Here is an 86,547-nt window from a genome sequence, read left to right as displayed (position 1 = left end):
CACGCCGGAATTCGGGAGGGTGCTGCCTTCGGGTTGCTTTCTTCTTTCCTGCCTTTTCTGTCATGGTTCACCTCTGTAGCGTAGCTTACTCGCTTAGCAGGGTGTCCATCATTGGTGGGCAGGATCAGAGTACCTAATCCGCCTGACATGCTAGTTAATAATATAAATAGAGAGAAAATAAGTAAGCAGTTAATTACGTGCCTCTGCTTACTTTCTTCTAAAGCTAAAGCATCTCCACTGGATGACACTTTCTTAACGAGTAAGATAAAAGCCAAAAATAGTAGAATTGTACCTAAAGAACCTAGAGATACTGGAGGCCGAATTACTGGAAACTTACGCGCTGCATCACTTGTACTCATTATATAACGACCTAACTCAGCCATCACAGGAATTCTATGATTAATAATTGGTGCCACGAGCTGCTTAATGCTGGTCGAGTATACCTCTGCTTCCATAGGTAATCTTACTAGGGCAGGATTAACTTCTCCATTCGGATAAAATTCATGTGGATGGCCATTTTTATAAATCTGAACCGGCAACATGACTAAAAAATTTATTGCTATAATTAGAGCCCCAAATACAACAACCGGAAACAATTCCCGAAATAATGATATCTGACTCTTTTTTACTATAACTACTATCGCTGCTACTCCTAACAACAACAAGCAAAAAAAAGCATAATACCCATCTGCGATTGCTATCAATAAAACTAAAAGTACTGAAATAAGAAACTTTTTACGCCGTAGAATCTGTTTTAAAAAAGACCAATAGCTTCCATGACCATCTTTCCTTTCTAAATATACCCCACTTGTGCACCATACACACACCAACAAAGAGATTGGTATTACATAATAATTCGCAAGAAATGCGAAAAACAGGTTATTGAATCTATATGTTGTAAAAGCAAATAGTACTGCCACAACATAAGAAATTAAGCTATCTATTTTCAAAGCTTGGCATACGAAAAACGAAACTGCAGTAATAATTGAAAAATTCAAAAGATAGTAGATCTGCTGAACTTTAACTGCATCATCAAAAAAGAAAGACAACGCCAGCATTAAAATAGAATGAATTGAGCTAGATTGAGCTGCAGAGTGATATGACCAATTTGCAATAGAGGGAGCTCCAAGATATTGATTTTCCAATATCCAACCATTGTCAAGCAATCCTTTAGACAACAATAACTGCCAGACATCATCATGCATCCCATACACAAGAGGAACTGACAAATCATGATCCCAGACACCAGTAAATATTATTCCCAAAACTAAAGGAATCACAAACAAATAGAAAAAATAAACAAGAAGTCTTTTGAATTGAGAGAAAAATTCTGAATTATCCACAATCAGCTTACGTCCTTACGGTATCAGAATTATTAACATACCAATCCCATGTCTTCTCTAATCCTTCATACAAGTTATGTTTTGACAAAAAATGACAATTAGATAATTTGTCAATATTGTAGGATCTTATTAGTTGGCCATCTGGCTTAGATTCATCCCACCGAACATTTGATACGCCTGTAATTTCTATAAGAGTATTGACCAAATCCTTGATCTTAACTACGTTTCCAGAAGCAAGATTTACACAGCCACTTAGGTTTTCCATTATACAAATGAGGCCATCAGCTGCGTCCGCTGAAAACAGAAAATCCCTTTCAGCTTTACCGGTCCCCCATACCGTGACTGAGCCATCACTTTGTTTAGCGTCATAAAACTTCTTAATTAATGATGGTATTACGTGTCCCGTTTCATCATTAAAACGGTCGCCAGGACCATAAAGATTAGTTGAAAGAGGAAAAGCATAATCCAATTGATAGGACTCTTTGTATGCCTCAAGCATTGACAACATAGCTAGCTTAGCTACTGCATAGGATTCTTCAGATTTATGAGGGTAACCTTGCCATAAATCGGTCTCTAATGCAGGATTAGAAACAGGAGGGTCTGGATACATCGCTACAGTTCCCATAGCAACGATTTTATTAACATTTACGAGGTGGCTTGCATGAATCACATTCGTATTAATCATTATATTTTCATAAATAACATCTGCCTTATATTTTGAGTTCCCGCCCAAGCCGTAAACCTTACCCGCCAAATGAAATACAAAATCAGGATCAACATTAAGAAAATATTCTTCTGTTTGATTTTTTGATAAAAGATTACATTCTTGTGAGCTCGGGGAAAACACCTTTCTAAAGCCCTTTTCTTTTAAAAGAGTCACCAAAGCACGCCCTAAAACACCTGCACTACCTGTTACCAATATCTTAGAATCAAATGACATTTTAGACATACTAACCTCAATTTCCTTTAATTTGTAATTTTGATACTAATCTTAGAAGTCGACGTGAATTACGCTTGAAGAAATCAGGAAGTGGCAAAGAGTCAAACATTGATGCCAACAATATTCTATTATCTTCCATAGACATATACTTATAATCCTTCCCTACATTCTTCTCTTGCAACAGCGAAACCTCAAAAGGTTTTCTTTCGTTAATATTCAAAACATCGAGAAGTATTTGCTTATCATTATTTAGAAGTCTCATTTCTGAGTGCTGATAGCAAAGATTTTGAATGTCAATGATACATGAAGCTCGTCCTACTCTTTTTTTAATTTTAGATTTACAGTAAACCGCATCCATTACGGAAAAATTTAAATAAGGAATTACGAGTGAGAACCAGTCGTCTTTAGGAACTTTGAACAAAAACCTGCTAAAACCAGATGGGTTATTATAATCATCTGAATATATCTCTACACCTTCAACAGTCGAATAGAATTTATTGCTGTCCTTATCACGATGCATCAACAATACATCCGTATAAGACAATTCCAACTCTGGTTCATCCTCAAATGACCGAATCAAAGAGCTATAGTGCTCCGAGAAAATACATTCATTCGGGAAGATAATGCTAACTAAAACTCCTGGCTCATACTTAACCACTAGATCATAAAAAACTTTTCCCCATTTAGCTTTTTTAACAGGCTCACATTCATTATCTCTATAAATTAATTTATATGGACTACAGGAAACATTATGACACTTGCCAATTGTCCTCATTATCCAATTCTTGTTCGCCTCATACTCAGCCGTATCGACAACCAGCTCTAACTTTTTGTTGCCATAAGTTTGTTTTTCAAACCCAGAAACTAGATGCAAAAAGTTTTCTTTGTTGAAATGATTTAAAAAGCCAAAAACCACCAACTTAAAGTCTTTAGTCTTATTAAGATACTTTTCCGCCAATAATTTTTTTCGCTCAGGAAGTTTTTTATAAATTTTATCCAAAGACGATGCCATCTCGAACTTTTCTAAAAATATATTCTGCGCATCTCGGGCTTTTTTTAATGCCTCCTCGGGGTAAGAATTAATCCATTCAAGATGCATCTTAACCTGACTCGTGATACTTTCTGGAGATTCCCCAATGGTTTTAATATAAAGCAAGGTCTCTGCAAAGTTCTTTCGAGCAAACTCATTTTCATCAACTATGACAACTGAACCTGCAGCCACACCTTCAAACAACCTGCTTGACATAAGTCCAGCATCCACATGAGCTGACGAAGATAGGGCAAGCGTAATCCCTGCTTTATGGATTGCATGAATTACAGAAACACCATCAAACGGCAACCCTCCCTTAAAACTTTTATAGCCATCCCAGACATTTATCCCCTGAAACACCTCTGGACCGTAAATTTCTAGCTGTCCGGTTTCATCTAATGCCTTCAATAGATTACTATGCCTACCCTCGCCCTTTCCTAATCTCTCCCAATTGATACCAACATAGAAAATTTTCTTTTCTCCAAGCGTAGGTTCTAATATTGGAGTAGCTAAAGAATGAAACAAGTGAAGGTCTGGTTCTAAATGAGTTCCCAGCGGCAGACAGAGCCGTTTAATATGATCGTCTGAAGAAGCAGATCCACAGCTTAAAAAATCATCATGTGTTACCAAGTTTGAAGAGTATTTTCTATACCCCCATTCAAAATAAAAATCAATTGGATTCCATAAAGCAACAAAAGAAAAAGCATCATAGGTTTTGGGTGTTTCAAAATGTAAATGAATTACAAAATCGACATCCTCGTCGCCAATTTTCCTCGAAGGCTCATCTAACAACTCACCTGAAGTATTGATAACAATGACTTCTACATCAATTTTTTTTGATGCTAAGATTAAACGTTGAATCACTTCATCTTCTGCGGTGTCTATACCTGGCCACATTCGTACCACAGCAATTTTCTTAAAAAACCTACAATCCATCTACAATATTTCCAAATAAAAATTCAAAATTAATTATTATCTTTTAACTGCAAAAATATGAAACCCAGTTTCAGGAGATTTAAGATAATTATGCACATCTTGGTAAGAACCCCCGACCCCCCGACAATACTCTTCGTGAGCAAAAGGTGAGTTCATGACTTTCAGACCATTCTCTTCAAAAAGTTTATCCCACCAACTTTTAGGCTTAAGAGTAACGTGATAAGGCTTCCCCGACTCAGAGTTCACATATTCAAGTTTTGAAATAGACCCCACAAAAAAACCTTCGTCACTCAAATTATGAACTATCTCACGAACAACCTGACCACAAAGCTCTTCAGGTATATGCTCAAAGACTTCCCACATACTTATCACATCAAATTTAATTTGCTTACCATTTACATCATAAAACTTAAAAGGCTTCGACGTATCACAAGTATGCAAGAAATCAATATAATTCCAATATCCTACGTCAGCTTTCAAACATGAATCACTGCCATCAATACCAACAGCAAAGTGCCCCCTTTTGAGAAAGTCCATAACTATACTCCCTGCACCACACCCTAAATCTAAGAAATTTAATTTCGTTTTTTCTAAGACTCTTTCGCAAGCTTTAACGAATAATGGCTTCGACACAACTCCTTCGTATGTGGATTCTGGACTCACGTGATCCATAGAGTCATCTGCAATTACTTTTTCACAGATGAATTGATATTTCGGCAATGCCTTCAAACAGTTAAGAAAACTAGAATCATTAACTTCTTTCTGTATATACAATGATTCAACCATCTTGTGTAAATTAACAACTTCAAAATCAATTTTGTTGGTCACCCACTCTAACGTCAATGTACGACCATTAATCTGAGATTCAACAAACTCAAATATTTCATTCTCCCTATTAATAATTGAACTTGCTACATCTTCAACACGCTCTGAAGTATTCTCTAATCTAGATATCCTTTGCTCGAGAGAAACAATACCTGTCTTTATTTCTTCTAAATATTTCTTCAGATCATAATCATTCATACATTACCTATTTTGATTCAAAAACGGATAACATAGGGTTCATGTTGTAAACACCACCATAGTTAATAGAGTTTGGGCACTCTATAACTTGGATCTGCTTCACATCATGCATCAATAGACTAATTTCTTCGAACTCAGTTCTTGCATAGCCCTTATTAGAAACACCAATAGAGAAAGAATACTGCCCTTGCCTAAGATTAAAATTAAACTCAAAAACCACATTTACAATCTTGTCTTTTTCTATAGGGGCATACTCTATCCCCATCGCATAAGAGCTTATTTCAAACATTGAGCTCCCATACTTATCTCTAATAATAATTCCAAAGGCAGGCCTTTCAAAAAATTTATTAAGCCTTACTTTATAATTGACTTTCAGCTTTTTTTCACTTTCAATGTATAAAACGTTTTTATCATTCTCATCTAGAACATTAAATTCCAATAGTTCTGCATCACCGTTCGTAGTAATAGTCGTCGCATTTATCAATGCTGTATCAGTTTTATTCTCTTGTACAATTGTTAATTCCTTACTTCCGAGATCCGACCTTTGGGAAATTATCCCCTCATAAAGATCAACAACTTCTTTCGGCGATCCATCTTTGACCAATCGACCCTGATCTATGAGTACAGCTCTATCGCACAAACTCTTAACTGCACCAACATCATGAGACACAAAGAGTAATGAGCCGCCTTGCTTCATATAACTATCTAAAAAGCTGAAACATTTTTGCTGAAAATAAGAATCCCCAACAGACAAAGCTTCATCGATTATCAATAAATCAGGAGAGAATGCCGTAGCTACTGAAAAAGCAACCCTCATTTGCATACCACTTGAATAGGTCCTTACAGGCTCATCAAAATATTTCCCAATTTCTGAAAATCTTTCAATTTCAGAAATTGCAGATTTTATACGTTTATCGCTATACCCCATCAATCCAGAAGTATGAATGGCGTTTTCTCTTCCAGTTAAATCAGGCAAAAAACCCATACCTAATTCTAGGATAGCGCCAACACTCCCACTTATATGAACATTTCCCTCTGTCGGTCTTAATGTTCCCGTTATCATTTTAAGCAAGGTGGATTTACCTGCCCCATTTTCACCTACGATAGCAACAGATTCGCCAGGATTAACCCTAAAACTTACATTACGAATGGTCCAATCTTCCCTGCAAGGACTAACAGGCAAATAAAACCAACGCGCAAAGCGCTGCCACTCACTATTGTACGTCCGATATGCTTTACCTATATTATTGACATATATCAAGCTCATAAAACATCCACCATTTCAGGTGACGCTCGACGAAATACAAACAAACTGAATATGATAAATAAGAATGCTAGACCCGTAGTAATCAATAATGACTCGGTACTGGGTGATTGATTAAAAACTAAAATATTCTGATAGGCATTGATTAGAGGATAAATAGGGTTGTAACAGATTAAGGATTGTAAATTCTCAGGAAGAATTGAGACTGGGTACACAATTGGGGTAAACCAAAATAATGTCTGCAGAACTATAGGAACAACTTGCCCAACGTCACGAACAAATACATTAACAATACCAAGCATCATTCCTATGCTTAATGACAAAGCAAGCAGTATTACCATCAAAGGTAAGAGCCAAAGGGCTAACCAAGTCGGCGGGTGTCCCAAGACAGTAAAAACCCCTAGAATGGCGACAAATAACAATGAGTGATTAAGAAGACAAGAGCCACTAACAATAGCAGGTAAAGTTATGCGAGGAAACGCCATTTTTTTCATCAAATTTCCCTGCTCAATAAACAGAGTCAAACAGCGTGTAATGACTTCAAAAAATAGACTCCAAGCCAAAATCCCCGCCATCAGATACAGAGCATAAGCATATTGATTATCTATACCTGGCAATTTGGCAGCCAAAACATTGGATAAAACCAAGGCGTAAATAAGAACTTGAGCCAGCGGGTTAATAATCATCCATAGCCCACCCAGTTTGCTACGGGTAAAGCGCGCCTTGAATTCATTTCGAATCGAAGATACGACAAAGCCCCTATAACTCCAGAGGCTTCTCAACAAAACCAACATATTAATTCCCTGGCTTTTCTATTTGCATTAACAGCGCCTCACCCACAACGTCCATAGTTATCTTGAAACCGAACAATATCATCCTCTCCTAAGTATTCACCGGTCTGCACTTCAATCAGTACTACTTCGGTTACCCCCGGATTGGCAAGGCGATGTTTGTGACCTGCTGGGATATAGGTCGATTCATTCGCACTAACCATAAATTCTTCCTCCCCATTCACCACCTTTGCCATCCCACTGACCACAATCCAGTGCTCACTTCTGTGATGATGCATCTGCAAAGACAAAGAAGCACCTGGCTTAACCACAATACGCTTCATTTTATAGTTGTCGCCCTCTTCCAGAACGGTGTAGGTTCCCCAAGGCCGATGGACAGTCTTATGAAACTGGGCTGCCTCGTGATTGGCAATTTTAAGCTGGCTGACAATCTGCTTAACTTCCTGGGATCGATTTCTATCAGCAATCAGAAGTGCATCAGGTGTATCAACAACTACCAAATTATCAAGCCCGACCGCTCCAACCAATCGCCCTGATGACTGAATGTGACAATTTTTAACGTCATGCAAAATTGAGTCGCCAATGATGGTGTTTCCTTGCTGATCGGAGTCATTCAGGCCGCTCACAGCATCCCAGCTACCAATATCACTCCAGCCGATATCACAACTCACCACAGACATACGCCGGGACTTTTCCATAATGGCGTAGTCAATAGAGTCTGCGGGGACGGACTCGAAGGATTTAGGCAGCTCAATTTGGCTTACCAGCCCACTGTCAGAGACGGAGTGCTGCGCCTCATTCAAGGACAGGCCCACAGATGTAAAAATATCCGTCGACAAGGAATCCAGCTCTGCTGCCATAACGCCGGCCTTGAAGCAGAACATTCCCGCATTCCAAAGGTAATTACCGGCTGCGAGGTATTCTTGCGCAACTTCTAATGTTGGTTTTTCAACGAATCGTAAAACTTCGCTTCCGTTAGCCTCTATATACCCATAACCAGTTTCAGGCCGTTCAGGCTGAATACCAAAAGTAACGATACGGTCAGATTCAGCCAGTTTAACGGCTGACTCTACAGCATCAGCGAAGGCGGATTGGTTATTGATAAGATGATCAGCGGTAAGAATAAGTAATATGGTGTTATCGCCATGTTCTTTCTGTACTTGTAGTGTCGCAGCCGCAATTGCTGCTGCAGTGTTGCGCCCTACCGGTTCGAGAATAAATTGTGTCGGAATTGATGTGGCATTTACTTCGCGGTATTCATCTTCAGATTTAAAGAAGAACTCCCGGTTAGTAACAGTAATGACCTGCTTAACGCCATTCAACCTGACAGCTCTTGAGAAGGCTTTTTGCAGTAAACTTTCGCCGTCTTTTAAAACCATAAAAGGCTTTGGATGTTTCTCACGCGAAACCGGCCACAAACGTGAACCAGCCCCGCCAGATAGAATCACGGGTACTAACATATAAATCCCTGTACCTATTAAGAACAAAATGCCGGCAAAACAGCCAGCATAGTTATTATTTCTTACAAGAGCAGCCGCACTAGTAACCTCTTTCAGTCAAAACCAAACTAAAAGAGGTAAAATTTCAACAAGTCAGTGCTGAATACTCTCATTAACCCGATCGCGCATTTCCTTACCAGGTTTAAAATGCGGAACGTATTTACCCGTCAATTCAACGGAATCACCGGTTTTGGGGTTACGGCCAACGCGGGGTGCGCGGTAGTGGAGGGAGAAGCTTCCAAAGCCTCTGATCTCGATTCTCTCGCCGGCGGCGAGGACTTGCGACATATGCTCTAACATGAGCTTTACGGCTAATTCGACATCTTTCAGTGATAACTGGTCTTGTTGCTCAGCTATCCGCTCTATCAACTCTGACTTCGTCATACCCATTCCTTCGATTAACACTTTTAGCTCAGTCGACCCATTTGAACGTCCTGATTAAAGGGATTTCGCCCTTCCCTTCTCAAATGGTTCCGTTGCTAACTCGTTGTTTTCAAAGGAGTATAGGCCGCAAAAACTTCCGCAGCAAGTGACAAAGTCGTCATAATCAGAGCAACACCCACCCCACGGGATAACCCACTCTCAAAACCCACATAAAAAAACAGGCCGATACTTTGCAGTATCGGCCTGTCTGTCCTTAATACATTCAGGCTATCCGGGAACCCCGGACGGCCTGAGCGAGCCTCCATGCTCTATGCATTCAGACGCTTCCTTTGACCTTTCTTGGTCGACAATACTTCCATGTGGACTTCCTTGTGAGTGGTTATCATCCTCTATTATGGGATCTCTCACCAGAGGATATTACCCTCAATGTGTGTGCGACATATCTCACAAACGATCGTACCAACTAGATCATTTGGTTATTAGGCAGACTATTCGCCGGAAAAGTATTCCGAATCTGTGAAAACAAACCCGGCTCGGCAGATTAAGGAATTCAGTTATCTCGCTCGCCCTGAGCTTGTCGAAGGGCATGATTTGGGTGGGTACATCCTTCGACAGGCTCAGGATGAGCGGATATCAGGAAGATAATCGGATATCTGAATGATGAACAGATATCGGGATTAAAGGTTTCAGCAGAAACTGGAAGCCCAAAACGCAAAAAGGCGACCCGAAGGTCGCCTTTTCGTCAAGTAATTACCCGAGGGTGAATTACTTGTCCTGGCTTTGCATTTGTGCCTTGATCAGGTCACCAATGGTAGCAGGAGCAGCCTGTTCAGCGGCTTTACCAGAGTGCTCTTTGATAGCAGCACGCTCTTCAGCAGCGTCTTTAGACTTGATGGACAGGTTGATGGCGCGGTTCTTACGATCAACGTTCAGAATCACGGCTTCAACTTCGTCACCTTCTTTCAGCACGTTACGGGCATCTTCTACCTTGTCACGGCTGATTTCAGAGGCTTTCAGTACAGCTTCAACGTCGTCGGCCAGAGTTACAACAGCAGCCTTGGCATCAACTTCTTTAACGGTACCAGTTACGATGGCGCCTTTATCGTTGGTTGCAACGTAGTCAGAGAACGGATCGCTGTCCAGTTGCTTGATACCCAGGGAGATACGCTCGCGCTCTGGGTCGATTGCCAGGATAACGGTTTCCAGCTCGTCGCCTTTCTTGTACTTGCGAACAGCTTCTTCGCCAGCTTCGTGCCAGGAGATGTCAGACAGGTGAACCAGACCGTCAATGCCGCCATCCAGACCGATGAAGATACCGAAGTCAGTGATAGACTTGATCTTACCGGAGATGTTGTCACCTTTAGCGAATTGCTTGCCGAATGCATCCCATGGGTTTTCTTGACACTGCTTGATACCCAGAGAAATACGACGACGCTCTTCGTCGATGTCCAGAACCATTACCTCAACCTCGTCGCCAACATTGACAACTTTGGATGGGTGGATGTTCTTGTTGGTCCAATCCATTTCGGATACGTGAACCAGACCTTCAACACCTTCTTCGATTTCAGCGAAGCAGCCGTAGTCAGTCAGGTTGGTAACCTTAGCCTTGGTGCGAGCACCTTCTGGGTAACGGTTGGTGATTTCTACCCATGGATCTTCACCCAGTTGCTTCAGACCCAGAGATACGCGGTTGCGCTCACGGTCGAATTTCAGAACCTTAACGTCGATCTCGTCGCCAACGTTAACGATTTCAGATGGGTGCTTGATACGCTTCCAGGCCATATCAGTGATGTGCAACAGGCCGTCAACACCACCCAGATCTACGAAAGCACCGTAGTCGGTCAGGTTCTTAACGATACCCTTGATAGCCATACCTTCTTGCAGGCTGGCCAGCAACTCTTCGCGCTCGGCGGAGTTGGCTTTTTCCAGAACAGCGCGACGGGAAACAACAACGTTGTTACGCTTCTGATCCAGTTTGATAACCTTGAATTCCAGCTCTTTACCTTCGAGGTGAGCGGTTTCGCGTACTGGACGAACATCTACCAGAGAACCTGGCAGGAACGCACGGATGCTGGATACGTCAACGGTGAAACCACCCTTAACCTTGCCATTAATAACACCCTTAACGATTTCGTCTGCTTCGTGAGCAGCTTCCAGTACTTTCCAAGCTTCAGCGCGCTTGGCTTTTTCACGGGACAGTTTGGTCTCACCGAAACCGTCTTCTACGGATTCCAGAGCAACCTGTACTTCGTCGCCGATGGCCAGAGTCAGTTCACCAGCTTCGTTGTAGAACTGAGAGGCAGGAATAACACCTTCAGACTTCAGGCCTGCGTGAACAGTAACCCAGTCTTTATCCAGATCGATAACAACGCCGGTTACGATAGAACCAGGAACCATATCGACGGATTTCAAGCTTTCTTCAAAGAGTTCTGCGAAAGATTCGCTCATTAGGACAACCTATAAGGTAACAGCAGAAGCTTATCGGAGGGGCCCATTTTGTGGTTTAGGGCGACGCGTACACAAACAGCTGATTTGTGCCGATAAACTTGCTAACCACACTGCCAGGTGTGTGGGCCGATTAATATTGATAAAACCCCCGTCCTAGCTGGCTTGCACCGGAGATTTCACCCACTGTGGCTGGAATACCCAGTTACAGTGGCGGCGGAGCATATCAGAAATGGGGGGTTGGGACAAGTATATGGGCAACAATTAACCAGCTAACCAGCTGCCGTCCTGAATGCTAGGACTGACGAAGCATCGAAGGGCATGGTTCGGGTGGACTAATCCTTCGACAGGCTCAGGATGAACGGAGCTTTACAGAGACAGGGAATAAAGCAGGAAGAAAAAAGGGCTATTCCACCGGCTTTACATTGCCCCAGGTTTTGCAGCTGGGACACAGCCAATGCATATGCTGACCAGCAAAACCACAATTGTGACAGCGATACTGAGGGGAGGCCTTTTGCAGGCGACGAATGACGGTATCGGCCAGGGCCATGCTCTCCGGCGGATTTTGATAACCCGCCAACTGCAGGGAGAGCATTTGCTCAGCGGCCTTTAAGCTCGGTGATTTCGCAACACTGACGCCAAGAAACTTCGCCGCGGGCACAACCCCCTCGTCTTTTGCCATCAACTCAGCAAGCGCCATAACCACCGGGGTCGAAGCGCCCTGCTCGAGCAGCTCATTCAGGTAGGCACGCAACTGGGGTAAACGGCCTGTCGCGCGATGACAGGTAATCAGCAGTGGCAAGGCTTCTGGCAGCAAAGCCGGATCCTGATAAAACACCTGCTTGAGGGCTTTTACTGCTTCTTTATATTGTCCCAGTCGATATTCCAGCTCCGCCAACAGGATGCTCGCTCTGGCAGATTGTTTGTCCGCCAGACTGGCGGCCTTGAGATGACGTCGGGCAGCGAGGTAATCCGAACGCCGCAGCGCTTCTTCCGCCAGCTCACAATAAAAATGGGACTGAACCAAGCGCCACTCATCCGGCAGACGGGAAAAGCGCCGGCTGGGCAGCTTGTTGATCATATCGATGCCGGTTTGCCACTCTTTCTCGTCACGATATATCTCGATCAAATACTCAAGACACTGGGTGCGCATGGGGTGAACCGTGGTCTCGACCAGCTCCTTGAGCAGCATCTCCGCCCGGTCCAACAAGCCCGATTTGATAAAGTCCCGGCTGAGCTCCAGCTGAACCTGCCTGGACTGCTCACTACCCAGACCGGGCCGCGCCAGGAGATTCTGGTGAATTTTGATGGCACGCCCGACCTCACCACGCTTGCGCAGCAGATTCCCCAAGGCCAGGTGAGTTTCCAGAGTTTCGGTATTGACATCCAGAGCATCGATAAAGGTATCAATAGCCTCATCCGGCTGCTCATTCAGCAGGTAATTAAGACCCTGAATATAGTGGGGCTCCAATGCGGGCGCATCAGAGTTTTCAGGCACACGCGTGGATCGCCGACCCAGCGCAAAGCCGATGGCAATCGCCACCAGCACAAGAACCAATAATCCCCAATCCATCATTCCCTAAATTACCCGTTAGCCGTGCTTTTGCCTTTGATCGGGGCTCGCCGCAGTCGCTCTATTTCTTTATCGCGACGATTCAGCTTGCGCTTTAAGGAAAGATTGTGATTTTTCAGGGACAACACCGGCAACAAGCTCACGAGGTAGCCAAGCCCCGTGCCGAGCGCAAAGACACCGCAGATCAGTAAGCCGAGAGGCATTGCCGGCGCGCTAAACCCCAACAGAGAGACCGTCACCATCTGGGTGTTGTCGGTGCTGAACCACACCCCAACCACCAGCCCAGCCAGCAAAATCAGCAACAGCACAATTTTTTTAACAAAGGCCACTCTACTTTCCCTCTCTGGTATCAATCCCTACCTGTTGTTTTACAACCATTTATCCCTAATGGCTTGCCTGTACAGCCTGCCAGTCCGTCGCCCTAATGACAACCATATCAGTCAGATTGGTCTGTTATCACTTATAGCAATAAACCCGGAACGCCGCATTCGGACAATCATAAGCGCTTGCCGGTACCACAGGAACTCAAGGCAGCTGCTTCACCAGATTCATCACCGCCGACAGGACTTCATCAATGGTCATATTAGTTGAGTCCAGAATCACTGCATCGTCCGCAGGGCGCAGAGGTGAAGATTCACGCTCACGATCCTGTTTATCCCGCAGCTCAATATCCGCCAGGATCTGGTCGTAATCTGCTTCCCGGCCGGCCTGCTCCAACTGAGCGACCCGCCGTTTGGCCCGCTCCTCAGAGCTGGCAGTTAAAAACACCTTAACCGGAGCTTCGGTAAACACCGTGGTGCCCATGTCCCGACCATCGGCCACCAGACCCGGCGCCTCCGCGAAACCGCGCTGGCGACGCAATAATGCATCCCTCACTGGCTGGCAGGCCGCCACCTTGGAGGCATTCATTCCAACATGCTCCTGGCGAATCGTTGTCGACACATCTTTTCCAGCCAACATGACCCGGACACCACCCTCGGCGGGCTCAAAGACCACATCCAGACTGGCGGCTACCTGAGCCAGCCCTTCACTGTCGTCAAAATCGATGCCTTGATTCTCCGCAGCCAGGGCAGTCAGGCGATAAAGGGCGCCACTATCGAGCAAGTGAAAACCCAATTTTTTTGCCAGCAATTGACACAAGGTGCCCTTGCCCGCACCACTGGGACCGTCAATGGTAATTACAACTGTCATTAAATCGTCCAAACAAATACGAAAGCCGCCTCACTGGCAGCAGAAAAATACGTTCTATTACATTAAACGCCACGTTCTGGCGCCACACCACCCCAAAAACCCATTGATGGGCACAAAGCCTAGGATATGGAAGCCGCAATGGAATGGCAGGCCGCTACCGGATCCGGCGCCTGAGTGATCGGGCGGCCAATCACCAGATAATGGCTGCCTGCGGCAATGGCATCGGCTGGCGTCACAATACGACGCTGGTCATCGGCTGCCGCATCGGCGGGACGAATCCCCGGCGTGACCAGGCAGAAATCGGAGCCCAATTGTGTGCTGAGCATACTGGCTTCCTGTGCAGAACAAACTACGCCATCCATACCACTTTGCTTGGCCAGACCCGCCAAATGCAGAACCTGCTCCCGGGGCTCCCGGGCAATGCCGATTTGCGCCAGGTCAGAAGCTTCCATACTGGTGAGAACCGTCACCGCAATTAACAGCGGTACATTGCCGCTGCGCTTGTCCAGCTCATTTCGGGCCGCAGCCATCATTCTTTCACCGCCGCTGGCATGGACATTCACCATCCATACACCCAGTTCGGCAGCCGCTTTAACTGCCTTGGCCGTGGTATTGGGGATGTCGTGAAATTTCAAATCCAGAAAGACATCAAAACCCTTGCCCATCAGAGCTTCAACCACCTGCGGCCCGGCAGCCGTGAACAGCTCTTTGCCCACTTTCAATCGACACAAGGCCGGATCCAGACGACTTGCCATTTCCAGACAGGCTTGTTGATTGTCAAAATCCATTGCGACAAGAATGCGGGGAGAGTCTGCCATCGTTTGCGGTACCTTTACATAGAGTCCAGAGAAACATAGAGCTCAGAGAAACATAGAGCTCAGAGAAACATAGAGCCCAAGGAAAACATAGTGCCCAGAGAAAATATCTGGTTTCCAGTGGAGTATTTCAATTGAGCGTTTCAAGTGGGGCGAATTGTACCTTGCTCACACTTTTCGAGCGAGCACCGGTGTATTTACGGATGTTCCACTCATTGCCACAACTTTCATGCTTTCTTCCAAGTTCCTTTTTTAACCAAGTGCGTTAATCTTTGACCCGCTGAACTTCCCCGCATGGATCACAGGGGAGAGCTTTTAACCATAAACCGTAAACATAAACTTAGTCACAAGGACGTTATTTATGAAGCATCAAGTATCGCAATTCCCGTTAATCCGCCTTGCAGCCCTGCTGTGCATTATCAGTCTTAGCCCTTTTAGCTGGGCAGAGTCCGGCAAATCGACTCAACCAACGGCAGGAACCACCACACCTTATACCGTCAATATCAACACCGCCTCCGCTGAAGAGATTGCTGACGGCCTGAAGGGTATTGGCCTGAAAAAAGCTCAGGCGATCGTTGCCTACCGTGAAGCACATGGGAAATTCACCCAAAAGGAATCCCTGACAGCAGTGAAAGGCATTGGCGAAGCCACTGTGGCGAAAAACAGCAAGATGATCAGTTTGAAGTAACGCGCTCACCGATCTGAGACATATACCGTCTTGACGCAAAAAAAAGGGCGCGAAATGCGCCCTTTTTCCATCCAGTTTTACCCGTCTCGACTTCCCACTCAGGAGTCACTTACCGATAACTGAATACCCGCCTTTTGGGCGAGCTCAATAAAGGTCGGGAAAGACGTCGCCACATTGGCGCAATTCTTAATCACGATATCGTCAGATGCGCGCAGGGCTGCAACCGTAAACGACATGGCAATACGGTGATCGCCGTGGCTTTCGACTTCGCCACCGCCGATTGGGCCGCCCTCAATGACGATGCCGTCCGGGGTCGCTTCGGCTTTAACGCCCAAAGTCACCAATCCATCCGCCATCACCTGAATACGGTCGCTCTCTTTCACTCGCAGCTCTTCGGCACCGGTCAATACGGTCTTGCCCTCGGCGCAGGCTGCCGCGACGAACAACGCCGGGAATTCATCAATCGCCAGTGGCACCTGATCTTCCGGCACGTGAATCCCTTTCAGCGGAGCGTACTTCACTCGAATATCCGCCACGGGCTCGCCACCGACTTCACGCTGATTACTCAGGGTAATGTCTGCGCCCATCAGGCGCAGAATGTTAATCACCCCATCACGGGTCGGGTTAATGCCCACATGAGTCAAAGTGACATCCGATCCTGGGGCAATGGCCGCAGCCACCATAAAGAAAGTCGCCGAAGAGATGTCCGCCGGCACTTCGATTTTGGTAGAGGTCAGACTGCCACCGGAAGTCAGACTGGCCTTTGCTCCATCACGCTCAACCGCATAACCAAAACCGGTCAGCATGCGCTCGGTGTGATCGCGGGTCGGTGCAGGCTCTGTCACCTGGGTTTTACCGTCAGCGTAGAGTCCGGCCAACAGCACACAAGACTTGACCTGAGCACTGGCCATGGGCATTTGATAATCAATGGCTGTGAGTTTCGCCCCACCCTTGATTTTTACCGGTGGCAGACCGCCCTCTGCGGTTTCAATCTCGGCTCCCATTTCTCGCAATGGATTGGCCACACGATTCATTGGGCGCTTGGACAGGGACTCATCACCGGTCAACTCTGAATCAAAATTCTGGCCTGCCAACAGGCCAGACAACAGGCGCATGGACGTCCCGGAGTTGCCCACGTACAAAGGCCCCGGAGGTGCCTGTAAGCCATGAAGACCAACGCCATGAATGCGCACGCGCCCCTGATCCGGTCCCTCGATGACCACTCCCATATCACGGAACGCCTGCAAGGTGGCCAGGGCGTCCTCACCTTCCAGAAACCCTTCAACCTCGGTAATGCCTTCGGCCAGGGAACCCAGCATAATAGAACGATGGGAAATGGACTTGTCACCGGGAACACGCAGCTCGCCGGAAACGCTGCCGCCAGGTTTAACCGTGTATGTAATCTCTTGATCTTGCATGGATGGACTGTACGCCTGCTTGGTTAACATTTTAGTAAAGTGATCACGAGCAGCCTTGGCGCGGGTAAACACGCCCAACAGATACTCGCTGTCTTCGCTGGCAATGGCCGAGCGCAGACGATTGAGGTTTTCGCTGAACAAATCCAGCGCGATCAACACGCTGTCCTTGTTCGCTTTCATTATATCGTGCCACATGACCGGATCACTGGAAGCGATACGGGTAAAGTCCCGGAACCCGCCAGCGGCATAGCGAAAGATGTTCTCGTTTTCCGAGTCATGAGCCAGAGTATCCACCAGCGAATACGCAATGGCGTGCGGTAAATGACTGGTAGAAGCCAGGACTTCGTCATGCTCATCAACTGGCATCGACAGCACTTCGGCACCGACAGCTTGCCACATGGCCACGACACGTTTCAGGTGATCCTGACCCGACTCCGGTGTGGGCGTAATGATGACTCTGTGATTCTTGTACAGATCAGGATTACTGGCCTCAACACCACTCTTTTCCGATCCGGCAATGGGATGTCCACCCACAAACTGTGGCGGCAGGCACCCATAGGCCGCTTTCACGGCGGCAATTACCGAACCTTTGACACTGGCGCCATCGGTAATGGTCACATCCGGTGACACACTGTCTTTGATTTGCTGCAGAATGGCTTCAACCGTGAGAGTGGGTACTGCGATAAAAATCACATCACCCGCTGTGAGCTCACCGGCAATATCTTTAATCGATGTCACCGCGCGGTCCGCAACCCCCAGACGCACAGCATCCACACAGGTTTGCTCGCGACGTGCGACTCCAATAACTTCCCTGCAGGCCCCTGCTTGCTTTAAAGCAACTGCAAGACTGCCACCAATCAAGCCAATTCCAACAACGACCAAACGATTTACTAAGGCTTCCAAAAGACGGATTCCTGAATTAAGTTTCTACCGGCCTTCGCGCTCGCAATGACGAACACGGATAATACCTCACCTTTCTTACAAAACACCCTGCGGGTAAGAACCCAGCATTTTGATGTCCGCAGCCCGGCTACCCACTTCTTTCAATGCGGCCTGTACGTTTTCGTCGTCCTTGTGACCATTGAAGTCGATGAAAAACACGTAATTCCAGTTGCCAGTGCGTGACGGGCGGGTCTCAACACGGGTCAGATCAATCTTGTGCGTCTGGAACGGCACCAACAGATCATGCAATGCACCAGGTTCGTTGCGCATGGAAATCACCACCGAGGTTTTGTCCACTCCGCTGGCCTCGACCACTTGCGTTCCGATAATCAGGAAGCGCGTCGAATTGTCCGGCTGGTCTTCGATATTCTCAGCCAGTTTGGTCAGCTCGTATTTGTCAGCCGCCATTTCGCCGGCAATCGCCGCGGCATTCCACTCACCCTTGAGACGCTTGGCGGCTTCCGCATTGCTGTTTACAGCTACCCGCTCGGCGTTGGGATAGTGCGCATCCAGCCATTTGCGACATTGCGCCAGAGACTGGGAGTGCGAGTAGATTCGGGTAATGCTATCGGTTTTGGTCACATCCGACACCAGCAAATGCTGGTGGATACGCAGCACCACTTCGCCACAGATTTTCAGATTAGACCCCATGAAGCTGTCCAACGTGTGGTTTACAACACCTTCTGTTGAGTTCTCTACCGGCACAACACCGTATTGAACGGCTCCGGATTCCACTTCACGAAAGACATCATCAATGGCAGAAAAAGGCAGAGTAATTGCCGAATGACCAAAATGTTTGAGAGCAGCCTGTTCAGTAAAAGTACCCTCGGGCCCCAGAAAAGCCACCTTGATGGGCTGTTCCAGCGCCAGACAGGCGGACATGATCTCACGAAAGAGTCGTGCCATCTCTTCGTCGCCCAAAGGCCCCTGATTGCGCTCCATCGCCTTGCGCAGCACTTGTGCCTCACGCTCGGGACGATAGTAAATAATGTCACTGCCGTCGCTGTTGGCCTTTTTGACCTCTGCGACTTCCTGCGCGCACTCTGCGCGCTCACTGATTAATTGACCAATTTTCAGGTCAATTTCATCAATACGGTCACGCAGTGCGGCCAGCTGAAGCTTTTCTGTATCTTGTATCATACCTGTAACCCTGTCATCGGAAAGATCCTGGAGCCTAAGCTCCTGAATCACCCGAGATAATCATCCTGCAAAAACCAAACTGCCCGATTAATCTTAGCAGCATCACAGTCTGTCAGAACCGAACCGCGCCACCAGGATTCAATCGGGCAATTTTAAAGTCTAAAAAGTAAAACCAAGCGACGAATTACGCTTCGCCGCCCTCTTCAGTACCTTCTTCGGCCTCACCTTCGACGCCGCTACCCTCTTCGATACGCTCAACACCCACCAGATGCTCATCGGTCTTCAATTTGATCAGACGAACACCCTGGGTATTTCGGCTCAGTACAGACACTTCTGCCACGCGGGTACGTACCAGAGTCCCCTGATCCGAAATCAGCATGATCTCATCCCCATCAAAGACCTGTACGGCACCGACAACGGCACCATTGCGTTCAGTGGTCTGCATACCGATCACACCCTGATTACCACGACCTTTGGCCGGGAAGTCTTCCACACTGGTGCGCTTGCCGTAGCCGTGCTCACTGACAGTCAGCACATAACCGTTTTCCTGTGGGATCACCATGGAAATCACGTATTGATCTTCCTGCATGCGTATACCACGAACACCGCGGGACGTACGCCCCATGGCCCGGACATCGCTCTCTTTGAAGCGAGCCGCTTTACCAGAGGAAGCAAACAGAACCACATCGCAGTTACCGTCAGTAATCGCCGTACCCACCAGACGATCGCCTTCATCCAGATCAATGGCACGCAGACCAACGCTACGCGGACGGGAGAACTGACTTAGCACGGTTTTCTTCACGGTACCATTAGCGGTTGCCATAAAGATAAAGTGCTCATCGGTGTACTCTCTCACCGGCAGAATCGAGGTAATGCGCTCACCATCTTCCAGCGGCAACAAGTTCACCATTGGACGACCGCGAGACTGACGGCCCGCTACCGGAATCTGATAAACCTTCAACCAATAGACCTTACCGGCGTTGGTAAAACAGAGAATGGTATCGTGCGTGCTGGCGATCAGCAGATGCTCTACGAAATCTTCATCTTTGACCGAGGTTGCGGCTTTACCCATGCCTCCACGACGCTGTGCCTGATACGCATCCAGCGGCTGGGTCTTCGCATAACCGCCGTGGGAAATGGTCACCACGCGGTCTTCTTCGGTAATTAAATCTTCAATGGTCAGGTCTTGCTGGGAGCTCTGGATATCAGTACGACGCTCATCGCCGTAATTATTCATGACTTCTTCCAGCTCTTCGCGAATCACTTCCATCAAACGGCTGGAGTTACCCAGAATTTCCAGGAACTCGGCGATCATTTCCAGCTTCTCGCGGTATTCCGCCAGCAGCTTGTCGTGCTCCATGCCAGTGAGGCGATGCAGACGCAATTCCAGAATGGCCTGAGCCTGAGCCGGAGACAGATAGTAACGCTTGCCGTCACCCTCGCCCTGCAGGCCAAACTTCGGATCCAGATCTTCCGGACGGCAGGCGTCGTCGCCGGCACGCTCCAGGAATTCACTGATATCACCCACGGGCCAACCGTGGGCAATCAAAGCCTCTTTTGCATCAGCCGGGCTGGCAGAGGTTTTGATCAGCTCGATCACAGGATCAATATTGGAGATTGCAACCGCCAGGCCTTCCAGAATATGGCCACGTTCACGGGCCTTGCGCAACAGATAAACCGTACGACGAGTCACCACCTCGCGGCGATGGCGCACAAAGTGGGTCAGCAATTCTTTCAGGTTCAGCAGCTTGGGCTGGCCATCCACCAGAGCAACCACGTTTATGCCGAAAACGCTTTGCAGCTGGGTTTGCGCGTAGAGGTTATTCAGGACAACTTCGCCCACCTCACCGCGCTTCAATTCGATCACGACACGCAAGCCTTCTTTGTCCGACTCGTCGCGCAGCTCGGAAATCCCCTCGATTTTCTTCTCTTTAACCAGCTCGGCAATCTTTTCGATCAGACGAGCCTTGTTCAGCTGGTAAGGGATTTCATTAATGATGATGGTTTCTTTATTGGCCTTGTCGTCACGCTCAATTTCGGCCTTGGCGCGAATGTAAATACGACCGCGACCCGTGCGGTAAGCCTGCACAATGCCTGCACGGCCATTGATGATACCGCCAGTAGGAAAATCCGGACCCGGGATAATTTCCATCAGTTCATCAATGGTGATGTCTTCGTTGTCGATATAAGCCAGACAGCCTTTGACCACTTCGCGCAAGTTATGTGGCGGGATGTTGGTCGCCATACCCACAGCAATACCAGCAGAGCCGTTAACCAGCAGGTTGGGCACTCGGGTTGGCAACACACTCGGCATCTGTTCGGTGCCGTCGTAGTTGTCAACAAAATCAACGGTTTCTTTTTCCAGATCGGCCAGCAAATCGTGGGCGATCTTCTGCATGCGGATCTCGGTGTAACGCATCGCCGCAGCACCATCACCGTCAATAGAGCCAAAGTTACCCTGACCATCAACCAGCATATAGCGGAGAGAGAATGGCTGGGCCATACGCACAATGGTGTCGTAGACCGCAGTATCACCGTGCGGGTGATATTTACCGATAACGTCACCGACCACACGGGCCGACTTTTTATACGGTTTGTTCCAATCGTTGTTCAGTTCGCTCATGGCAAACAGAACCCGGCGGTGTACGGGCTTCAAGCCATCACGCACATCCGGCAAGGCTCGACCCACAATTACGCTCATGGCGTAATCCAGGTAGGACTGTTTCAGCTCGTCTTCAATATTGACGGGCAGGAGTTCTTTCGCTAAATCACCCATAGGGTCGGCATTCCTTATTATATCGCTCAGCGCAATTGCGGCTGTGGTCCAGAGCCTGTGACAAGGCTCCCATACAATATTCTAAATACGGTCAATATTCTAAATACAGCCCCCAACACAATGGCCGTTTCCATTCCGCAGTTGCAAGAACGAGAAGCCTGAAAACTGTTAGAGCCAGAAAACCACTAAAGCGGTCAATACTACCATAAAATCAGTAGCATAGGCATATTGATGGATTCTCAATTACACGCATCCAAACTGCCTTCAACCTGCCCTTCGGGTTATACTGCGCAAGAGTGATGATTCCGGAAAACAGACATGCAAAACCGATCATTTTTCACACAATCAGAGCGCACAAAAACCTATTGAGTCGCTTTTTGTCCGCCAAATTCCAAAGACTATTTCAGCTACGGGAAGGTTATGAGCCAAGGTACATCCACTACCTCAGTCGATTTGATGATTCACGCCCGCTGGATCATCCCTGTGGTGCCCGAGAACACGGTTCTCAGTGACTGCTCTCTGGTCATTGATAACGGCCAGATTCTGGCCATTCACCCCACAACTGAAGCCAAACGCCTGTATTCTGCTGACCATGAACATCATCTGGATGAGCATATTGTCACCCCGGGTCTTGTGAATACCCACAATCACGCCGCCATGTCTCTGCTGAGGGGCTTTGCAGATGATCACCCACTGCAAACCTGGCTGGAAGAACATATCTGGCCCACGGAAGCCCAATGGGTAACGCCCGAATTTGTCCGCGACGGCACCGAACTCAGTGCGGCGGAAATGATCCGCAGTGGCACGACCACCTTTGCGGACATGTATTTCTTCCCGGAAGAGACTGCCAAAGCTGCTCTGAACAGCGGCATGCGCTGTCAGCTGCACTTTCCCGTTCTGGATTTCCCTACCGCCTGGGGTCAGGGTCCTGACGATTACATCCAGAAGGGACTGGCTCTGTCTGATGCTTACCGCTCGCACCCTACGATCAATGTTGCCTTTGGGCCTCACGCGCCTTACACCGTTTCGGATGAGCCGCTACAAAGAATCGCCACCCTGGCCGAAGAAATGCAGGCACCCATTCAGATTCACCTGCACGAAACCGCAGCAGAAGTTTCAGACGCCGTAGCCAATACCGGCGAGCGCCCCATTGAGCGACTCAACCGCCTTGGCCTGCTATCCCCACTGACCCAGTGTGTCCACATGACACAGGTTACTGCTGAAGATATAGAGGTGCTGAAGCAAACTGGCGCAAATATCATTCACTGCCCCGAGTCCAACCTGAAGCTCGCCAGCGGTTTCTGCCCGGTGAAAGCCCTGCTCGACAACGGCATCAATGTGGCTCTTGGTACTGATGGCGCCGCCAGCAATAACGATCAGGACCTGTTCGGAGAAATGCGCACTGCGGCCCTGTTGGCAAAAGGTGTCAGCGGCGATGCCAGTGCCGTGGATGCCCATACTGCCCTGAGGATGGCGACGCTGAACGGCGCCAAGGCGTTGGGAATGGATGCCGAAATTGGCAGCCTGGAAGTGGGCAAGCAGGCAGATATAACCGCCATCGCCGTGAATCAGCTGGAGCAGTTACCGCTCTATAATCCTGTATCCGCCTTGAGTTATAACAATATTTCCCATCAGGTCAGCCACGTCTGGGTCAACGGTAACCCGCTGATGGAAGATCGACGCCTGACCACGCTGGATGAACACCGAGTCCGTGAAAAAGCCAAATACTGGCAAAACCGCATCGAATCCTGATGCGGGGCCCCTTAAGCTTGTCACTGACACCCTGTAAGCTATTTACTGAATGAACACCGTTTTTGAGTAATACACTATGAGCAATGTCGATCAGGCAGAAATTGCCAAATTTGAAGCCCTGGCCAGTCGCTGGTGGGATAAAAGCAGCGAATTCAAACCGCTCCACGATATCAACCCGCTGCGTTGCAATTATATTGACGAGCGCTCTCCGGTTGCCGGCAAGAAAGTGCTGGATGTGGGTTGTGGCGGCGGCATCCTCAGTGAGGCGCTGGCTCAACGCGGCGCCGACGTCAGTGGAATCGACATGGGTGCGGCGCCACTGCAAGTGGCCAAACTGCACAGTTTGGAAAGCGGAGTCACCGTCAATTACCGCCAGATTACTGCCGAGGAACTGGCAGAACAGGAAGCCGGTCAGTACGACATCGTCACCTGTCTGGAAATGCTGGAACACGTTCCCGATCCCGCATCCGTAATCCGCGCCTGTGCCACCCTCTGCAAGCCCGGCGGCCATGTTTACTTTTCAACCATTAACCGCAACCCCAAGGCCTACGCCATGGCCGTTGTGGGCGCTGAATATGTTTTGAAAATGCTGCCCAAGGGCACTCATGAATACAGCAAGTTTATTCGCCCTTCCGAACTGGGAAGCTGGATTCGCCAGGCCGATTTACAACTACAGGACATGACCGGCCTCACCTACAACCCGCTGACCAAGACCTATAAGTTGAAGCCCAGCGATGTCGACGTCAATTACATGGTGCACACAACCAAAGATGCCTGAATCCGACATGCTTAATACCCACGAAGTGGAATCGCGCAGCATCAAAGCGGTGGTGTTTGATCTCGATGGCACCCTGCTGGATACAGCGCCGGACTTCGTTTATGTGCTCAACAAATTGCGCGAGGAAGAAGGACTTCCCGCTCTCGATGACACCACCATTCGCAACACAGTCTCAGACGGTGCCCGGGCACTGGTCACTTTGGGCTTTGGCTTGCAGGAAGGCGATGAGGGTTTTGAACCCCTGCGCTTGCGCCTGCTGGAGCTTTATAAACAACATCTCGCGGTCAAAAGCGCCCCCTTTGCCGGCATCAGCGAATTGCTCGAATTTATTGAGCAAGCCCAGTTGAGCTGGGGCATTGCCACCAATAAACCAGAGGTTTATGCCACCCCACTGCTAGCCGCTCTGGGGTTAAAACCCGGCTGTGTCATTTGCCCGGACCACGTGGAAAACCGCAAGCCCCATCCGGAATCCATGCATCTGGCTGCAAAACTGCTGAACTGTCATCCTGAAGAAATTATTTACGTCGGAGACCACGCCAGAGACATTGAGTGTGGCCGACAGGCTGGCTGCCCCACCATTGCCGCGGCCTACGGTTATATCAACAAGCGCGACGACATCGATAACTGGCAAGCCACCCACCGCGTGGATCATGCTCAAGAGATGATCGCCATCGTCCAAAGCTATCTGCCAATGACCAAAGGCTGATTCAATCAACAGCCGGACAACTCGCAACACACAAATCAAGACAAGGTACAAACCTATGAATACATTGCCTGACGGCTACACTCCTCGCCAGGACCTCCTTAAAGGAAAAGTGATAGTTGTCACCGGGGCCGGAGCCGGGATTGGCCGGTCTGCCGCATTGAGCTTCGCCGCTCATGGTGCAACGGTGGTGTTACTGGGTCGCACCATTCCCAAGCTGGAGATGGTCTACGACGAAATCGAAGCTGCCGGAGGCCCACAGCCTGCGATCTACCCGATTAATTTTGAGGGCGCCGTTGCCAAGGATTACGACGATATGGCCCAGACCCTGTTCGATGAGTTTGGCAAGGTCGACGGCTTGCTGCACAACGCCGCAGAACTGGGTGAACGCACACCGATAAACAACTACTCGCCCGATGTCTGGATCCGGGTGATGCAAGTTAACGTCAATGCGCCCTTTATGCTGACCAGAGCTCTGCTGCCGGTAATGAATCACTCTTCCGCTGGTTCCATCCTGTTTACGGGGTCCGGTGTCGGTTATGAAGGACGCGCTTTCTGGGGCGCTTACGCCGCGTCAAAGGCCGCCAATGAAAACATGATGCAAACCCTCGCCCAGGAACTGGACCAAACCACACAGATCCGCTGCAACAGCATCAACCCGGGCGCTACACGCACCAAGATGCGGGCCACCGCCTACCCGGCTGAAGATCCCATGAAGGTAAAACCCACAGAAGATCTGATGCCGCTGTACCTGTATTTGATGGGCGATGACAGTGTGGGAGTGAGTGGGCAGCAGTTTGAACACCAGGCGCAATAAAATAGCGCGCGCCAATACGTTCGCTGCAGAACTGACTCAGGTCAGTTCTGCCTTCATTATCGCCACATCCTGCCCCTGATAACGCTCATGTTTCAGCGTCTGCCAGCCCAAGGTTTGATAGAAGTATTCCTGCCCCGGTGTGAATAAATACAATTCTTTCAGGCCTGCTTTTGCGGCCTCTTCCATGACGGTTTTAACAACCCGTTGTCCCAACCGTTGTCCTCTGAGATCAGAGTGAATGTAAACGCTGGCCAGCCAGGGGCCCAATTCCAGATTGGTGGTCATATCCTGTTCGATAATCGATGCGGATCCCCAGCACACGTTATCGTCATCCAGTAACACCCAGGTCGAGGGAACCAGGGCTTCCGTCAATGATTCCCGCAAATCGCTGGTAAAGCTTTCAAGTGTGTCATTGGGATATAAATCCGACCACTGATCAAAGTGCCAACGGGCAAGTGTCGGAATCGTGTCGGGGTGTTTTGAAATGTTTTCAACTCGCATGAGACGTCTCAGATAAGGTATTAATAATATCGGCAGCCCATTTTTTGGCTGCGGGGTACGCGCGACTGTCCAGAACGAATTCCTGTCCTCGGGCCACGCTCTGTAAAAAGCAATAACGGCTGTTGCGGCTCCATCGCTCAGGCTTGTGGTGAAAGCTCAGAGGCTCACGCTGATGGCCCGGATAGAACCAGCGCGGCAAGCGCCAGGCACTGGGACGAGACGCTGCCGGATCGGTCAATACACACGCTTCATGTAACCGCAGGCCAAATCCCGCTCCGGCCAGATGATTTGCCAGAGACAATTGTTTATGCCCCAGATACAACATATTGTTGCAATCAATATCGCGCTGACAATGAGGGTGGTAAGCAAGCCAGGCGCGCTCATCCTGTGGCAACTCATCGACTCCAATCACCTGCTCTACTTGCAGCCATCCCCAGACAACGTGCCGTGAAGGGGTTTTCGGAACAAAGCGCCAACGGCCCAAATGACGTTCAACGGGTCGAAACAAACCGAAAAACAAAAACAGGTCTCCTGCGTCAACGGCCTGTTTACGCAGATGTCCCTGAGCAGAACCACTCTGTCCCAACACCGGCCGCCAACCCGGCTCACGCTCGAGATGCCCAGCGCACAAATCCGGATCCAGGTGAGCACCGCTACTCGCCGGCACACGTCCTCCTGTGAGATCTTCCACCAGCTCACCCAGAATCATGCCCTGATGATTTAGCTGATCATAACGAACCACCGAGCGTTGATCCGGAATGGGCAACGCCAGCAGGGAACCGTCAGGAAAAACAGGATTGGGGCATCCGCCTGAGGACGAATCGAACCCTTTGCGACTGAGGATAATCTTCACAACAAGGACAACTGTAAGCAGTAAAACAGGAATATACCCGGCACACCGGGTCGGCTATGGTAGCATCTGTGACAACAAAACTCAGGTCATCGACAGAAAGATGGACAGAATATCAGGAACCCCCATGAGAAGTGCTCTTGTCATTGGCGCAACAGGCGTCACAGGCCGTCCGCTGACCCAATATCTGCTGAACTCGGATCATTACCGCGAGGTCATCGTATTGAGTCGACGACCCATCGGATTTGAACATCCCAGACTCACCAATCACATTGTGGATTTTGGACAACCGGAGCTGTGGCAAGACACGCTGTTTGTACAGAGCAAACCAGACACCTGTGACCTGTTCTCCTGTCTGGGTACCACTCGCAAACAGGCTGGCAGCCGGGAGGCTCAGTACCAGGTGGATGTTACCTTCCAGCAAAATGTCATCCGAGTCGCAGCACAACAGGGAGTAAGGCGACTCTTTTTGGTGTCTTCTCCCGGTGCCAATGCCAACTCCCCGTTCTTTTACGCAAGAATCAAAGGCGAGGTAGACGCCTTTGCAGAGCAACAGGGCTTTGACAGTGTCGTAATATTTAAACCCTCACTGATTGTGGGCAAGCGACCTGATAATCGACTGGGTGAAAAGCTGGCCCATTCCCTGCTGGTTCCACTGACCACAAAACTGAAAATCTTTTCCCGCTACCAGCCCATCAGCGGCGAGCAGCTTGGCAAAGCCATTGGCCACTGTGCCGAACACTGGTCGCAACCGGGTGTTCACACCATCAGTCTCGAGCAGATATTCGGGCATCAGCCAGGATAAACCCGGCCCCCTTCTCGGCAATCATTACGGTTGGCGCATTGGTATTGCCGGAAGTGATGGTCGGCATGATTGAGGCATCAATAACCCGCAACCCATCGATGCCATGGACCTTGAGCCGGTCATCCACCACCGCCATGTCATCGCTACCCATTTTGCAGGTGCCTACAGGGTGGAAGATGGTGGTGCCCAGATCACCGGCTTTTTGCAGTAAGGCTTCATCTGACTGAGCATCATCACCGGGCAACCATTCCACCGGTGAAAACGCTTGCAGGGCTTTTGAAGACATAATCTGACGAGTCATCTTCAAGCCTGCCACAGCAACTTTGCGGTCTTCTTCCGTCGACAAATAGTTCAACGTAATAACCGGCGGCGTGCCCACCTGGCCATCGCGAAGGCGGATATGCCCACGGCTTGTGGGTCTCAGATTGCACACCGCCGGAGTAATGGCATTGAACTTGTGCAAAGGTTCACCAAACTTATCCAGCGATAACGGCTGTACATGCCATTCCATATTCGCACTGGGCTGGGAGGGATCACTTTTCGCAAACGCCCCCAGTTGCGACGGAGGCATGGTCAAGGGCCCCTTCTTGAACAACAGATATTCAAGACCCATCATCGCCTTGCCCACCAGAGAATTCACTCTCTGATTCAGAGTCACGGTGTTAGAGACTTTATAGACACTGCGGATTTGCAAGTGATCCTGCAGGTTTTCCCCCACACCGGGCAAATGGTGTTTTACCGGTATTTGATGTTGGGCTAAATGATCGCCATTACCCACGCCGGACAATTGCAAAATCTGAGGTGAAGCAACCGCACCGGCTGACAACACCACTTCACGACGGGCACTGTAGACAATTTCTTCACCACCTTTGAGTCGTACACGAACACCAGAAGCTCTTAAACAGGTATCAGTCGTATCAAATTCCAATGACTGAACCATGACCTCGGTTTTGATGGTGAGATTGGAACGGCCTTTGGCGGGCTCAAGGAAGGCTTTTGCCGCGCTCCAGCGTTTGCCCGAACGCTGGTTCATCTGAAAATAGGCGTTGCCAAAATTATCGCCACGATTGAATTCCTCGACCTTGGGTATCCCACACTCTTCTGCCGCTTCACGCCAGGCATCGAGAATTTCCCAGTTAACACGACGCTCTTCTACACGTAATTCGCCATCTTCGCCGTGAAAGTCATTGGCCCCGTGCTGGTAGCTTTCGGATTTACGAAATACCGGTAATACCTCATCCCAACCCCAGCCTCGATTTCCCAGCGAGGCCCAGTGGTCATAATCACTGCGCTGGCCGCGCATATAGATCATCGCATTGATGGAGGAGCAACCTCCCAGCACCTTGCCGCGAGCATAGCCTATGGAGCGACCATTCAATCCGGCCTCAGGCTCAGTCTGAAAACACCAATCAGTACGGGGATTATTGATGGTGAATAAATAGCCCACAGGGATATCAATCCAGAAGTAGTTGTCCTTGCCACCGGCTTCCAGCAGCAAAACCTGATATTTGCCATTTTCACTGAGGCGGTTGGCCAGGACGCAGCCGGCAGTACCAGCACCCACCACGATGTAGTCGTAGGTATTATGTACGGTATTCATAGGGGAAGTCTTAAAGCTGTATTATCGTTGTATTCAGCAATTATTGACGATATTGATAGCGAATATCCACCGTCATGGAAGAGCCGCCGGGATCCAACAGATTACTGATGCCAGAATATCGGATCAGGCGCCTGGAATCCCAGTGATAATACAGATCAATAGGATCAACAAACAGCCTCAGCAGGCGATTGGCAGGAGTGGCTTGAATCCAGAGGGTTTGTTTGCCATTGCCCCCACTGTCGGAGGGGATATCCCGACGACGAAGTTGTAACGACACAAAATCCAGCCGCGAGGGCATCAGAAAATTCATCTCGAGACGTTCACCGGCAACCAATCGATCCCAGTGCAGACGGACAAATTCGTCAAAGCCAGCATCCACAACGGCTTGTGATTGTCGAGGAATTGATGCGGACTCGATGTCATCTTTAAGGTTTTCTCGGTAGCGAACCGTCACCCGGTCTTGATTTGCGTCAGGATTATTGGCCTCCACCTCGATCAGGCGGCCATTGAGCAGATTGTGATGTCGCACATCAGGCAGAGAAAGGTTTTGGAGATTGTCACGCTTGGAGAACTGCAGTGACTTCGTTGCCATAGCTTCACCGTTGGGCAACCGATAATCAACCCTCAGGGGCAGACTGTCAGCCGTTAAGGTGTAGTACTCCCGGTACAACAACTCACCGGTATTGCGATCAAATGCCTCGCCGATTATTTCAGCGTCCATCGCTGGAGAAGCCTCGGTTGCAAGAGTGTTGGCTTTAGACAACACCGGCACACTCAAGCCCAGAAAAGAACTGATCAGCAGAAGCCACAATGGACGTCGGAAGAATCGCATGCTGAAACTACTGTTTGGGATAAACACGTTGCGCCAGTCCTATGAAAAGAGGCATCAGCAATCCCCAGGCAACCCCGATCGTCAGGAATGACTGCCAAAGTGGCAAACCCAATGACAGGCCGCTGAGTTTTGCTCCGGCCAGGTAAGACATGGGCCCAGCCACGCCCCCCAAAACCGCCGCCAGAATATAGCGCCCATGAAGCCAGGCGAACACATGACAGAGCGTCATGGAAAACATTAACCAAATACAACCCAACCAGGGCGGCAGATACCAAATACCGGGGGCACCGGTCAGAGATTGGCCGTCGGTAACCAGGATACCTGAGGCAAACCAGAAACCGTCAACACCAATCCCCAGCAAACTGACAGCCAGGATCAGCCACCATTCTTTCGGCGAAGCAACCCACCAGCGACTGTGTACAATCAACACCAGCAAGAGAGCAAATACCGCCCAGGCATTTCCCCCTAACACAGCGGCAAACCAACCCGCCTGAAAAAGCACGCCATTGAAGAGCTTTTTCTGCAGGTCGGAGGTCCACATCCGGCTAGAAACGAGGGTCGAAGTCACGGGCATCGGGTTTGGCCATAACAGCTTGAACAGTACTGATTACACGCTCTCTGAAACCACCTTCGCAGTAAGCCAGGTAAAAGTCCCACATACGACAAAAGACATCGTCAAACCCCTGTCGCCTGACTGTTTCAATACGCTGGTGAAAGCGCTCCCGCCAATCTGCCAGGGTTTTTGCGTAGTCCAGACCAATATCGTGCAGATCCACCAACGTCATATTGGTGCAATTGGCGATACATTGAGCCATTACCGTATTGGAAGGCAGCCCGCCACCGGGGAAAATATACTTCTGAATAAAATCCACGGAGTTTTTGGCGGCCTCATAACGTTGATCCGTGATGGTGATCGCCTGAATCAGCATCAAGCCATCGTCTTTTAACAACGATGAGCACTTTGAGAAATAGGTGGGATAATATTCATGCCCTACGGCTTCAATCATTTCAATGGAAACCAGTTTGTCGTATTGACCGGTGAGGTCGCGGTAGTCTTTGAGCAACAAGGTAATACGATCTTCCAGACCCGCCTCAGCAACTGCCTGCTTCGCATGTTGATACTGCTCTTTTGACAGGGTTGTGGTGGTCACACGACAACCGTAATGCTTGGCAGCATGAATGGCCAACCCGCCCCAACCGGTGCCGATTTCCAGCAGGTGGTCGTCCTGTGTCAGGCCGAGTTTGGAACAGACGGCATCCAGTTTGTATAGAGATGCCTCTTCCAGAGTGCTGGTCTCAGAAGGATAAATCGCGGATGAATACATCAACGAAGGATCGAGAAATAACTTGAAAAACTCATTCCCCAGATCGTAATGGGCAGCAATATTCTTACGTGAACCCGAGCGACTGTTACGATTCAATTTATGCATCAGTCGATTCATCAGACCCTTTACAGACGACCAGCGGCCATCCATTTGATTGAGGACCTCCATGTTGGCACACAACACTCTGACCACACTGACGAGGCAGGGGGTAGTCCATTCGGCCATCATGTAGGATTCTGCGGCGCCAATTGAACCACCAAACAGCAACTCTCGATAAACACTGGGATTGTGAACCCGAACATGGGCGTGAAGCGAGGTGGCGTCCTGAGCTTCGCCAAAATGATAAGAAGAATCCCCTTCAACAAGGGTCAAAGAGCCTTTCTGGAGTTGTTGAAACGTTTGTAACACCAACTTGCGGGATAAGCTTTCCAGCCAACCGGCATTCTGACTTGACGAAAAAAAGGAAGTATTTTCAGCAGATTTTCCCGGATGGGTTACACCGCCGATTTCAAAATCACTCATAGCTATACAGTCCTGTTATCTTTGCTTGTCGGGTTCGTCTCAAACGCGTCCGTAAATCCCGATTTTATTTTTTCTGGATGTGAATGAAATGGAACTCGTTTGATAAATAATTTCAAGGCATTCCAATAAATTAGCCATACAATTTTTAACGTCATCAGAGGATAGCGATACAACACTCTGTTCAGACTCGTTGCGCTGATTTCTTCACGACACAAATTCAAACTGGCATCAAGGATTAGTGTCTCACTGCCCTGCCTGTAGTCGTTAGCCTCTGAACTGGTCTCTACAGTCTTATCGGCATCGTTATCAGCGGCCTGCCAGTTTTCCAGATGAAGAAACAGCTTCTTTTCTGGCAACCGGCTTCGCCAGTGGTAAGTCATGGACATTGGGTTAAAGGGCGATACGTGCATCGCTTTCTGGAACTGTATACGCTGCAGGTTTTTATTCGGTTCACAGCGTAAAACGTATGCATGGCGCTCTGACCAGGGGGTATTGGTAACTTCCGCGACGATATGTGTTAATCGTTGTGACTGATCAAAGCAGTAGTAACAAGTGATGGGATTGATGATGAATCCAAAATAACGGACATTACTGAGCATCCGCACCGGACCATCAGGTCTGATACCGGTTTCAGACTCCACATGATCCAGTACGGCTTTCTTTAAAGGAACATCAGGGGCCCCTAAATAATCTTCACGCTTGAATCGTGCCGGCGCCCATCGTTTGAGTGACCAGAGTGACGTGAGGGAAAACACCTCGTCAAGCTCGTCCAGATCCAGATACATCATAAACACCGGATACTGAAGATGATGCAGTCGGGGATGATAACGGCGATGCCGTACCGTCCCCTGATAAATAGCACTATGCAACATTGCCGGTTCCAGTCATTTCCCCTGTCTGCTGACGGGTATGCCCAGAGGCATCAACCGGCAATTGAGAAGCGATAGCATCTGCCACACGAATACCACTGGTACAGCCGTCTTCATGAAATCCATTGGCCCAGTATGCCCCACAAAACCAGGTTTTATTCACCCCGTTGATGTCTTCCCAACGCTCACAAGCCGCTACCGACTCCAGTGTAAACATGGGGTGGCTATAGTAGTACCGCCCCAGAATCTGTTCAGGCCGGATAGCATCAGTGTAGTTCAGTGTCACACAAAACGTCACCGGGGCGTCAATCCCCTGAAGAATGTTCATGTTATAGGTTAAAACGGCATTCTCCTGATGAGTTTCGGGCAGTCGGTAATTCCAGCTGGCCCACGCCAATTTTCTTTCTGGTAACAAGCGCGTGTCCGTGTGCAAAACCACTTCGTTCATCTGATATTTCATGACCGACAATACGGCAAGCTCATCTTCGGTTGGGTCTTCCAGCATGGCCAGTGCCTGATCGCTGTGGCAGGCAAACACCACTTCATCAAACTCCTGAATTTCACCACTTGCCAGGGTGATGGCAACCCCGTCCTCGGATCGTTTGACTTTGCTGACGGGACAGCTGGTGCGGATGCGATCAGCAAACCCCTCGGTCAGAGGTTTCAGATAATTTCGGGAACCTCCGGCTATGACTCGCCATTGCGGTCTGTCATTGACACTCAGCAGACCATGGTTTTTAAAAAAGCGGATGAAAAAGACCAGCGGAAACGCCTTCATGGTGTCGGTGGAGGCCGACCAGATGGCACTCCCCATGGGGACGAGGTATTTATCCACAAATGCGTCACCATAACCTCGCGACTCCAGGTATTCACCCAGGCTGGCATCAGGTCGGATCACACCGTCTTCCAGGTCTTTTACCGCTTCGCGATTAAAGCGCAGAATATCCTTTAACATCCTCCAGAAACGAGGTTTGAGCAGGTTGGATCTCTGTGAGAACAAGGTATTCAGATTATTACCGCTGTACTCCAGACCGGTTTGCTCACACGCCACGCTGAAGCTCATTTCCGTGGGTTTTGATTCCACCCCCAAGGTTGTCATCAACTCAATGAAGTTGGGGTATGTCCAATCGTTGTAGACAATAAAGCCCGTATCAATGGCATACCGTTGCCCCCCAACGACAACATCTTTGGTAGCGGTATGGCCACCAATGGAGGATTCCGACTCAAACACCGTAATATCGTGCTGCTTGTGTAACCGGTAAGCACACGTCAGTCCTGAAATGCCAGAGCCTATCACTGCTATTTTCAACCTTAAATCTCCTTTAACTGCTCGGATTAACGCGCTAGCGGGTTAACTTTGGTGCAACCCAGTTTCTCCACAGCCACGGCAGAGTACTGCCAATGGCCAATACACTGCTTAAGGACCAGGGGAAACGAATGTGAGTGGGTCTGGCCATTAATCGTTTAAGAATATGCTCTGCCGCTTGATCTACACTCATCAAAAACGGCATGGGAAAGTCATTACTCTCGGTCAACGGTGTCTCAACAAAACCCGGCTGAACCACGCTGACCCGAATATTCTGATCCGCTAAATCCACCGCCAGTGATTCCATAAAATAGGTAAGCGCAGCTTTTGATGCGCCGTAGGCTTCGGCTCTGGGAAACACCACCCGACTGGCCTGGGAGCCGACCGCAACAATGTGCCTGGCTCCAGTAGAGTGCTGTTTCAATAATGGCAGCCCTGCCGCAAGGCTGCGGATTGCACCGAAGTAATTGACCGACATCACCCTTTCCATCATTTGCCAATCGGGATCATCGATTTCCAGATATTCACAGGTGCCTGCATTCAGAATCATCCGATCCAGCACTTGGGTGTGCTGCTTGAGACTTTCCTGCAGAAAGACAACACAATCGGGATCAGACAGATCCGCCGGTACCGGGGTAATACCCGAATGCATCGCAGCCATCGACTCCAGAGCTTCGCGATTACGGGCCGTTACCAGCACCTCATTACCCGCTTCTGCCAGGCGTAATGCCAACTCGCGACCCATGCCGCTGCTGGCGCCGGTAATCCATATTTTTTCACCCGTGGGTGTTGTCATAAGTCCTCCTGGACAAAATCAGGTTTCAGGCAGCCAGTTTGCGCTTTAAAAAGCGAGTAGCGGCGCCCAACAGAGGAATATGCTCATAAAGCATTTCGCCAAGATCGTAGACATCTTCGTGGTAGTGAATATGATCGCTGAATTCGATGTGGCTCATACCTCTCACGGTATGGACTTCCTTCCCGAGACTCGGGTGCCGAAAGTTCATGTTCCACTTGATATAAGCTTTATTTTCACTGACCAGTTCATCGAGATATTCAAACTGGCAGAACTCTACCCGCTCACACACGCCTTCAAGGTACCCGAGTACATCCCCGGCACCACGTATCTCATGGACAGGGTCCCGGAAAATAATGTCGTCGGCATAGACCTGGGAAAACTGATTAACCTTCACCTGCGTGAAATCCCGATAGAGGTCCTTGAATCGGTTGACGACGTCCGGAATGGCGATTTTTGTCTGCTGAGCTGATGATTTCATTGACCCTGTGCTCTCCAAAGATAGGTGTTCCATAGCAGATACAAATTATCCTGAAAATTGACAGATATTAAGTATTCTCCAATCATTACGGCCAAGCACCGCAAGTGGATCATAAGGACACATAGAAAGATGCAGTTATGGCCCCCTCCCTGATTTCTTAGAAAACCAACCTTAAAAGATAGTGATCCATGGATGACGTACCACCGTATATAAAGTAAATTCTGCGAAGATGCAGCAAGGCACTTACCTAATATGGTTAAAAACAACTCAAAACCCATAGAGATAGACCAGTTACAGAACTTGATTGGTCTAATCGCCACCGAAAGAGATCGGGAGGCCTTCTCGCGTCTGTTTGAGCATTATGCCCCCTTGCTCAAGTCATACAGCCTGGCCAAGGAACCCGGTGCGTACCTGGTTGCGGATGAGCTGGTTCAGGAGGTGCTGATCAAAGTATGGAACAAAGCACACCTGTACGACGCCAGCAAAGCTAATCCTAACACCTGGATCTTCACTCTGGCGCGTAATTGTCGGATTGATTACCTCAGACGCAACGGTCGCTACGCCAGCGAGGTGACCTCAGAGGAGATCTTTGACCAAATAGAAGACGAACAATCGGGTCCTTTTGAACAGACTCTGCAAAAAAAAGCTGCTATGCAGATTCACAGCGAACTGAAGAAGCTGCCTGAAACACAATCTCAGGTGCTGCGAAAAGTGTATATGGAAGGAAAAACCCAGCAGGAAGCTGCAGCTGAGCTTTGCCTGCCTCTGGGAACCGTTAAATCCCGAATCCGATTGGCACTGCAAAAGCTCGAAATTGTCATTCGAGGCAATGAAAAATGATGTCCAGTAATATGATCAAATACCATCCCCATGCCGACCGGCTGACAGCCTTTTCCGCTGGCAGCCTGCCTTTCAATCAGGCCTTGTGTATCAGTGCTCACGTGCAGCATTGCGCTCAATGCCGACAGGACCTGAAACGTCTGAATCATGTGGGTTCCGAACTGTTTTCAGAGCTGCCAACGTCCAGCGTCTCAGACACGCTCAAAGAGCGCGTCATGGCACAGCTAGACTCTCAACCTGAGACCGAAGCACCTGATTCAGGCATTTCAAAAAGTGGTCCTTCAGACGTCCCTCGCTGCCTGCAGCCTCTGATTCCCAATGGACTGGAAGGCTTGCCCTGGAAACGTCTGAGCCCTTCTATTTACGCCGCCAAATTGTGTAACGATGTGGATGGCAGCAAGGTAGAAATGTTGCGAATCAAGCCCGGTGGACAGGTGGCACCCCACAATCATACTGGAGAAGAGGTCACGCTGGTTCTGCAGGGCAGTTTCTCGGACAATTCCGGGGTTTATAACAAGGGTGACATCATCTATCGCAACAAAGAGGACAAGCACCACCAGCCAATAGCCAGTCAGGATGCCGAATGCATCTGCCTGACCTCTGTACAGGCACCGATTCAATTCACTGGCTTCTTTGCTCGCTTGTTTAACCCGTTTATCCGTCGCAGTCATTACGCCAGTTAAATCCGCACGAGACTGAATGTGTCCTGACACACTGCTGCCATTAACTGTGTTGTCATGAACAATTTTGCCCTGAACAAGGTAGTCATAAACAGGACACATAATAGTCTCTGAACTTGGTTACAATAGGCCTCCTCAGAGAAGCCTGTAACTCGATAAGCGGACAACCAATGGCAAATAACACAGCACAGTGGGCGGGGATTGTCCTCGCCGTAACGGCATCTCTGTCGGGATGCGCTGATACCCTTCCCAGTGCACCAGCCTGTCCCCACACTCTGGTCGATACACCGGCGAAAAGTGCAGGATGCCTGAGTATTGATCAGGGTAAGCTACTGGTGATTGAAGAGATGAGCGGTAAAATCAGTACGCCCGGGGGAAGTGGTAATCCGCAGGAACCCGCACACTGCACTGCGCACCGGGAGACCTGGGAAGAAACCGGACTGAATGTGACGCCGATCCGTCTCATCCGGGTATTTGACAATGGCTTTCACCTGTTTGAATGTCAGGCAGACAGTAATGAAAGGCTCCCGAAGCCTCCGTTTTATCTGGAAATCAACAGAGCCATGTGGATTCGCGCCGACGACTTTGATCAATTCCAATGGCGGTTTCCCGAGCAGAAAGGCTGGCTAAAGCAACAAATGCTTAAATCGGCCCCTGCTCCAGATTGAATATCTGCTGCAGGATAGACTGCCATTTCTGGTACTGATCCTGCAGATTTCCGTCCAGCTGCACCACGTTATCATCCAAAGTCAGAACCGTTGGCAGCACTTCGTTATTAAAACCGGAAGCCAGCTCAGCCAGATTCAACTCCTGCATTCTGTACCATTCATAGTCACCATAGACCTCGTTCATCGACGCCAGACTGCCGCGTCGAAACCCACTGCTCTGGCCTGCCTGCCGCTCTTTATAGTCGCGCATATAGACCATCAGTTCACGACTGTATTGCCGCCAACGCTGATAAGTCTGTTTCATTTGCACAAACAGGTCCGAGTACTGATCATCAACCGAATCAATAAAATAGTATTCGTACTCCTGCAGTTTGCGCACCCGCCGCAGCATGGGATCATCCCGGGCAGGCAGGCGTTCAACATGAAACTGCCCGGTCTCATCTTTGTGGATGTATTGCTTAAAGGCCTCGGGGGCCAGCACTTGCCCATAACGCAGTATGGCCAACTGGTGAATCTCTTCCAACTGTGAGCGATTCAAACGATTTCGGGCTTCGATCAAATCGAGGGACAAACGATCAAACAGCGGCTGGAATGGATCTGTCTGGTCATCCTCATAGGCCATGGCACTCACATGCTGACGGTAGACCTTATTCAGCCATAGCCGATCGCTGCTGTCGTGAGCCTGAATATGCAATTGCAACTGCTCACCGTTGGAAACCTGAATGTCACCAGTGACCACCAGCTCAGCAGACGCGTGAGTATCCGGCATAACCCGCACCACACCCCACTGTCGTGAGGCCTCCATGGTCTGCCTCAGTAAATACGGCAAGTAACGAGACTCCGCTTTTCTGACTAGCGGGAAAACACCCTGCTGACGAAGGCTGGAATTGTCGGCGGTTTCTGTGGTTTCAAAGATCAGAATCCCCACATCCAGCAGGGCTGGAGCCCTATCCGCTGTGTCAGTACCTGAAACCGCGTTCAAATTCTTGAGAGCCATTGCAGACTCTCGGGTGGTACGAGCGGCAGAATTAATCACCACCGTATCGATGGTTTCACCATCCCCAGGGGATGGAGTTTGGGCTGCACAGCCCAGCAAATGAGAGACACCAGCAACCAACAACAGACAGGCGAAACGCGAGGCCAGCGCCTGCCAATACTGCTTGCTGGTTTGGAGTGTGTCATTAAACAGGGCTTTGAGGTTCATCCTCGCTCTCAATCGGCATTCATAATCATGGGTTTTGGTGCATCAGGTGCGGGGGGAAGGTCCTCTGGCTCGGACGACAGAGTACATACCTTACCTTTTTGAACCGTTTGCTCGCAGGTAAATCCACGGTTGCGTTTGTCGAACCGGGAATAGGATCGGTTGAGGGTAAAGGGCTCAGGCGCACGGTCGGATATCATGGTGGTTGCCACATTAATCTGATCACCACCGCTCGACAAGCTGAAGCGCTGTTGCACCAGCAGGCCTTCAGGCAGGCGCAGCTGAAACACCAGCTGATGCCCGTCCCAGCCACAGACTTCGGTGGCAAACGGGTTGTTGGTCTGCTCCAGTCCCTGAGTCGGAAAGTGGCAATTCAGTGAAAAGGTACCTTCTCGATCAACCCGAATATCGGTATAGGTTTGTTCGATCTCCATCACCTGTACCCGCGAGATCTTCTCGACAAACTGCGCCATCGCCAAAACCGTCTGAGCGGTGCCGGGATTGATGGGAACCGCGCGACCAGTCTCAAACTGGCGGCCATCGGCCTGCCGACTTAGGCTGCGACGCATACGATAAAAATACGCATCCAGCTTGGCTTCCACACTGTCGTTGAGACTGTAATCCATTTCCCAGTTACCGGAGAAATCGGCACGCAGGGCTTTGCGGGCTTTAATCTCTCCCGGCTGTGACTGACATCCTGTGAGTAGCCCGGCGATGGCCAGCAGAAACATTGGGACAGTTGTTTTTATCTTCTTGATCAAACTCTATCCTTCAAATTCTATCCTTCACACCAAGGCAATCCGCTAAGTTTGAACTCAGAGACTGGCGACATCCCGACGGTGGTAATGGGTACAAATGGCATAGGGTATTATGACTAACGCTGTCTGCTGGAGTTCAACTTTTGTGCGGCTCATAAGCCTTAACAGCCCTCCTGAAAACCCGTGTCCAAAGGTGGTAATGGCTGACACACCGTGTTTCAATACCGCCACAACCGACTGGAGTTTCATGGAAATACTCACAACCCACAGGCTCATCAACTCGGTTTTACGGCCTGTTACCCCCAATGGACTTCGACCGATTCATACATCGACCTCTCCATAAGGAGGCTACCCGTGCAAGACACTGCTGGCCAGGATTCTTCCATCTATCCCATCAAGGGTGCCTGTCAATGCGGACAAGTACGCTACCGCCTGTTACAAGCCCCGGCAATGGTGGTTTGCTGTCACTGTAAAGAATGCCAAAAGTTATCCACCAGTGCTTTCAGTATCACGGCTGTAGTCAAGCGAGAACACCTTGAATTTGAAGGCAAGCTGCAACACTGGGAAAGGCCAGCGGACAGTGGCAACATCAACGCTGCCGCATTTTGTCCGGGTTGCGGCAATCGCATCTACCATTACGACCCGCAAAAACCTGATGTCATCAAGCTGAAACCCAGCACTCTCGAGAATACAGACATCATAAAACCCAGTAAACATCTCTGGGTAAGCGAAAAACAAAACTGGTTCGAAATTCCGGAAGGTGTAGAACAGTACTCCAAACAAGCGGACTTAACGGAGAAGTCATGAGTTTATACAAGCCAGCTGCTTTCATACCCTGGTTACTTGCATGCACTCTTATGGTTGGGAGTTACACTCATGCCGGCTACGCAGAAGCAGCTGAAACACCCAGCCAGAAAGCCATTGATATAGCCCACAAATACCCTCTTGTGGACGGCCATATCGATGTACCTTTCCGTCTGCAAAGGCACTGGGAAGACGTAACAGAAGCCACTCTGAGCGGGGACTTTGATTACCCCCGAGCCAGGCAAGGCGGACTCGACGCTCCGTTTATGTCGATTTACATCCCTGCGGTTAAAGAAAACGACGGTGCCAAAGCTCTGGCCAATGTGCTGATCGATCAGGTCGAGGCCCTGTTTTATCGAGCGCCGGACAAGTTTGCGCCGGCACGTACCGCCGAGGAAATTCGCAGCAATTTTGCCGCTGGCAAAATATCCCTGCCACTCGGCATGGAAAACGGTGCCGCCATTGAAGGAAATCTGGACAACCTGACCCACTTTTACAACCGTGGTATCCGCTACATTACCCTGACTCACTCCAAAGCCAACCACATTTCTGACTCATCCTATGACGAGGCCAAAATCTGGAAAGGGTTGAGTCCATTTGGTGTGTCCATGATCGAACAAATGAACCATTTGGGAATCATGGTGGATATTTCCCATGTGTCAGATGCGGCGTTTTACCAAGCAATCGAAGTCAGCAAGGTGCCGGTTATCGCCTCACACTCTTCCCTGCGCCACTTTACCCCTGGGCTGGAGCGCAATGTGGACGACAAAATGCTTAAGGCTCTCGCCAGCAATGGCGGCGTAATCATGATTAACTTTGGCAGTTTCTTCGTCACCGAAGAGGCTATGGAGTGGGGTAACCGCTACCAGGCCGCTAAAGATGCTTTCGAAAAGCTGCAAAATGATCGGATCACTCCTGACGTTATGAAAGCGTTCGATGAGGCTTATCGCAAACGATTTCCCTACCCCTATGCCACTGTCGATAACGTAGTCGCGCATATCGATCGGGTACGCAAAAAAGTCGGTATCGACCACATCGGTCTGGGCTCTGACTACGATGGCGTTGGTAATACCCTGCCCACGGGACTCAAAGACGTATCCAGTTATCCAGTACTGATTGATGCGCTCCTGAAACGTGGTTATAGCGAAAGTGATATTGCTAAAATCATGGGCGGAAATGTGTTGCGAGTAATGGAGCAGGTAGAAAACTACGCAGCAGCTCAAAAGTCGTCATTACCAGAGTCAGATGACGACACCCCCACCGCAACCAACAACACTACCCCTGCGCGATAGACTTCATTTATACAGGTAAAATGAGCACTACTATGAGCAATCCTTCCCCCACCTTCGTCTGGGACCTTCACACCCGTCTGTTTCACTGGCTTTTGGTTGTCCTCATCAGCGCCTCCTTTGCCACCGGGCTCTACGGTGATATGGACTGGATGGACTGGCATATCAAATGTGGCTACGCGCTTCTGGGGCTGATGTTCTTTCGTCTTTATACCGGTTTCGTTGGCGGGGATTACGGGCATTTCTCCCGCCTCCCCCTATCACCTGCGTCTGCGTTTCACTATGTCCGCGGACAGCAATCGTATGCCGGACACAACCCCCTGGGATCCTGGATGGTTATTGTCATGTTGAGTGCCATTACTTTGCAGGTACTCAGTGGCCTGTTAACCAGTGATGATTACTTTTTTGAAGGCCCCTGGGTTTACTGGATGGATGATGACTGGGTCGAGCTGGGCGGCCAAACTCACCATGTGTTGTGGCAGTTTCTGGCAGGATTTATCGGCCTGCATATTGCGGCGGTGCTGTTTTATCAGTTTGTAAAGAAAGACAAGCTGGTCAACGCCATGGTGACCGGCCATAAGAACCTGTCAAATGAAAGCCAAGCCGTAACAAAGGAAACGAGACGGATGCCTTTATGGGGAGTTTGTCTTCTGGCGGCACTGGCGGGGGGATCAGCCTGGGGGCTTATTTTGTTGCCCAGCTGGATAGCTTGAACCAGAGAAGAACAGCGAACGACAAGAACAAAGCCAGCCGGCAAGATAAGTTGCCGCCTGGCTCAATGACGATAAATTAATCGTCTTTAAAATCGTCGTGACAACCTTTGCATGATCCACCAAGGTTTTTGGCGGCCATGGCGAAAGCTTTTGGATCATCACCTTTGGAAGCGTCTGCGAAGGCATCAGCACGGGTCTGGAAAGTCTCCATCGCTTCTTTGAACTTCTCAGGATTGTCCCAAATCTCCTGTTTGGCGTGGGTTTTACCTTCGCCAGAGCCTTCCGGGAAAGTCTTGGCAGCAATTCGGGATAAACGGGCAATACTCTCTGCGTGGAACTGATAGTCCTGCGCAAACTCGCCGGGATCCTTCATCGTGGACATGATCGCGGTAAAGTGGCCAGCAATGGCTTCCATAGTGGCTTCACGGTGTTTGATCTGCGCCTTAACATCCGCTGCCTGGGTTGTGGTACTCACGGTTGCTGCCGCCGCTACGCTGACCCACAGAGCAGCAGGCACTAATTTCTTTAACATCTTTGTTCAACTCCTTGAATTAGTTGTAGAACAAGGTTGCCAAAAGTCACAGTAGCTCGCAACAACCCGGTTCAAAATTTACACTTTCATAGCAGTAAACTCTGATTTTAGTTTAAAGCCAGTTCATTCAGCCTAATTCTTTTTCAAGTTGCTCAGCTTTTTGACAGGCCTCATGGGTTCTCAGGCGCTTCAAATAAACATCCAATACCGGGAAGAACGCCAGGCCACCAGACTGTTCAACCATGTCCACCACAAAATACACCATGATATCTGCCCCGCTCAGCTTATTGCCGACCAGGTACTCCTTGCCTTCCAGCTGCTCACTCAGGTAGGTGAGAATTTTCATCGCTTCGCCATCAGCGTAGGCCTGTAGAAAATTGGTTTTACACCCATCTTTGTTCAAAAACATCTTCAGCAGCAACGGAACCATGGCTGAGCTTTCTGCAAAGTGAATCCACTGCAGGTATTCAATGTACTCGGGAGTTCCCCGTGGTGGCGCCAGACGATCGGCAGCGTACTTGTCGATCAGGTACTCGGTCATAGCCCCCGACTCTGCGACAACCACATCGTCATCTTTGATCACAGGCGACTTGCCAAGGGGATGGACAGCCTTGAGAGACTCAGGGGCCAGGGAGGTTTCTTTATCGCGCTGGAAGGCTTCAATCTGATACTCAACGCCCAATTCTTCAAGCAACCAGATAATGCGTTTCGATCGGGATCTGTTCAGGTGGTACAGGGTAATCATAGAGCTCTCCTTTATTGCGGTAACGACCTCCCGGTGCAGGAGGCAAATAGCCTTTAAGTAAAGCAGAGGATACGCTTACCGCCGCTTTTTGGATCTGTTTTGTGCGGAGAAGCGCTGAACTGATTAAAACGCCACCCCATTGTTGAATAAACGCCCTGCATGGACTGGTGTGCCCGATAACAGGTCGTGCTAACTTCTTGATAATTGGTTAAAAGTTGTTTTGAATCAACGTGTGAAAACAACCCACAGAAGCTGTGGATAAGTCTGTAGACAAGTTTCTGACAACTGTCTCTAAGCCAGTAAAAGCCCCGCACTCAGCAGATTGGTCACGGAGCGATCAGCTTTTTACTGACCGCCCGTTCCCTGTGCAACTGTCTGTTTTTATTAACCAATTTGATGCATTCTCGATCAGGCCGAAGCCCACTCAGAAGCCGTTGAGGATTAACGCGATAACCACCACCTGAGGCAAGGTAACCAATGGCAAAAACAAGGCAATCTTCCATGAGCTGGTGGTATCTTTGAGAACCATGACCTCCGTATAGTCCGTTGAGACCCCCGCCATCATAAAGGCAAAACTGTTGCCGGGCGCCGAGGCACGGGTCAATAAATCGGCCGCAATCGGCGTAGAGCCCTCCGAGCAGACCTCAATGATCGTCGCCGCAATCAAGGTAAGCATCAGCCCCAGCGTGGTTGGGCCAAACCAGGTCTGAAAATCGTCCAGTGATACAAAACCTCGCAATGCGGTGGCCAGCAGGACACCAAACAGCAGCCATCGGATCACCATTTTCGAGCCTTTAATCCCTTCCCACAAAATGCTGATCAACAAGCCTGGTCGCCAGTCCACACCGGATAATGACTTCTTCATTTCAGTCCACAGGTGATAGTCTTCCGGCAGTTCTCTGGTGTGGGGATTTTCCGGCAAGGTACCACCTTTCACTAACCGGTCAAAAATACACCCACTGATTATCGCGATAACCATTGACAGAGCAATAAATGCCAAGGTCCAGGGCAATCCAATCAGGGCAACTAGAATGATGGTCAGTGACAATGAGTTCCAGGGACTGGCAATGAGAAATGCCATCACCTGCCCCAGGCTCGCACCGCGCTTGTAAAGCTGCATACCCACCATCAAAATGCCGTGACTGCAAAGGTCCATCAACACACCGGCGAGAGTCGCTCGCCAGACCCCAGGCAAGTTTCCGCCCTGTCCCAGCACTGCCGTGACCATGGCCTGTGGAATTCGACTTAACAAGCCGACAAACACAGCCGCGGCCACCACCCCCCACCACATAGTGTTCATCAGCTCGAACACGCCGTGGCTCATGATTTGCAACCACTCCGGAGCCGATGCTCCCAGGCCCAGAAGATGCAAACCATAAGTCAGCGCTACGCCGGCAAAACTGCCCCACAGCAGCCAGTCAAAGCGTTTTTTACCGCCCGCATCTTCACCGCTATCGCAACAGGAACTGGTGGCTTCAGTTTTCACGGTTTGCTGTTCTGTAGCCGCTGGGCTGCTATCGCCACAACAACCGGGCGCGTGCTTTTCCGTCTCGTGGTCGGATGGTATATCCCTCGCTGTCATCTCAGTGTTCCTCCTTTTCTGCCAGACTGTCGATGATGGCGCATTGTGCAGCTTCATCCCCCGGGCAACGGGTCACCAGTTCTTTCAGGGTATTGCGCATGTGTTCCAGCTCGGCAATTTGATCTTCCACCTTCTGGAGCTTCTCTTGCACCAGCTCTTTAACTTCTGAACTGTGCCTTTCGGGGTTTTGGTACAGGGATAACAGTTGCCGGCACTCCTCGACACTGAAACCGGTGGATCTGGCACGCTGGACAAACCGCAAGATATCCAAATCTTTATGGTTGTAATCCCGATAACCGTTCTCACTGCGACTGGCAGGATCAATCAACTGAATACGCTCGTAATAGCGTATGGTTTTGGGGGATAGCCCACTGATTTTAGCGGCCTGACTGATGTTCATGTGGCACTCCTACTTCTGTGAAAACAGTGACAATGTGGTACCTGTTTACAACCATAGACCTTACACCTACTGGAAGGTCAATCACAGATTTTGGTGAAATTTGAGCCCCTCCCGGACTGGGCTTTCGGTATGGCATCGGTATAATCCTGCCATGCCAACATCCCATCTCTCCTCTCTGCTTCGTAAACCACAAACCCGCCTGATCACAGTGGAAGATCCGGGTCATCTGGGGTTCGATTACACCATTCGCCTGTCCAAACGCAAAAGCGCGGCCATTGAAGTGCGGGCCGGCAAAGTGGTCGTTGCTGCCCCCCACCGGGTGGCGCAAAGAGATCTGAAAAAGTGGGTGAACGAGAAAGCCGCCTGGATACGCGACAAGCTTCAGCAGCAGGCTGATCGAGCAGAACAAATTCCCGAGCGGCAATACGCGGAGGGCGAGTCCTGGCCATGGCTGGGAGAACCGCTGACGCTGCGCATCCTGTCAGGTGCCAAAATCAGCTGTGAGCGCCGGGGCGAGAGTCTTTGCCTTTCGCTGCCCAAACGCATCACTTCAGACACCTCCAGACCTGCTTCCAGTGCAGTACAGAGAGCATTAGAAAACTGGTACAAAGAACAGGCCCAGACCTTGCTGGAAGCCAAGACACAGGCGGTTTGCCAACAACTGCAGGCGCGTTTTCCACAAGCCCAATGTCAACGGGTTCAGCTCCGTCGAACCAAGAGCAAATGGGGCCACTGTACCCACCAAGGGGTGATTCAATACAACTGGCTGGTTGTGCAGGCGCCTGAATGGGTAGTGGACTATTTGGTTACTCACGAATGCTGCCACCTCGTTCACCACAACCACAGCCGTAGCTATTGGAATCTGGTGGCCAGTCTGATGCCAAACTACGCTCTGGCTCGCCGCTGGTTACACCAACACGGTCACACTTTGGTGGTCTGACCCCCTCTAAAATCGGTATTTTTGCTAAAAATGTCACATTTGTATTTAAAAATACTATATATATCAATCAATTAAGAGCTAGTCTTGACAAAGGAAGTTAACAAATAGCAATATCAGCGTCATTCAACGCGGTATCACGATAGCTGTATTCAAACTTGTTGTATTAAAAAAGATAAAAACATCAACGCTGGGGATAGAGCATGGAATATCTGGATTCAACGCACAGCGAGTGGGACAGCATGTGGCAGGAACTGGCCTCCTACGACATCAACAATGGCGATCCACTGTGCATTCATCAGGGGCTGTGCTGGGAGTATATGGGGTCAACGGATAACCACCACAACTTTCGTCATTCCCGACACCCTGCCACCGGACGTATAGAACACGTTTATATCGAACGCTACCAGAGTGCCATTCGCTGGGCCTGATTCGTCAGGTTCGGCAAATCCGTTTTACTTTCATGCCTCGCGATTTGCTGTCACATTTATTTACCTTTCCCGCCCTCTTGTTACGCATTAATTTCAAAAGTTGCCCAAACACAGTGCTGAAATTTGTTCATTTTTAAACCAGAAGCGCTTCTGTTTCAGACTGAAGACAATTTCTTCACTTTCACACAAATGTCATGTTGCCAGCCTAGTTTGTTTTCTGGTACAAATTGTTTCAAGAGTTCCTAAACTCTCATCAGCCTACCCGCTAATGAGCGACTTAAGACTCTCTCCAAGCACTGAGTAAACCGGTGCAATGCCGGGCGACTCGAGTGCGTGCTATCAGCCAGAAGGAAGGATGCTCGCTTATGGTAGATATACAGCTCGCGGAACCACTCTCGCAAAAACAACCCATCCTCTACGTCCTCGACACTAACGTACTGATTCACGACCCCACAGCCATACTCAACTTTGAAGAACACCACGTCATGATCCCCATGACGGTCCTGGAAGAACTCGACAAACTCAAAAGCGGAAACAAAACACTCTCGGCAGATTGCCGACAGGCGATTCGGGAGATCGACAAGATCCTCGGCAGAGCCACCCCCGAAGAAGTGGAAGGGGGCGTTCCGATACGGCGAGAATGCTACGACAATTTCAACGGCAAACTCTCCATCCTGATGACCACCCCTCCCGAAAACATTGCGGTTTTACCGACCCACCTCAACGACAACAAAATCATTAACGACCTCTGCCTGCTGCGGCACGAACACCCCAACCATCGAGTCATACTCGTCACCAAAGATATCAACATGCGTCTCAAGGCACGTGGCTGCGGCATTGAATCTGACGACTATCACAGCGATCAGCTGGTCACCGACATCGAACAACTCAACAAGGGCTATGTTGAAATAGAAGGCAATTTCTGGGATCAGGTGCAGAAAGTCGAAACTCAACAACAAATGGGACGCACAGTACACCGCATCCCCCGGGAAGATTTTCAGGCAGAAGTGTTCCCCAATCAGTTTATTGTCGACGAAATGGGCTTTATCGGTCGGGTGATTGATGTTCAGGCAGACGAAGTTCAACTGCTTCACATCGACACCAACAGTTTCCTGGAGCAGGAGGCCTGGGGGCTGAAGCCCAGAGATACCTATCAGGCCATGGCCCTGAATTTACTGATGGATCCCGATGTCCACCTGGTGAATCTGACCGGTGCCGCCGGTTCAGGGAAAACCATTCTGGCATTGGCCGCAGCCATTGAAATGACGGTGGCCACCAAACAATACCGCCGAATCATTGCGACTCGAAGTACACAGGGACTTGATGAAGATATTGGTTTCTTACCAGGAACTGAAGCCGAAAAAATGGAACCCTGGCTGGGTGCCATCACCGACAATCTTGAAGCCTTGCACTGCGACGATGAAGACTGCTCAGGCAGTATCGATTACGTTTTGAATAAAGTGCCACTGCATTTTAAATCATTGAACTACATTCGCGGTCGCAGCTTCCAACACAGTCTGATCCTGATCGATGAATCACAAAACCTCACACCTCACCAAATCAAAACTATCATCACTCGCGCGGGCAGCGGATCAAAAGTAATCTGCCTGGGTAACCTCGCTCAAATCGACACACCTTTCATGAACGCCACCAGCTCGGGCCTGACCTATTTAACAGAGCGATTTAAAGGCTTCCAGTATGGAGGCAATATCAAGCTTCAGGGCGTGCCGCGCTCCATTCTGGCCGAATACGCAGAAGCCAACCTTTAACTCCCCTAACCTTCCGCTCGGCGCCATATCCACTATGGCGCCAGGCAACAGGCTGTTTTCAGCCCATCAACTCAGTTCCCGTAACATCAGCCCCGGCGGTGTACTGATAACTTTTCGACAGGAGAGCACACCCAAGGTGCCAACCAGCAAGGCCGACCCCAGAATTCCCCACAGCCAAATACCCCAGTGGAAACTCAACGGAATATCGAGCACCCAGTACTGAATCGACAACAACAAAATCTCCGAACCCGCGGCAGCCATCACGCCAGAGAAAAGTCCCAGCAAGGCAAACTCAATCCATAAACTGCCCAACAACCGATGCCGACTACTTCCTAAAGCACGCAACAAGGCTGCTTCCTGCATGCGGTCTTCCATACTGGACCCCACTGCCGCCCACATCACAAAAAAACCACCCAACAGCACCAGCCCCAGCATCAATTCGACCCCGGAACTGACCTGCGCAACGATTGCCTGAATTTGTGCAATCACACGATCCATTTCAATCACCACCACCGTGGGGAAACGACCGAGTAACTGGTTAATAAACGGCTTTTTCTCAGGTGGCAGATAAACACTGGTCAAGTAAGTGGGAGAAAACTCATCCAACGCTCCCGGCGACAACAAAAAGTAAAAGTTGGGATTCATGGAATCCCACTTAAGGGTACGAATACTTGCGACGCGGGCTTCAAGAGTCAGACCACCAATATCAAAGGTGATGTCATCCCCCAACTCCAAAGCCAGATCACTGGCAGCTCCCGCTTCAACCGAAACACCGGCAATGCCGGGTTCACGCCAATGGTCCCACCACTCACCGGCGACGACGTTATTATCTGAATTCAAACGATCAGACCAGCTCAGGTTAACCTCCCTGCGCAACATCTCGGCCTGTTTGCGAATGTCTTCCGACGGTTCCTCGCCATTGATATGTGTGAGTCGCGCTCTGACCATCGGAAACAGCTGCTGAACATTTAAGTTCTGCTGCTCCATCAGCTCAGCCACCTGCGGAGATTCAGAAGGTGTAATGTTAAGCAAAAAGTGATTGGGTGTTTCCGGTGGCAACTGCAACTTCCAGTCCTGCAACAAGGTCGTTCGCAAGCTGGTCAGGCTCAACAACAACATCAGAGCCAGAGCAAAAACCATCATTTGCACAACACTTTGACGAGAGTTGCGCTGCAGACTGGCAAGCGCCAAGCGCCAGACGCTGCCTGCACGACGCCCCAGTCTCTGTCCCAAACCAAGCAGTATTGAGGCGAATACTGCCACCAGTAACAATAGTGCAAGCATCGCCAGAATAATGCTGCTGCTGAGCCACCAATCACCACTGAAAACGGCAACCAGCACTACCATGGCTAACAGCCCCAACAGAGCTTGCCAGTAAAAGCTGACGCTATTTACAGCCAGCTCTCTGCGCAAAATCTTCAGCGGTGGCACCGTAGGCAAATGCCACATCGGTGGAGCCACAAAAAACACCAGACAAACCAATCCGGTCAAAATACCGGGCAGCATGGACGTCCAACGTGGAGCAGCCAAAGCCACCGGCAGAATGGAGGAAACGCCTGAGGCAATGACTTCCTGCAAGAGTACACCCAGTCCCAGACCGATTACCGATGCCAGCACTCCGAGAACCAGCAACTGGATGCCGTACAATTGGCGAATGGAGCTGCAACCCGCTCCCAGGCTTTTCATCAACGCTACCTGATCCACATGGCGATTGGCGAACCGACGTGCAGCAATCGCAATGGCCACACCGGCCAGCAAAACGCTGATCATTGCCGAGAGCATTAAAAACTTGCGAGCCGTATCCAGTGTTCGCGCCAGGCCACGTTGGGCCGACTCGACATCGACCACTTTCTCATGGGAAGTCAGTTTGGGAGCCAGCTCTGCCAACATCGACTCCAAATTGTTTTCATCGCCCGCAACCAGCCAACCATAACCAATGCGACTGCCCGGCTGTATGACATTTGTCGCAGCCAGATCCGCCTCGTTCATCAGCAATCGGGCACCATAAGCACTGAAGCTGCTGCCACGATCGGGTTCATCGACAATCACACGGGTTGCGGTCAAAGGCTTTTCGCCAACGACGATCTGATCGCCTAACTGGATCTGCAGCAGCGGCAACAAACGTGAATCAACCCAGGCCTCCCCGGCGGGAGGGCCACCCTCAGCGACGGTAATCAAGGATTTATCAGTGACAAATGGCTGCTGACTGACCGTTAACTCACCCACCAATGGGTAAGCATCACTAACCGCTTTCACCGCGGCCAAATGCATCTCGTTACCGGCAAACACCATGGAGGCAAATTGGGTTTTGGTGGCCGTTCTCAAGTCATATTTATCGGCAAGGACTTGCCAGTCTGAGGGGATTGGCTGACTGCTGCGAACCACACGATCAGCGCCGAGAAACGTATGGCTCTGGGCGGTCAGGGCTGATTCCAATCGATCGGTAAAAACAGAAATACAGGAGACAACCGCAACTGCCAGCACCAGTGAGCCGGCGAGGATACGCACTTCGCCACTGCGCCAATTCCGCCACAGAAGACGTAACGCCAGTACCTGCGACTTCAGCATCAGGCTGCCTCACACGGCTTTCGCTCTATCACCTTGCCACCTTCGAGGCGAATTCGCTGACGACAGTGTTCTGCCAAACGCTGTTCGTGGGTAACCAGTACAAGAGTCGTGCCCTGCTCTCGGTTCAGTTCAAACAACAGATCAATGACATGGGCACCAGTTTCAGAATCGAGATTTCCGGTGGGTTCATCAGCGAATAAGATATCGGGTTCACTGGCAAAGGCGCGGGCTATGGCAACCCGCTGCTGTTCACCACCGGAGAGTTGTTTAGGATAGTGATGCAAACGGCCGTTGAGCCCTACCCTAGTCAAAAAAAACTCGGCTTTGCCCCTGGCATTGGCAACCCCATGCAACTCAAGCGGCATCATCACATTCTCAAGAGCCGTCAGTCCTGGCAGCAGCTGGAAAGACTGGAACACAAAGCCGACATGATCTGCCCTCACTTTGGCTCGACGCTCCTCGTTCAGTGCTGTAATTTCATGCTGATGGAGTTTGACCTGACCACTGCTGGGCTCATCCAGCCCCGCCAGAATCCCCAGCAACGTGGACTTTCCCGAACCGGAAGACCCTGTGATGGCCAGACTGTCCCCGGCTTTGACACACAGTGAGACCTCATTGAGAATCGTCAGGGTGCCTGCGGCGGTTGTCACCTGCTTGGACAGAGTTTGGGCTTCCAGCATATCTTTTCCGGTAGTCGCATTAGGGTTTATGGGTAATCAACTCTAATGTTGATCGGGGGCGGTGTCAGTGTCCAAGATTTTCACAGAACTTTACTCTGATTCGGGACTCTGAGAAGCAGCCGGTGTTAGCATAGAAAGCCAACACAACCGATTACCCAACCTTTGATGGACATAACGGCACGATGGAATATTTGAGCGCACCAATAACCCGCCAACCTTACATCTTCACACTGCGCCTGCTCATTAGCCTGAGCCTTTGTTTAGGCCTTGCTGGCCCCCTTCGTGCTGAACCTGCCTGCACAGACAACAATGGCTCCATTCTGATACTGGGGGATAGCTTAAGTGCGGCATGGGGCATTGATGAGCGAGATGGCTGGGTATCCCAGCTGAGAGAGCGCCTTGAGCAAAACAGCATCGACCGCGAAGTGGTCAATGCCAGCATCAGCGGTGAAACCAGTGGCGGCGGTGTTGGCCGCCTCCCGGCCCTGCTGGAAAAATACCAGCCCTCACTTGTGATTCTTGAACTGGGAGGCAATGATGGCTTGCGTGGCTACCCGATTCCTACCATGCGAAAGAACTTGCAGAAAGCGATCGATCTCAGCCACCAACATAGTGCACAAGTGCTGCTGGTTGGAATGCAGATCCCACCCAATTATGGTCCACGCTACAGCCGCTTGTTTAGCGATACCTACCCCAATCTGGCCGCCAAGAACCAGGTAGCGCTGGTTCCTTTCTTTTTGGAAGGCGTAGCCGACCAGCCGGAACTGATGCAGAACGATGGCATTCACCCCACAGAAGAAGGTCAACCTCAGATGCTGGAAAATCTTTGGCCAGCACTGCAAACACTGATGGACAAAGCCTCCTGCAAGCCAGATTGACACTGTCGCCACTCCGGCTAGGCCGACCCTGAAGCTCTTTTAATAAACAGCTTCCAGATAAACCGCCATCAATTGAACCGACTCCCGACCACGAAACTCATTCACGTCGAGACGGTAAGCAAGCCGGATTTTCTCGGCATTGTGATTGGGCCATTCTTTCACATCGATATTGAAGGCAATGGCGTCTACCAGCTGTTGTCGGGCTTCATCGATGGCCAACACCAGCTTCAAATGTTTCTCTCCAACTATGCGTTGCTGCACAAGATAGAACTCGCCATCAAAGACAGGCTCCGGGAAGTGTTGCCCCCAGGGGCCGGCCTCTCTGAGTGTGTGTGCCAGCGACAGGCTGAACTCATCATCGGCCAGCTCACCATCGGACAAAATTTCCGCCTGCAAGTCATCCGCGTTCAGGCTTTGACGCACCACGTCATCGAACGCTTTCTGAAAACGGGGAAAATCACTCTTTTTCAGACTCATGCCTGCCGCCATCGCGTGACCGCCAAACTTGGTCAACAACCCCGGATTTGCACTGGCCACCGCATCCAGTGCATCGCGAATATGCAGCCCCGGAATGGAACGTGCCGATCCCTTGATTTCTTCATCGCTGGCATCGGCAAACGCAATGACCGGACGGTGAAAGCGCTCCTTAATACGGGAAGCCAGAATACCGATCACGCCCTGATGCCACTGACCATCGTAGAGACACAATCCCCAGGGCATTTCTTCACCCTCATTGAGGGTCAGCGTTTCCAGTGTTTTGAGCGCTTCCTGCTGCATACCCGCTTCAATAGAGCGACGATCTTTATTCAAATCATCCAGCTCAATGGCCATTTCGCGAGCCAGATCCGGACTGTCACACAACAGGCACTCGATCCCCAGCGACATATCATCCAACCGACCGGCCGCATTCAGGCGTGGTCCCACGGTAAATCCCAGATCCGACGCGACCAGTCTGTGTCGTTGGCGCCCGGCCACGTCCAGCAACGCCAATATCCCCGGACGTGCGCGACCACTGCGAATACGCTGTAAGCCCTGATGCACCAAAATGCGGTTATTACTGTCCAACGGAACCACGTCTGCTACGGTCCCCAGAGCAACCAGATCCAGATAATTGCCCATATTGGGCTCAGGTATTCCCTTGCTGGCAAACCACCCCTGCGCTCTCAAAGCCGAGCGCAACGCGCTCATCAAATAGAAAATGACACCAACCCCCGCCAGATTTTTACTGGGGAAGTCACAGCCGGGCTGATTGGGATTCACAATCGCCTCAGCATCCGGAAGCGAGTGGCCGGGCAAGTGATGGTCTGTGACCAACACACCAATACCCGCGGCTTTGGACGCAGCCACCCCTTCGATGGAGGAGATACCGTTATCGACCGTGATGATCAGGTCGGGCTTGTAGCCCTTGGCCACTTCGACAATTTCCGGCGTCAAACCGTAACCAAACTCAAACCGGTTAGGTACCAGATACTGAACACTGGCGGCCCCCATATCCCGCAATGCCAGCATCCCCACCGCACAACTGGTAGCGCCATCCGCATCAAAATCACCCACAATCAGCAGCGATTCCTGCCCGGTGATGGCTTTCACCAGACGCTCTACTGCCGTATCCAAGCCCTTGAGTTGTTGCGGCCGCAACATGGCCTGCAGAGAGCGCTCCATCTCGCTCATGGAAGCAACTCCACGATTGGCATAAATCGGTTGCAAGCGGTGATGCAGATCTTCGGGCCAGGGGGCTAACCAAGCGGTTGCAGTCCGGCGGGTAATTTTTGTGTTCATAGCGCTCCGATAAGCTCGCGTGAAGTTCAGTATTCTATAAAATCACCGGCAATAAAAAAGCCCGCCATTGGCGGGCTTTTTTAACCGGATTCGAAAACCCGATAACAAATCGGCTTTAAGCCCGAACGTTTGCAGCAATGTGTTTCTGCACTGCGGCGATGTCGTTATCCAGAACATCAAAACGCTCTTCACGATCAAACAGATCAGCCATGTGATGCGGCAACGCCGGGTCATCAGTCTGACCAGCTTTGCGAACCGCTTCCGGGAATTTGGCCGGATGCGCGGTCGACAAGCACACCATAGGAATATCCTGACGGCGACGGGTTTTACGGGCTGCCTGTACACCAATGGCGGTATGTGGATCGAGCAGGTATTCAGTGTGATCGAATACTTCGCGAATCACTTCCATCATCTCGTCATCATCAAGGCGGTATGACGTAAACAACTCACGAGCTGTGCTCAGCGCTTCTTCACTCAATGACATGGATCCTGATTTGAAGTCTTCCATCAACTGTTTGATGGAACTGCCATCGCGGCCGTACAGATCAAACAACAAACGCTCGAAATTGCTGGAAACCATGATGTCCATACTTGGTGACAGCGAATGGATCAGGTCTTTCTTAGTGTGATCGTTCTCACTGATACAGCGATGCAGAATATCGTTCGCATTGGTGGCAATCACCAGCTGGTCGATGGGCAGTCCCATCTGCTTGGCCAGGTAGCCGGCGAAGATATCACCAAAGTTACCGGTAGGAACAGAGAAGGACACCGGACGCGCAGGAGCCCCCAGAGCCAGGCCGGCGTAAAAGTAGTAAACGATCTGGGCCATGATGCGAGCCCAGTTGATGGAGTTAACCGCCACCAATTGACGCCCTTCCGGCAGGAAAGACTGGTCTCCAAAACTGGCTTTGACCATGTTTTGGCAATCGTCGAAGTTGCCTTCCAGAGCGATGTTGTGGACGTTCTTCTCGAGAACCGTTGTCATCTGACGACGCTGTACATCAGACACACGCTTGTTTGGATGAAGAATAAAAATATCGATGTTGTCGCAGTGACGGCAACCTTCGATGGCGGCAGAACCGGTATCACCCGACGTTGCCCCCATGACCACAACTTTCTGGTCACGCTTCTTGAGAATGTAGTCCAGCAAGTTACCCAGGAACTGCAGGGCGAAATCTTTAAACGCCAGCGTGGGACCCTGGAACAACTCCAGAATCCACTCGTTATGGCCAGTTTGCACTAAAGGTGCAATGGCGTCATGACGAAAGGTAGAGTAGGAATCATCAATGATTTTCTTCAGTTCAGTATCGGGCACTTCGCCCGCCACGAACGGAGCAATGACCTTGAATGCCAGTTCCTGATAGCTCAATCCCGCCCAGGAAGCGATTTCTTCCTGAGAGAATTTTGGCAGGTTTTCCGGCACGTACAATCCACCATCTGGCGCCAGACCGGTTAAAACAACATCTTCAAATGACAGCGCGGGAGCATCGCCGCGGGTACTGATATATTTCACGATAACCTCAAATATGGTTACTACTGCTGTTCAACACAGCAAATCAACGGCTTTAAAGCCTGTTATTCTGAATCTTAGCCCAGAGATTCTACCCGAATATGGGTAATTTCGCCCTGAATTGCCTCAAGGCTCTCAATGCTGCCGATCGCCTCCAGCAATTGCTTCTCAACCGCACGGCTGGTCAACAACACCAGCGGCACGACATTCTTGCCTTCTTCAGGCTCTTTCTGGATAACGGCTTCGATACTGATACCGGAATCACTAAGGATTTGGGTCACTTGATTCAGAACCCCGGGACGATCCTCTGCCATCATGCGCAGATAATAGGCGGTCGTGACTTCGGAGATCGGCAGAACCGGCAGATCCCGCAGAGCATCCGCAGCAAAACCCAGATGGGCGACCTTGTTTTCCTGCGGTGCAGAAAAGCTGCGCACCAGGTCCACCAGATCAGCAACCACGGCAGAAGCGGTTGGCTCTGCGCCAGCGCCAGCGCCGTAATACAGAGTCGCACCGACAGCATCGCCCTTCACAACGACCGCATTCATTACGCCATTCACGTTGGCAATCAAACGCTTGGCAGGAATCAACGTCGGGTGAACACGCAGCTCCACACCGGCTTCAGTCTGACGGGCGATACCCAGGTGCTTGATGCGATAGCCCAGTGCTTCAGCGTAGTTCAGATCCTGGGTCTCGATGGAGCTGATACCATCGGTAAAAATCTTGTCAAATTGCAGAGGCATACCGAACGCGATGGATGCCAGAATCACCAGCTTGTGGGCAGCATCGATACCTTCCACATCAAACGTCGGATCGGCCTCGGCGTAACCCAGCTTCTGAGCTTCTTTCAGAACTTCGGCAAAATCGCGTCCCTTATCCTTCATTTCGGTAAGGATAAAGTTGCCGGTACCGTTAATGATGCCCGCCAGCCACTCGATTTTATTGCCACTCAGACCTTCACGCAGGGCCTTGATAATAGGAATCCCGCCGGCAACGGCAGCCTCAAACGAGATGGTCACCCCTTTGGCCTCAGCCTTGGCAAACAGCTCGTTACCGAACTCGGCAATCAATGCCTTATTGGCTGTAACAATGTGCTTGCCGTTATCGATAGCCTCTTCCACCAGTTCTTTGGCCACAGTGGTTCCGCCAATCAGCTCAACAACCACATCCACATCGGGGTTACGAACCACATCGAAGATATCGCGGGTGACGTTGATGCCAGAGGTGTCGCAGGCAGGATTGTCACGACGACAGCCCACCTGCTCAATAATAATGTCGGTACCGGCACGGGCGCTGATTTCACGCGCATTGCGTGTCAATACATTAAAGGTACCGCTACCTACGGTGCCCAACCCACATAGACCAATTCTTACCGGTTTCAACGTGTATACCTCTACTTGGAAGCGCTCAATTTTTAAGCACGGGATGAATTTTCCAGAAGCCACGAATCGCCAGATTCTGCTCTGAAAACAAAAGGGGGAACATTACTGGCCACCCCATGCGCTGTCAATCAATTCAAGCGTGTTTAGGCTCTTTAGCCCGCTGGGGACGAGGGTTTGACAGGGTCAACAGAAAAATCTGGCGGCAGCCTATCAACAGAGGTCGACAGGAAGAGAAACACAACGACCCGAAAAGAGTCGAAACTCAGCCCTTGCTGTGAAGACGACACAGGGAAAAGGGCTGAGGCCTGAGCAGGACGTTAAATCGAAGCCCGGAATTAAAGGCCCAGAATACCTTCCAGTTCAGTGGCGGACACATAACCCGGAAGCATTTTGCCATCCGCCAGTACGATAGCTGGAGTGCCGCGAACACCTAAAGCCCCACCCAGATCAAACTGGCTGGCAACGGGGTTATTTTCACAGTATTCAGCACCTGAAGGCAGGCCGTTTTTCAGGCGAGTCAGCGCTTCTGGCTTGTCTTTGGCACACCAGGCTGACGCTATTTTTTTGTAGGAAGCGGAACCGATGCCTGCACGGGGGTAGGCCAGATAACGTACTTCAATTCCCTTGGCGTTCATTTCCGGAACTTCCTGATGCAGTTTGCGGCAGTACCCGCAATCCACGTCGGTAAAGACATAGATATACGCCTTACGCTTGCCCTCTGCCGGAAAAATAATTTCATCTTCGGCAGCCACCTTATCAAGTTTGGCCTTGCGAACCGGCTGCATGGCCAGCTCCTGCAAATCAACGAAGCCATCGGGCGTTACCCCCAACAGGGTCCCCGTCAGGACATAATCACCACTGGCACTTACGTAAACCATCGGGCCACCCTGAATCTGAACCTGATACACGCCTTCGATCGGGCTTGGGGTGACCTCACCATAGGTAAAGTCCGGGCGAGCGCCCTGCAGCTTCTCCAGAATCGCACTGGAAACCTTTGGTGGCACTGGTGTATCCGCAGAATCCGCCTGAGCACTCAATCCTACGGTGAGCGCCAACGCGCCCAACACCATCTTAAACATTCGTTGCATTCCCAAACCTCTGTCCATTAATTGGTCTTAATCTGTCCGGTCTGTTTCGACCAGACATACTATCATATCCTGCTCTTGGAACCCTTTCACAAGGTACAGTTCCCAAATGTCGATTTTTGGTGTGTTTTAATACCTCAAAAAGCCAAACCCCAAACAAGATCAGGCTCGCGGATGATGCTCACTGTGCAAGGATTTCATCCGCTCAATGGCGACATGTGTATAAATCTGCGTGGTTGACAGATCACTATGCCCCAACAGCAACTGCACGACCCGCAAATCTGCCCCGTGATTGATTAAATGGGTGGCAAATGCGTGGCGCAGAGTATGGGGGGATATCTCTTTACGAATACCCGCCACTTGGGCCCAGTGTTTAATTCGATGCCAAAAGGTTTGCCGGGTCATCTGCTGCCCCCGACTGCTGGGGAATACCACATCGGAAGTCTGCTCTCGCTTCATCAGTTGCGGCCTGGCCTCTTTCACATAACGTACCAACCACTGGGCAGCCTCGTCCCCCATGGGAACCAGTCGCTCTTTACTGCCCTTCCCCATGACCCGAACGACACCCTGACGAAGATTCACATCCCCCAGTTTCAGCCCTACCAATTCACTGACCCGCAAACCACAGGCGTAAAGCACTTCCAGCATGGTGCGATCACGCAAGCCAATGGGATCTTCAACATCGGGAGCCGCCAGTAGCGACTCTACATCACTTTCCGTCAAAGACTTCGGCAGCGGGCGACCCTGCTTTGGACTTTCAATCAATGCCGTAGGATCTTCGGCAATCTTCCCCTCACGAAGAAAATACGCGTAAAACCCGCGACAACAGGAAAGAAATCTCGCCGTCGAGCGCGCCGAGGACTTTTGCACTTCAAGACGGTAACCCAGGTATTCCCGCAATCGAATGTCATCGACTTTAAGCAGGGAATCAACCCGCTCGCCACTCCAGCGTGCAAACAATTTTAAATCCTGAGCATAGGACGACAGAGTGCTGTCACTGAGCCCCCGCTCCATCCAAACCGCATCCAGATAGCGTTCGATCAGCTGCTGATCTTCTGCCCTGATCGTGGAATTAACCGCACCCACTGACACACCAACCTCATTATCCGCCGAATTTGAAGACTCGCTGAGCTTAGTTTTCACGTTAGTCATGGCTCCACACTAACCAATCCATTCCAAAAGGCACAGAATTTTTCATCTTCCACCACTTAACCACAGCCGGAAACCAAATCACAGACATAAAAAAACGGCGTCCCGAAGGTACGCCGTTTTTTCGAACCAATCTTAAGAAAAAACTTAAGACTTGGCAGACAGCTTTTCTTTAATACGTGCTGCACGGCCAGTCAGGTTGCGCAAGTAGTACAGCTTGGCCTGACGAACGTCACCGCGACGCTTAACAGCAACGCTGTCGATCAGCGGGCTGTGAGTTTGGAAAGTACGCTCAACACCGATACCGTGTGAGATTTTACGTACAGTAAAAGCAGAGTTCAGACCACGGCTGCGAATGCCGATCACTACACCTTCAAACGCCTGCAGACGCTCGCGGGTACCTTCTTTTACTTTAACCTGGACAACAACAGTGTCACCTGGAGAAAATTCAGGCAGGTCTTTTTTCAGTTGTTCGTTTTCCAGTTCCTGGATGATTTTGTTGCTCATGGTCTGCTCCTTTAGAGTCAGTAGTGTAGCTTCACAGCTATATGAGGAACGATAGTTGGCTCCTGTACAGGGTATTCTGTATCAGGTTTGACCCACCGTAAGTTCCCCGGTTAATCGTCCCGACCACCATTGGATTCTTTATCAGAACCCGCGCTTTGCTGGAAACTTTCCAGCAAAGCACTTTGTTCGGCAGTCAGATCTAATTTATCCAGCAGATCCGGGCGACGCTGCCAGGTTCTGCCCAACGCCTGCTGTAATCGCCAGCGCCGGATTTTTTCGTGGTTGCCGGACAAAAGCACTTCCGGAACCGCACGACCTTCAAATACTTCTGGCCGCGTATAGTGTGGGCAATCCAGCAAGCCATCTGTAAAAGAATCCTGCTCTGCGGATTGTGCATGCCCCAATGCGCCCGGCAATAGTCGGGTCACACTGTCAATCAAAACCATTGCAGCGAGCTCGCCGCCGCTCAGTACGTAATCACCAATGGACCATTCTTCGTCCACTTCCAGCTCAATCAGGCGTTCATCAATGCCTTCATAACGGCCGGCGATCAGTACCAGATTCTGCCCTTCTGCCAACTCAGTGGCACCCTGCTGATCCAACTGCCTGCCCTGAGGCGACAGGTAAACCACTTTGCAGCCTGCTCCGCCGTTCTCACGGCAATCGGCCCAGACCCGGGCTTCGGCTATGGCCTCCCGCAGCGGCTGAATCATCATCAGCATGCCCGGACCACCACCATAGGGTCGATCATCCACCGTCTGGTGGCGATCTTTGGTAAATTGCCGGGGATTCCACATCTCCAGCTCAACCAGCCCCTGATTTATCGCGCGGCTGGTAATACCGTAATCACTGATGGCTGCAAACATCTCGGGGAACAGGGTCACTACAGCAATTCGCTTCGAGTTACTCGTCACGTCTGCCGCTCTCCCGCTGGCCTGAAAGATCGTTTGCATTCAGGTGTTCTGTGAGAAACCGCTACCGGCATTTAAAAGTCCGGATCCCAGTCGACTCGCATTTCACCCATCTCCAGATCAACCGTTTTCACAAACTGACCGGGAATGTAGGGAATCAATCGCTCTTTTTCATCGAGACTGTCGCTGTCGCCCTTGACCACCAGCACATCGTTCGCACCGGTTTCCAACAAGCGGGTGACAACCCCCAAGCGGCTGACCTGCCCTTCAAATTCAGTTATTACAGTCAACCCTTCAAGCTGGTGCCAGTAGTATTCACCGGGCTCCAGCTCCGCCATCTGTCCACGCTCTACCGCGATCGTTACCTGACAGAGCTCTTGCGCCTTGTCCCGGTCGTCGACCCCTTTGATCAGGGCCACCAGACCTTTGCCGTGAGGGCGATAATCTTCCACCTCAACGGATTGGACGCCATGGCGGGTTTTTAACCACCAAGGGTTGTAGGAGAAAATATTCTCCATCGGCTCGGTTTCAGAATGGATTTTCACCCATCCTTTAACACCAAAAACCGTTGTAATGCGCCCGACATTGACCAGATTTGAACTGCGCTTGCTATTCTTCTGATCAGTCATAAAACCCGCACATCACAAAGATAATTACTGGCCAATTAAGCAGCTTTTTCCTGCTCTTTCAGCAACTTGGCAACGCGCTCGGAGCACTGAGCACCTTGAGCTACCCAATAAGCAACGCGCTCGCTGTCGATACGCAGACGCTCTTCCTGGCCTTGAGCCACTGGGTTAAAGAAACCAACGCGCTCGATGTAGCGACCGTTACGTGAGCTACGGCTGTCGGTTACGTTCAGGTGGTAAAATGGACGCTTCTTGGAGCCGCCACGAGATAGACGAATGCTTACCATGTAAGTCTACTTCCTATTAATCAAATTTAGCGCACTGCCTTGCGGCAACACAGTCAAATAAAAAACCGTCAAATAAATCGGCAATACGCAGGCTCAGCCTACGAAAGGCGCGATATTCTAAGGGAAAGCGATGGAGATGTATAGAGGTTTAACCTCAGATGTTTGAGGTTTCTACAGTGCCATCACCCAAAGAGGCAATGACACTGTGAGGCAGGATAATAAAAGCCCACTAAAAGCTAAATAAATATCTTGTAAAACAATTACTTAAAGCCAGGAGGAAGACCGCCACCACCGCCCGGGAAGCCACCGGGAGGCATGCCACCCGGAGGCATTCCGCCACCTCCGCCGCCAAGCATGCCACCCATTCCGCGCATCATTTTGGCCATACCGCCGCCCTTCATCTTCTTCATCATCTTCGCCATTTGCTTGTGTTGCTTAAGCAGACGATTGAGGTCCTGAATCTGAGTGCCGGACCCCATGGTGATACGACGCTTGCGAGAGCCGTTCAGCAGATCGGGGTTGGCGCGCTCGGCTGGCGTCATGGAATCAATAATGACTTCCATCACCTTGAATTGCTTGGTCATATTGGCCTGCTCGGCCAACTGGGCCACATTACCCATACCCGGCAACTTCTCCAGCATGGAGGTCATGCCGCCCATATTTTGCATCTGCTGTAACTGATCGCGGAGATCTTCCAAGTCGAACTTTTTACCGGCCGACACCTTCTTGACAAGCTTCTCAGCCTTGTCTTTGTCGATATTGCGCTCTGCCTCTTCAATCAGAGACAGCAGGTCACCCATACCCAGGATGCGGGAAGCAATACGATCCGGATGGAACGGCTCGAGGGCATCAACCTTTTCGCCCATGCCCAGAAACTTGATGGGCTTGCCGGTAACATGGCGCACCGACAACGCAGCACCACCACGGGCATCACCATCTGCCTTGGTCAGAATGACACCGGTCAGAGGCAGCGCATCGTTAAATGCCTTGGCCGTATTGACCGCATCCTGACCGATCATGGCATCAATCACAAACAGAGTCTCTGCCGGCTCGATAGCCGCATGCAGATCTTTGATTTCAGACATCAGCTCGTCGTCAACGTGCAGACGACCAGCGGTATCCACAATGACCACATCCGCGTAATGCTTGCGGGCATGCATGATCGCGCCGTTGGCAATATCCACAGGCTTCTGATCCGGAGTCGACGGGAAGAAGTCGGCACCCACTTCACCAGCCAGAGTTTCCAGCTGCTTGATGGCTGCAGGACGGTAGATATCCGCCGACACCACCACGACCTTTTTCTTTTCCCGCTCTTTCAGAAATTTCGCCAGCTTGGCCACAGAGGTGGTTTTACCCGCACCCTGCAAACCCGCCATCATGACAACCGCAGGAGGCTTGACCGCCAGATTGAGAGTCTCATTGGCTTCGCCCATCATGGCGACCATTTCACTCTCAACAATTTTAATAAACTGCTGACCAGGATTCAGCGCACGCGAGACTTCCTGACCAACAGCGCGCTTTCTGACACTTTCAATAAATGCCTTTACAACTGGCAGGGCGACATCCGCCTCCAGCAACGCCTTGCGCACTTCACGCAGGGTGTCTTTGATGTTTGCATCGGTGAGTTTGGCTTTGCCGGTAACCTTTTTCAGGGTACGGGACAAACGATCCTGTAAGTTCTCAAACATGGTGAATCACAACCGTTTCGCTGACTGAGTCCGTAAAACCGGGAGTATACCGAATTTTTTGGCCGGTTGCTCCCGTGGTTTACACCCAAAAACCGGACCACCGCCTCTTTATACTCACCAACTCACAGGCCGCAATAACCAGCACCGATGATAATGACTTGCATTTATGTCTTCTATTTATAGAAACCCTGTGACACACTGCCCTGCACGGAAACGACACTCTCAAGGCTTCCAGCCAGAACCATCAGCAAGACCACAACACGAATATGACCATCACCACCCACATAGCAACAAGCATGGCAGCTATTGCACTCTACCTGTGCGGTGCCGCTTACTTAATTACGTCCGTCCTGCAGAAACGCAGTGCAAACCACCAGTGGATCACCGCCTTTGCCATTTCCGCCCTGGGACTGCACGCACTGGCCACCTACCCAATGCTGTTTCAATCGCAAGGACTGAATCTGGGATTTTTCAACGTCATCTCCCTCACTTTCTGGGTCATCAATTTACTGGTATTGCTCAGCAGCCTGAAAAAGCCGCTTCACACCCTTTTTATTTTCCTTTTCCCATTCTCGGCAGTGGCCCTGCTGATGTCCGTTATCAGTCACGATGAAAGCCTGGTAACTCAAGTGAACGGGGAAATGATCGCCCACATCCTGCTGTCGATTCTTGCTTACAGCCTGCTGATCATTGCCACTCTGCAAGCGATCCTGCTCGCCTATCAAAATTACCAGCTCAAGCACAAACACCCCAGCGGACCGATTCGCCTGCTCCCCCCACTGCAGACCATGGAAGCCTTGTTTTTTGAGATTCTGTGGGCCGGCGAGGTGCTTCTTACCCTTTCTATTGTTACCGGCTTTATCTTTATTGACGATCTGTTTGCCCAGCACCTGGTTCACAAAACCGCACTGTCAATTCTGGCCTGGGTTATCTATGCCATCCTGCTGTGGGGACACACGGTACGTGGCTGGCGTGGTTTTATGGCGATCCGCTGGGCCCTGGGCGGCTTTACCGCACTGATGCTGGCTTATTTTGGCAGCAAATTTGTTCTCGAATTCCTGCTCAGTTAAGGACCAAAAACCCCGCCTTCCAGTTTACCCGCACCCCCTGCTGCACCAGGGCTCCCGCCTATGGAGCCCGGGCATGACAAGAAACGGTTGCGCCCACCGTACTTCTGGGCCAAGATACGCGGATTCTGTTAGGCGATATAGGCTCCACCCTCTTTGAACGACGCTCCCCTTGGCCTCTTATTTGGGATACTGGCCATTCTGATCTTGCTCTCCGGTTTCTTCTCGGGCTCTGAAACGGGCATGATGTCTCTCAACCGTTACCGGTTAAAGCACCTCGCCAAAAAACGGCACAGAGGAGCCATGCGCGCCTCAGAATTACTGGCGCGCCCAGACCGCCTGATTGGCGTCATTCTGATCGGCAACAATCTGGTAAATATCTTTGCAACCGTCATCGCCACGGTGATTGCCTCTCGCCTGTATGGCGAGGTCGGCCTGGCTGTGATGCCCATCATTCTGACGATTGTGATTCTAATCTGCTCAGAAGTGACCCCAAAAACTATTGCCGCACTGCACCCCGAAAGCGTCGCCTTTCCGGCAAGCCTAATTCTCAAACCACTGCTGACCCTTCTGTACCCACTGGTTTGGCTGGTCAACAAGGTCTCTAATGCCCTTGCCAAGAGTTTTGGTGTCGACCCGAGCATTGCCAGCACCAGTGAACAACTGCATCCTGACGAACTGCGTACTGCCGTGGATGAGCACGGTGATCTGATCCCGGATCAACACCAGGGTATTCTGCTGAATGTACTGGATCTGGAAAAGGCCACCGTTGAAGACATTATGATTCCTCGTAACGAGGTCTACGGCATCGATCTGGAAAGTGACATCTCCACCATCATGAAACGTATCCGGACCGCCGAGTACACCCGACTGCCCGTCTACGAAGGGGATATCAATAACATCGTGGGTCTGCTGCACCTGCGTAACGCAGCCCGTTTTATTCACGGAGACAACACGTCGGTGACCCACGAAGCCATTCGACGCTTTACCCGGGAGCCTTACTTTATTCCTGAAGGCACCCCTCTGCACACTCAGCTGATGCATTTCCAACAGCAGAAACGCAGAATGGCAATCGTGGTCGATGAATACGGGGATGTACAGGGCATTGTGACAATGGAAGATCTGCTGGAAGAGATCGTCGGCGATTTCACCACCAATCTGGCAGAAGATGAAAATCCCGAAATTTCTCCACTTGAAGACGACTGGTATCTGATCGAGGGCGGAACTTCGATCCGCGACATCAATCGCCACCTCAGCTGGGAACTGCCTACAGACGGCCCGAAAACCCTGAACGGTCTGATCGTGGAAGAATTACAGAACATTCCCGCCGGCCATACGGGCATCAAAATCGGTCAGTACAAAATAGAGACCGCTTCGCTGTCTGACAAAATGATTGAAAGCGCACGGGTTAAAGCCATCTAGCGGCGCCCCAATCCAATGACTGGTGATCTGGTCTGTGTCGTTAAGACTTAACGATACAGACCTGACCAAGCTTTTTATTCAGAATTTCTCAATAACAGTCGCTGAGCGTTTTACAGCTCAACGGTCACAGCCCTGGCAGCCGTCACGGCCTTGTCCTTAGCCTCATCGACTGAACGACCACGGGCCAATGCCACCCCCATACGACGTTTGCCGGTGACTTCCGGCTTGCCGAACAGGCGCAAACTGGTGTCCGGCTGAGCCAGTGCTTCCGCCAGATTGCCGAATGCAGGCTTTGTCGACTCCCCTTCTACCAGAATGACCGCCGATGCCGATGCTCCATGCTGGCAGATATTGGGAATAGGCAAACCGAGAATCGCACGGGCGTGCAAGGCAAACTCGGACAGATCCTGTGAAATCAAAGTCACCAGACCGGTATCGTGTGGACGCGGTGACACTTCACTGAAATAGACCTGATCCCCTTTAATAAACAGTTCGACACCAAACAGCCCCCAGCCACCGAGAGCTTCAGTCACCTTCCTCGCCACCTCTTCAGAAGCCTGACGTGCTGCTTCTGACATGGCCTGAGGCTGCCAGGACTCCTGATAGTCCCCGTCTTCCTGACGATGCCCAATAGGCTCACAGAAGCTGGTGCCGTCCTTGTGACGCACCGTGAGCAGGGTAATTTCGTAGTCGAAGTCTACAAACCCTTCAACAATCACCTTGCCGGCACCGGCACGCCCCCCTTCCTGAGCGTATTGCCAGGCTGACTCAATATCTTCCGCGGACTTCACCACACTCTGGCCCTTTCCGGAAGAGCTCATAATCGGCTTAACCACACAAGGGCAACCGATGCGCTCAATGGCTGCCGAGAAAGCCTCAAAGTTGTCACAGAACTCGTAGGGCGATGTTGGCAATTGCAGCTCTTCGGCAGCCAGACGACGAATACCTTCCCGGTTCATGGTCAACTGAGTGGCTCTGGCGGTAGGCACCACGTTATAGCCTTCCGACTCCAACTCAACCAGGGTCTCGGTCGCGATGGCTTCAATCTCCGGCACGATGTAGTCCGGTTTTTCCATTTCGATCACCTGGCGCAAGGCGGCGCCATCAAGCATCGACAGAGAGTAGCTGCGATCCGCCACCTGCATGGCCGGCGCATTGTCGTAGCGGTCGCAGGCAATCACCTCGACACCCAGACGCTGCAGCTCAATGGCGACCTCCTTGCCCAGCTCACCGGAGCCACAGAGCATGACCTTGGTGGCCGTGGAAGAAAAAGGAGTACCGATAGTAGGCATAAGATGTCGTCCTGATGAGGTCTGTTAATTTAAAAAGATTCACCCACAACAGGATAAGTGGTTCTGATCCGCAACCAGAAAACCCGCGGGTGAATGAGTTAATGCTCAGAATTATAGAAGGTAAAACGCTACAGGAAAGGATTGGTTTTACGGGCGCGTTCAAAGGAGAGCTTCAGCACTTCTCGTCGCTCGTCATTGCTGTAACGCCCCCAGCGGCTGATCTCCTGACCGGTGCGATGGCAGCCAACGCAGACGTCTTCTTCATTTAACGCACAAATGGACACGCAGGGAGATTTGACCGGTTTTTCTAAATTACTCATACCGCAAACTATCGGGGGAATCTGAAAGAGGCGCGATTGTAGCCCAGAAACCGGTTAATTTCTAACACTCTGCCCGCCATAAGACCGTTAAGTCCCCTGAGACCAGTCCTTGATGGGTGCGGGGTTTTCCCTCTGGATTTCCAGCTCGTACACATCATTGAGAAAGTTAACCAGCAGACGCGCCGTAAAGCCCCAGATTTCGTACCCGTCATAATCGTAGGCGGGTGACCACAGGTGCCCCACCTCCCGCTCGAAGACGTCAGTGCGCACGCGACGATCTTCCATAAAGAAGCGTAATGGGACGGTGAAGATGGCATCCAACTCATCATAATTCGGGGTAAATGTAAGTCCCTGAGGAATCACACCCACAAATGGGGCTACATTAATACCCTTCCAGGTTTGAAACACCGGCAAACTGCCCAGCACCTCTACCTTTTCGGGTGGCAGACCAATTTCTTCTTCGGTTTCACGCAGTGCGGTCTGCTCCAGACTTTCGTCCTGAGGTTCCCACTTGCCTCCCGGCAGAGAGACCTCGCCGCTGTGATTATTCAGGTGAGCCGCCCGACGGGTGAGAATCACTTCCGGGTCATCAGGGTCATCGGTAATGGCAATCAGCACTGCCGCAGGATCGGGTAAATCCGTTATCTGTGGTGGTTCGTAAGAAGATGCCTCTAGATACAAACGCAGGCGCTCTATCATTATTTATCAACCGGTTATTAACTCAATGAACTCAAACTACCCAACTTTATCGCTCAGGTCTACCGCAGTAAGGAAAATCAAATCCCCTTCAGACGATCAGGAAAAGCATTCCTTCTAGTCATGAGACAGAGTTCTTATTATAAGAAATACGTCTAGATATTCGCATATCGATTACCTACTGGCGCGTGATAGACTATTTTTCAAACAGAATGACACCAAAAGCTTTCCGAACCATGAAGTGAACCAGGGATCACGAAAAAAGGAACGACAAGATGGCAGAGCATTCACAAACCAGCATCCCTCACCTTTCTTTTGACGAACTGGCGGAACTGGCACAAAGCGACCCCGAGGCATTTGAAGCCTACCGCAGCCAACAAATTGAAGCGGTGATCAATGAAGCGCCTGAATACCTTCGCCACCGCCTGCGTGGATTGCAATTTCAGGTAGACGCGCAACGCTCTCTGCATGACAACCCGTTGGGTAGCTGTATCAAGATCAGCCAGATGATGCACGACTCCTTTGCCCAACTGCAGGACGTACTGAATTCTGTTTCCGATTTGACAGACAAAAACACAGCGGAATCAGCTGCGCAAGAAGAACCGCCAAAAAGCGCCAAAGTCCTGCACTTTCGCCGATAACCTTTTACACAGAAAGTCAGGCTGTAACAGGCCTCAGAAAGATCACTCATAACGGCAGTTATCGCACAGTCCGACCGTCTCCCCTATAATGTCCCGGTATTCAATGCACCGGGAGTTCCAATGAAGTTTTGCAGCAGTTGCGGCGCCAATGTCTCTTTAATTATCCCCGAGGGCGATGACCGCGAGCGTCACGTCTGTATCGAATGCGAAACCATTCATTACCGCAACCCCACCATCATTGCCGGCAGCCTGCCTGTTTTTGAGGACAAGGTTCTGCTGTGCAAACGTGCCATCGAACCGCGCTATGGCTTGTGGACTTTGCCTGCAGGCTTTATGGAAAACGGTGAAAGTGTTGAAGAAGGCGCGCTGCGGGAAACCTGGGAAGAAGCTCGGGCCACCATGGAGCTGGACGGTCTTTACACCTTGTTCAGCCTGCCTCAAATCAATCAGGTGTACATGATTTTTAAAGGAGAGCTGGTCAATCAGGATTTTGGTCCCGGACCGGAATCTCTCGAAGTGGAACTCTTTCGCGAAGAGGACATCCCCTGGGAAGAGCTGGCGTTTCCCGTGATGAAGAAAACCCTGCAGCACTACTTTAACGATCGCAAACAAGGCAACTTCCCATTGCGCAGCGAAGCGTTATACCGTCCCCAAAGGTCCTGAATGTCAGCCGCCTCTCAGACGGTTAAAAATCCAGCACCTGAATCACATCGTAAGCGGGCTCTTCGTAAGGATGCGCTCGCCTCAATGCGTTAACCGCTGCCCTAATGCTCTCGCCTGAACAAACCATTTCAACCCGGTATTCATCGACGGTTTCGAGCAACCCATGCTGACCGAGGTGTGGCTGGCTGCCAGGCAAGGGACGAAACTGCCCCTGCCCCAGCACCTGCCAGCAACAGCTGTCGTAATCTCCGATTTTTCCGGCACCCGCCTCAAACAAAGCTTCCTTGACTGAGTCAACATGAGACTCGGGAACGTAAAAACACAATTTGTACATCGTTTTCACTCCTTCATCAACAGACTCATCATTTCAGCAAGAGGCTAGTTGAGCACCCGCACAGACATCACATGCTCCACATCACGAATGGCTGACACAATCGAGTCTGACGGCATCTGCTCCACATCAATAATATTGTAGGCGATGTTGTCACGGCTTTTGTTCATCATGTCGAGTACATTGATATTGTTCTCGGTGAATATCGACAACACATTCCCCAACACACCAGAGACATTATCGTTTACAAACGTAATCCGATAACCGTCGGCTCGCGGCAGATTAATCTGCGGAAAGTTAACTGAATTTTTAATGTTGCCGCTCTCAAGAAAATCTTTGACCTGCTCTACCGCCATGACCGCGCAATTTTCTTCCGCTTCGGCCGTACTGGCGCCGATGTGTGGCATGGCCAGAACGTCTGCGCGATTTAACAGGATAGGTTCGGGAAAATCACACACGTACATTCCCAGCTGCCCGGCTTCCAAAGACGTCACTACCGCGTCGGCATCCACAATCGATTCACGGGCAAAGTTCAGCAATACGGCGCCTTGCTTAACGGACTGCAAGACATCGCCATTGATCATATGGCGCGTAGGCGCAATCGCAGGCACATGCAAAGTCACATAATCGGAGCGACTCAGAAGCGCTTGCAGGCTTTCCATTTTTTCTACCTGACTCGGCAGTTTCCAGGCAGCCTCTACGGATAATGCCGGATCAAAACCCACCACATTCATACCCAGAGCCAACGCCATATCCGCCACCATCGAACCAATAGCGCCAAGACCAACCACACCCAAAGTGCGACCGAAAAGTTCATTGCCGGCGAAACGTTTCTTTTCTTTTTCCAGCAGTTTGCCCATTTCATCCGCATCGGTCATTTCCGTCAGCGACTGGACGTAGTTCATACCGCCAATGATATCGCGAGAGCTGAGAAGCAATCCCGCCAGAACCAATTCTTTTACCGCATTGGCATTGGCGCCGGGAGTGTTGAAAACCACCACACCCGCCTTGGTGCACTCATCAATGGGCACATTGTTGACACCAGCTCCTGCACGGGCGATGGCTTTGACACTGTCCGGAATGGTTTCATTATGGAGTTTGTGACTGCGTAGAACATACGCATCGGGAGCTTCACAATCTGCAGAGACTTGATAAAAGTTGCGATCGAAACGATCCAACCCTTTATTGGAAATAGCATTATAGGTTTTAACTTTGAACATCTTCCCTCCTGTTGTGCCAACGAGTCCTGACGGGGCTGATGCCGCCGCCAGGGGTTGTCTCATTGCACATCGTTATTGTTATCGCGCAGTTGAAGCGTTTGTTCTTGTGGTCTTTCAGACCGTTAAATCTTCTGATCTTTTACATCTTGTTGGTTGGGGCAGTGATACCCCAAACTCAAGCTCAGGCAGTCACCTGCTCGTAAGCCCACTTCAACCAGGGCATCAGAGCTTCTACATCCGCTTTTTCAACCGTGGCACCACCCCAGATACGCAGACCATCCGGCGCGTCACGGTAGGCACCGATGTCGTAGGCCACCCCTTCCTGATCCAGTAATTTGACCATTTGCTTCACCTGATCGGCAGTCGCGTCGACAGTCAGGCAGATGCTGGTGTTGGACAGGGTTTCAGGCGCTTTCGCCAGAAAGTGGATCCAGTCGTTGGCCGCCACAAAGTCAGCAATAACCGCCAGATTTTGTTCGGAGCGGGCAATGGCTTCTTTGACACCACCGATGCTCTCAATCCAGTTCAGGGCATCCAGATAATCGGCAACCGCCAGCATGGAAGGAGTATTGATGGTTTCACCGCGGAAGATACCTTCGATCAGCTTACCACCTTTGGTCATACGGAAGATTTTCGGCATTGGCCAGGCGGGAGTGTAAGTCTCCAGACGCTCAACGGCACGCGGGCTGAGGATCAGCATGCCATGTGCACCTTCACCACCCAGCACCTTCTGCCAGGAGAAGGTCACGACATCCAGCTTTTCCCACGGCATTTCCATGGCGAACACTGCCGAGGTGGCATCACAGATGGTCAAACCTTCACGATCATCGGCAATCCAGTCAGCCGAGGGCACCTTAACGCCTGAGGTGGTGCCATTCCAGGTAAAGACCACATCGTGAGCAGGGTTCACTTGTGTCAGATCCGGCAGCACGCCGTAATCCGCTGTCAGGGAATTCACATCCTCCAGCTTCAGCTGCTTGATGATGTCAGTGTGCCAACCGGTACCGAAAGACTCCCAATGCACCACATCCACCGGGCGGGCGCCCAGCATGGACCACAGCGCCATTTCCACAGCTCCGGTATCAGACGCAGGAACAACCCCCACACGGTAACCTTCGGGCAAGCCCAGCAACTCGGCGGTTTTGGAGCACGCCTGTCCCAGGGCCTCTTTCCCCAGACTTGAGCGGTGAGAGCGCCCGAGGGTACGCAGATCCAGGCCGGCAACATCGTAGCCTGGACGCTTGCTGCAAGGGCCAGAAGAAAAGTTAGGATTACTCGGTTTAACCTGAGGCTGCATAGTTTCTACTCTTGTCTCGTTCAATTAAGCTTGGATTAGGCACGGACCATAGAGAACGCTTATGATTCGGGGGACGGATTATGCCAGCTTTCGCTTGCGCTGTGCAGTAGGGATATACTCAGCCCAACGGCTATTCTTGGCCCTTGAAGTCCAAGCCTCTAAAGCGAAGACAGGGCCTCTGACAAGAGCCCCTGTTGATAAAGCCGGTTTTATCATAACGAGCCCCATAAACGGGCCACAACAACTCCTACAAGGATTCCTATGAAGCTCTACGAGACAAAAACAGCTCCCAATCCACGTCGAGTCCGCATGTTTTTGGCGGAAAAAGGCATCACCGACGTTGAGTATGTTCAATTGGACCTGGTGGCAGGGGATAATCTCAGCGAAGAGATGCGCGCCAAAAACCCCACCACCAAAGTGCCCTTTCTCGAACTGGATGATGGAACCTGTATCGGCGAAACACTGGCCATCTGCCGCTACTTTGAAGAAATCCAGCCAGAACCACCCCTGATGGGCCGCACCCCGCTGGAAAAAGCTCAGGTTGAGATGTGGCAACGCCGGGTCGAATTCTACTTTATGCTGCAAATCGGCATGTGCTTCCAGCACTCCACCGGTTATTTCAAGGATCGCATGAACCCTGTCGCTGAATGGGGGGCTGAAGCGGGAAAAAACGCGGCTGCCTACATGAAAGATCTCAATGAGCACCTGGCCACTTCCCGTTATATGGTTGGGGATTATTTCAGCGTGGCGGACATTAACCTGATCTGCGCTCTGGATTTCGCCCGGGTCATCAAGCTCAAACCCAGCGAGGAGTACACACACCTCTTGCGCTGGTACGATGAGGTATCCAGCCGCCCCAGCGCCAAGGCCTGATACCTGCCGGCTTCGCGACACGAGTCGCGAAGCTATCTCATCTGCTATCTGGCTCACGTGATCCGGCTCACAACGACCGATCCATGGCCCTATACCGCTTGCGATTGTATAAACTTCAACCAAATGCACTCGACGTAGCCGCCCCAAATCCCTATAGTACGCACCTTTCAGCAATACCCCCTTTTCTTACACTCCAGTTCGCAGGATTTTCTTTTGATTTCTACCGCAAATATCACCATGCAATTTGGCGCCAAGCCGCTGTTTGAGAACATTTCTGTCAAATTTGGCGACGGCAACCGCTACGGCCTGATTGGCGCTAACGGGTGCGGTAAGTCCACCTTCATGAAAATCCTGGACGGCAGCCTGGCCCCCAGTGCCGGCAACGTATCCATCACGCCCAACGAGCGTATCGGCAAGCTGAGTCAGGATCAGTTCGCATTCGAGGAATACAGTGTCATTGATACCGTTATCATGGGGCACGCTGAGCTGTGGGCCGTCAAACAGGAGCGGGATCGCATTTATTCCCTGCCGGAGATGTCCGAAGAAGAAGGCATGAAGGTTGCCGATCTGGAAGTGCAATTTGCCGAAATGGACGGCTACAGCGCCGAAAGCCGCGCCGGTGAAATCCTGCTGGGCGCAGGTATCGACGAAAGCCTGCATTTTGGCCCGATGAGTGAAGTGGCCCCCGGCTGGAAACTTCGGGTTCTGCTGGCTCAGGCACTGTTTTCTGATCCGGACATTCTGCTGCTTGACGAACCGACCAACAACCTGGATATCGACACCATCCGCTGGCTGGAAGGCGTGCTCAACGAGCGCAAAAGCACCATGATCATCATTTCGCACGACCGTCACTTCCTTAACTCGGTCTGCACCCACATGGCTGACATTGACTACGGCGAGCTGCGGATTTACCCCGGTAACTACGACGATTTCATGACCGCCTCCACACAGGCCCGCGAGCGCCTGCAAAATGAAAACGCCAAAAAGAAAGCCCAGATTGCCGAACTGCAACAATTCGTCAGCCGCTTCTCCGCCAACGCCTCCAAGGCCAAGCAGGCGACCTCGCGCGCCAAACAGATCGACAAGATCAAGCTGGATGACATCAAACCTTCCAGCCGGGTAAACCCATACATTCGCTTCAGCCAGGAAAAGAAACTGCACCGCCAGGCTGTCATTCTGGAAAACCTGGAAAAAGGCTTTGACGAAGGTCCGCTGTTCAGCAACGGCAACCTGATTCTGGAAGCCGGAACCCGCCTCGCGGTGATCGGTGAAAACGGCGTGGGCAAAACCACATTCCTGCGCTGCCTGATGAACGAACTGTCTCCCGAGAAAGGCACCATCCAGTGGGCCGAGAACGCCACACTGGGCTACTGCCCGCAGGACAGCACTGCTGACTTCGATTGTGAACTGAACCTGTTCGACTGGATGAGCCAGTGGCAGAAACCCAACCACGACGACCAGATCGTCCGCGCCACACTGGGCCGCCTGCTGTTTTCCTCCAACGACTTTGAGAAGAAAGTCAAAGTCTGTTCCGGTGGAGAGAAAAACCGACTGCTATTCGGCAAGTTGATGATGCAGGACACCAACGTACTCATCATGGACGAACCCACCAACCACCTGGATATGGAATCCATTGAGTCATTGAACCTGGCCCTGGAAAACTACGAAGGCACACTGATTTTTGTCAGCCACGACCGGGAATTCGTTTCATCACTGGCCAATCGCATTATTGAAATCAAGGATCACACCCTGAATGACTTCCAGGGTACCTATGATGAGTATCTGGCCAGCCAGGAACTCGCCTGAGACAAGTGACTTTTTTGACACACAAAAGCGGTGCTTGCCGCTTTTGTGTGTCACCTTCCCCCCCCTCCTGCCACCGACGAGCATTTCCACTCCTTCTGGCCGACAACCGGCATCCAGACATCAAATACAAACAAACATAGGTAATGACAGCACCCAAATTCCGCAAGGGATACTTCAAGACCTGTCAGGCTATTCTGAATCCAGAATTCCAAGGGTTTTCTGTATGATTGGATACCAACCCCAAGTACACTAAAATCAAAGCATAAAACGTCAAACTCCAGGCTGGCCATGTCAGACACCAGATCTCAATCAATCACTATTGCTGGAGCAGGGCCCGCAGGTACTGCCACGGCGATTGGATTACAACGTCTTGGATATCAGGTCACCTTAATTTATGCGCCCCGCAGGCAGAAATCGATAGAAGGCATCTCGGAACATACACTGAATTCATTGAAACACCTGCACTGTCTTCACGCTGCTGACAGTGTGGGAGTCAAAGTGACTCGTGAGGTTTTATGGAACGGTGAAGCCACCCAAAAAAATCAGGAATACCTACTCAACCGGCAACATTTTGATCAAGCCTTACTTCAGGATGCTGAGTCTGCAGGTGTCATCCTGGCTGCTGGAAAAGTCTCTCAGATCACCTCAGGAGAATGCTGGCAACTTACCGTCACCCCTCCGGAATCATCAAGCCAGCAGGTGATCGAATGCGACTTTTTTGTAGAAGCCCGAGGTAGAGCGGCCCCACAGAATCGCAACAGAGAGCAGCAGGGCCCCATGACCTTGGCCCTGTGTCAATCCTGGCATTTAACGTCTCAATTCAATAGCAGCAGACTGGCCACATTTCCCGGGGGCTGGGGCTGGCTTATCTGCGATGAAAACGGCGATGCGGTTTTACAACTGATGGTTGATGCAAAATCCGTGGAGCTGACCCGAAAAAACACTTCACGCCCTACCCCCGAACAATATTTTCAAAGCCTGCTGGATAGTTTCCCCGAAGCTCAAATGTGGCTTAATAATGCCATTCCTACGGGGAAGGTTCAGGCTTGTGGCGCAGGGATGCGATTACAGCAAAACCTCGCCAGTGAAAACAGCCTGCGTGTTGGAGATGCTGCACTGGCTCCTGACCCCCTGTCGGGTCACGGAGTATTTGAATCCCTCAGTGGTGCAACCGCCGCGATACCGGTCATCAACACCCTGCTTCAGAAGCCAGCCAACAGGGATCTGGCGATTGATTTTTATCGAAGCCGGCTGCAAGAACGTTTTTTAAAACTGAGCCGAATAGGACGTGACTTTTATCAACTGGAACAACGCTGGAAAGATGCGCCTTTCTGGTCAATCAGAGATAACTGGCCTGACAACATCACGGCTTACCCAACCCCGCTTCAATCGCCTCCACGCATCGATATCGCTCCTGTTATTGAAAATAACTTGATTCAGAGCAAGCCAGTCATTATCACCGCAGACAATCCCCTGGGAGTATGGCAGGTAAATAGCGTACCGGTCATTGAGTTGAGTCATCGATTGAAAGAAGACCATCTATCACTGACTGAAGCCTGCCATTACTTTCGTCGTCCCCAGGAGGATTTGCAACAGGCCTGTGCCTGGTTGCGGCGCTATAAAATAGTATAAATACTCAAACCTTTTACACACTAAAAATCCAAGTACATAAAAGCTCTATAAAAAAGCCCCGTAAACGGGGCATCAAGTGTCACTGACTGGTAATCGTCAGAGGGTGACCTACAATCAATTAAATTTATAGCTGGCGCTAACGCCCCACCAACGGGGAGTTCCATAGTAATTTTCCGCCATACCAAAACCACCATTAGCCGGTGTTGAGGCCAAGTCAAAAACCATGGTGCGGTATTCCTCATCGGTTACATTCTTAACAAAACCTGCAACCACCCAACGCTCGTCTTCGCTGGTATAGGAAATACGGGCATTAGTAATGGTGTAAGCGTCTTCAGCTCCAACTGGTGAATTCTTAAGTTGGAAATAATGGTCATCCATATAGGTCGCATCAGCCTGAACAGCGAGCATCCCACCCATAAATTCCCATTCATAACGAACAAGAGCATTGATGTTCCACTCAGGCGTTAACACTGCAGTACGGTCAACAAACTGACCAGAAGGCAACTGATAGGCATCCTCGACGGTATTATCGATATAACCAACACCCAGCAAAACATCCAACCCTGCGATTGGTGACGCCTGTAACTCAAGCTCCCACCCTTTAACTTCCGCATCGGTATTGAATACATACTGAGTCAAACCTTCCAGACGGAATGCCTGATAATCGTTATAGTCGTAGTAGTATGCCGCACCATTCAAACGGGCCAGGCCATCGAAAAATGATGTTTTGAAACCAAATTCATAGGCATTCAGAACTTCTTCGTCAAATTTCATGTCCTCTGCTGTACCATTGGCCGGGTCACCGTCGATAAGATCGGTTGAATCCAGAGGCGCGTTAAAACCACCAGCCTTAATACCCCGGTTATAACTGACATACAGCAAAGTATCTTCACTGACATGCCAATCCAGTTCTAACTTGGCAGTGATCAAATCATCGTCGATTTCGGCCCAGTCAGACCGAAAATTTCCACCAGTGACATCCACACCACCGCTGGTAGCACCGTGTTTATTAAAACTAAAATAGGTACCGCCAAGCCCCAAAGGATCCGAATCCAGAATATTCATACCCTCGGGAGAGTCAAAACTAACCAGGGAGGATCGATAGTCGGTAGTTTTTTCTTCTTTGGACCAACGCACACCGGCAATGGCTATAAGATTATCAGTCAGATCAAATTCCAGCTGTCCAAACAAGGCGTATGATTTTGTTTCCGTTTCGAAAGGATTGCTTAAACCCGCACCGGTTCCCTGCAGAGGGAAGCCCAAGGCCGCCGAGAAAAAGTTTTCGGCATAACCGCCATTGCCAAACTCACCATCAATGTTTAAGTAAAATGCACCGGCAACCCATCTCATGCCCTCCATTTCACCACTGAAGCGAAACTCCTGCGAAAACTGATCGAGATCACTTTCAAGATAGAAATTAAAGAAATCCGCCGGACTCGCATCAGAATCTTCAATGTAGTCTTTTTCGAGGTGCCAGTAATCAGTAATGGCGACAAAGTCAAAAGAATCGAAGCTCCACTGGAAATTACTGGTCATCCCCTGAGATTCAATTTTATTTTGCCCAATAAAGTTATAGGAGCCTCTGCGGACTCCATCGTCAGGTTCTTGCCAGGCGGTTGCAGTGGATTCCGGAGTATCAACCAAATCAGGACCATTGAAATCTTCACCTAATCCTGTGGCAGGGTTAACACGCGCTGAACTGTGTTCGAAGAAACCGGCGTCGATATCCTGCTCACCCGCTCTGGCACTGATCAGCCACTCCCCTTTATCGGAAATATTGAACAGCAGCTGTCCTCTTACTGCCCAATCGTCGCCATTATTCAAATCCTTGCCAATATTGTTCTTGATGTAAGCATCGTGTTTATTACGTACAAAAGAGAAACGACCGGCAACATTATCAGTTAGAGGCCCACTGACAGCGCCTTCAAGTTTGGTTTGATCGTAACGTCCAAAGGTGGCTTCCAAATACCCTTCAAATTCTTCTGTCGGTTTTTTGGTGACGTAATGAACCAGACCACCGGTTGCATTACGACCAAACAGTGTGCCCTGAGGTCCTCTCAAAACCTCGGTGCGCTCAATATCAAACAATTGGAACCCTGCACCAGAAGCGGCACTGACGTAGGCTTCATCCACATAGATGGCGACAGGAGATTCCTGATGATCTTCTGAGAAGTCATTCTGGCCGACCCCACGGACACTCACAAAATAAGATGAAGGGCCGTTGGGTTGAATCGTCGTCACACCAGGAGACATGGCCGTCACCTCCTGTGCGTTTGAGTACCCTAGTTCTTTTAACTGATCTCCGGTAAAAGCCGTTACAGCAATACCAACGTCCTGCATGCTTTGTTCACGTTTTTGTGCTGTAACCACGACTTCTTCCAATACAGCCGCTGAAACATCCACAGTGGCAGCAATGGAACTTGCCAAAATCAGCCTGGTAAATCTTCCCGGTGCCTTACTAACCTTGCTCATAATCATATCCTCTATTTAATTATTCTCTCTGATAATGATTTGGTGTCATTTATTATGTTTTATTTTTTTGCGTTACTAAGCTCCTTTGGTGAGGAAAAAACCTGTGATGTAGACATGGACATATCCCCACCAGGAAGAACAATATTCCCCAGTTTTTTTAGGGTTTCCGCATCATAGACGGCGATATCATTATAGGTTCCGGCCAGATACAACTTGCTGCCATCCGTAGAAAAGTTGATGCAATAATAGGTTCGCTCAAGATCAATACTCTTTATGACTTTCTGGGAATTGACATCAAAACGCTTGAGCTGTGTAAGAACACCGTAAAATTCATTCGGCTTTCCTGGTCTGTGCATGCCAGTGAAGAGGACGTCTTCCAGTGGTGCAAATTCAGTAACATTGGTTTTTCCGGTAGATAAAATAACCTGTTCGAATCCCCAAAAATATTCAGCCTTGTCGGGATCACCTGACTCATCAAATTTGGCGATAGAGTACATGCGAATAAATTCATCACTGACTCGGCCGATTGGCCATACCGTCAAAATATCCGGCTGGCTAAAGCCCGGGCGATTCGCCGTACGGCTGGGAATGACCGTCTCAATCTTTCCAGTCTTGGGTTCAATGGAATACACATCGGGTCCCGACAAGTACACCAATCCATCATCTGCGGTCTGAATGATATTTATTTGGCGAGGTACGGGATAAGTGCGTACCGGTTTGGCCTGCAACCCGGCATCAGCTTTATACACTGCAAACTGAGTATCCAGCACCTCATAGTGGTCATTCATAATTCGGACAGGATTATGAACGGTAAAGACCTCTTCACCATCTGAACTAACCGCCAGGGAAGCAATACTTTTGACACGGATATTGCCATTCGACAGATCCGTAGAAAATGTCAGATCACAGTTACGAACATCAATCCCCCAGATTTTTCCGAAACGACCCGCAAGTACATAGGCGGTAAGCTTGTCCGGAGACATCGCAACAGTACCCGGTGCAGAGTCACCGGGAAGTTCACAGGTCCTGTCGATGGTTTCTGTGGCCAGATTTATCACATGAAGATTATTTGGCCGATTAACCACAACCATATAATCAGGCTGCTCAGCGTAGGACATAGACGACATCAGGGTTAAACTGGCGCTGATGAGTACGGTTATTATTGTATTTAATGACATAGAGAAACCTTTAGTGTTGTTATTTATCCGCAGGAAACACTTCGCCCAGCTTGCGCCAATCATTACCGGCTGAGTCTGCACCCTTATCCCAATCAGGATAGGTGTTCATAACATCCGGAACCTGTGCGGGCCACCAGCAGGGGTCGGCACAGCCATACAAATCTGATTCCATAGGCTGACAGAGACCTGCCACGCCACCGAAGGCATCCACCTCCCAACCGGGATCCGTGGTGCTGGTACAGCCAACCACAGATTGCATGGCAACGACTTCTTCCAGATGCCCATCACTTTCCTTATCCAATTCCATCGCTGCATCAACCTGGTGAGCCTTAGGATTTACAGGTTTTAAAAACTTCATCTAAAAATCTCCCTAGCCGGCTCGACGAGTGGCAATATAGCGTTCAATAAAATTCGGATTTTCACGCATGATTCGGGCATAGCCCTGAAGCGCAAAATCGATCCAGTCCCTCATTAAATCGCAGTAATGGTAAGTGGGGTGTTGGGGGTCGTTATAGCGGGCATAGCTTTCGTGATAACACCCCCCTGAGCACAGGTTGCGAATCCAACAGGTATTGCAGCCTTTTTCGGCCCGATCCAGACGGTCGTACAAGAACTCTTTAAGCCCTTCAGTGTCTAAGCCATCAGAAACACTGCCAAACAATGGCAGTTCTGAGCCGGTAAACCGGTGACACAAATTAACTCCACCCGCATGATCAATAGCAACCATTCCTATGCCAGCACCACATGGCAGCGCTTTTTTGGTGCCTTCATGAATATCCGTCAGAATCTGATGAAAATTGGAAAATCCCAGAACTTCATTTTGACAGGCGGCATCCACGTAACGCTTGCCCAGGGTTTTCATGTTGGCAAAAACAGCTTGCAGCTCAGATTCCGACAAGTTGTAGTCGCTCACATCCCCAGAAGTTACCGGAGCAAAACCCACCTCATCAAAACCAACTTCGTGAAACAGATGATCAAATATGGCTTCTATATCGGTCGTACCTTTAGTCAAAGTGACTCGCGCCCCTACAGGTCTGGCGTCATAGTGTGACAAAAGGTAATCAACTTTCTTTCGGACAACGTGATAACTGCCCTGCCCGCCGACAGTAATCCGGTTTTTATTATGAATCGTTTCGGGACCATCCATACTGACAGCCACACCGATGCGATGCTGCTGGAAAAAATCGACAATTTCCGGAGTCAACATGGTGGCGTTAGTGGTAAGAGAAAAATCCACAATCTTGTTAAGCTCTCCAAACCGCTCTTTTGCGTAGCTCACCACCTGGCGGATCAGACCCATATTGATCAATGGTTCGCCTCCAAAGAAAACCACATTGTAGCGATCCTGATTGGGTGACTCTTTGAGCATCATTTCAATGGATTGACGGGCAGTTTCAAAACTCATTTTCAAAGAGTTAACCGGCGTATCCAGATCTTCCTTGTAACAGTAACTGCAACTCAAGTTGCAACCGGTATTGACATTCAGCACCAACGTCGAGAGAGGAAGATCTTCAATCGTTGGAATGTTAACTTCCGCTTCAGGGTGATCATCACGGGCAACAATCTGCAAGCGTTCCAGGTCATCAATTAATTCTTCAGAGCTATCGCTCACAGGCTGAGCTTGTTCCAGCGCTGTCAGCGTCTCACTTGACGAGGAATCCAGCTCAAACACACTGGATGTCGGAACATGGAAAAGCATTTCCCGTCCATCATCCACAAAGCGATGGCTGTTTTTTGGAATAACTTTTACGACAGAGTTCATAGGACGCTCTCTTTTCTCATCGGATTGGAGGATTATTCCAACGCTGTACAGTAACCAACAACTCTGCTTCTGCGCTTAGGCTCTTCGACTTTGTATTGAGGTTTGCTACAACTTTTAAGCGACCAGCATTGTTTGTGCCGTATTTACGGTCAGGATTGGGGCCTGCATCACCAGGAGTAAACACGCCCGTTTCACGGTCAATTTCACCGGCAAACTCCAAATCCCGATCTCTGATGGCAATCTCATCAAACGCTTGCAACTCCCATTGAGCGGGCATAATGCCTATAAAGACGTCGTCATCAGTTCCTGCCACACCATCGTCGCCAACATCATAGGCACGGGCCTCAAAGACAGCTTTCACTTTTTCCTGACTGCCGCCTGCTCCGCCTACCCTTGCTACTGCATAGGCAGGAGTAACCTCGACATGATCTACCGAACGGTAAAGCGTTAAAGTGTCTTCCAGTTTCTGTTCTCCGACCTTGACCGTCACAGGCTCCGCCCGGGACACCTTGTCGGCTCTCACTTTCAACTGGATGGTGTCTTTTGTCTGTCCCGTGGTTTTCAGAACTTTTATATGCTCACCGAGATCGACATTTCCTGTCAGATTTACTCCCTGAATGGTCAAGTCAACTGTTTTTCCAGACTCAATATAAGTTGGTGATACTGACAGTACACGAGACTCGTCGGCACGAACGGCTTGCAAATCAATACCCAAAGGCTCTTGATTTCGCAGGAACATCCGGCCATTAAGTTCTTTACCGGATTTATTCATTGCCAGAACTTGCTTGTAGGACTCTTCACCAATATTCAGGTTTGCTCGCCACTCATAACCGCTATAGAGAATTGCTTCTCCCTTGCCGGAAACCTTTTCTCCATTCGCGTACTCGCCTGTCAACGTCAGCGTATACTTGTCGCGGGCAGTTTCCTCTGCCGTCATGGAACCATTGAAAGCTCCTTTACCCGGCCTATGCCCGGCCAATCTCCAGCTGCCAGCCAAACTGCTCTTTTCAGCAGCCTGCCAGTCATCCCAGACTTTTTTATCCAGACCAAATTGCTCGGAGAGATATGGAACCGTCTCGTTAAGGGCAATTCCAAACCAGTCACGATCACGCCCCATTGCCGAAAATTCGATACTAGGCCATTGACCCAGATGAAAATGAACCAGTTTTTCCCATTCACCCTGCTCCCGGCGTTGTAGTCCAACACGAGCCTCAGAGTGACAGCGAGCGCACATTTCTTTCAGTTCAGATCCAGTATCTTCAACATGATTGAGGCGGCGCTCCAGAACATAGCGATAAGGGGCACTTTCTTCAGGAGTAAGCCCTTGGGTATCCGCAAGATACTTAACCAGACTCTGTCTCTCGTCGTCCGTAATGACTGCCCCATGAACCAGTTGCATTCGAGTGATGGTCATTAACCACCCCTCAGGGGTCTTGCGCTGATGACTGATACGACTCAACTGCAACGGGTTCTGCGCTTCCGGAATATGGCAACCCATACACCGGTTCTGAAGTATATCTTCACCCTCTACTGCACTTTGGGAATCACCTGCAACATAACCTGAAAAGGCTATAAGTGATGCAACACCAATGGCTTTAGCACCTTTCCAGCTGAGTGGGTTTAAGCTCTTAATCACATCGCTCTCCTGCAACTTGGATTATGGGTATCGTTAAGATGCTAATGCAGATGCAACATCGCCAATGCCAATCGACGGATCATTGTCATAGGCAACATAGGTGTGTTGAATCAGGTGATGAGGTCCAATATTTTCATCGGAAGAGCTGCCGCCAAAGAAACCTGTACCCACCATGCCCGTTTCTGCCAGATTTGTTGTTAAGCCGGCATTGCCTGTCATGCCTGGAGAGTTCACTGAAATACGACACACTGGCAAGGCACTGGTGTATTTAACAATGGCATTTGAATCATTTGCGTGGATGACGGCTGAATGACCTTTACCCATCAGATCCAGCATCTTCTGCGCAGCTTCAATACCCCCATCAATCCCGCCATCAACAACTTTAAAACCCATTACCGGGAACATTTTTTCTTTGCTGACCGGCTCGTCATGGCTGATCTGTTCGATTTCAAATACCAGAGACTGCACACCTTCAGGAATCGTGACACCTGCAGCTTCTGCTATCCATTCAGGCCCTTTACCCAATGCGGCGGGGTTACCAGCGCCGTTTGGAAACAGAAAAGCCCGCAGTTTTTGTTCATCGTCACCGGATACGAAATAGCCTCCACCTTTTACAATGGCCTGGCGTAATTGCTCAGCAATTTCACGATCGGCCAGCACGACAGATTCACTGGTGCAAGGCAGCGAGTTATCAAAGCTGTTACCAATGACAGCTTTGACTCCCGCCTGCTCTACATCTGCACTGGCGTGTACGTAGCAAGGCACATTGGCTGCACCCACTCCCACTGCAGGGTTACCTGAACTGTAGGCCGCATGCACGAGCGCAGCGCCACCGGTCGCCATAATCAGACTCGTACGTGGATCGCGCATCAACACATTGACCAATTCAATATTCGGTTCACGGATAATTTGGATGCATCCTTTGGGAGCTCCCATGCTCTCTGCCACCTCTGCCAGATATTCAGCAGCGTGTACCGAGCAATGCTTTGCAGCAGGATGCGGACACAAGATCACGGCATTGCGAGCAATCAAGTTAGCCAGCACCTTGAAGTTCACGGTCATGATGGGGTTGGTACAAGGCATGGGCGCCAGAACAACACCCGCCGGCTTGGGGATGCGGAACATTTTTTTCTCCACATCCAGAACCGGTTTTACATAATCGGCGACGTTATAAGTTTTGATCAGTTCAGATGATGTCGCCAAATTTTTTGCGACTTTATCTGCCACCTTGCCATATCCCGTTTCTTCTACGGTCCATTTCGCATAGAACTCGGCTTTTTCTGCTGCAGCTGCAGCGACTCGCTGGACAATCGCCTCAACCTTTTCCAACTCAAATCCGGAAAACTCACGAGCTGCCTGCTCTGCAACGGCATATATCTTGTCGATTTCCTGTTGAAGGGCAGGACTCAAATTGGCTTCAAGCATAAGAACTTTCTCCGGTTGTTATTTATTTATTATCAGCCTGCAATAGAATACGACCTCCAGATATTGGACGACCGATCTAATTGTTAAGCATCAATTTACGCCTCTTGAAGATATTGATCAAGTGTCCTAAATTTAAAAATTGATATTTATTTACAACGCGGTTTCGGATAATGAGTGCAATTTCCTAGTGAGGACGGCCAGCTGATATAGTTCGGTGCCATTTTCTCGCCAAAGGAAATAACACAATGAGCTATAAGCAGCTGACCGAAGGTGAACGATACCA

The 86,547-nt window shown here is 50.2% G+C and carries 79 protein-coding genes; 23 read left to right on the top strand and 56 right to left on the bottom strand.

Annotation, left to right across the window (positions count from 1 at the left end; genetic code table 11):
• The 13 genes from KOI40_RS17675 to pyrF form a co-directional block, all read right to left on the bottom strand.
• The coding region (locus KOI40_RS17675; RefSeq protein ID WP_216098881.1) for a hypothetical protein at positions 1-1,343 on the bottom strand (1,343 nt) is incomplete at its 3' end.
• 7 nt (positions 1,344-1,350) lie between these two features.
• Complete coding sequence (locus KOI40_RS17670; protein WP_216098880.1) at positions 1,351-2,292, bottom strand: NAD-dependent epimerase/dehydratase family protein; 942 nt, start codon at positions 2,290-2,292, stop codon at positions 1,351-1,353.
• Between the two features lie 7 nt (positions 2,293-2,299).
• Entirely contained in the window at positions 2,300-4,210 is a 1,911-nt protein-coding gene (locus tag KOI40_RS17665) for a glycosyltransferase family protein (protein WP_439653244.1), read from the bottom strand.
• 75 nt (positions 4,211-4,285) lie between these two features.
• Positions 4,286-5,272 carry a class I SAM-dependent methyltransferase gene (locus KOI40_RS17660; RefSeq protein WP_216098878.1) on the bottom strand — a complete coding sequence of 329 codons (987 nt, stop codon included), beginning with the start codon at positions 5,270-5,272 and terminating at the stop codon, positions 4,286-4,288.
• A gap of 7 nt (positions 5,273-5,279) precedes the next feature.
• On the bottom strand, positions 5,280-6,539 hold the full coding sequence (locus KOI40_RS17655) for an ABC transporter ATP-binding protein (RefSeq protein WP_216098877.1): 1,260 nt from the start codon (positions 6,537-6,539) through the stop codon (positions 5,280-5,282).
• Positions 6,536-7,330, bottom strand: coding sequence for an ABC transporter permease (locus KOI40_RS17650; RefSeq protein ID WP_216098876.1), 795 nt, complete (start codon positions 7,328-7,330; stop codon positions 6,536-6,538). Before KOI40_RS17650 ends, KOI40_RS17655 begins: the two co-directional genes overlap by 4 nt.
• Positions 7,331-7,368: 38 nt before the next feature.
• Positions 7,369-8,787 (bottom strand): mannose-1-phosphate guanylyltransferase/mannose-6-phosphate isomerase, encoded by a 1,419-nt coding sequence (locus KOI40_RS17645; RefSeq protein ID WP_216098875.1) that lies wholly within the window; start codon positions 8,785-8,787, stop codon positions 7,369-7,371.
• A gap of 132 nt (positions 8,788-8,919) precedes the next feature.
• Entirely contained in the window at positions 8,920-9,210 is a 291-nt protein-coding gene (ihfB, locus tag KOI40_RS17640; protein WP_216098874.1) for an integration host factor subunit beta, read from the bottom strand.
• A 765-nt stretch (positions 9,211-9,975) separates the two neighbouring features.
• The gene (gene rpsA, locus KOI40_RS17635) at positions 9,976-11,658 is read right to left on the bottom strand and encodes a 30S ribosomal protein S1 (RefSeq protein WP_216098873.1); all 1,683 of its coding nucleotides are present in this window, start codon (positions 11,656-11,658) and stop codon (positions 9,976-9,978) included.
• Between the two features lie 403 nt (positions 11,659-12,061).
• The gene (gene lapB / locus KOI40_RS17630) at positions 12,062-13,231 is read right to left on the bottom strand and encodes a lipopolysaccharide assembly protein LapB (protein ID WP_216098872.1); all 1,170 of its coding nucleotides are present in this window, start codon (positions 13,229-13,231) and stop codon (positions 12,062-12,064) included.
• An 8-nt stretch (positions 13,232-13,239) separates the two neighbouring features.
• The gene (locus KOI40_RS18520; RefSeq protein ID WP_216098871.1) at positions 13,240-13,557 is read right to left on the bottom strand and encodes a LapA family protein; all 318 of its coding nucleotides are present in this window, start codon (positions 13,555-13,557) and stop codon (positions 13,240-13,242) included.
• Positions 13,558-13,753: 196 nt separating this feature from the next.
• Positions 13,754-14,419 (bottom strand): (d)CMP kinase, encoded by a 666-nt coding sequence (gene cmk, locus KOI40_RS17620; protein ID WP_216098870.1) that lies wholly within the window; start codon positions 14,417-14,419, stop codon positions 13,754-13,756.
• A gap of 119 nt (positions 14,420-14,538) precedes the next feature.
• Entirely contained in the window at positions 14,539-15,237 is a 699-nt protein-coding gene (pyrF, locus tag KOI40_RS17615; protein WP_216098869.1) for an orotidine-5'-phosphate decarboxylase, read from the bottom strand.
• Positions 15,238-15,595: 358 nt separating this feature from the next.
• Here pyrF and KOI40_RS18950 point away from each other — a divergent pair, with 358 nt between their 5' ends.
• Entirely contained in the window at positions 15,596-15,922 is a 327-nt protein-coding gene (locus KOI40_RS18950) for a ComEA family DNA-binding protein (RefSeq protein ID WP_216098868.1), read from the top strand.
• A 98-nt stretch (positions 15,923-16,020) separates the two neighbouring features.
• On the opposite strand, the gene KOI40_RS17605 is transcribed toward KOI40_RS18950, so the two are convergent.
• The 3 genes from KOI40_RS17605 to gyrA form a co-directional block, all read right to left on the bottom strand.
• Complete coding sequence (locus KOI40_RS17605) at positions 16,021-18,243, bottom strand: bifunctional prephenate dehydrogenase/3-phosphoshikimate 1-carboxyvinyltransferase (protein ID WP_233710365.1); 2,223 nt, start codon at positions 18,241-18,243, stop codon at positions 16,021-16,023.
• A gap of 75 nt (positions 18,244-18,318) precedes the next feature.
• Positions 18,319-19,422, bottom strand: a complete 1,104-nt coding sequence (pheA, locus tag KOI40_RS17600; RefSeq protein WP_216098867.1) for a prephenate dehydratase — start codon at positions 19,420-19,422, stop codon at positions 18,319-18,321.
• A gap of 184 nt (positions 19,423-19,606) precedes the next feature.
• The gene (gene gyrA / locus KOI40_RS17595; RefSeq protein ID WP_216098866.1) at positions 19,607-22,198 is read right to left on the bottom strand and encodes a DNA gyrase subunit A; all 2,592 of its coding nucleotides are present in this window, start codon (positions 22,196-22,198) and stop codon (positions 19,607-19,609) included.
• 420 nt (positions 22,199-22,618) lie between these two features.
• Here gyrA and KOI40_RS17590 point away from each other — a divergent pair, with 420 nt between their 5' ends.
• The 4 genes from KOI40_RS17590 to KOI40_RS17575 all read left to right on the top strand — a co-directional run bounded on the left by KOI40_RS17590 (position 22,619) and on the right by KOI40_RS17575 (position 26,248).
• On the top strand, positions 22,619-23,950 hold the full coding sequence (locus KOI40_RS17590; RefSeq protein WP_216098865.1) for a TRZ/ATZ family hydrolase: 1,332 nt from the start codon (positions 22,619-22,621) through the stop codon (positions 23,948-23,950).
• A 76-nt stretch (positions 23,951-24,026) separates the two neighbouring features.
• Complete coding sequence (gene ubiG, locus KOI40_RS17585) at positions 24,027-24,728, top strand: bifunctional 2-polyprenyl-6-hydroxyphenol methylase/3-demethylubiquinol 3-O-methyltransferase UbiG (RefSeq protein WP_216098864.1); 702 nt, start codon at positions 24,027-24,029, stop codon at positions 24,726-24,728.
• A gap of 7 nt (positions 24,729-24,735) precedes the next feature.
• A complete protein-coding gene (locus KOI40_RS17580; RefSeq protein ID WP_216098863.1) occupies positions 24,736-25,434 on the top strand; it encodes an HAD family hydrolase in 699 nt (232 codons plus the stop codon).
• A gap of 55 nt (positions 25,435-25,489) precedes the next feature.
• On the top strand, positions 25,490-26,248 hold the full coding sequence (locus KOI40_RS17575; protein ID WP_216098862.1) for a YciK family oxidoreductase: 759 nt from the start codon (positions 25,490-25,492) through the stop codon (positions 26,246-26,248).
• 36 nt (positions 26,249-26,284) lie between these two features.
• On the opposite strand, the gene KOI40_RS17570 is transcribed toward KOI40_RS17575, so the two are convergent.
• Together KOI40_RS17570 and KOI40_RS17565 are read right to left on the bottom strand one after the other, a co-directional pair.
• A complete protein-coding gene (locus tag KOI40_RS17570; RefSeq protein ID WP_216098861.1) occupies positions 26,285-26,749 on the bottom strand; it encodes a GNAT family N-acetyltransferase in 465 nt (154 codons plus the stop codon).
• Positions 26,739-27,602 carry an Nmad3 family putative nucleotide modification protein gene (locus KOI40_RS17565; RefSeq protein WP_216098860.1) on the bottom strand — a complete coding sequence of 288 codons (864 nt, stop codon included), beginning with the start codon at positions 27,600-27,602 and terminating at the stop codon, positions 26,739-26,741. The genes KOI40_RS17570 and KOI40_RS17565 overlap by 11 nt, the downstream gene beginning before the upstream one ends.
• 124 nt (positions 27,603-27,726) lie before the next feature.
• Here KOI40_RS17565 and KOI40_RS17560 point away from each other — a divergent pair, with 124 nt between their 5' ends.
• On the top strand, positions 27,727-28,404 hold the full coding sequence (locus tag KOI40_RS17560) for an NAD-dependent epimerase/dehydratase family protein (RefSeq protein ID WP_216098859.1): 678 nt from the start codon (positions 27,727-27,729) through the stop codon (positions 28,402-28,404).
• On the opposite strand, the gene KOI40_RS17555 is transcribed toward KOI40_RS17560, so the two are convergent.
• Genes KOI40_RS17555 through KOI40_RS17520 form a run of 8 tightly spaced genes read right to left on the bottom strand, consistent with a single transcriptional unit; the run spans position 28,367 to position 36,132 of the window.
• Positions 28,367-30,004: a GMC family oxidoreductase gene (locus KOI40_RS17555; protein ID WP_216098858.1), complete on the bottom strand. Its 1,638-nt coding sequence runs from the start codon at positions 30,002-30,004 to the stop codon at positions 28,367-28,369. The genes KOI40_RS17560 and KOI40_RS17555 overlap by 38 nt on opposite strands.
• Before the next feature lie 40 nt (positions 30,005-30,044).
• Positions 30,045-30,836 carry a hypothetical protein gene (locus KOI40_RS17550; protein ID WP_216098857.1) on the bottom strand — a complete coding sequence of 264 codons (792 nt, stop codon included), beginning with the start codon at positions 30,834-30,836 and terminating at the stop codon, positions 30,045-30,047.
• A 7-nt stretch (positions 30,837-30,843) separates the two neighbouring features.
• Positions 30,844-31,410: a DUF2878 domain-containing protein gene (locus KOI40_RS17545; RefSeq protein WP_216098856.1), complete on the bottom strand. Its 567-nt coding sequence runs from the start codon at positions 31,408-31,410 to the stop codon at positions 30,844-30,846.
• Complete coding sequence (locus tag KOI40_RS17540) at positions 31,382-32,683, bottom strand: SAM-dependent methyltransferase (protein ID WP_216098855.1); 1,302 nt, start codon at positions 32,681-32,683, stop codon at positions 31,382-31,384. Before KOI40_RS17540 ends, KOI40_RS17545 begins: the two co-directional genes overlap by 29 nt.
• Positions 32,684-32,685: 2 nt before the next feature.
• Positions 32,686-33,555 carry a DUF1365 domain-containing protein gene (locus KOI40_RS17535; protein ID WP_216098854.1) on the bottom strand — a complete coding sequence of 290 codons (870 nt, stop codon included), beginning with the start codon at positions 33,553-33,555 and terminating at the stop codon, positions 32,686-32,688.
• Entirely contained in the window at positions 33,545-34,861 is a 1,317-nt protein-coding gene (locus KOI40_RS17530; RefSeq protein WP_216098853.1) for an NAD(P)/FAD-dependent oxidoreductase, read from the bottom strand. The genes KOI40_RS17535 and KOI40_RS17530 overlap by 11 nt, the downstream gene beginning before the upstream one ends.
• Positions 34,862-34,895: 34 nt before the next feature.
• On the bottom strand, positions 34,896-35,654 hold the full coding sequence (locus tag KOI40_RS17525; protein WP_216098852.1) for an SDR family NAD(P)-dependent oxidoreductase: 759 nt from the start codon (positions 35,652-35,654) through the stop codon (positions 34,896-34,898).
• A gap of 25 nt (positions 35,655-35,679) precedes the next feature.
• Positions 35,680-36,132, bottom strand: coding sequence for a nuclear transport factor 2 family protein (locus KOI40_RS17520; RefSeq protein WP_216098851.1), 453 nt, complete (start codon positions 36,130-36,132; stop codon positions 35,680-35,682).
• A gap of 252 nt (positions 36,133-36,384) precedes the next feature.
• On the opposite strand from KOI40_RS17520, the gene KOI40_RS17515 reads away from it, so the two are divergent.
• From KOI40_RS17515 to KOI40_RS17505, 3 genes are all read left to right on the top strand, one after another.
• Positions 36,385-36,972, top strand: a complete 588-nt coding sequence (locus KOI40_RS17515) for a sigma-70 family RNA polymerase sigma factor (protein ID WP_216098850.1) — start codon at positions 36,385-36,387, stop codon at positions 36,970-36,972.
• Entirely contained in the window at positions 36,969-37,655 is a 687-nt protein-coding gene (locus KOI40_RS17510; RefSeq protein WP_216098849.1) for a ChrR family anti-sigma-E factor, read from the top strand. Before KOI40_RS17515 ends, KOI40_RS17510 begins: the two co-directional genes overlap by 4 nt.
• 167 nt (positions 37,656-37,822) lie before the next feature.
• Positions 37,823-38,320, top strand: coding sequence for an NUDIX hydrolase (locus KOI40_RS17505; protein WP_216098848.1), 498 nt, complete (start codon positions 37,823-37,825; stop codon positions 38,318-38,320).
• Here KOI40_RS17505 and KOI40_RS17500 read toward each other — a convergent pair.
• Together KOI40_RS17500 and KOI40_RS17495 are read right to left on the bottom strand one after the other, a co-directional pair.
• Positions 38,295-39,524 carry a hypothetical protein gene (locus KOI40_RS17500; protein ID WP_216098847.1) on the bottom strand — a complete coding sequence of 410 codons (1,230 nt, stop codon included), beginning with the start codon at positions 39,522-39,524 and terminating at the stop codon, positions 38,295-38,297. The two genes, KOI40_RS17505 and KOI40_RS17500, sit on opposite strands and share 26 nt — an antisense overlap.
• Positions 39,525-39,532: 8 nt before the next feature.
• The gene (locus tag KOI40_RS17495; RefSeq protein ID WP_216098846.1) at positions 39,533-40,282 is read right to left on the bottom strand and encodes a hypothetical protein; all 750 of its coding nucleotides are present in this window, start codon (positions 40,280-40,282) and stop codon (positions 39,533-39,535) included.
• Positions 40,283-40,633: 351 nt separating this feature from the next.
• On the opposite strand from KOI40_RS17495, the gene KOI40_RS17490 reads away from it, so the two are divergent.
• Genes KOI40_RS17490 through KOI40_RS17480 form a run of 3 tightly spaced genes read left to right on the top strand, consistent with a single transcriptional unit; the run spans position 40,634 to position 43,085 of the window.
• Complete coding sequence (locus KOI40_RS17490) at positions 40,634-41,086, top strand: GFA family protein (RefSeq protein WP_369413203.1); 453 nt, start codon at positions 40,634-40,636, stop codon at positions 41,084-41,086.
• Between the two features lie 50 nt (positions 41,087-41,136).
• Positions 41,137-42,375: a dipeptidase gene (locus tag KOI40_RS17485; protein WP_233710364.1), complete on the top strand. Its 1,239-nt coding sequence runs from the start codon at positions 41,137-41,139 to the stop codon at positions 42,373-42,375.
• A gap of 32 nt (positions 42,376-42,407) precedes the next feature.
• Positions 42,408-43,085 carry a cytochrome b/b6 domain-containing protein gene (locus KOI40_RS17480; RefSeq protein WP_216098844.1) on the top strand — a complete coding sequence of 226 codons (678 nt, stop codon included), beginning with the start codon at positions 42,408-42,410 and terminating at the stop codon, positions 43,083-43,085.
• Positions 43,086-43,161: 76 nt separating this feature from the next.
• Here KOI40_RS17480 and KOI40_RS17475 read toward each other — a convergent pair whose 3' ends face one another.
• From KOI40_RS17475 to cueR, 4 genes are all read right to left on the bottom strand, one after another.
• Positions 43,162-43,617, bottom strand: a complete 456-nt coding sequence (locus tag KOI40_RS17475) for a c-type cytochrome (RefSeq protein WP_216098843.1) — start codon at positions 43,615-43,617, stop codon at positions 43,162-43,164.
• Between the two features lie 127 nt (positions 43,618-43,744).
• On the bottom strand, positions 43,745-44,362 hold the full coding sequence (locus KOI40_RS17470) for a glutathione S-transferase family protein (protein ID WP_216098842.1): 618 nt from the start codon (positions 44,360-44,362) through the stop codon (positions 43,745-43,747).
• A 424-nt stretch (positions 44,363-44,786) separates the two neighbouring features.
• On the bottom strand, positions 44,787-45,944 hold the full coding sequence (locus KOI40_RS17465; RefSeq protein WP_216098841.1) for a permease: 1,158 nt from the start codon (positions 45,942-45,944) through the stop codon (positions 44,787-44,789).
• Position 45,945: 1 nt separating this feature from the next.
• Complete coding sequence (gene cueR / locus KOI40_RS17460) at positions 45,946-46,344, bottom strand: Cu(I)-responsive transcriptional regulator (RefSeq protein WP_216098840.1); 399 nt, start codon at positions 46,342-46,344, stop codon at positions 45,946-45,948.
• Positions 46,345-46,495: 151 nt separating this feature from the next.
• On the opposite strand from cueR, the gene KOI40_RS17455 reads away from it, so the two are divergent.
• The 3 genes from KOI40_RS17455 (at position 46,496) to KOI40_RS17445 (ending at position 49,481) form a co-directional block, all read left to right on the top strand.
• Complete coding sequence (locus KOI40_RS17455) at positions 46,496-47,284, top strand: M48 family metallopeptidase (protein ID WP_216098839.1); 789 nt, start codon at positions 46,496-46,498, stop codon at positions 47,282-47,284.
• A gap of 200 nt (positions 47,285-47,484) precedes the next feature.
• Positions 47,485-47,712, top strand: a complete 228-nt coding sequence (locus KOI40_RS17450) for a hypothetical protein (protein ID WP_216098838.1) — start codon at positions 47,485-47,487, stop codon at positions 47,710-47,712.
• A gap of 365 nt (positions 47,713-48,077) precedes the next feature.
• Positions 48,078-49,481 carry a PhoH family protein gene (locus KOI40_RS17445; RefSeq protein ID WP_216098837.1) on the top strand — a complete coding sequence of 468 codons (1,404 nt, stop codon included), beginning with the start codon at positions 48,078-48,080 and terminating at the stop codon, positions 49,479-49,481.
• A 66-nt stretch (positions 49,482-49,547) separates the two neighbouring features.
• Here KOI40_RS17445 and KOI40_RS17440 read toward each other — a convergent pair whose 3' ends face one another.
• Together KOI40_RS17440 and KOI40_RS17435 are read right to left on the bottom strand one after the other, a co-directional pair.
• Positions 49,548-52,049, bottom strand: a complete 2,502-nt coding sequence (locus KOI40_RS17440) for an ABC transporter permease (RefSeq protein ID WP_216098836.1) — start codon at positions 52,047-52,049, stop codon at positions 49,548-49,550.
• On the bottom strand, positions 52,049-52,729 hold the full coding sequence (locus KOI40_RS17435; RefSeq protein WP_216098835.1) for an ABC transporter ATP-binding protein: 681 nt from the start codon (positions 52,727-52,729) through the stop codon (positions 52,049-52,051). The genes KOI40_RS17440 and KOI40_RS17435 overlap by 1 nt, the downstream gene beginning before the upstream one ends.
• A gap of 182 nt (positions 52,730-52,911) precedes the next feature.
• Here KOI40_RS17435 and KOI40_RS17430 point away from each other — a divergent pair, with 182 nt between their 5' ends.
• Positions 52,912-53,607 carry an arylesterase gene (locus KOI40_RS17430; protein ID WP_216098834.1) on the top strand — a complete coding sequence of 232 codons (696 nt, stop codon included), beginning with the start codon at positions 52,912-52,914 and terminating at the stop codon, positions 53,605-53,607.
• 39 nt (positions 53,608-53,646) lie between these two features.
• On the opposite strand, the gene recJ is transcribed toward KOI40_RS17430, so the two are convergent.
• The 10 genes from recJ to ffh all read right to left on the bottom strand — a co-directional run bounded on the left by recJ (position 53,647) and on the right by ffh (position 64,531).
• Entirely contained in the window at positions 53,647-55,386 is a 1,740-nt protein-coding gene (gene recJ, locus KOI40_RS17425) for a single-stranded-DNA-specific exonuclease RecJ (protein WP_216098833.1), read from the bottom strand.
• 115 nt (positions 55,387-55,501) lie between these two features.
• Positions 55,502-56,899 (bottom strand): threonine synthase, encoded by a 1,398-nt coding sequence (gene thrC / locus KOI40_RS17420; RefSeq protein WP_216098832.1) that lies wholly within the window; start codon positions 56,897-56,899, stop codon positions 55,502-55,504.
• 74 nt (positions 56,900-56,973) lie between these two features.
• Complete coding sequence (locus KOI40_RS17415; RefSeq protein ID WP_216098831.1) at positions 56,974-58,278, bottom strand: homoserine dehydrogenase; 1,305 nt, start codon at positions 58,276-58,278, stop codon at positions 56,974-56,976.
• 335 nt (positions 58,279-58,613) lie between these two features.
• Positions 58,614-59,366, bottom strand: coding sequence for a DsbC family protein (locus tag KOI40_RS17410; RefSeq protein ID WP_216098830.1), 753 nt, complete (start codon positions 59,364-59,366; stop codon positions 58,614-58,616).
• Positions 59,367-59,525: 159 nt separating this feature from the next.
• Entirely contained in the window at positions 59,526-60,515 is a 990-nt protein-coding gene (gene xerD / locus KOI40_RS17405) for a site-specific tyrosine recombinase XerD (RefSeq protein WP_216098829.1), read from the bottom strand.
• A 144-nt stretch (positions 60,516-60,659) separates the two neighbouring features.
• On the bottom strand, positions 60,660-61,019 hold the full coding sequence (gene rplS / locus KOI40_RS17400; RefSeq protein WP_216098828.1) for a 50S ribosomal protein L19: 360 nt from the start codon (positions 61,017-61,019) through the stop codon (positions 60,660-60,662).
• Positions 61,020-61,129: 110 nt separating this feature from the next.
• Positions 61,130-61,933 carry a tRNA (guanosine(37)-N1)-methyltransferase TrmD gene (gene trmD, locus KOI40_RS17395; protein ID WP_369413202.1) on the bottom strand — a complete coding sequence of 268 codons (804 nt, stop codon included), beginning with the start codon at positions 61,931-61,933 and terminating at the stop codon, positions 61,130-61,132.
• Positions 61,934-62,004: 71 nt separating this feature from the next.
• The gene (gene rimM / locus KOI40_RS17390) at positions 62,005-62,559 is read right to left on the bottom strand and encodes a ribosome maturation factor RimM (protein WP_216098826.1); all 555 of its coding nucleotides are present in this window, start codon (positions 62,557-62,559) and stop codon (positions 62,005-62,007) included.
• A gap of 35 nt (positions 62,560-62,594) precedes the next feature.
• Positions 62,595-62,843, bottom strand: coding sequence for a 30S ribosomal protein S16 (gene rpsP / locus KOI40_RS17385; protein ID WP_216098825.1), 249 nt, complete (start codon positions 62,841-62,843; stop codon positions 62,595-62,597).
• 260 nt (positions 62,844-63,103) lie between these two features.
• Positions 63,104-64,531 (bottom strand): signal recognition particle protein, encoded by a 1,428-nt coding sequence (gene ffh, locus KOI40_RS17380; protein WP_216098824.1) that lies wholly within the window; start codon positions 64,529-64,531, stop codon positions 63,104-63,106.
• A 296-nt stretch (positions 64,532-64,827) separates the two neighbouring features.
• On the opposite strand from ffh, the gene KOI40_RS17375 reads away from it, so the two are divergent.
• Positions 64,828-65,601 carry a cytochrome C assembly family protein gene (locus KOI40_RS17375; protein WP_216098823.1) on the top strand — a complete coding sequence of 258 codons (774 nt, stop codon included), beginning with the start codon at positions 64,828-64,830 and terminating at the stop codon, positions 65,599-65,601.
• A 153-nt stretch (positions 65,602-65,754) separates the two neighbouring features.
• On the top strand, positions 65,755-67,020 hold the full coding sequence (locus KOI40_RS17370) for an HlyC/CorC family transporter (protein ID WP_216098822.1): 1,266 nt from the start codon (positions 65,755-65,757) through the stop codon (positions 67,018-67,020).
• A gap of 110 nt (positions 67,021-67,130) precedes the next feature.
• Here the strand turns inward: KOI40_RS17370 and purT are convergent, their stop codons facing one another.
• From purT to KOI40_RS17355, 3 genes are all read right to left on the bottom strand, one after another.
• The gene (gene purT, locus KOI40_RS17365; RefSeq protein WP_216098821.1) at positions 67,131-68,312 is read right to left on the bottom strand and encodes a formate-dependent phosphoribosylglycinamide formyltransferase; all 1,182 of its coding nucleotides are present in this window, start codon (positions 68,310-68,312) and stop codon (positions 67,131-67,133) included.
• A 128-nt stretch (positions 68,313-68,440) separates the two neighbouring features.
• Positions 68,441-68,632 (bottom strand): DUF1289 domain-containing protein, encoded by a 192-nt coding sequence (locus KOI40_RS17360; protein WP_216098820.1) that lies wholly within the window; start codon positions 68,630-68,632, stop codon positions 68,441-68,443.
• A gap of 87 nt (positions 68,633-68,719) precedes the next feature.
• Entirely contained in the window at positions 68,720-69,331 is a 612-nt protein-coding gene (locus tag KOI40_RS17355) for an NUDIX hydrolase (protein WP_216098819.1), read from the bottom strand.
• A gap of 272 nt (positions 69,332-69,603) precedes the next feature.
• Here KOI40_RS17355 and KOI40_RS17350 point away from each other — a divergent pair, with 272 nt between their 5' ends.
• Complete coding sequence (locus tag KOI40_RS17350) at positions 69,604-69,969, top strand: DUF3135 domain-containing protein (protein WP_216098818.1); 366 nt, start codon at positions 69,604-69,606, stop codon at positions 69,967-69,969.
• A gap of 120 nt (positions 69,970-70,089) precedes the next feature.
• Positions 70,090-70,632 (top strand): NUDIX hydrolase, encoded by a 543-nt coding sequence (locus tag KOI40_RS17345; protein WP_216098817.1) that lies wholly within the window; start codon positions 70,090-70,092, stop codon positions 70,630-70,632.
• 22 nt (positions 70,633-70,654) lie between these two features.
• Here KOI40_RS17345 and KOI40_RS17340 read toward each other — a convergent pair whose 3' ends face one another.
• The 3 genes from KOI40_RS17340 to KOI40_RS17330 form a co-directional block, all read right to left on the bottom strand.
• Positions 70,655-70,966 (bottom strand): YqfO family protein, encoded by a 312-nt coding sequence (locus KOI40_RS17340; RefSeq protein ID WP_216098816.1) that lies wholly within the window; start codon positions 70,964-70,966, stop codon positions 70,655-70,657.
• Between the two features lie 44 nt (positions 70,967-71,010).
• Positions 71,011-72,183 (bottom strand): phosphoglycerate dehydrogenase, encoded by a 1,173-nt coding sequence (locus KOI40_RS17335; protein ID WP_216098815.1) that lies wholly within the window; start codon positions 72,181-72,183, stop codon positions 71,011-71,013.
• A gap of 181 nt (positions 72,184-72,364) precedes the next feature.
• On the bottom strand, positions 72,365-73,480 hold the full coding sequence (locus KOI40_RS17330) for a phosphoserine transaminase (protein ID WP_216098814.1): 1,116 nt from the start codon (positions 73,478-73,480) through the stop codon (positions 72,365-72,367).
• Between the two features lie 261 nt (positions 73,481-73,741).
• On the opposite strand from KOI40_RS17330, the gene KOI40_RS17325 reads away from it, so the two are divergent.
• From KOI40_RS17325 to qhpG, 3 genes are all read left to right on the top strand, one after another.
• Complete coding sequence (locus KOI40_RS17325; RefSeq protein WP_216098813.1) at positions 73,742-74,353, top strand: glutathione S-transferase family protein; 612 nt, start codon at positions 73,742-73,744, stop codon at positions 74,351-74,353.
• Between the two features lie 213 nt (positions 74,354-74,566).
• Complete coding sequence (locus tag KOI40_RS17320) at positions 74,567-76,159, top strand: ABC-F family ATPase (protein ID WP_216098812.1); 1,593 nt, start codon at positions 74,567-74,569, stop codon at positions 76,157-76,159.
• A gap of 288 nt (positions 76,160-76,447) precedes the next feature.
• A complete protein-coding gene (gene qhpG, locus KOI40_RS17315; RefSeq protein WP_216098811.1) occupies positions 76,448-77,791 on the top strand; it encodes a flavin-dependent monooxygenase QhpG in 1,344 nt (447 codons plus the stop codon).
• A gap of 114 nt (positions 77,792-77,905) precedes the next feature.
• On the opposite strand, the gene KOI40_RS17310 is transcribed toward qhpG, so the two are convergent.
• The 6 genes from KOI40_RS17310 to KOI40_RS17285 are packed head-to-tail and all read right to left on the bottom strand — an operon-like array spanning position 77,906 to position 86,264.
• Positions 77,906-80,263, bottom strand: coding sequence for a TonB-dependent receptor (locus KOI40_RS17310; RefSeq protein WP_233710363.1), 2,358 nt, complete (start codon positions 80,261-80,263; stop codon positions 77,906-77,908).
• 59 nt (positions 80,264-80,322) lie between these two features.
• Entirely contained in the window at positions 80,323-81,504 is a 1,182-nt protein-coding gene (gene peaD / locus KOI40_RS17305) for a quinohemoprotein amine dehydrogenase subunit beta (RefSeq protein ID WP_216098809.1), read from the bottom strand.
• The gene (gene qhpC / locus KOI40_RS17300; protein ID WP_216098808.1) at positions 81,461-81,799 is read right to left on the bottom strand and encodes a quinohemoprotein amine dehydrogenase subunit gamma; all 339 of its coding nucleotides are present in this window, start codon (positions 81,797-81,799) and stop codon (positions 81,461-81,463) included. The genes peaD and qhpC overlap by 44 nt, the downstream gene beginning before the upstream one ends.
• A 12-nt stretch (positions 81,800-81,811) precedes the next feature.
• The gene (gene peaB, locus KOI40_RS17295; RefSeq protein WP_216098807.1) at positions 81,812-83,203 is read right to left on the bottom strand and encodes a quinohemoprotein amine dehydrogenase maturation protein; all 1,392 of its coding nucleotides are present in this window, start codon (positions 83,201-83,203) and stop codon (positions 81,812-81,814) included.
• 16 nt (positions 83,204-83,219) lie between these two features.
• Positions 83,220-84,839: a quinohemoprotein amine dehydrogenase subunit alpha gene (gene peaA / locus KOI40_RS17290; RefSeq protein ID WP_216098806.1), complete on the bottom strand. Its 1,620-nt coding sequence runs from the start codon at positions 84,837-84,839 to the stop codon at positions 83,220-83,222.
• Between the two features lie 33 nt (positions 84,840-84,872).
• Positions 84,873-86,264 (bottom strand): aldehyde dehydrogenase family protein, encoded by a 1,392-nt coding sequence (locus tag KOI40_RS17285; protein WP_216098805.1) that lies wholly within the window; start codon positions 86,262-86,264, stop codon positions 84,873-84,875.
• Between the last annotated feature and the right edge of the window lie 283 nt (positions 86,265-86,547).

Origin of the sequence: Pseudomaricurvus albidus, assembly GCF_018863235.1 — a bacterium.
GTDB classification, from domain to species: domain Bacteria; phylum Pseudomonadota; class Gammaproteobacteria; order Pseudomonadales; family Cellvibrionaceae; genus Pseudomaricurvus; species Pseudomaricurvus albidus.
The sequence above is the reverse complement of the archived record's forward strand: the minus strand, read 5'-3'. Positions and strand labels throughout refer to the sequence as shown.

What these genes read in the sequence shown, in the direction of transcription:
- KOI40_RS17520 (WP_216098851.1), bottom strand. Translation starts at nt 36,132, where the DNA reads ATGAAATCATCAGCTCAGCAGACAAAAATCGCCATTCCGGACGTCGTC.
- KOI40_RS17550 (WP_216098857.1), bottom strand. Translation starts at nt 30,836, where the DNA reads ATGCGATTCTTCCGACGTCCATTGTGGCTTCTGCTGATCAGTTCTTTT.
- KOI40_RS17285 (WP_216098805.1), bottom strand. Translation starts at nt 86,264, where the DNA reads ATGCTTGAAGCCAATTTGAGTCCTGCCCTTCAACAGGAAATCGACAAG.
- peaD (WP_216098809.1), bottom strand. Translation starts at nt 81,504, where the DNA reads ATGATTGGCGCAAGCTGGGCGAAGTGTTTCCTGCGGATAAATAACAAC.
- KOI40_RS17555 (WP_216098858.1), bottom strand. Translation starts at nt 30,004, where the DNA reads ATGAATACCGTACATAATACCTACGACTACATCGTGGTGGGTGCTGGT.
- KOI40_RS17465 (WP_216098841.1), bottom strand. Translation starts at nt 45,944, where the DNA reads ATGACAGCGAGGGATATACCATCCGACCACGAGACGGAAAAGCACGCG.
- KOI40_RS17340 (WP_216098816.1), bottom strand. Translation starts at nt 70,966, where the DNA reads ATGTACAAATTGTGTTTTTACGTTCCCGAGTCTCATGTTGACTCAGTC.
- qhpG (WP_216098811.1), top strand. Translation starts at nt 76,448, where the DNA reads ATGTCAGACACCAGATCTCAATCAATCACTATTGCTGGAGCAGGGCCC.
- KOI40_RS17310 (WP_233710363.1), bottom strand. Translation starts at nt 80,263, where the DNA reads ATGAGCAAGGTTAGTAAGGCACCGGGAAGATTTACCAGGCTGATTTTG.
- rpsP (WP_216098825.1), bottom strand. Translation starts at nt 62,843, where the DNA reads ATGGTAAGCATTCGTCTATCTCGTGGCGGCTCCAAGAAGCGTCCATTT.
- KOI40_RS17470 (WP_216098842.1), bottom strand. Translation starts at nt 44,362, where the DNA reads ATGATTACCCTGTACCACCTGAACAGATCCCGATCGAAACGCATTATC.
- lapB (WP_216098872.1), bottom strand. Translation starts at nt 13,231, where the DNA reads ATGATGGATTGGGGATTATTGGTTCTTGTGCTGGTGGCGATTGCCATC.
- KOI40_RS17430 (WP_216098834.1), top strand. Translation starts at nt 52,912, where the DNA reads ATGGAATATTTGAGCGCACCAATAACCCGCCAACCTTACATCTTCACA.
- gyrA (WP_216098866.1), bottom strand. Translation starts at nt 22,198, where the DNA reads ATGGGTGATTTAGCGAAAGAACTCCTGCCCGTCAATATTGAAGACGAG.
- KOI40_RS17480 (WP_216098844.1), top strand. Translation starts at nt 42,408, where the DNA reads ATGAGCAATCCTTCCCCCACCTTCGTCTGGGACCTTCACACCCGTCTG.
- KOI40_RS17350 (WP_216098818.1), top strand. Translation starts at nt 69,604, where the DNA reads ATGGCAGAGCATTCACAAACCAGCATCCCTCACCTTTCTTTTGACGAA.
- rplS (WP_216098828.1), bottom strand. Translation starts at nt 61,019, where the DNA reads ATGAGCAACAAAATCATCCAGGAACTGGAAAACGAACAACTGAAAAAA.
- pheA (WP_216098867.1), bottom strand. Translation starts at nt 19,422, where the DNA reads ATGATACAAGATACAGAAAAGCTTCAGCTGGCCGCACTGCGTGACCGT.
- KOI40_RS17570 (WP_216098861.1), bottom strand. Translation starts at nt 26,749, where the DNA reads ATGCGAGTTGAAAACATTTCAAAACACCCCGACACGATTCCGACACTT.
- KOI40_RS17375 (WP_216098823.1), top strand. Translation starts at nt 64,828, where the DNA reads ATGGCAGCTATTGCACTCTACCTGTGCGGTGCCGCTTACTTAATTACG.
- KOI40_RS17440 (WP_216098836.1), bottom strand. Translation starts at nt 52,049, where the DNA reads ATGCTGAAGTCGCAGGTACTGGCGTTACGTCTTCTGTGGCGGAATTGG.
- KOI40_RS17560 (WP_216098859.1), top strand. Translation starts at nt 27,727, where the DNA reads ATGAGAAGTGCTCTTGTCATTGGCGCAACAGGCGTCACAGGCCGTCCG.
- ihfB (WP_216098874.1), bottom strand. Translation starts at nt 9,210, where the DNA reads ATGACGAAGTCAGAGTTGATAGAGCGGATAGCTGAGCAACAAGACCAG.
- KOI40_RS18950 (WP_216098868.1), top strand. Translation starts at nt 15,596, where the DNA reads ATGAAGCATCAAGTATCGCAATTCCCGTTAATCCGCCTTGCAGCCCTG.
- KOI40_RS17485 (WP_233710364.1), top strand. Translation starts at nt 41,137, where the DNA reads ATGGTTGGGAGTTACACTCATGCCGGCTACGCAGAAGCAGCTGAAACA.
- qhpC (WP_216098808.1), bottom strand. Translation starts at nt 81,799, where the DNA reads ATGAAGTTTTTAAAACCTGTAAATCCTAAGGCTCACCAGGTTGATGCA.
- KOI40_RS17655 (WP_216098877.1), bottom strand. Translation starts at nt 6,539, where the DNA reads ATGAGCTTGATATATGTCAATAATATAGGTAAAGCATATCGGACGTAC.
- KOI40_RS17515 (WP_216098850.1), top strand. Translation starts at nt 36,385, where the DNA reads ATGGTTAAAAACAACTCAAAACCCATAGAGATAGACCAGTTACAGAAC.
- cmk (WP_216098870.1), bottom strand. Translation starts at nt 14,419, where the DNA reads ATGACAGTTGTAATTACCATTGACGGTCCCAGTGGTGCGGGCAAGGGC.
- rpsA (WP_216098873.1), bottom strand. Translation starts at nt 11,658, where the DNA reads ATGAGCGAATCTTTCGCAGAACTCTTTGAAGAAAGCTTGAAATCCGTC.
- recJ (WP_216098833.1), bottom strand. Translation starts at nt 55,386, where the DNA reads ATGAACACAAAAATTACCCGCCGGACTGCAACCGCTTGGTTAGCCCCC.
- KOI40_RS17345 (WP_216098817.1), top strand. Translation starts at nt 70,090, where the DNA reads ATGAAGTTTTGCAGCAGTTGCGGCGCCAATGTCTCTTTAATTATCCCC.
- KOI40_RS17545 (WP_216098856.1), bottom strand. Translation starts at nt 31,410, where the DNA reads ATGCCCGTGACTTCGACCCTCGTTTCTAGCCGGATGTGGACCTCCGAC.
- KOI40_RS17590 (WP_216098865.1), top strand. Translation starts at nt 22,619, where the DNA reads ATGAGCCAAGGTACATCCACTACCTCAGTCGATTTGATGATTCACGCC.
- KOI40_RS17505 (WP_216098848.1), top strand. Translation starts at nt 37,823, where the DNA reads ATGGCAAATAACACAGCACAGTGGGCGGGGATTGTCCTCGCCGTAACG.
- KOI40_RS17455 (WP_216098839.1), top strand. Translation starts at nt 46,496, where the DNA reads ATGCCAACATCCCATCTCTCCTCTCTGCTTCGTAAACCACAAACCCGC.
- KOI40_RS17450 (WP_216098838.1), top strand. Translation starts at nt 47,485, where the DNA reads ATGGAATATCTGGATTCAACGCACAGCGAGTGGGACAGCATGTGGCAG.
- KOI40_RS17670 (WP_216098880.1), bottom strand. Translation starts at nt 2,292, where the DNA reads ATGTCTAAAATGTCATTTGATTCTAAGATATTGGTAACAGGTAGTGCA.
- KOI40_RS17325 (WP_216098813.1), top strand. Translation starts at nt 73,742, where the DNA reads ATGAAGCTCTACGAGACAAAAACAGCTCCCAATCCACGTCGAGTCCGC.
- ffh (WP_216098824.1), bottom strand. Translation starts at nt 64,531, where the DNA reads ATGTTTGAGAACTTACAGGATCGTTTGTCCCGTACCCTGAAAAAGGTT.
- rimM (WP_216098826.1), bottom strand. Translation starts at nt 62,559, where the DNA reads ATGACTGATCAGAAGAATAGCAAGCGCAGTTCAAATCTGGTCAATGTC.
- KOI40_RS17645 (WP_216098875.1), bottom strand. Translation starts at nt 8,787, where the DNA reads ATGTTAGTACCCGTGATTCTATCTGGCGGGGCTGGTTCACGTTTGTGG.
- KOI40_RS17475 (WP_216098843.1), bottom strand. Translation starts at nt 43,617, where the DNA reads ATGTTAAAGAAATTAGTGCCTGCTGCTCTGTGGGTCAGCGTAGCGGCG.
- KOI40_RS17575 (WP_216098862.1), top strand. Translation starts at nt 25,490, where the DNA reads ATGAATACATTGCCTGACGGCTACACTCCTCGCCAGGACCTCCTTAAA.
- KOI40_RS17330 (WP_216098814.1), bottom strand. Translation starts at nt 73,480, where the DNA reads ATGCAGCCTCAGGTTAAACCGAGTAATCCTAACTTTTCTTCTGGCCCT.
- KOI40_RS17540 (WP_216098855.1), bottom strand. Translation starts at nt 32,683, where the DNA reads ATGAGTGATTTTGAAATCGGCGGTGTAACCCATCCGGGAAAATCTGCT.
- KOI40_RS17435 (WP_216098835.1), bottom strand. Translation starts at nt 52,729, where the DNA reads ATGCTGGAAGCCCAAACTCTGTCCAAGCAGGTGACAACCGCCGCAGGC.
- cueR (WP_216098840.1), bottom strand. Translation starts at nt 46,344, where the DNA reads ATGAACATCAGTCAGGCCGCTAAAATCAGTGGGCTATCCCCCAAAACC.
- KOI40_RS17360 (WP_216098820.1), bottom strand. Translation starts at nt 68,632, where the DNA reads ATGAGTAATTTAGAAAAACCGGTCAAATCTCCCTGCGTGTCCATTTGT.
- KOI40_RS17335 (WP_216098815.1), bottom strand. Translation starts at nt 72,183, where the DNA reads ATGTTCAAAGTTAAAACCTATAATGCTATTTCCAATAAAGGGTTGGAT.
- KOI40_RS17665 (WP_439653244.1), bottom strand. Translation starts at nt 4,210, where the DNA reads ATGTGGCCAGGTATAGACACCGCAGAAGATGAAGTGATTCAACGTTTA.
- KOI40_RS17580 (WP_216098863.1), top strand. Translation starts at nt 24,736, where the DNA reads ATGCTTAATACCCACGAAGTGGAATCGCGCAGCATCAAAGCGGTGGTG.
- KOI40_RS17660 (WP_216098878.1), bottom strand. Translation starts at nt 5,272, where the DNA reads ATGAATGATTATGATCTGAAGAAATATTTAGAAGAAATAAAGACAGGT.
- KOI40_RS17650 (WP_216098876.1), bottom strand. Translation starts at nt 7,330, where the DNA reads ATGTTGGTTTTGTTGAGAAGCCTCTGGAGTTATAGGGGCTTTGTCGTA.
- KOI40_RS17355 (WP_216098819.1), bottom strand. Translation starts at nt 69,331, where the DNA reads ATGATAGAGCGCCTGCGTTTGTATCTAGAGGCATCTTCTTACGAACCA.
- KOI40_RS17525 (WP_216098852.1), bottom strand. Translation starts at nt 35,654, where the DNA reads ATGACAACACCCACGGGTGAAAAAATATGGATTACCGGCGCCAGCAGC.
- KOI40_RS17445 (WP_216098837.1), top strand. Translation starts at nt 48,078, where the DNA reads ATGGTAGATATACAGCTCGCGGAACCACTCTCGCAAAAACAACCCATC.
- KOI40_RS17510 (WP_216098849.1), top strand. Translation starts at nt 36,969, where the DNA reads ATGATGTCCAGTAATATGATCAAATACCATCCCCATGCCGACCGGCTG.
- peaB (WP_216098807.1), bottom strand. Translation starts at nt 83,203, where the DNA reads ATGAACTCTGTCGTAAAAGTTATTCCAAAAAACAGCCATCGCTTTGTG.
- purT (WP_216098821.1), bottom strand. Translation starts at nt 68,312, where the DNA reads ATGCCTACTATCGGTACTCCTTTTTCTTCCACGGCCACCAAGGTCATG.
- KOI40_RS17535 (WP_216098854.1), bottom strand. Translation starts at nt 33,555, where the DNA reads ATGTTGCATAGTGCTATTTATCAGGGGACGGTACGGCATCGCCGTTAT.
- pyrF (WP_216098869.1), bottom strand. Translation starts at nt 15,237, where the DNA reads ATGGCAGACTCTCCCCGCATTCTTGTCGCAATGGATTTTGACAATCAA.
- KOI40_RS17410 (WP_216098830.1), bottom strand. Translation starts at nt 59,366, where the DNA reads ATGCAACGAATGTTTAAGATGGTGTTGGGCGCGTTGGCGCTCACCGTA.
- KOI40_RS17500 (WP_216098847.1), bottom strand. Translation starts at nt 39,524, where the DNA reads ATGAACCTCAAAGCCCTGTTTAATGACACACTCCAAACCAGCAAGCAG.
- xerD (WP_216098829.1), bottom strand. Translation starts at nt 60,515, where the DNA reads ATGACTAACGTGAAAACTAAGCTCAGCGAGTCTTCAAATTCGGCGGAT.
- ubiG (WP_216098864.1), top strand. Translation starts at nt 24,027, where the DNA reads ATGAGCAATGTCGATCAGGCAGAAATTGCCAAATTTGAAGCCCTGGCC.